Origin of the sequence: Kribbella sp. NPDC058693, from assembly GCF_042715335.1 — a bacterium.
GTDB lineage: Bacteria > Actinomycetota > Actinomycetes > Propionibacteriales > Kribbellaceae > Kribbella > Kribbella jiaozuonensis.
Genome location: NZ_JBHXSQ010000001.1, coordinates 1,827,885 through 1,942,198, shown reverse-complemented (window position 1 = coordinate 1,942,198; position 114,314 = coordinate 1,827,885). Strand labels below are relative to the sequence as shown.

The window sequence follows — 114,314 nt, the reverse complement described above, 5'->3', positions numbered from 1 at the left end:
GCCGTGAATGCAACCGCGCCGGCGACCGTCCGGCCGAACATCCGCTTCACTGTCGCCGTCGATCTCCAGCCGGGGACGCTGCCGACTGAGGTCAAGGGCTTCAAGCTCCAAGAGGTCCGCGACCTCGCCCTCCGCATGCCCGTCCCCGCCAACACGTCCTACGTCAGCGCCAAGCTGTCGGGCGGCTCAGGCCTGAACTCGACGCCGTCCGTTCAGTTGGAGGGGAGCACAGCGGTCGTCAAGGTCGCCGGTCCGATCTCGGGCGGCGCGAGCTACCAACTCCCGACCCTCAGCGTGCGCCTGAAGTCCGGCCGCAGAGGAACGACGATCCAGACCAAACTCAAAGGCACCAGCTACGACGACCCCGGCCTCACCCTGCAGGCCAAGATCAAGTGGAAGTTCCTCACCACCACCGCCCCGGTCGCCTGCTACCCGGACCCGAACCCGGCCCTGACCAGCACGAAGGTTCAGTAGACGACCGTGATCCGTTCCGCGGCCGGGTCGATCCGGACCTGGCCGCCGTACGGAAGCACGAGCTGGGGATCCGTGTGCCCGATGTCGAGACCCTTCACGACCACTGCGGTCGGGTTGTACTCCGTGAGCGCGCGATCGACCGCGAGGTACTGGCCGGTGACGTACTCGAAGGACTGCTCCGGCGTCATCTCCTGGAACAGCGACGACGACTTCGGCCGGCCCCAGAGGACGGCGTCGAAGCGTTCGAGCAGGCCGCGTTCGCCGAGGTTGCGGAGGATCCGGTAGACGGTCTCGGACGACGGCAGCTCTTCGCTGGTCTCGCCGAAGAACACCCCGCCGTACGACTCGGTCGGGAGCATCCAGCGGTTCGCGGACAGTTGCCAGTCGAGGATCTCGATGCAGCCGCCCCAGAGCTTCCCGCTGACCGTCTGCGTGCCGCTCCAGGTCCAGCCGGTGCCGGGGAACAGCGGCGGCTCCGTCTCGAGGTTCTCGGGGACGGCCCAGTCGTGGTCGACGTCGGTCCAGCCTTCGGCCGGTGTCAGCGCGAACTCGCCGCCGGTGAACATTGCCGCCCGCAACGATCGCTCGGTGTCGGGGTGCATCGCGCCGCCGCGGCCGAACTGCACCATCACGCTGCCGCCGTGGACGGCCGGCACCCCCGCCGTGTGCAGGAAGTTGAGCAGGTTCGTGTTGTCGCTGTACCCGAAGAACGGCTTCGGATCCGCCTGGAACACGGCCGGGTCCAGATACTTCAGCACGGTGAGCTGGTCGTCGCCGCCGATGCTCGCGAACACCGCGCGGATCGACGGATCCGACCAGGCCGCGTGCAGATCGTCGGCGCGCTCCTCCGGCGTCGACTGGAGCTTCCGGGTGGTCGGGTACTCGACCGGCTCCAGCTCGAAGTCGTCGCGCAGCCGTCGCAACCCAAGCTCGTACGGCCCGGGGAAGATCTCCGGCAGTCCCCGCGACGGCGAGACGATCGCGACCCGGTCACCTGGCTTCAGCACTCAGACTCCGATCGGGTGCCAGACGGTCTTCAGTTCGAGGTACTGCGTGAGCCGCGACAGCCCCTGGTCCGCGGACCAGTCCTCCTCGGCGGGACGGCGTACCCGCTTGAGGTTGTCGGCCGCGGCGATCTCGAGCTCGGTCGCCTCCTCGGGGTCGACGATGCCGCACAGGTCGATCGCGTTGACGTCCATGTGCGACGCCAGCCACGGGCCGACCTCGGACGCCGATCCGGTGAGGATGTTGACCACCCCACCCGGTACGTCGGAGGTCGCCATCACCTCGCCCAACGTGATCGCCGGCAGCGGCCGCTCGAACGACGAGACCGCGACCACGGTGTTACCGGAGACGATCGCCGGCGCGATCACACTGGTCAGGCCGAGCAGGCTGGAGTCCTGCGGCGCGAGCACCGCGACCACACCGGTTGCCTCGGGCAACGAGAAGTCGAAGTACGGGCCGGCGACCGGGTTGCTGGAGCCGACCACCTGGGCGAGCTTGTCGGCCCACCCGGCGTACCAGACCCAGCGGTCGATCGACTCGTCGACGACCGCACGGGCCTTGGAGATCGACAACCCTTCGGACGCGGCGACCTCGGCACTGAACTGCTGGTGCCGGCCCTCCATCACCTCGGCGATCCGGTACAGGACCTGACCCCGGTTGTACGCCGTCCGCGCGTGCCAGCCGCCGAACGCCTTGCGGGCCGCGACAACCGCGTCCCGGGCGTCCTTGCGGGAGGCCTGGGATGCGTTCGCGAGAAACTTGCCCTTGGCATCGGTCACGACATACGACCGACCCGATTCGCTGCGCGGGAAGGCGCCGCCGACGTAGAGCTTGTAGGTCTTTCGCACCTCTAGCCTCTGTGGTTCCTTAGTGGGCAAGGTAGGCCTCCAAGCCGTGGCGACCGCCCTCGCGGCCGTAGCCCGACTCCTTGTACCCGCCGAACGGCGAGGTCGGGTCGAAGCGGTTGAACGTGTTCGCCCAGACGACGCCGGCGCGCAGCTGGTTCGCCATCCAGAGGATCCGGGAGCCCTTGTCGGTCCAGATCCCGGCGGAGAGCCCGAAGGGGGTGTTGTTCGCCTTCTCGACCGCCTCCTGCGGAGTGCGGAAGGTCAGCACTGACAGCACCGGCCCGAAGATCTCCTCGCGGGCGATCCGGTGCGCCTGCGACACCCCGGTGAAGACGGTCGGCGGGAACCAGTAGCCGTTGGCCGGCAGCTCGCACTCCGGCGACCAGCGCTCGGCGCCCTCGTCCTCGCCGATCTGCGACAGCTCGCGGATCTTCGCCAGCTGGGCCGCCGAGTTGATCGCGCCGATGTCGGTGTTCTTGTCCAGCGGGTCGCCGACGCGCAGCGTGCCCATCCGGCGCTTCAGCCGCGCCAGCACCTCGTCGTACACGCTCTCCTGGACCAGCAGCCGCGAGCCCGCGCAGCAGACGTGGCCCTGGTTGAAGAAGATGCCGTTGACGATGCCCTCGATGGTCTGGTCGATGGGCGCGTCCTCGAAGACGATGTTCGCCGCCTTGCCGCCGAGCTCGAGCGTGACCGCCTTGTGCGTGCCGGCCACCGACTTGGCGATCGCCCGGCCGACGTCGGTCGAGCCGGTGAACGCGACCTTGTCGACGTCCGGGTGCTCGACCAGCGCCTGGCCGGTCCGGCCCGCGCCGGTGACGATGTTGACCACACCCGGCGGCAGATCGGCCTGCTGGCAGATCTCCGCGAACGCCAGTGCGGTCAGCGGAGTCGTCTCGGCCGGCTTCAGTACGACGGTGTTGCCCGCCGCCAGCGCCGGCGCGATCTTCCACGCCAGCATCAGCATCGGGAAGTTCCACGGGATCACCTGGCCCGCGACACCCCACGGCTGCGGGTCGTCGCCGACACCGGCGTACTCGAGCTTGTCGGCCCAGCCCGCGTAGTAGAAGAAGTGCGCGGCCACCAACGGGATGTCGACGTCGCGGGACTCGCGGATCGGCTTGCCGTTGTCGAGCGACTCCAGCACCGCCAGCTCACGCGAGCGCTCCTGGATCAGCCGCGCGATCCGGAACAGGTACTTCGCCCGGTCCTTGCCGCTCATCGGGCCCCAGACCTTCTCGAAGGCCTTGCGGGCCGCGCGAACGGCCTTGTCGACATCGGCCGGTCCGGCCTCGCTGACCTCGGCCAGCACCTCTTCGGAGGCGGGACTGATGGTCTTGAACGGCTTGCCGTCCGTCGCGTCGGTGAACTGGCCGTTGATGAACAGCCCGTACGACGACTTGATGTCGACGATGGCCCGCGACTCGGGGGCCGGTGCGTACTCGAATCTGCTCATGCCTGTCAGTCCAAGGTGAAGTAGTCGGGGCCCGGGTAGTGCCCGGTGGCCAGCTTGGTGCGTTGCATCAGCAGGTCGTTCAGCAGGCTGGAGGCGCCGAAGCGGAACAGTTCCGGGTCCAGCCAGTCCGGTCCGGCGGTCTCGTTGACCGTGACCAGGTACTTGATCGCGTCCTTCGCGGTCCGGATCCCGCCGGCCGGCTTGACGCCGATGTGCAGCCCGGTGGCCTCGTGGTAGTCGCGGACCGCCTCCAGCATCACCAGCGTGACGGGCAGCGTCGCGGCCGGTGACACCTTGCCGGTGGAGGTCTTGATGAAGTCCGCGCCGGCCAGCATCGCCAGCCAGGACGCGCGCCGGACGTTGTCGTAGGTGACCAGCTCGCCGGTCTCCAGGATCACCTTGAGGTGCGCGTCGCCGGCGGCCTCGCGGATCGCGGTGATCTCGTCGAAGACCAGGCCGTAGCGTCCGGACAGGAAGGCGCCGCGGTCGATCACCATGTCGACCTCGTCGGCACCCGCCGCGACCGCGTCCTGCGTGTCCTGGACCTTGATCGCGAGGCTGGAACGCCCGCTGGGGAAGGCGGTCGCGACACTCGCGACGTTGATCCCGGAGCCTTTCAGCTCGTGCTTCGCGGTGGCGACCAGGTCCGGGTACACACAGACGGCGGCGACCTGCGGCGCGGTCGGGTCGGCCGGGTCGGGCCGTTTCGCCTTCGCACACAAGGCCCGCACCTTGCCCGGGGTGTCCTGGCCCTCCAGCGTGGTCAGATCGATCATCGAGATCGCCAGGTCGAGTGCGTAGGCCTTGGCGGTGGTCTTGATCGACCGGGTGCTCAGGGTGGCGGCCCGGGCCTCGGCGCCGACCTGGTCGACGCCCGGCAGCCCGAGCAGGAACCGGCGCAGCCGATCCTCGGACGAGGTCACGTCGGCCAAGCTGTCGACGCCGCTGTCGAGTGTGGTCACCTGTGGCAGTCTAGCCGTGGGCGGCGGCCCCGCGCCTACTGCGCGGCACTCGGCACGGCACCTCGGCGCACGGGAGGAAAGGCCACGATGAACCACATCGAGGCCTCCCCTCCCGCACGCCGAGCTACCGCACCGAGCACCTGCTCGCTACGGCGCGGGGCCACCGCCCACGGCTAGTGCCGTTCCGGACAGGCAGTTACCTTGTCCGGGTGAAGTCGAAGTCGCCCGAGAGCGAGCAGTACCTGTCCGCGTCGAACCGGATCACCGGGACCATCGTCCTGGTGATCGGCGTGCTCGGCCTGGTCGACGTGGTCCTGGAGTGGCGGACCGCCACCGGGCTGCTGGTCGGCAGCATCATCGCGATCTTCATGGTGCTGGCGTACGTCTTCCTGATGCGGCCCTCGGTAACGCTCAGCCCCGAGAATCTACTGCTGCGTAACCACTTGCGTGATCATCTGATCCCGTGGTCCAAGGTGACCGGTGTCGATGTGACCGACATCCTCCGGGTGCACACCGAGGCGAACCGATTCCGGGCTCCCGGGGTCCAACTGGTCATGCGCGACCTTCGTAAGCAGCGTGTCGGCGGCCGGAAGCTGTCGGCGGACAACTCGCTCTCCAAGGCGGACTTCATCGTCAACCGGATCGAGACCCTCCAGGGCCAGTACTCCGAGCAATCGCAAGGTGACGTGATCACCAGCTGGGCCAAGCCCGAGCTGATCGCGATCGGAGTCCTCGCCGTGGTCGCGATCGTGGCGGCCGTGGTCCGCTGAAGAGTGCTCAGTCGCCGCATCCTGCTCCGCACCGGAGTCGCGGCAGGCCGCCGGACCATGGTCGGCTACAGCGTCATCTACCCGGACGGGTACGACGCCTCGGCGAAGCGGCCCGTCGTACTGGTCCTGCACGGTCGTGGGGGCGACCACACATCTGCGATCAACGACCTCGGCATCGACCGGTACCTGACCGCGACAGTGCAGGCAGGTACGCCGCCCTTCGCACTCGCGACCGTCGACGGCGGCCAGAACAGCTACTGGCATCGGCGGGCCGACGGCAACGATCCCGGGTTGATGCTCGACCAGGAATTCCTTCCCCTGCTGGCCGATTGTGGTCGGGGCGCTGAGCCCGGCGCTGTACCGCAAGTACGACGACGTACAGGCCGGAGCGTTCGACGGGCCTGAGGACTTCGACCGGAGTCAGGTGTTCGGCCGCGCGGAGAGCTTCCGGGATGTTGCCGTTCGCATCGACTGCGGGCGGGACGATCCGTTCGCGCCGGCCGCGAACGAGCTCCGGTCCCAATTGCACGCGGCCGGCGGTCAGCAGGCCGGGGCGCACACCCCCGGTTACTGGCGGCGTATGCTGCCTGACCAGTTGCGATTCCTGGGCGGAAAAGTGGGGCAGTGAGGGGAACTGTGGCGCGAATCGCCGCGTCAGAACCCGTGTTCAACCTCGGGTGAACCCCTGTGCACCCCAGGATTGGTCCGACAGGTCCCTAGACACATCGAGAGTGGAGCTCATGGTCAACCTCTCCCGTATCACCCTGCGCGGCGTGGCCGCCGTCGGTGCCCTGGCCGGCTTCGCCGCCCTGGCACTGCCGAACGCCCAGGCCGCGCAGACCTCCAGCACGACGACGTCGGCCAGCACGCAGGCCGCCGACACGAAGCCGATCGAGATCGGCACCGGTCTGGTCGCCGGCCCGCCGCCGGCTGGAGACGGTCTCACCACGAAGTCGTCGCTGACGAACGTCGTGCGTTACAACAAGCTGTACAAGACGGGTGCCATCCCCACGTCGAAGTGCAAGGAGCTCAACGTCTCGCTGCGCACCTTCGCGGGCGTCGTCGCTTACGAGAACAACCTGTACAAGTGCCTCTACGGCTCGTGGGCCCTGCCGCTGAAGCAGGCCGGCGCGGCGTACAAGGTGGCGCCGAAGCTGGTCGTCCACAACTCGAGCGCGGTCAACTCCCCGTGTGGCGTGGTCACCGGTGGCACCGCGTTCTTCTGTGGTGTCGGCAACGGCTACATCTACGTCCCGGCGTACGTGATCATCAACTACTGGAAGCAGAGCCCGACGATGGCGCGGGCGTACGCGACCTTCACGCTCTCGCACGAGTACGGGCACCACGTCCAGTGGCTGACCGGGATCCTGAACGCGTCCTGGGAGCGGCAGCGGGTCTTCAGCACCTACGCCGCGCAGCTCGAGGAGAGCCGTCGTCGTGAGCTGCAGGCGTCCTGCCTCGGCGGTGCCGTGGACGGCGCGAACAAGCGCAACTACCCGTTCAGCGGTGGCTTCATGACCCAGTACAACTGGGTGATCAGCAACAGCGGTGACCAGCCGGGCGGCGTGCGGGACCACGGTTCGATCAAGAACCACGCCTTCTGGGTGACCGCCGGCTTCAACGCGCGGCACAGCTACACGGTCGCGGGCAACTGCAACACCTTCAACGCCTCTTCCGCGTACGTCGCCTGACCTCAGGTGCGGACAGAAGTCGCGTAGCACGTAACTCGGCCGCCCGGTACGCGTTGGCGTACCGGGCGGCTGTTGCGTTTTGGCGACACCTGCACGATCTGCGATCGTGTGGTTACTTGTTTCGGGTGCGGACGCCCTAGAGTTTCTGAGTCGAGCCTCGAACGGCAGGAGTCAAGGACAGTGAACTACGACGAGTTCAACACCGAGTACGCCAAGGTGCTGGACAAGATCAAGAGCGGTCGTTCCACCTGGTCGGAGCTGTCCGGGCACGTCACCCGGCTCCGGCAGGCGACGACCGGCATCACCTCACCGGTGGAGCGCACCCAGGTCGACCACGACCTCGCGGCGCTGAGCCAGATGGTGGACATGTCGCGCCGGACCAACGACAAGGAAGACGTCTGGACGGTCACGTCCGACGCGATCCGCAAGGCCAGCAGCCAGGAGGGTTCGGTCGCCGACCGGATCGCCCGGATCGAGGCCAGCATCAACGACATCACCGCCCTCGCCAACCGCAACCCGGACGAGCGGGACGCGCTGATGCAGTCCACCAGCACGCTCCGCATCCTGCACTCGTCGCTGCAGAGCTCCCTGCACGCCGAGGAAGCCGAAGCCGCCGCAGCCGCGCGCTGAGCCGGGGAGCCACCCGCCAGGTGCTCCCCAGCTGCTCTACGGCTGTTACAGACCCAGCGCGGTCGACAGGGTTTGCTTGATGCCGGACAGGTCCTCGCCTGCCCGGCGCCGAGCACTTGCGACATCGGTGCTGACCGGCACGACCACTTCCAGGTAGCACTTCAGCTTCGGCTCCGTCCCGGACGGCCGCACGACCACGCGGGCTCCGTCGGACAGCGTGTACCGCAGGCCGTCCGTGGGGGGCAGCGTCTCGGAGCCCTGGCTCAGGTCGTCGATCCGCTCGACGGTGTAGTCGCCGAGCGTCGCGGGCGGTGTGGCGCGAAGGCGTTCCATCGCCTGGGCGATCAGCGACAGGTCGTCGACCCGCACCGCCAGCTGGTCGGTCGCGTGCAGGCCGTGCTTGACGGCCAGATCGTCCAGCAGATCCTGCAACGTGCGCCCCGCGGCCTTCGCCTGCGCGGCCAGTTGCAGCACCCGGACCAGCGTCGACACGCCGTCCTTGTCCTTCACGGCCGCCGGGTCGACGCAGTACCCGAGCGCCTCCTCGTAGCCGAACACCAGGTCCGGCACCCGCCCGATCCACTTGAATCCCGTGAGCGTCTCGACGTACCGCACGCCGTACGACGCGGCGATCTTGCCGAGGAGCGACGACGACACGATCGAGCACGCGGCGACGCCGGTAGGCCCGGGTGCGAGCAGGAACTCGCCGAGCAGCGCGCCGAGCTCGTCGCCCCGCAGCATCCGCCAGGTGCCTGACTCATCCACCGGGATCGCGACCGCGCACCGGTCCGCGTCCGGGTCGTTCGCGACCGCGATGTCCGCGTCCATCGAGCGGGCCAGCTCCAGCGCCGCGTCGATCGCGCCCGGCTCCTCCGGGTTCGGGAACGAGACGGTCGGGAAGTCGGGGTCCGGGTCGGCCTGGGACGCCACCACCTGCGGTACGGCGAACCCCGCGCGCGCGACCGCCGCCTCGACCAAGGTCCGCCCGACGCCGTGCAGCGGCGTGTAGGCGACCTTCAACTCCCGAGGGGCGTCGGCCGGCACCAGGTCGGCGATGCGGTCCAGGTACGCGTTCAGCAGGTCGTCGCCGGTCGTCTGCCAGTGGTCGCCACGCGGTACTTCGGCCAGCGGGCCGACCGCTGCGATGGCGGCCGCGATCTCCGCGTCCGCGGGCGGCACGATCTGCGAGCCGTCGCCCAGATAGACCTTGTAGCCGTTGTCCTGCGGCGGGTTGTGCGACGCGGTCACGACCACGCCCGCCACCGCGCGCAGATGCCTGATCCCGAACGCGACGACCGGCGTCGGGGTCGGCCGGTCCAGCAGTACGGCGTCCAGGCCCGCGCCGCGGATCACGGCCGCCGTGTCCTGCGCGAACACGTCCGACTTGTGGCGGGCGTCGTACCCGATCAGGACCGGTCCGTCGGTGAGGCCCTTGGCCTTCAGGTACGCCGCGAGCCCGGCCGCGGCCCTGATCACGACGACCCGGTTCATCCGGTTCGGTCCGGCGCCGACGGCTCCGCGCAGGCCCGCCGTACCGAACTCGAGGGTGCCGGCGAAGCGGTCGGCCAGCTCGGTGGTGTCCCCAGCATCCAGCAGCGCCTGCAGTTCGGCGCGGGTGTCAGGGTCGGGGTCCTCGCTCAGCCAGGCATCGGCGGCGGCCTTCAGATCTTGGGTCACATGGGCACTCTAATGACCGGAGGACTGACAAGGGCGCGAGCGCAGGTCCGCGACGTAGTCGTCCGGGGCGCCGGCTGCCTCTGCGGCCTCGGCGAGGATGCCCAGGTAGCGGGCCGAGGGCAGGCCGCCCTCGTAGGCGTTCAGCACGTACATCCAGGCCAGCTGCTCGCCGTCCAGGGTCTGCACCCGGACCTGGATCTTGCTGTAGACGTCCTGGGCGATCCATTCCCACTCGTCCAGGCGCTCGACGTCCTTCGGGTGGACGTCGTACAGCGCGACGAAGACCTGGTTGGCCGGGTCGGACGGGTCCTCGACCACGGTGGCCATCGAGCCCTCCCAGCCGAGCTCCTCGCCGCCGAAGGTGAGTCGCCAGCCGTGGATCCACCCGGTCCCGCGCAGCGGGGAGTACGGGCACCGGTCGGCCATCAGGTTCGGGTCCAGATTCGACGCAAACGCGGCGTACAGGGTCACGACGACACAGGATACGGAACAATGGCCTCTCGTGGCGCGAGTTGTGATCATCGGAGGCGGTCCAGGCGGGTACGAAGCGGCGAGTGCGGCCGCCCAACTCGGCGGGGAGGTGACGGTCGTCGATTCCGACGGAATCGGCGGTTCCGGCGTGCGCACGGACGCGGTTCCGAGCAAGACCCTGATCGCCACCGCCGAGGTGATGACCGAGGTGGAGGAGGCGGGCGAGCTCGGCGTCCGGCTGGACGACGGCGACGACGATCCGGCGAACTCCGTGCGTGTCGATCTCTCCGTCGTCAACAAACGGGTCAAGGCGCTGGCGACCGCCCAGTCCGAGGGCATCGAGCGCCGGCTGGACTCCGACAAGGTCCGGATCGTCAGGGGCCGCGGCCGGCTCGACGGGCCGGAGACTGTGGTCGTCGGCGACGAACGGCTGGACGCCGATGTGATCCTGATCGCTACCGGTGCAAGGCCGCGCATCCTCAAGGGGTCCGAGCCGGACGGCGAGCGGATCCTCACCTGGGAGCAGGTCTACGAGCTCGACGAGCTGCCCGAGCGGCTGATCGTGGTCGGGTCCGGGGTGACCGGTGCCGAGTTCGCCAGCGCGTACGACGCGCTCGGCAGCGACGTCGTACTGGTGTCGTCCCGGGACCGGGTGCTTCCGGGCGAGGATGCTGACGCGGCAGCGGTCCTGGAGGACGTGTTCAAGCGGCGCGGGCTGACCGTGCTGAGCAAGTCCCGGGCCGAGTCGGTCAAGCGGCACGGCGACGGGGTCGTGGTGACGCTCACCGACGGCCGGACGGTCGAGGGTTCGCACGCGCTGCTCGCGGTCGGATCGCTGCCGAACACCGATGACATGAACCTGGTCGAGTCGGGCGTGTCGCTCACCGACAGCGGCTTCGTGCAGGTCGACCGGGTGTCGCGGACCACGGCCCGCGGTGTCTATGCGGCCGGCGACTGCACCGGCGTACTCATGCTCGCCTCGGTGGCCGCGATGCAGGGCCGGATCGCGATGGCGCACGCGCTCGGCGACGCTGTCACACCGTTGGACCAGTCAACGGTCTCCGCGAACGTCTTCACCGCGCCCGAGATCGCCACCGTCGGCCTGACCCAGGCAGTCGTGGACGCCGGCGGCAGTACGGCGCTGGTCGTCAAGGTCGCGCTCGCCGACAACGCCCGCGCCAAGATGCAGGGCGTCCGCGACGGCTTTGTCAAACTCTTCTGCCTGCCCAACACCGGCATCGTCGTCGGCGGGGTCGTCGTGGCCCCGCGCGCCAGCGAGCTGATCCACCCCATCTCGCTCGCCGTGGCCGCGCGCCTCACCGTCGACCAGGTGGCCCAGTCCTTCACCGTCTACCCGTCCATTTCGGGCTCGGTCGCCGAAGCCGCCCGCCGCCTGCACCTGAGGAACTGACGATGAAGTTCCTCGTGTTGTGGCAGATGGAGCTGAGTCTGCTGTCGCCGGAGATGGCCCGTGCGGTGGGGGCGATGCCCGAGTACGGGCAGCGGCTCGAGCGCGAGGGGAAGGTGCTGTCCCGCTACCACGTGGTCGGATCGCACGGCGGGGCGTGGATCTACGAGGTGGACTCGCACGAGGAGTTCGAACGATTGCTGGGGCGGGCGCCGGTGTTCAATTTCGCCCGGTACACGGTGCACGCCCTGGCGGAGATGGAATCCAGGCCGCGGAGCGATTGACGCCGTCACGCGCTGCGGTGGAAGGTTGCTGCAGGGGGTTGGCGTATGTTCGAGGATCGCAGCGAGGTGGCTGTTGACCGGCATCTGGTGGTCAGCCATCGGCTGCGCGCGCGACGGGTGCAGCTCGGGCTGACGCAGAAGCAGCTGGTCAGCCGGTTGGCGCGACGTGGGATTCGCACCACCAACAAGACGTTGTCGAGCTTCGAGCACGGCGCCGGGGTCGATGTGGTGCGGCTGCCGGAGCTGGCCGGAGCGCTCGACTGCACCGTGACCTATCTGCTCGGCCTGACCGAGGACCCGGCCCGCTGGGAGCCGGATCGGTCCGGTCCGCCGGACACCCGGCCGGTGTCGCGGCCTGCGGTTCTCAACTCACCCGGAGTGGTCAACCAGCTCGACGGTCACGGGATACTTGGTCCGGACATACCGGCGCGGCCGCCGAGACGCTGATTCACCAGCTCCAGGTGGTACGCCGAATAGTGGCGTAAGGCAACCAATTGCGCCGGTGACAGCCGGTCGCAGACCCAGCCCCAGTGCAGCGACACCCAATCGCCCGGATGCAGGGGCTCGATCAGCTCGACGCTGCCGAGACCGAGCGTCGCGGTGTCCCGGCCGGGCAGGCCGAGCGCCAGGCTGGTCCCGTCCCAGACCAGTGGCCGCGACTCGACAACCACCTGGCCGCCCGAGGCCGAGATCACCTTGCCCCACCGGATCCGGCACTGGTCGAGCACCTGGAGCGCATGCTCGGTACGGCGTTCGTCGTGCAGCAGGCCCGCCCACGGGTAGTGGCAGAACACCTGGAAGCTGTGGTGCGGCAGCCCGTCGTCGGAGGCGCCGGCCCGGTCGAGCAAGCGGTTGCCGACCCAGTAGGCCTCGACCACCTCGCGGTCGAGCGGGTCCGACGTACCGGTGGCGTCCGCGATCACCCGCAGTTGCGGCCAGGCGCCCTCGAACTGCTTGGCCAGCGCGCGGAAACGGACGCCGGTCCGGCCCTCGAGCAGGGCGCCGGCGTCGGCGGGTCCGCAGTACCCGAGCTGGTTGGGCGCGAACGCGTACCGCGCGAACATCGCCGGCCCGTTCACAGGTCGACCCCGAAGAACGCGTACGCGTCGGCGGCGCGTTCGGCCGACATCCGCTCCAGTGCGAATCCGCTGTGGATCAGCACGTACTCACCGGGGACGAACGGCCCGTCGAGCAGCGACACGTTGATCTCCCGGACGACTCCTGCCACCTCGACCCGGCCGAGGTCGGCGCCGGTCGGGCAGTCGACCACGCGGCCCGGAATGCCCAGGCACATCGGGCTACATGTCCCTCATCCGGAGGTAGCGTCGGACGTCGTCCAGCCCGTAGTACCCCAGTCCGACGAGCAGCAGCAGTACGACGGCCACCAGCATCCAGCGCATCACAACGTCCCCTCCGCCACACCGGGCCGGGATGCCGGTCCGGAGACCCGACCGGTGATCAGGTCGACCACCAGCTGCGCCGCGGTCCCGACAGCGTCCTGGACGGCCGCCGACAGTCCGATCCCGGCGTCGACGGCGGCCGGTTCGCAGCCGACCACGACTACAGGACCCACAGTGCCACCGAGTCGCGGCACAAGCGAGAGCACAGCGTCCGGTCCGAGGTCATGAGCGTCCATACTCACCTCGGGACCCGGCTCCGCGCCGGGCTCGGCCTCGATCACGTAGACCGTCCCCGGGGGCCCGCCGCGCTGGACCGCGTCGACCAGGACGACGAGTTCGTACGGTTCAAGCAGTTGATAGGCGAGGTGGATCCCGCGGATCCCGAAGTCCTGCACCTCCACCCCGTCCGGGAGACTGCGCTGCGACAGCTCCGCGACGACGGCCACCCCGAAGGCGTCGTCGCTGCAGAACAGGTTGCCCAGGCCGGCCACCAGAACGGTCATGTCATCGGCTCCAGTTCGTCCGGGCTGAAGTACAGGTACCGGCCGTGCGAGCGCTGTACCTCGCCTTCCTCGCCGTCCAGCGCGACCGCGACGTGGGTCTCGCCGTCGACATCGGACAGTACGGCGACGACCGTGCCGAACCGCCCGGTCAGGAACATGTCCTGCGCGTCCGCACGCTTCACCCCAGGTCGGAGCCGGACCCGCGTACCGTTGCCAACGGCAACACCGCCGACCTGGACCGTGTCGGTCGCCGGCGAGACCGTGCTGTCCATCCCGGGATCCCACCAGGGCTTGCTCACCGGCTCCGGCTCGGTGACCTTGCGTAGGTAACGGATCGTGCCGTGCAGGCGGTCCTGGAACTCCGCCGGCAGCGTGTCGATCCGGTCCAGCAGCTCGGCCGTGCGCGGGTCGGTGCCGCGGACCTCACGCTTCTCCTCCTCGGTCAGCGTCATCGTGCGCAGGCTGAGGATCTCGTCGATCTCGGTCGCGTCGTACAGATCGCCCTGGCTCTCCGGGGCGATCCGCGGATGGTCGTACAGGATGATCGGCGACGACAGCACCAGGTCGCCGGCCAGCACCGGGTAGAGCCCGATGTTGTCGCAGCCGGCGGCGTACGCCCTGGCCCACTCGGGCGGCTCGAGCAGCGAGATGAACCGGCAGCCCTCGGCTGCCACCAGCACGTGATGGGCGATCAACGCCTGCCGGAGCGCGCCGACCCGTTCCGAGCTGCCGTTCGGGGTGGTGTTCTCGACCCGGATCCGCAGCCGGGTCACGCCGTACGGGCCGGGGAGCTTTTTGATGCTCAAGGCAACGGTTCCGGTGATCGGCTGCCGGGTCCGGCGGAGGAAGCCGGCCGTGCCGATCGGCTCGGTCTCGGTACCGCCGGGCAGGTGGAACGGCACCTCACGCGGGAACCGCTGCAGCCGGGTGGTGATGTCGACGGTTCGCACCACCGCCTCGTCCCACGGGCGGTACGTCGCATCCTCGGTCTCCAGCACCGTGACCTCGGCCTTGTCGGCGTCCAGGACGTGCCGCCACTGTGCCTGCAGGAAGCGCAGCCGCACGGTGATCACCGCGTCGTCGCCGTCGAGCAGGCACTCGGTCTGCGACCAGGACCGCTCGGACGGGTCCACCGCCGAGTAGTCCGGCGGCATCAGTACGCCGAACTGCCAGCGGACCCGGTTCTTCCCGTCCGACGCCCGGTACGGGTAGAGGACGTACCCCTCGAACAACAGCGCGTCCGCGAGCTCCTGGACGGCGTCGAACTCGTTCATTCCAGCTGTTCCTTCAGGAGTCGCTCGATCGCGTCGTCCCAGCCGGGCAGGGCTTCCCGCGTGCGGTACCGGTACAGCCGGTCGAAGGTGTCCTGCCGCAGCCGTAGCCAGGCGGCACCCGGGAAGTGCTGGTCCATCGCCTCCCGCCACACCACGACCGGCAGTTCGTACGACGTCTCTTTCTGCCAGGCGACCGGTGTCACCGAGAGGGTGCCGGGACGGCCGGTGAAGATCGTCCCGTTGAACAACAGCAGCAGCGGTACGCCGCCTTCGCGGACGGCGTACAGGTACTTGTGGGCGGCCACGTCGAAGTCGTAGCTGCACGGCAGACTCAGGTCGGTCTCGGTGACGCCGGTAAAGCCGGGCACCATCTGGGTGACGAACGCCAGCTGCAGCGGTTTCAGCGTCTCGCCCCACCGGGACCGAGCGCCGAACAGGTCGGCCAGCCCCTCGGCTTCCTCGTCGGTGTAGCGGCGCCGGATCGGCTCGATCCTGATCTGGCAGCGCAGCGCGACCGCGTGCACGGGGGTGCCGGTCGTCTCTTCGATCCGCAGCCGCATCCGGATGGACGGTGTCGCGGCGTACCGATCGGCTTCCGCGCCGGTGCAGCTGAACTCCAGGTCAACCACGGCCTCGCTCCTGAACCCCCGCGAAGAACTCGTCGATCCGCCGCCAGACGTCCTCTCCACCGGCGAATCCCTCCCAGTACTGGCGCACGATCCCGACCAGCTCGTAGCACGCGTCGATCGGCACCAGATGACATTCGAAGCCGCCGTCGAGCCGGCGCAGCAGCACGGCCTCCACATCCGGGAGGAGCTCCTGCAGTTGCGGATCGCCGGCCACCACCTCGTTCCACGCGGTCAGGTCGAGCAGCGACTCGGTGGCGCCACCCGGGCTCGGGTAGAAGGCGACGTACCGGCCCTGATCGGACTGGTAGAAGAGGAACGCCAGGTTGACCGGGATACCCATCGCGTCCCACTGCGCCGCCGACAGAGCGAAGCCCGCGTTGGCCCGATAGCGATCCGGCACCGAGCGGTAGTGCCCGTGCGATGCGCCGCCGTCCGTGAACAGCAGATAGCAGGATCGGCACGTGCACAGCAGCCGGTGATCCTGGATATCGGCCAGGTGCGAGTGCTGCGGACCGATCGGTACGGCGCACATCTCGCACTGCTCACCCGGCGCACCCTGCTCCCGGACGCCGCCGGTGAACTCACGAAGCACCGCAACCGGATCGACAACCGGCCGCGGCTTGTTCCGCGCGAGTGAGCGCAGGTTCGGCGGTGGTCTCACGCCGGTTGCACCCCCGGGATCGCGACCTTCCATCCCGAGCCCTCCGGCAGCAGCGGCAGCGCTTCAAGCGGCGAACCCACAACAGCCCGGCCGGCCAGGCGTACGTCGTACTGCGCTGTGCACCGTGGACAGGTGAGCCGATCACCGTCCAGCCGGCCGTGGTGCAGAGCGGACGCGCATGCCGGGCAGGTGTTCCGGTAGGCGAACAACGCGCCGGCCAGGTTGGCCACCATCACGTCGAGCCCACCGACAGTTAAGTGCTGGACCTGGCCGGGGGGTGGGACCAGGTCCAGCTGGTGCCAGCCGTCCCGATGAGGGCGGAACGGCTCGATGGTCAACAGGGACTGCTTGTCCTTCACCATGCCCTCGACGTCGACCGCGATCGCCTCCGGCGCAGCGTCGAGGACAGCGTTCTCGACGGTCAGCCGGACTGTCGCCGTGGAGCCGGGGCAGCCGTCGCAACTGCCCTGCAGCCGCAGGTGTACGACACCGTCGTCGTCGAGTCCGAGGTAGTCGATCCCGCCGGCATGCGAGCCCAGGTAAGGGCGGACCGAGTCCAGCGCGTTCTGGATCCGGGTCGCGACGTCGTCGGGGTGCAGGTCGTGCAGCAGCAGCAGGCCGGCGACAAGGTCGTCCCCGGCCAACTGCCGGACCTGCGGCTCGTCCAGCAGGCCCAGCAGTTGCTCGAGGCCGGCGCCGTGCAGCGTCAGCACCGCGCGGACCAGTTCTTCCACCTGTCCGGCCAGCTTCGGATCGGCGCGCCGCTGAACCTCGTCCAGCAGTACGTCGATCCGTTCGCTCAGCTCCTGGACGTCGTGTCGATCCATGGTCAGTAAGGCTTGACGGCGATGGACGGCGAGTGCAGGTGCGTCTTCTCCTGCCCGTTGCCGACGAACATGTGCACGCCGCACGGCAGACAGGGATCGAAGCTGCGGACCGCGCGCATGATGTCGATGCCCTTGAACCGTTCCGGTGGGTTCTCCTCGAAGATCGGGGTGTTCTGTACGGCGTCCTCGTACGGACCAGGAGTGCCGTAGCTGTCCCGGACGCTGCCGTTCCACGGGGTCGGCGGGTACGGGTGGTAGTTCGCGATCTTGCCCTCCCGGATCACCAGGTGATGGGACAGCACGCCGCGGACGGCCTCGGTGAAGCCGCAGGAGATCGCCTCGTCCGGGACCTTGAACGGCGTCCAGGTCTCGGTTCGGCCGGCCCTGACCTCGGCCATCGCCTTCTCGCAGAAGTGCAGCGCTAGTGCGGCGGCGTACGCCTGGAAGTAGGTCCGGGCCCGGTTCCGCTCGAGCGCGTTGCTCCACTGCGGGATCTTCCACTCGTACTCCGTCGCGGGCTTGAGGGCTGTCCGCGGGAGCTGGATCTTCACACTGTGTCCGGTCGCCTGCACGTAGTCCGTGTTGACCAATCCGGACAGGGCCGTCGACCAGAGCCGGGCGATCGGGCCGCCGCCGGTGTCGAGGGCCAGGTGGTCCTTGCCGTCGAACCAGCGCGGCGACATGGTCCAGCTGTAGGCGTTGGAGAAGTCGCGCTTCTGCGGCTTCGGCAGCGTGTGCTGGTTCCACGGGTGCCGGACGTCGATCGGGTTGCCGAGCGGGTCGATGTCGACGAACTTCTCGTGCGTGCCGTCGGCCCAGTCCTCGTAGTACGAACTGCCGAGCAGGATCCGCAGGCCGAGGTTGATGTCGACCAGGCTGTTGGTGACGAGCTTGCCGTCGACGATGACGCCCGGGGTGACGAACATCTTCCGGCCCCAGGCCTCCATGTTGCGGTAGGTGAAGTCGCAGTGCGCCGGGTCCTGCAGACTGCCCCAGCAGCCGAGCAGGATCCGCCGCTCGCCGACGTGCTCGTAGCCGGGCAGCGCCTCGTAGAAGAAGTCGAACAGGTCGTCGTGCAGCGGTACGACCTTCTTCATGAACTCGATGTAGCGCATCAGCCGGGTCAGGTAGTCGGTGAACAGCTGGATGGTCGCTACCGTGCCGACGCCGCCGGGGTAGAGGGTCGACGGGTGGACGTGGCGTCCTTCCATCAGGCAGAACATCTCGCGGGTGTAGCGGCTGACGTGCAGTGCCTCGCGGTAGAACTCGCCCTCCAGCGGGTTCAGCGAGCGCATGATGTCGCCGATGGTCCGGTAGCCGTGGTCGCCGGCGTGCGGCGCCTCGGTCCGGTTCGCCAGCTCGAGCACGCCCGGGTTGGTCTCCTTGACCATCCGTTCGCAGTAGTCCACCCCGACCAGGTTCTCCTGGAAGATGTTGTGGTCGAACATGTACTCCGCGGCCTCGCCGAGGTTGACGATCCACTCGCCGAGGTGCGGCGGCGCGACGCCGTACGCCATGTTCTGCGCGTAGACCGAGCAGGTGGCGTGGTTGTCACCGCAGATCCCGCAGATCCGGCTGGTGATGAAGTGCGCGTCGCGCGGGTCCTTGCCCTTCATGAAGATGCTGTAGCCGCGGAAGATCGACGAGGTGCTGTGGCATTCCTCGACGGTCTTCGACTTGAAGTTCACGTTGGCGTAGATGCCGAGGCTGCCGACGATCCGGGTGATCGGGTCCCACGCCATCTCGACGACGTCGGTGCTCTTGGAGTCGGTCGGCCTGACTTTGGGGTCGATGGCGGTCATGGCCTACCACACCTTCTCGTAGCCGGTGCTGAGATCGGAGCCCTTGGTCCGCCACTTGGGTTCCTTGTTGCTCGCGTTCTGGGTGTACTTGCGCAGCCGCCGGATCACTGTGCCGTACACCATGCTTGCGGTGGTCGACACCTTGCTGCCGGGCGGCGCATCCATGAACGGCATGAACTTGTCCGGGAATCCGGGCATCGTGCAGGCGATACAGATCCCGCCGACGTTCGGGCAGCCGCCGACGCCGTTGATCCAGCCGCGCTTCGGCACGTTGCAGTTGACCACCGGGCCCCAGCAGCCCAGCTTCACCAGGCACTTCGGCGAGCCGTACTCCTTGGCGAAGTCGCCCTGCTCGTAGTACCCGGCCCGGTCGCACCCTTCGTGCACGGTACGGCCGAACAGCCACTGCGGCCGCAGTTCGGCGTCGAGCGGGATCATCGGAGCCTGGCCGGCCACCTGGTACAGCAGGTAGACGAGCGTCTCGGACAGGTTGTCGGGGTGGATCGGGCAACCTGGCACGCAGACGATCGGCAGACCGGCCTTGGACTTCCAGCTCCAGCCGAGATAGTCGGGCACTCCCATGGCCCCGGTGGGGTTGCCGGCCATCGCGTGGATTCCGCCGTACGTCGCACAGGTGCCGACGGCGACCACGGCGGTGGCCTTCGGGGCCAGCCGGTCCAGCCACTCGGACGTCTTCATCGGCTGACCGGTGGCCGGGTTGTTGCCGAAACCGGCCCAGTAGCCGTCGGTGCCGTGCACGGCCTCGTTGGGGATCGAGCCCTCGACCACCAGTACGAACGGCTCGAGCTCACCGCGGTCGGCCTTGTGCCACCAGGCGATGAAGTTGTCCGCGCCGGTCTCGGGGCCGCACTCGAAGTCGATCAGCGGCCAGTGCACCGCGATCTTCGGCAGCCCGGGCAGGGCGCCGAGGACGATCTCCTCGATGCTGGGCTGGGTGGCCGCGGTCAGCGCGACCGAGTCGCCGTCGCAGCTCAGTCCACCGTTCATCCAGAGGATGTGCACGACACCCTCGTCGGTCTCCTGCTTGGCCTGCTCCGGTTCCAGCGTCGTGGACACGACCCCGCCCTTCCCGTCACGCTCAGAATGCCGATCTTTTTCGACCGTACTTCTGTCCCGAGCGGACCGACAGACACTTGTGTCAGCTATTAATGGCGGTGTCCGGAAATCCTGGAATCGGTGATTCCAGGACAATCCGGAGCGGCTTTTTTCCCGCTCTTCCGCCGATATTCTCAGGCCATGGAGGACGATCCCGGTCGCGAGGTGTTCGTCTCGCCCGTGGTCGTGGCCTCACAGGTCTTCCCGGCCCGGCCGGGATCGCTGCCGGACGCCGAGCAGTTCGTCCGCGAGGCGCTCGAGCCGATCACCCTCGAGACCGAGGAGCGGCAGGCCCTCTACCAGGCCATCACCACCGCGTTGCTCGCCGCGGCCGGCAAGGACGGGGTCTTCGACGTGACCGTGCGGATCTTCCCCGACGGCGTCGAGGTCGAGGTCCTGCACGGCGCCGGGATGCACCGGGTGCAGCCCGCGGCCGAGCCGTTCGCCGACTGGCTGAACGGCGTACTGCGCGGTCAGGGACTGTCCCAGGAGGCGGCCGCGCAGCGGATCGGGGTGTCGGTGCGGACCATCAGCCGGTGGCTGCGCGGTGACACCGAGCCGCGGATGCGGGATCTTCGCCGGGTGCACGAGATCTTCGGTCCATGATCTCTGGCCTGGGACCGGCGCCGGGTTTAGTGTGCGAATTGTCCGTTGATCGCGGAATTCGCCATTTCTTTTCGCCCACCGGGGTGAGCATCACGAACGAACCGGAACGGGTCCGCAGCCGCGTGCAGGTCACCGGCGTCGTCCAGGGCGTCGGGTTCCGTCCGTTCGCCTACGCGCTGGCCCGGGAGCTCGGCCTGTCCGGCCAGGTCGGCAACACCGCGGCCGGTGTGATCGCCGACGTCGAAGGACCGGTCGCCGCGGTGAATGCCTTCGCCGATCGCATCCGGACCGAGGCGCCCCCGCTGGCCGTGGTCTCGGCTGTGACCACAGAGTCGCTGCAGGCCGTCGGCGGTACCGAGTTCACCATCCTCGACTCCACCGCGGGACCGGGCCGCACACTGGTGTCGCCGGATGTCGCGACCTGCGCGGACTGCCTGGCCGAGTTCGCCGATCCGTCCGACCGTCGCTACCGGCATCCGTTCATCACCTGCACCAACTGCGGTCCGCGCTTCACGATCATCACCGATCTGCCCTACGACCGCCCCGCGACCACGATGTCTGGGTTCCCGTTGTGCCCCGACTGCGCCCGCGAGTACGCCGATCCCGCCGACCGCAGGTTCCACGCGCAGCCGATCGCGTGTCCCGCCTGCGGCCCGCGACTGCAGCTCGTGCAGCCCGGCCTCGAGGCGGAGTACGACGAGGACGCATTGGCGGCGGCGCATGCGCTGCTGGTCGACGGCGCGATCCTGGCGGTCAAGGGGATCGGTGGCTTCCACCTGGTCTGCGACGCCGCCGATCAGGCGGCGGTGACGACCCTGCGCAAACGCAAGGACCGCGGTGACAAGCCGTTCGCGGTGATGGCCGCCGATCTCGACGCGGCCCGTCGGATCGTCGCGGTCGATGCCGACGAGGAGGAGCTGCTCACCGGCAGCCGGCACCCGATCGTGCTGCTCCGCCGCCGTCCGGGCGCGGCCGTCGCCGAAGCTGTTGCCCCCGGCAACCCTGACCTGGGCGTGATGCTGCCGTACACGGCTCTGCATCAGCTGCTGTTCGACCAGCCCGGTCCGTGTGTGCTGGTGATGACGAGCGGCAACCTGTCCGGCGAGCCGATCGCGACGGCCGACGACGAGGCGATGACCCGGCTGGCCGGTCTGGCCGACGCCTGGCTCGGTCACGACCGTCCCATCCACGTGCCGTGCGACGACTCCGTCGTACGGATCGTCGACAGGACCGAGCTGCCGGTACGGCGGTCTCGCGGCTACGCGCCGTTCCCTGTGGACCTGCCCGTCCCGGTCCGGCCTGCGCTGGCGGTCGGCGGAGATCTGAAGAACACGTTCTGCCTCGGCGACGGGCTCTACGCCTGGCTCTCGGCCCATGTCGGCGATATGGACGACCTCGCGACGCTGCAGGCGTTCGAGCGGTCAGAGCGGCACCTGGAGGAGTTGACCGGGGTCCGGCCCGAGGTGCTCGTGACGGACAAGCACCCGTCGTACCGCTCGCGGCAATGGGCGCAGCTGAATGCAGCCGGGCGGCCGGTGATCGGCGTACAGCATCATCACGCGCATCTCGCGTCCGTCATGGCCGAGCATCGGTACCAGGGCGAGATCATCGGGTTCGCCTTCGACGGGACCGGGTACGGCGACGACGGCGCGGTCTGGGGCGGAGAGGTGCTGCTGGCCGGATACGACGGGTTCGAGCGGTATGCGCATCTGAAGTACGTGCCGCTGCCGGGCGGGGATGCCGGGGTTCGCAATCCGTGCCGGATGGCCTTGTCGCATTTGCGCGCCGCGGGTCTGCGTTGGGATCCGCGCCTGCCGTCGGTGCGGGCCTGTCACGGCGCGGAGCTGGACCTGCTCAGGACCCAACTGGACAAGGACATCGCGTGCGCGCCGACGTCCAGCATGGGCAGGTTGTTCGATGCTGTGTCGTCGCTGGCCGGGGTGTGTCACCGGGCGGGCTACGAGGCACAGGCCGCGATCGAGCTGGAGGGGTTGGCCTCGTCCGAGCAGGGACTCGGCGCGTACGAGTTCGAGGTCACGGGGGAGGAGATCGATCCGGCGCCGATGCTCGCCGCGGTCGTGCGGGACGTGCTGGCCGGGGTGGCGCCGGGTGTGATCAGCGCTCGCTTCCACCGTGGCCTGGCCGGACTGATGGTGACGCTGGCCGAACGGATCCGCGCCGCCGAAGGACTGACCACCGTCGGGCTGTCCGGTGGTGTGTTCGTCAACAAGATATTGCTGTCAGCAACTACCTCGGCGTTGACCGACGCCGGGTTCGCCGTACTGCGGCATCGCCGGGTACCGCCGACGGACGCCGGGCTCGCCCTCGGGCAACTGGCCGTCGCGGCTCGGGTCCGGTAAGGGAGGGAACATCATGTGTCTGGCCGTACCGGGGAAGGTTGTGGAGATCCGGGAGCAGGACGGTACCCGGATGGGGCAGGTTGACTTCGGCGGTGTGCTGAAGGAGGTCTGTCTGGAGTACCTGCCGGATCTGCAGGTGGGTGAGTACACCATCGTGCATGTCGGCTTCGCGCTGCAGCGCCTGGACGAGGAGTCCGCGATGCAGTCGCTTGCTTTGTACCGCAAGCTCGGTGCGCTCGAGGAGGAGTTCGGCGACCAGTGGGGCCTGGCCGCGCGACAGGCCGGTGAGCGCCGACCACCCGGAACGGAATGGGGGGTCGAGCGATGAAGTACCTCGAAGAGTTCAGCGACCCGGTGCTCGCCCGCAAGCTGGTCGACCAGATCCACGCCACCGCGACGAAACCGTGGGCGATGATGGAGGTCTGCGGCGGACAGACGCACACGATCGTCCGGCACGGTATCGACCAGTTGCTGCCGGACGGTGTCGAGATGATCCACGGGCCCGGCTGTCCGGTCTGCGTGACGCCGCTGGAGATCATCGACAAGGCGCTCGAGATCGCCGCTCAGCCCGACGTGATCTTCTGCTCGTTCGGCGACATGCTGCGGGTGCCAGGCAGCGGTCGCGACCTGTTCCGGATCAAGAGCCAGGGCGGTGACGTCCGCGTGGTCTACTCGCCGCTGGACGCGCTCCGGCTCGCGCAGCAGAACCCGGACAAGCAGGTCGTCTTCTTCGGCATCGGTTTCGAGACCACCGCGCCGCCGAACGCGATGACCGTCTACCAGGCCAAGAAGCTCGGCATCCCGAACTTCAGCCTGCTCGTCTCGCACGTCCGGGTGCCGCCGGCGATCGAGGCGATCATGCAGTCGTCGAGTTGCCGGGTGCAGGGCTTCCTCGCCGCCGGTCACGTCTGCAGCGTGATGGGTACGACGGAGTACCCGCCGTTGGCCGACAAGTACGGCGTACCGATCGTCGTCACCGGGTTCGAGCCGCTGGACATCCTGGCCGGGATCCTGCGCACGGTCACCCAGCTCGAGAAGGGCGAGCATGTGGTCGAGAACGCGTACCGGCGCGCGGTCCGCGACGAGGGCAACCCGGCCGCGATCGCGATGCTGGCCGACGTCTTCGAGAGCACCGACCGGGCCTGGCGGGGGATCGGGATGATCCCGCAGAGCGGCTGGCGGCTGTCCGAGCGGTACCGCGAGTACGACGCGGAGTACCGCTTCCAGGTCCGCGACATCGCGACCGAGGAGTCGACCGTGTGCCGCAGCGGCGAGGTCCTGCAGGGATTGATCAAGCCGCACGAATGCTCGGCCTTCGGGACGATCTGTACGCCGCGCAACCCGCTCGGGGCCACGATGGTGTCGAGCGAGGGCGCGTGTGCGGCGTACTACCTGTATCGCAGGCTCCAGACGCCCGTCGAGGTGGTGACCAGCGGTGGCTGAGCAGGTCATGGCGCCTGACTTCGACGGTTGGACCTGTCCGCTGCCGTTGCGCGATCACCCGAACGTCGTGATGGGGCACGGGGGCGGCGGACAGATGTCGGCCGAGCTGATCGAGCACCTCTTCGTGCCCGCGTTCGCGAACCCGCTGCTCGGTGGTCTGACCGACTCGGCGGTGTTCACGCTCGGGGACGCACGGCTGGCCTTCTCGACGGACTCGTTCGTCGTCCAGCCGTTGTTCTTTCCCGGCGGCAGTATCGGGCACCTCGCGGTGAACGGGACGGTCAACGATCTCGCGATGAGCGGCGCGCAGGCGGCGTACCTGTCCTGCGGGTTCATCCTGGAGGAGGGCGTCGAGCTGTCGGTGGTCGGCCGGATCGCGGCGGATCTCGGGGACGCGGCGCGGGAGGCCGGGGTGACGGTCGCGACCGGCGATACCAAGGTCGTCGATGCGGGGCACGGCGACGGCGTGTACATCAACACCGCCGGCGTCGGGCTGGTCCCGGCCGGCGTTGACATCCGCCCGCAGCGCGCCGAGCCCGGGGATGTCGTCATCGTCAGCGGCCAGATCGGCGTACACGGGATCGCGATCATGAGCGTGCGGGAGGGCATCTCGTTCGGCACCGAGGTCGTCAGCGACTGCGCGCCGCTCAACGGCCTGGTCGCGGCGATGCTCGCGGTGTGCCCGGATCTGCACGTACTGCGCGATCCGACCCGCGGTGGTGTGGCGACCTCGCTCAACGAGATCGCCAAGTCGGCCGGCGTCGGCATCGAGCTGACCGAGAGTGCGCTACCGGTGCCGGAGACTGTTGCGAACGCTTGCTCGTTCCTCGGCCTCGATCCGCTGTACGTCGCCAACGAGGGCAAGCTGCTCGCGATCGTGGCGCGCGACGACGCGGACGCCGTACTCGCGGCCATGCAGGCGGATCCGCTCGGGGCGGACGCGGCGATCATCGGCGAGTGCGTGGAGGCACATCCGGGGATGGTCGTCACCCGGACGGCGTTCGGCGCTACCCGGGTGGTGGATACGCCTATCGGAGAGCAGTTGCCGCGGATCTGTTAGCGAGCCACTCGTGCCATGCGTCGAGGCCGTCGCCGCGGGTCGCGGAGACGGGCAGCATCTCGACGTCCGGCTTGACCCGGTGGATCAGGTCGAGACACAGGTCGACGTCGAAGTCGACGTACGGGAGCAGGTCGATCTTGTTCAGCAGGACGAGGTCGGCGGTGCGGAACATGTACGGGTACTTCGCCGGTTTGTCCGCGCCCTCGGTGACCGAGATGATCACCACGCGCGCCGCCTCGCCGAGGTCGAAGAGGGCCGGACAGACCAGGTTGCCGACGTTCTCGACGAAGACCAGGGAGCCGTCGGGCGGGGCGAGTTCGGCCAGGCCGCGGTCGAGCATCTCGGCGTCCAGGTGGCAGCCGGCTCCGGTGTTGATCTGAACGACCTTGCTACCGGTGGAGCGGATCCGTTGGGCGTCCAGCCAGGTCTCCTGATCGCCTTCGATCACCAGGGTCTCGCGGCGGTCGCCGAGGTCGGTGATGGTGCGCTCGAGCAGCGTGGTCTTGCCGGAGCCGGGGGAGCTCATCAGGTTGATCGCGGTGATCCGGTGCTCGAGCAGCCGGTGCCTGGTGGCCGCGGCGAGCAGGTCGTTCTTGGCCAGGATGTCCTGTTCCAGCAGCACGGTCCGGGTCTCGTGCTCGTGCTCGTGTGGATGTGGATGTGGATGTGGATGTGGATGGTCGTGGTGGTGCTCGTGCCCGTCGACCAGCGTCACGCGGGTCGTACCGTCCTCGCCACCGCATCCACAGGTGCTGCACATGTCAACGCACCTCCACCGAGATGATCCGCAGTTCGCGGCCGGCCAGGACGTCGAGATCGGCGCTGCCGCAGTCGCACAGCATGATCGGATCCTCGAGCGTGAACTCCCGCCCGCAGTCCCGACAGTACGCCCGCCCCGGCGGCTCGTCGATGTCCAGCCGGGCGCCCTCCAACCCGGTCCCGCCCGCCACGATCTCGAAGCAGAACCGGATCGAATCGGTCACCACCCCGGACAGCCGGCCGATCTCGAGTCGCACCGCCGCCACCGGTCCGTCGCCGATCTTCTCGACGATCGCATCGACGATGCTCTCCGTGATGGCGAGCTCATGCATCTTCCCGACGGTACTCCGGGTCCGGATGGAAAAGTTGCGGGAAAACCTGCACGCCTGGCGACCACCGAGAGTAGCCGGCCGCGGCGCGTGATTTCGGCAAGAATCCGGGTCCGGGAATCCATTGGGCACGAATAGTTACCGTTGTGTGCGGCAACCATCTAAGACGTCCGTGCCAATCGCTACCGCGGCGGCTACCGGCGGCTTACTCTCCGTTTGTTGAGCCCGCGGTCGACTCGGGGGGACCGCTCCAGTACGGAGGGGAATGTATGAGACGACGCCTGAGGTACTCTGCTGCGCTCGTTGGCCTGACCGGTCTGCTCGTCGCGTCGATGTCGGCACCGGTCCACGCTGCGACCCAGGACCATTCGCCGCCGGGGCAGGGGCCGGGTGCGATGCAGGTGCAATCGGCGACCGACGCCTCCTCCTCGAAACTCGACCCGAAGCTCGAGGCGAAGGTCAAGAAGGGTGACACCGCGCCGGTGGCCGTGTTCGCCACCGTGCAGGGTGACACCGCCAAGGCCCAGCAGGTACTGGACAACGCCCACGTGGCGAAGTCCGGTGACGCCGCGCTGGTGATGGGATCGATCCCGGTGCAGGCGCTGCCGAAGCTGGCCGCCGTACCAGGGGTTGTCTCCGTGCAGCCGGTCGAGCTGGCCCGGACCGGCCAGCCGTTGTCCGACCCCGATCCGAGCCTGCACCAGGCGCCGACCGCGGCCGAGTTGAAGGCCGCGCTCGCCAAGGTCAAGTCCGACGACGTGCCGTACGACCACGCTCCGCCGCTGCGGGGCTCGAACTTCGACAAGCTCCGCAAGCAGAACCTCCTCGACGCCAAGTCGCACAACTTCACCGGCGCCTGGAACGCGGGCTTCGCCGGCCAGGGCGTGACCGTCGGCGTACTCGACGGCGGCACCGACTGGGGTCACCCGGACCTGGTCAACACCTGGCAGACGTGGAGCGGCCAGACCGGTGACAAGGCCGGTTGGAACGGCTGGCCGAAGGCCTTCGATCCCTATGGCACCCTGCAGTGGCTGTCCGCGCCCGACCAGGTCGACCAGGGCCTGTCCTGGTACACCACGACCACCGCGGCCACCTGCACTGTGACCGCCAAGACCTGCTCGGTCGACTTCGCCACGAAGACCGGACCGTCCCGCAACTTCAGCGCTCCGACCGGCACGAAGCAGCACACGTACAGCTTCCCGGCCAAGTGGAGCAAGTCCGGCAAGGTCATGCTCGGCAGCCACCCGGACGACCACCTGCTGCAGCTGTACGGCGAGCGCCCGGGCTTCCTGATCACCGACCCGCACACCGCCGGCGTCTACGACACGGTGTACGTCGACCTCGACGACGACTACTCGTTCGCCGACGAGAAGCCGGTGACCAAGTCGTCGCCGGCGTCGTACCGCGACATGAACGGTGACGGCTACACCGACCTGTCCGGCGGCCTGCTCTACTACATCTCCGACGGCAAGACCCCGATCCCGGGCGGCCTGGACATGTTCGGCGTCGACGACACGTCGTACGGCTCCGGTCAGCTGGTCGCATGGACCGGTGACTTCGACCCGGCGATCGAGGGCCACGGCACGCTGACCGCGTCGAACATCGTCGGCCAGGCGGTGATCAACGGGAAGGCGCCGACGTTCAAGGACCTCCCCGGCGGCAAGTACGCCGGTGCGGTGCTCGGCGGCGCTCCGAAGGCCAAGCTGGCGCCGTTCGGTGACATCTACATGGGCTTCGACTTCTCCACCCAGTTCGGGTACCTGCTGTCCACCCGCAAGGGCGTCGACGTCACCTCGAACTCGTACGGCGAGTCGACCACCGACAACGACGGCTGGGATGCCGCGAGCCAGGAAGCCGACGTGATCCACGACGGCTTCAAGACCACGGCCCTGTTCTCCACCGGCAACGGCGCGCCAGGCTTCGGTACGGCGACCGCCGCCGCGCCGTCCACCGCGATCGAGGTCGGGGCGTCGACGCAGTTCGGCGGGACCGGCTGGGACTCGATCGTGCGGACCAGTCAGATCACCGACAACGACGTGATGGTGTGGTCGAACCGCGGCTTCGGCGCGAACGCGACCAACGGCGTCGATGTAGTTGCCGACGGCGCCTATGCGCCAGGTGACGCGACCCTGAACACGATCCTCGACGGCCGGAACGCGTGGGTCACGTGGGGCGGCACGAGCCGCTCGACCCCGGTCGCCGCGGGTGCGACGGCGCTGGTCTACCAGGCGTACGAGAAGGCACACCACGGCGCCGTACCGGCCGGCTTCTACTCGACCGCGCAGGACATCCTGAAGTCGTCGGCGAAGGACCTCGGGTACGACGCCAACGTCCAGGGCTCCGGCTCGATCGACGCGGGCAAGGCCGTGGCCAGTGCGCTCGGCCAGCGGGCGACCGTGTCGCCGACCGAATGGCGGGTGGGTGACTACCGCGGTACGGAGTACCCGGTGTTCGCGAACATCATCTCGCCAGGTGGCACCGACACGCAGAAGTTCACCATCAACGGCGGCGGCGCCTGGCAGGTCAGCGACCGGCAGTTGGTCCGCACCGATTCCGACACGCTGTCCTTCAGCAGCAAGGATCTGAGTCAGGAGAGTACGGGCAACTTCAATGCTCCGGACTACCTGATAGACCTGACGAAACAGGTCAAGCAGCATCGCAACGCGGATCTGATGGTGGTCAAACTCGAGTACCCGCGGAACGAGTTCGACGGTAACAACGACCTCACCGAGGACCAGGCGTGGCGGCTGCTCACGTACAACTGGACCGACGTCAACCACGACGGCAAGCTGTGGACGGACAAGAACCACAACGGCGTCGTCAACCACACCGACAAGACGACCAGCTCGAACGTCGACGGCTTCCTCGACCTGGACTTCGCCAAGTCGGAGATGGAGCAGGGCGAGTACAGCCGGTTCATGTACCACCGGGCCGGCTCCAACGCACTGCAGTCGTACGTCGCCGATCCCGCCAAGCGGATGGCCGACGGCCTGTTCCTCGGCCTGCAGCACTCGGCGACGAACGCGAAGATCCCGGTCACCGACTTCAAGGTCTCGATCGACTGGTACCAGAACACCGACTGGAAGTGGGTCACGACGCCGCACACGGCCGTCGGTTCGTTCAACGCATCGATCAAGGTGCCGAGCAACGCGCCGTACGGTATGTACTCCGGTGCCGTTGTCCTGAAGCGTGGCTCGGACTCGATGGTCGTGCCGGTGTCCGTGGCGGTCGCCGCGAAGGTGACGCAGGACGCGAGCGGCAAGATCACCGGGGCGATCAACTTCGGCGGTGACGACGTGGCTCAGTCGCAACGGAACCTGACGTATAACAACGGCACGGTGTTCGGTGCGAACGACTGGACCTGGCGGGCCGAGTCCGGTGACTGGCGGTTCTTCTATCTCGACGTCCCGAAGACACCGGCGGAGGGCACGAAGTTCCTGGCCAACACCAGCTGGGAGGATTCGGGTCCGTACACCGACCTCGACACGCTGATCATGGGTAGATCGGTGAACCACTTCCAGCTCGAGCCGGATTCGGTGTACGGCGCGCCGTACACGATCGACACGGTCGGGAAGAGTCCGAACACCAACGTCCGAACGGGTGCCTGGCTGTTCAACACCGCCACCGGTGGGCCGGCCGATGTGGTCACCGCACCGGCGCAGGAAGGTCTGCAGGCGCTCGCACTGCACCAGGTCAGCTGGCAGGGCGACAAGTTCAACACGCCGTTCAAGGTGCAGCTGGGGAGTGCGTCGGTGACGCCGTCCTCGGTGGTGCAGACGGCGACCGGTGACACCGGCGGGTTCGACGTGACGTTCGACTCGAGCGTGCCGCTGGACGGGCTGAAGGCGGAGGCCTTCGGATTGAGCCAGCCGAGTACGACGACGGAGACGGCGCATCAGGACAACCCGGACGATCCGTCGACGTCGAGCGTGAAGAAGAACATCACGCTGTCGCACGCCTCCCGGCTCAGCGTCAGCACGGCACTCGACAGCAACGACCTGGACCTGTACGTCGTCCGGGACGCCAACAACGACGGCGTGTTCTCGCCGTCCGAGATCGTTGCCTCGTCGGCCGGTGGTACGGCCAACGAAGCGGTCGATCTGGTCAACCCGCCCGACGGCAACTACCAGATCTGGGTGCACGGCTTCTCGGTCAGCGGTACGCCGGCGTTCACTCTGAACGTCAACGCGGTCCAGGGCAACGACCTGACCGTCAGCGGGCTGCCGACCGGCCCGGTCGCTGCCGGTACGCCGGTCACCCTGCACGTCGACTACAACAAGGCGATGACACCCGGCCAGAGCTACAACGGCGAGCTCCTGCTCGGCCCGTCCTCGGCTCCGACCGCGCTGTCCGTCCCGATCAAGATCACCAGATAACGCAACTTCTGCGGCGGAGGCGGTATCGAGGAGAGTGTGAAGACACTTACCTCCAAACGCGCCTCCGCCGCGGTTGCGGCTGCAGCTCTGCTCGGTGGCCTGGCCACCGCAACGATGACCACGGCTCCGGCCGCCGCGAACTCCACCGCGGCGGCCTCGGCCTGCACCATGTCCGTAGGTTCGATCACGGCCGGCGGCGACATCGCCAACACCGGCGTCACCGCGTCGTCGCCGATCAAGTCGACGCGCGGGGCCGGCCCGCACCTGTTCGGTCCGGGGCTCTCGAAGATCGCGTCGACCTGGACCACCACGATCGGCGTCGCGGGCGAGGACACGACGTACGGCGAGGTCGTCGTGAACGGCACGCTGTACTACGGCGAGTACGGCCACGACTCGACCGGCAAGCCGACGAGCAGCCTCAAGTCCGAAGGCGTCGGGTACCAGGGCTACAAGGCGATCGAGTCGTCGTTCTACTGGGGCAAGACCGTGCGCGGCGCGGACTACCGGCTCCGTGGCGACGGCGTGCTGTACCGGTTCGTGAACAAGCAGGTCACCCGCTACCCGGGCTACTCGGCGGTCAAGACGATGACGCTGATCAGCGAGACGCTGACCTACGACACCTTCCTGGCGGTCACCAACGGCGGCGCGCTCTACACGATCCACATCCCGACCGGCACCGCGGCGCCCACGGTCAAGAAGGTCCGCACGTCCACCTGGCAGAACTTCGACTTCCTGGTCGCGGAGAAGTGCGGCACCCAGAGCACGTTGCTCACGGCAATCGACAAGGACAGCGGTTCGGCGTACCTGTACGCCGTTGGCCACGCCAACGGAGCCGCCACCGTCATCCAGGGTCTGGGCAAGGTCCCCGGCACTTTCAAGGACCCCGTCTACTACCTCCACACCGCCGAGGGCACCCCGTCCCTCTTCGGCGAGTAAGGCAACGACAGAGCCCGGGCAACTTCGTGGTTGCCCGGGCTCTGTTCGTTCAGAAGTCGCCGCCGAAGTCCCCGCCGCCGAAGTCTCCGCCGCCGAAGTCGAAGCCGCCGCCGTCTCCGCCGCCGAAGTCCCCGCCGTCGCCGCCTCCGCCGTCGCCACCATCTCCGCCGCCGTCGCCGCCGTCGGCCTGGCCGTCCTCGTAACCGGCCGCGTAGTCGCCGTACCCGCCGCCGGCGAACATGCCGCCGAGTGCGGTACCGATGAACATGCCGGTCAGCACACCGCCGACGCCGCCGAACAGACCCTGCGCGTACGGCGAGTAGGCCGGACCGGCCTCCCAGTACGGCACGCGCTGCGGGCCGACCATGACCTTGCGGACGTCCGGCTCGGCGCCGACGCGGACCCGCTCGGCGTCGGCCGCACAGGCCGGCACCTCACGCGGCGCGCCACCGGGCGGCGACCACATCACGTCGACCACGGACGGGCCGTGCTGTGGGTTGAAGAAACACGCCGGCCGCCGCTGCGGCAGCGGCTGGTCGTTCACACGGGCCTTGACGCACGCCGCGGCGTACCGGCCGTCCTCGAGGATCTCGACCACGTGCTTGATCTGGTCGGCCTGGGTGACCTGGCCGATCGCCTGCTTCGCGGACTCGTAGGAGTCGAGCGCGCGCTGGTAGTCCTGCCGGGCACCGTCGCCGAGGTCCTTGCCGACCATCTCCAGGTCGAGGTCCTGCAGTTCCTCGCCGAAGCGAGTGATGTCTTCGTCGGCAGTGCGCTTCACCGACTCCAGCTCGGCGGCCGTGATCTCGTGCTGCTTCTTGTTCTGCAGCTGGGTCCGACGGTACGAGCGGTACGCCAGAACCGCGATCACCACGACAGCGATGATCAGGATGAATTCCATGTCGGGCCTCTCTCGGGGGCTTTGGACAGAGCGTATCGAATCCCTCAAGCCGCCCACGCCACGCAGGGTGACGCAATCCCCGGAAAACGATGACCGACCGCGCATAATCGGTGACACCGCCCAGCGCCCGTCGTACCACCGCCGGAAGGCTGGCTCATGCGCAGGACTGCCCGACTACTCCCACTCGTGCTGACCGCGGCCACCCTGATACCCCTGCAGCACAACGATTCCGACGCTTCCTACCAGGAGATCCCGCTCGACGGCCCGACTGTTCAGGCCCGTACCAAACCGTTTGGTATGGCCGCCGTCACCTGGCCGGAGGGCACACGCAACGTCACGGCCAAGATCCGCGTCGAACGCGACGGACAGTGGACCGACTGGGAATCGTTATCGGTCGAGGACGAACACGGCCCAGATCCATTGGTACCTGAAGGAATTGAGCGCGGCGGCACCGAACCGTTGTGGGTCGGTAATGCCACCGGCGTCCAGGCCAGCGCGGTCACCGACACCGGTACGACGATCGCCGGCGCCAAGGTCGTGCTGATCCAGCCGGGCGTACTTGCATCGGATGCCGATGAACCGTCCGCGCAATCGGTCGAGCCGGCGGCCTCGCGAGCGCCGTACCCGATGCCGTTGATGGTGAGCCGGAAGCGGTGGGGTGCCGACGAGCGGCTCCGGACTCACAACGGGGCTGCGTGCGCGCGTCCGAAGTACACGACTACCGTGCTGGCGGCGTTCGTGCATCACACCGCGGACCGCAACGACTACACGCGTACGCAGGTCCCGGCGATGGTGCGGGCGATGTACGCGTACCACGTGAAGAGCCGCGGCTGGTGCGATCTCGGGTACAACTTCCTCGTCGACCGCTTCGGCCGCGTCTTCGAGGGCCGGTACGGCGGTGCGCAGCTGCCGGTGCTCGGCGCGCACACGGCCGCGTTCAACTCGAACTCGTTCGGCGTCGCGCTGATCGGCAACTTCGAAAAGGCTGCTCCACCAGCCGCGATGCTGGAGTCGACGGCTCGCGTGATCGCGTGGAAGCTCGACGCGAACTACCGGTCGCCGTTGGCAACGATCACGCTCGATGGCAGTCGCCTGCACACCGTCTCCGGACACCGCGACACCAAGGCGACCGCGTGTCCCGGAACGCAGCTGTACAACAAACTTGGTTGGCTGAAGCAACGGGTCAACACGTTGATGAGTGGCAGTTTCTCGACGCCGATCTACCAGTACGCGCGCAAGCTCGGGTTCCGGAACATCGGCCAGCCGTTCTGGGGCGAGCACCGGACGCGCACCGGCTATGCGACGTACTTCGCCACCCGCGACGTCTTCTACTCCGTTGCCAGCGGCACACATTCGACGGCCGGCGCCTTCCGGACCCGCTTCCGGCGGCTCGGCGCCGGTAGCGCGCGGCTCGGGCTGCCGATCACCGAGGCGTACCGCGTGCTGGGCGGCTCCCGGCAGAAGTTCCAGCGCGGCTGGCTCGTGTGGGACCGCCGCACACGTCAGGTCCATCTTGTGTACGGGAGAGCTTCATGAGGAAACGTGTGATCGCTGCCGTCGTGCTGTCGTCCACGGTGATCAGCGCGACCGCGCAGGCCCGCGAGGTCGTGCCGACGGCAGCGGCTCCGGACACGACGATCAACGGCCGCGGATTCGGGCACGGCCGCGGGCTTTCGCAGTACGGCGCGCAGGGTGCCGCGCTGGCCGGGAAGTCGGTGAAGCAGATCCTGGACTTCTACTACCCGGGTACGACGGTCGGGAAGGCGACCGGCAGCATTCGGGTCCGGGTCAGCGCCGACACCACCGACGGGGTGCGTGTGGGCGCGGTCAACAAGCTCAGCGTCAGGTCCTTCGCCACTGGCAAGGTCTATGTGTTGCCGAAGGCATCGACCCGGAACCAGTGGTCGATCGACCCGAACGGCGAGCACGGGACCAAGCTCAGCTCGTACGACGCGAAGACGAAGAAATGGACGCTGTACAAGACGTTCACGGGCATGGCGCAGTTCGAGGGACCGGCTGTGATCGGGCTGGTCCTGCCGAGTGGCGCCGTACGGCGGTATCGCGGCGCGCTGCGGGCGATCGATGTGTCCGGTACGCATCTGGACACGGTGAACGTCGTACCGCTCGAGTATTACCTGCGTGGCGTCGTACCGCGGGAGGCGGTGTCGAGTTGGAAGCCGGCCGCGCTGCAGGCGCAGGCTGTTGCTGCGCGCACCTATTCGGTCTTCCATCGCGATCGTGCTGCGAAGAAGGCATATGACCTGTGCGATACGACGTCGTGCCAGGTGTACGGCGGGTACGACTCGGAGGAGACGTCGACGAACAACGCGATCGCGGCGACCGCGGGGCAGATCCGCTTGTACAAGGGCAAGCCGATCATCGCCGAGTTCTCGTCGTCGAACGGCGGGGCGACCGCGGCCGGGGACGTGCCGTACCAGCTGATGAAGGCGGACGGCTGGGACGCGTACCCGAAGAACGGGAACCCGAACGTGGCGTGGAGCGTGACGCGGTCGGCGGCGGACATGCAGTCGGTCTTCGCGGTCGGGTCGATCCGGTACGTGCGGGTGCTGAAGCGCAGTGGCGTCGGTCCGGGCGGCGGGCGGGCGCTGACCGTCGAGGCCGTCGGGTCGAAGGGGAAGCGGGTGCTGACGGCCGATCAGGTCCGGATCCGGCTGCATCTGAAGTCCGGCTGGATCAGCTTCCCGGCCCGTCCACTTGATATGCCAACTGCTGTTGTCGAAGAGCCTGGTCGCTGAGCCATTGACGCCGTGTCCGTGCGCCGGTTAGAACGTGACATCGATGTCAACCGCCACCGCCCAGGAGGAGCAGGTCGATGCGCAGGAAATTTGGTATATCAACTCGTCTGGCCGCCGGAGTACTCGCGGTCACCGTCCTCGGGTCGCTGAGCATGACCACGGCCGACGCGGGAGCCGACCCGAACGCAGCTCGAGCGCGGGCGTCGTACGACGCGATCAACAAGTACTTCGATGCCGGCAAGGGTGGATTGCTGCTGGAGGAGTACCCGAACACGCAGTCCAATCCGTACTCGTACGTCTGGCCGTATTCGCAGGCGGCGATCGCGGCCGAGGACCTGGCCGGGGTGCCCGGCGCGGGGCACGAGGGCTCGGCTGAGGCCGATCGGCGGCTCGCGGCGTACGAGTTCTACTGGAATGCCGGTACGACGCCGACCGGGTACGACTCGTACGTGCGGCCGCCGAACGGCCAAGGTGGGGACAAGTTCTACGACGACAACGAGTGGATCGGGCTGAACCTGATCCAGCGGTACAAGCGGACTGGTGACCGCGCTGCACTCGCCCGCGCGAAGGACATCTTCGCGCTCGTCGTCCATGGTTGGGACACGGATCCGTCGCATCCGTGCGCCGGCGGTGTTTTCTGGACCCAGGCGCCGTGGAGCCAGGACCGCAACACGGTGTCGAACGGACCGGGCGCGGAGCTCGGTGCGCATCTGTACCTGCTGACGCGGGACAAGTCGTACCTGACGTGGGCGCAGCGGATGTACACGTGGGCGCAGACCTGCATGCTCGCCCCGAACGGCCTGTACTGGGACCACATCGACCTGGCCGGCAACGTCGAGAAGACCCAGTGGAGCTACAACCAGGGCGTAATGCTCGGCGCCGGGGTTTTGTTGTTCAAGGCAACCGGCAACCCGAAGTACTTGCGAGATGCGAAGTCGGTCGCGTCCGCGTCGCTGGCGTTCTACAACACGCCCGAGATCCTCGCGAAACAAGGCGCCGCGTTCAACTCGATCTGGTTCAAGAACCTGTTGATCCTCGACTCGGTCTCCCCGGACTCCCGCTACCGCAAGGCAATGCAGTCCTACGCCACCTACAACTGGACCACCACCCGAGACCCCGCCACCAACCTCTACCACTTCGACGAAGGCCCAGTCGAGCTCCTCCAGCAGTCAGGCATAACCCAAATCCACGCCCTCCTCGCCTGGCCCCGCTCGCGCTACCACCTGCTCGCCTGAGTGCTAACAAACACCGCGCCGCCCGCCTCCTGCAGGAGACGGGCGGCGCGGTTCTTCTACTTAAGCTGCAGCAGTTGCTGTCTTGATCTCGACCGGCGTGATCGGCGTACCGTCCTGCGGCCCGTTCTGCGGCGTAACCCCCGCCTCCGCCACCTTGTCGATCAGCTTCGCGCTCGCCTCGTCGATCGTCCCGAACGCCGTGTACTGCGGCGTCAGCCCCGACGCATCGCCGTACACGATGAAGAACTGACTCCCGTTCGTATTGGCCCCGGAGTTAGCCATCGCCAGCACCCCACGCCCGTACTTCAGCGTCGGATACACCTCATCCGCGAAGCTGTACCCCGGTCCACCCGACCCGCTCCCGGTCGGATCCCCACACTGCAGCACCTGCAGACCCTCGCCAACAGTCAGCCGATGACACTTGGTGTTGTCGAAGTACTTCTGCCCGACCAGGCTCAGGAAGTTCTTCACCGTGCACGGCGCCAGCGCACTGTCCAGCGTGAGCTGCAGATCCCCGATCGACGTGTCCAGGCTGACCTTCGACGTACCCGACGCCTTGGTCTTCCCGTCCGCCGGCGGATTCACCTTCTTGCTGGCCGGCTCCGCGCTCTTCTTGTACGTGCAGTTCACCTCGGCCGCCAGCGGCGTCGCCCGCTTCGGCGCCGGCGCCATCGCGGTCGGAATACTCGCCGGCTTGTTGTCCGGCCCCGCCGACGCCTGATCACCCGACGCAGCCGCCGGCTTGTCGTCACCACCCACCCCGAACACCACGAAGACCCCGACGATGACCACGACCACCGTCGCCACGGAAGCGATCGTGACCGCCAGATTCCGCCGCTGCCGCCGCCGCTCGATCTCCCGCTCGGCCAGCCGCTTCGCCTTCCGCGCCGCCAACTGCTGCTGATGGGTCTTCTTGGACATGCAGTAACCCTCCTCACCGGAATGCCTGCACGGGAACCTACAGCGAAAACCTGAGAACTGTCTGTCAATCCACAAACAACACCAAATCGACACCCCCTAACCGACACCGCTGCGCGGCGGCGGTTCTGTTGCCGCCTTCGGCGGGGCGCGGAGTGTGGTGGGGCGACCGTGACTGGCGTTGAGGTGCTTGAGTCGAGCGCGGCGATCTAGGTGGGAGCGACTGTCGACCGGTGGCCGAGCGAGGACTGGAAGCGGATCAGGTAGCCGTCGGGGTCGGCGACGAGGAATTGGTTGACGCCGGTTTCTTCGTGAGGGGTGACGCGGTACCACTTGGTTTCCGGCTGCATGAAGAGCGGGTAGTCGGCGGCGGCGAGCGCGGAGAGGATCGGGGCGAGATCAGGCACGTTGATCTGGAAGTTGATCCCGCGTCCTAGCGGCCGCTCCAGCGGACCGGTGACCCAGGTCCGCCCGGCACCTTCCTGTTCGAGCATCACGTGCGCCGATCCACGTACGACGTACGCGAACCCCTCCTCCTCGCGCTGGTATTCCACCGCGAACCCGCAAAGCCCACACCAGAATTCAAGGCTCCTCGCCACATCGCCCACCAGGAGTTCAGGCACCAGCGATGGCTCAGCAGATGAACTCACGCGCCAATGCTTTCAGACCTCGACGGACTTCCACCGGAGGCGCCCGTCGTCGATGTACGGCGACCATCCCATCGGCGGATGCGTCGGAAACGGCGTGGCGGCATGCAAGCGGCGACCGTGATCCTGCAGCGCGGGCCGATCGAGGGTGAGGGAGTCGGCCACATCGGCCAGCATCTCGGTGATGCTGAACCACTCCGGGATGGAGAACCCGTCCGACTCGTTGTCGAACGTGCCGACGCATCCGTGATGCTCACCCTCACGAAGGTCGACGAACAGCAAGCAGTCGGTCCCCGCGTCGCCGATCGGCAGGAACGCGTCGAGCCAGTCGAACGAGTCGGTGCCGGCGGGATCCCGCTCGTTGGAGAGCGGCCGGTCTGGCGAGACCCTGGCCGTAATCCCGCGCAGCATCTCGCGATCGCGCAGCATCTGCTCGATCCCCATCGGGACGTAGAGGAACGGGATGAGCAGACCGAAGTTCGCCTGCCGCCCAAGCCCGTTGTTCAACCCGAGCCAGGCAATCAGATCGCTCGGCAGCCGGCGCCCCATCGCAGCCCGAAGCCCGGAGATCTCGGCCGGGGTCGCCGGCGGTTGAAGGTGCTCCAACCCGTGGGGCAGGTTCTCCGCCAGCCACCCGGTGATCGAACTCCACGACTGCGCCACCGAATCATTCATAACTTCCGCACTACGCCAGAGCTTCAGGTCCGTACGGTGTGAGGAGAACGCCGCCGCATCACCTCCGGGCGGATCCGCCACCGCGCGATCGGCTTCGTGGTCGACCTGCACGACCGCCGCGGTCGCCTCCATTCCCGAGCCCGTTGGTCCGCGCGGCCTCAGTCCCCACGACCGCAACCCGCCCGCCGCCGAAGGCGGCCAATAAATCAGCCGCCGCGAAGCGGTGTCCTTTGGGTGGTGTCCTACTAGTCCTTGATTTCGCAGATGGGGGCGCCGGCGGAGACGGTGGCGCCTACCTCGGCGGTTAGGCCGGTTACGGTGCCGGACTTGTGGGCGTTGAGGGGTTGTTCCATCTTCATCGCCTCCAGGACGACGATCAGGTCGCCCTCGGCGACCGTGGCGCCTTCTTCGACGGCGATTTTGACGATGGTGCCCTGCATGGGGGAGGTGAGGGAGTCTCCGGACGCCGCCGAGCTCTTCGTACCACCGGCCCGTCGGGACGGCTTCTTCTTCGCGCCAGCGCCAGCAGAAGCGACAGCAGCACCACCAACAGCACCCAGACCAGCCGGCAGTACGACCTCGAGGCGCTTGCCGCCGACCTCAACAGTCACCCTCTCGCGCTCACCCTCCTCGACCGTCTCAGCGACCGGGCCGTCGTACGGCGTGAGCTGGTTGTCGTACTCCGTCTCGATCCACCGCGTGTGCACCTTGAACCCGTCAGTCCCGACAAACGCCGGATCCGACACCACAGCCTGGTGGAACGGGATGACAGTAGGCATCCCCTCGACCACGAACTCACGCAACGCCCGCCGCGACCGCTCCAGCGCCTGCTGTCGATCCCGCCCGCTCACGATCAGCTTCGCAACCAGCGAGTCGAACGCCCCAGGCACCGTCTCGCCCTGGTCATACCCGCCGTCGAGCCGCACCCCAGGCCCCGACGGCGCATGCCACCGCGTCAGCGTCCCCGGCGCCGGCAGGAACCCGCGCCCGCCGTCCTCAGCATTGATCCGGAACTCGATCGAGTGCCCCGACACCACCGGGTCGTCGTACCCAAGCTCTTCACCATTGGCGATCCGGAACATCTCCCGCACCAGGTCCAGCCCAGTGACCTCTTCCGACACCGGGTGCTCGACCTGCAGCCGCGTGTTCACCTCGAGGAACGAGATCAGTCCGTCCTGCCCGACCAGGAACTCGCACGTCCCCGCCCCGACGTACCCGGCCTCGCGGAGAATCTTCTTCGACGAGTCATAAAGCAGCGAAAGCTGCTCATCGGACAGGAACGGCGCCGGCGCCTCTTCAACCAACTTCTGGTACCGGCGCTGCAGCGAGCAGTCCCGCGTCGACACCACGACAACGTTGCCGTGGGCATCGGCCAGGCACTGGGTCTCGACGTGCCGCGGCTTGTCCAGGTACCGCTCGACGAAGCACTCGCCCCGCCCGAAAGCCGACACGGCCTCCCGGGTCGCCGACTCGAACAGCTCCGGGATCTCCTCCATCGTCCGCGCGACCTTCATCCCGCGACCACCACCGCCGTACGCCGCCTTGATCGCGATCGGCAGCCCGTACTCCTCCGCGAAGGCAACCACCTCGGAAGCATCCGCGACCGGATCCGGCGTACCGGGAACCTGCGGCGCGCCGACCTTCTCCGCGATGTGCCGCGCCTTGACCTTGTCGCCGAGCGAGTCGATCGCCGACGGCGGCGGGCCGATCCAGATCAGCCCCGCATCGATAACGGCCTGCGCAAACGAAGCATTCTCGGCCAGGAACCCATACCCGGGATGGACGGCGTCCGCCCCCGACCGCGCTGCGACGTCCAGGATCTTGGCGATGTTCAGATAGGAGTCGGCCGGTGTCGACCCGTCCAGCGCGTACGCCTCGTCGGCGAGCCGAACGAACAGCGCGTCGCGGTCCTGGTCGGCGTACAGCGCGACGCTGCCCAGCCCGGCGTCGGCGGCGGCCCGGACGACCCGGACGGCGATCTCGCCCCGGTTGGCCACCAGCACCTTGGTGATCTGCTTGCTGTCGGACACAGCTGACTCCCTTCGGCTGGCCCGAGTCTAGGGTGAACCGGCCGTCGAAGGAGACAGGGCGTTCCTCACACCACGGCGGGTTGCCGCTCGAAGAACGACTCCAGTACGACGACAGTCTGGGTACTGGTCACGCCGTCCACCGCGTGGAGAGCGCGCAACGTCGCCTGCAGGTCCTCGGTGGTCGTCGTCCGCACCTTCACCAGCACCGAGGCCGGTCCCGCGATGATGTGCGCCTCCTCGACCGCCGGGATGTCCAGCAGCGCCTCCCGCGAATCGCCCATCCACGCGTTCGCCTCGAGCAGGACATATGCGAGTACGCCGCGGCCGAGCGCAGCCGGGTCGACCTCGATCGTCGTACGCCGGATCACGCCGGCCGCCTTCAGCTTGCGCACCCGCTCGTGGGCGGACCCCGCCGACAACCCGGCGATCTCCCCAAGCGCGGCGTACGACTGCCCGGCATCCTCCTGCAGCGCCGCCAGCAGCTTGCGATCCACATCATCTATGGTCATCTGCACCCAATTCCATATCTCATTCTGTCAAACCTAACAATAACAGGATATGGTTCAGCCATGACCATCACTCTCACCAACACCCTGCCGCGGATCCGCGCCGAGTTGGTGGTGCTCGACGAGCGTTTCGCCCGGATCGCCGGCGACGAGTACGTCGAGTGCCTGTACGACGGCGGCCGCTGGCTCGAAGGACCGGCGTACTCGCCCGCCTGGCGCTGCCTGATCTTCAGCGACATCCCGAACGACCGGATGCTGCGCTGGGACGAGGTCTCCGGACACGTCAGCGTGTTCCGCGAGCCGTCCGGCTACGTCAACGGCAACACCATCGACCGCACCGGCCGCCTGATCAGCTGCTCGCAGGGCGATCGCCAGGTCGTCCGCACGGAGTACGACGGCAGCCGCACCGTCCTCGCCTCGCACCTCGACGGCAAGCGCCTCAACAGCCCGAACGACGTGGTCGAGCACAGCGACGGCTCGATCTGGTTCACCGACCCGCCGTACGGCATCACCTCGAACTACGAGGGCCACGCGGCCGAGCAGGAGCTCGACGGTTGCCACGTCTACCGAATCGCGCCGGACGGCGTGCTGACCGTGGTCGCCGACGACTTCATCCGCCCGAACGGGCTCGCGTTCACGCTCGACGAGCAGCAGTTGTACGTCGTCGACACCCCGGGCAAGCACATCCGGCGGTTCGAGGTCGACGGCGAGAAGCTGATCGGCGGCGAGGTGTTCGCGCCCTGCGAGGCCGGGATGTTCGACGGGATCCGGGTGGACAGCGCCGGCCGGGTCTGGGCGGCGACGCACGAGGGCGTGCACTGCTTCGACCCGGACGGCACTCTGATCGGCAAGCTGCTGCTGCCGAATGTCGTGTCGAACCTGACGTTCGGCGGTCCGAAGGGCAACCGCCTGTTCATCACCGCCACCACGTCCGTGTGGTCGTGGCTGACGACGGCTCAGCGGTAGGACTTGGAGACCCCGTCCAGCAGCCGCTCGAGGGTGTCGTACGTCGGGGTGTCCGCGACGTCGATGACGTCCTTCGCGACCGGGACCCGGTTCTGGCTGACGACGTTCGCGAACTGCGCCTCGTCGGCGGTCCGGAACCCGTGCCTGGCCGCGAGCTCCTGCAGGTCGGTGTCGGTCGACAGCAGTTCGCCGAGCTTCTCGCCGTTCGCGTTCAGCGAGACCAGCGTGTGCTTGGACTGGATCGTCGGTGACGGGTACATCAGCACCATGCCCGGCTTCAGTTTGTGCTGTACGGCGGCGTCCACGAACTGCGCCTCGTAGATGTTGACCATCGGCGACTTGCCCATCCCGAGCGACAGGTAGTCGTCGAACGGGCCCTCGCTGGAGCTGTCGGTGTACCCCTGGTTGACGAACAGCGGCGCGACCAGCGGCAGCACCTTCTTCTCGTCCGCCGCGCTCTGCACCACATTGTTGTGGTTGGCAACATAACTGACGATCGACAGGAACATCGCCGCCGAGTTCGATGTCCGCGGGTCGGTGGTGGTGACGAGGATCTTCTTGTTCACCGGGTACGTCGTGTTGCCGCGGATGTTGGTCCAGCGCCAGCCGGCCTTGGCGAGGTCGGTGTACTTGCGGACGTCGAAGTACCAGATGCCGTTGACCTGCTTGGCGATCCCGGTCGCGGACAGCAGGTCGACGATCGGCTGGAACGTCGCGATCGCCATCGGCGACGAGAACACGGCGTACTTCTGACCGCTCACGGTCGGGCGACCGGGCGTCGGCTGCAGGATCTTCTCCGCCGCGACCGTGCTGGACGGGAACGCGAAGTCGTACTTGCTCAGGTCGACCGAGGTGGCGATCTCGCGCGACCCGGCGGTGTCGACCTTGACGTCGAACCCGTGCTTGGCCAGCGCCGCCTTCACGTCGGGATCCTCGAAGAAGGCGCGCTTCTCCGAGCCGATCACGCCGCTGACGGTGATGACGCCGGACGTCTGGGCCTGTACGTCGCCGCCGCCGCGGACGATCACGACCGTGACGATGGTGGCGACGACGAGTACGCCGGCGATCCCTGCCGGCAGCGCGACGCCGCGGGTCTTGAAGCGGCGGAACGGGCTGCCGGCGCCGGCCGCGGGCTCCGGGGCCGGGGTGGTGGTCGATGCCGGTCTGGTCCACCTGGCCAGGCGGTCGTCGGGCTCGGGTTGCGGGGTGAGTTCCTGGCGGACCATGCGTTCGACCAGGATCGGGACGTAGTCGCGGACGCGGTCCCCTTCGAACTGCCGGCGGGCCGCCGCCACGGCGGTCTCGATGTCTTCGGGAGTATGGATGTCGGCGAAGCTGTCGGTGAGACGGCGGGTGAGGTTCTCGATCGCCTTTTCTTCGCGAACGGTGTCGAGCGTCAAAGGATGTCTCCACATCACGGTGTCTGACTCCGGCGCCGTGCTCTGCGCCCCCGTTCGGCGCCACGCATATCCTTCCGGTCGAGAGGTCCAACCGACGGGGTTCACATAGGGTGGAGCGATGACGGGAATTCTCGAGCCGTTGGCAGGGACCGCACCGGCGGTCTGGGAGAAGCTGGACGACCGGTTCGCCGGGATCCGCGGGGACAACAAGCTCGAGCGGCTGTGGACCGGCGGACGCTGGGTCGAGGGGCCGGTGTACTCCGCCGCGGGCCGGTACCTGCTCTGGAGCGACATCCCGAACGACCGCATCCTGCGCTGGGACGAGACGTCGTACCAGGTCTCCGTCTTCCGCCACCCGGCCGGCAACACCAACGGCCACACCCGCGACACCGAGGGCCGGCTGATCAGCTGCGAGCACGGCAACCGGCGGGTGACCCGGACCGAGCACCACGGCGGCATCACGGTGCTTGCCCACGAGTACGACGGGAAGCGGCTGAACAGCCCGAACGACGTCGTGGTCAAGCGGGACGGATCGATCTGGTTCACGGATCCGGCGTACGGGATCGACAGCGACTACGAGGGCTACAAGGGCGAGGTCGAGACCGGCGGGTGCCACGTGTACCGCGTCGGGACGGACGGTGCGCTGACCCGGGTCGCCGACGACTTCAACCGGCCGAACGGGATCGCGTTCTCGCCCGACGAGTCGTTGCTCTACATCTCCGACTCGGAGGAGGGCACGATGCGCGTCTTCACCGTCGACGGCGACAAGCTCACCGGAGGCGAACTGTTCGCCGAGTGCGGCAACGGCATCTTCGACGGCTTCCGCCTCGACACCCAGGGCCGCATCTGGACCTCCGCCGCCGACGGTGTCCACATCTACCACCCCGACGGCACCCTCCTCGGCAAACTCCTCGTCCCCGAAACCGTCAGCAACCTCACCTGGGGCGGCCCCAAACGCAACCGCCTCTTCATCACCGCGACAACTTCCGTCTACTCCCTCCTCACCACAGCCAACGGCGCCCCGGAGGCCTACGGCCCTCGGGTCTAATTCGTTCGCCTCGATCACGGGCGGTGGGTCATGATGGCCTGCTGACCTGATTGAGGAGGAGCTGTGGAGCTGGTCGGCGTGCCGGGGCATCTGAGGGTGCTTGCGGAGAGTGTGGTGGCGGAGGCGGAGAAGGATCCGCGAGTGATTGCGGTGGTGGCCGGGGGATCGGTTGCCTCGGGCACTAGTGATGAGGATTCGGATCTGGATCTTGTGATCGTGTGTACGCCGGACGGGCAGCCGGAGCTGCTCGCCGACGCGGACGGGTTTGCGGGTCGGGTCGGGCCGTTGCTGGCCGCCTTCACCGGGGAGCATGTGGGCGAGCCGCGGTTGTTGATCGCGCTGTTCGGGCCGCCGCTGGCGCATGTCGATCTGAAGTTCGTGACGCCGGACGGGCTGCGGGAGCGGGTCGAGGACGGGCTGGTGTTGTGGCAGCGGGATGACGCCGTCGACCGGGTGCACCGGGAGTCCGCCGCGGAGTGGCCGCGGCCGGATGCGCAGTGGATCGAGGACCGGTTCTGGGTCTGGGCGCACTACGTCGCGGTGAAGATCGCGCGCGGTGAGTTGTTCGAGGCGATCGACGGGCTCGGGATGATCCGCGCGGCCGCGATCGCGCCGTTGGCCGGGATCGGGCGGACGACGAGGCCGGCCGGCGTACGACGGTTGGAGACGCTCGCGCCGGAGCTCGTGCCCGCGTTGCAGGCGACCGTCGCGACCGCCGACCCTGCCGACTGCCTGCGCGCCCTGAAGGCGTCCGTCGACGTCTATCGCACAGTGCGGGAGCGCGTGCAGGTGGTACGACGTACCGCAGCCGAGGAAGCCGTCGTCGACTTCCTCGGCTGACGGATCCGCTTACAGCTTCTTGACCTGGTCGATGATCGTGAAGACGGCCAGGAAGCCGAAGGCCAGGAACGAGAAGGCGAGTACGGCGGCGCGCCAGCTGGTGATGCGGATCGCGTGCGGCAGGGCGCGCGAGTTCATCCACCAGAGCAGACCGGAGTACACGAACATCATCGTGCCGGCGGTGCAGGCCGAGATGACCAGCAGCACCAGCGGCTGGGTCAGACCGGCCAGTAGCACGATGATGCCGAAGGCAACGAGTCCCCAGACCAGCCAGAAGTACAGCTTGGACTCGGTGATCTTCGACTCGCGCAGGTAGCGGGCCTTGATCATGTCGGACGACAGCCGCGACGTGTAGTCGACGATGCCGGCCGCCGCGGCGAACAACGAGAACGCGCCGATCGCCCAGAACAGGTACCCGAACCAGTCGCCGACGAGCGTCTGCAGCGTCGTACCCTCGATCTTCAGGAAGCCGATGTTGTTCTTGACGTCCGGGTTCCCGAACAGGGTGGCGTGGGCAAGCATCGACGTGAACACGATCGTGACCACGGTGATCGCCACGAACGTCGCGGCCTGCTCGATGTTCGCGAACTTCCACCAGCGCCGCCAGCGGGCCAGGTTCGCGTCGTCCGGGGTGAACGTGTACCCGTTGGCGGTCGGGTCGGCCTCGGTCTCGCCTGTCACCGGTGACGTCAGCCGTGGCACGTGCGCGCCCTGGCCGAAGCCTTTGTCGCGGATCCAGTTGCTCTGGACAAGGTTCTGGCCGCCGCCCGCACCGGCGTACGCGATCGCACCCATCACCAGCGCGAACCCGAGCTCGTCGGCCGGGAACTGCGGATGCGTGACCGCGTCGCCGAGCGCGCCGTACGTTTTCGCGCGGATGGCGAACACGAGCGCGAGGATCACCAGCAGCGCGACGGCGGCGATCTTGACCGCGATCAGCCGCTCCAGCATCACGTAGACGACCGGCGCGAACGTCAGGATCGCGCCGATCAGCAGCAGCATGCCGATCGCGATCCAGCGTGGGTCTCCGGCGCCGAAAAGATACGTCAGCATCGAAGCCGAGCTGGTCGCCCAGCCGGGCCAGAGGTTCGCGAAGTACGTCATGATCGCGAAGAACAGGCCCCAGTGCTTCCCGTACCGGTTGAAGCCGGTCAACGCTGTCTCACCAGTTGCCAGCGTGTACCGCTCGATCTCCATGTTCAGGAACCACTGGATCACCACGCCGACGACGGCGCCCCAGAGGAACACCAGGCCGACCTGGCTGGAGATGTACGGCCAGAGGATGAACTCACCCGAGGCCAGCCCGACGCCGGCGCCGACCATGCCGGGGCCGATGATCTTCCAGGTCTTCGTGGGCGGCTCGGGAAGGTCGCGAACTTGCGGTGCGGGCAGATTCTTGGTCGGTAGTGCGAATCGTCCGTGGTCAGTCGATGTGGTGTCTGCCATCAGGCTCCTCACTCTCCTCGACCCCCTGCCCCGGAGGGTAACGAATACTGTCGACAACGGCGACCCGACACAGCCGGATGGCAGACTGACCGGCATGGGTGGGGTGACCGTTCTGACCGCGTCGTACGCCGGTGCCGCCAGCGCGCCTGCCTACGCACGCCTGGCCGGCCTGGCCGCAGAACTGCCGGGGGAGCTGCTGGTACGACGGGACGCCGGCTGGCCCGTTCTCGTGTACGACGACGCCGCGGAGGCAATCGCTGCTGCCGCTGACCTTCGCGAGGCTGCCTCCCTGGTCCCAGCGGGGGAGCTGCTCCGGATCGCCCTGCACACTTCGCCAACCATGGCTCCGGCCGTCCGGCACGCCGAGCAGTTGCTGGCGATCGCCAACCCCGGGCAGACGTTGCTCACGGCAACAACAGCCTCCGGCCTCGCTGATGCCTTCACCGATCTCGGCATGCACCGGTTGCGTGATCTGGGTTCGGCCGAGCGGATCCTCGAACTGACTGCGACGGCCGAGCCGCTGCGTTCGCTCGACCAGGTACCGAACAACCTGCCGGTGATGTTCACCAGCTTTGTCGGCTGGCAGACCCAGGTAGCCGCCCTCCGCACGCAACTCTCCGGCAACCGACTCGTTACGCTGACCGGCCCAGGTGGCAGCGGCAAGACGCGACTCGCCGCCCAGACCGCAGCACAGTTGGCCGAGCGCTGGCCGGACGGCGTCTGGTGGGTCGACCTGTCCGCGCTCACCGACGCCGGCCAGATCCCGGAGGCCGTCGCCGCGGCGATCGGTCTGCTGGTCGAGTCCGGCGACCGCCTGCTGCTCGGTCAGTTGCGGACCAAGCGCGCGCTGATCTGCCTGGACAACTGTGAGCACATCATCGACGGGGTGGCGGAGTTCGTTCTCGCGCTCCACACCGGCTGCCCGGAGATCTCGGTCCTGGCGACCAGCCGCGAGCCGCTGGACTTGCCCGGCGAGGCGATCTGGCGAGTGCCCGCGCTGGCCCCGGATGAAGCTCGGGCGCTGTTCGTCGAGCGCGCCGGCACGGAGTTTCCTAAGTCGGAGCAGGCAATCCGCTCCATCTGCCTCCGGCTCGACGGCATCCCGTTGGCCTTGGAACTGGCCGCCGCTCGAGTCCGCACTCTCACACCCGAGCAGATCGAAGCAGGTCTGAGTGACCGGTTCGGCCTGCTGACGAAGAACGTTCGTGGGGTTGCGGCGCGGCAGCAGACTCTCGCCGCGTCGATCGGGTGGAGCTACGAGTTGCTCTCGCCTGACGAGCGAGAGGTCTTCCAGCGGCTGGCGGTCTTCGCGGGTGGCTTCACGTTGGACGCAGCGGCCGCGGTGTGCGACGTCGTACTCGAGGATTTTGCGCGGCTTGTCGACAAATCGCTCGTGGTGGCGGAGGGCGGCCGGTACCGCCTGTTGGAGACGATCCGCGAGTACGCCGCCGCGCGTCTGGCCGAGGCCGGCGAGACGGACCGGACCCGCTCCCGTCACCTTGACCACTACCTGACCGTCGCGGAGACCGCAGAACCCCTGCTGGACGTGGATCGCGAGGCTTGGCGGGCGCGGATCGAGCCCGATCGGGAGAACTATCGGGCCGCCCTCGAGTACGGATTGCCCGCGAACGATCCGGAACGCGGCCGTCGGTTGGCCGCGGCCCTGCGCTGGTTGTGGAATCTGCAGGCGACGGGCAATGAGGGCATCGGCTACCTGCGCCGCGCGATCGAGCGTGCACCGGACGACCGGTCGTTGCTCCAGGCCCGTTTACTGTACGGGTATGCGACGGTCGCCGACACTGTCGACCCCTTCGGGTACGACGCGGCTGGTCGCGGGCTCGCGCTGGCCACCGAGCTGGGTGACGATCGGCTGCGATCGCACTTCCTTGCGCTGGTGGCGGTCGGCGAGTTCTTCACGGACTTCCAGAAGGCGTGGGATCTGACCGCCGAGGGAGTGCGGTTGGCGGGGGACAACGAGCCGGCGCAGAACGCGAACATCGCCTTGCAGTGCGTCCTGCTTTCCCTGTGGGATCGGCACGACGAACTGCGGCCGCTGCTCGACCGTGCCGCCGACGGTCTGATCAGCAGCGGCGAACGCGGAATCGCGACGACCGTGCTGACCGTGTGGGCGGAGAGCCTGATGTCGACCGGCGAGCCCTCGAAGGCCGTCGAGGTCGCGGAGCGCGCCCTCGCTGCCGCTGAACCGCTCGGCGACTTCCACCGGGTCGGGGCCGCGCGTGGACAGTTGGCGACGCTGCTCGTGCGGACCGGTCGGCTGGACGAAGCACGCGAGCTGATGCGGCCGCTGCTCGAACTGGCCGAGACCGCGGGCGCCGTCGTATCGAACCTCGGGCAGGTGATGGGGCTGATCTCGTACTGGAGCGGCGAGTACGACGCTGCGGTTGAGTGGGTCGCCCGCGAGACCGCGGCCGACGGTCCGCTGGCGGAGACGTTCGTACCCGCCATGCTGTTGCCGAGTGTTGCGGCTGCGATGCGCGCCGGCGGTCGGGATCCGGTCGAGGTGCTCGAGCGTGCCGTCGTACTGGCGCGCCGGTACAACCTGCCGCGGATCCTCGCCGATGCGCTCGACCAGCTCGGCCGCGTCGCGATGGTTGCGCAGCCGGACAAGGCGGCCGACCTGCTGCATCAGGCCTTGACGATCCGGGTCGACCACGGGCTGCGTACGTACGTCATCGACAGCCTGGAATCCCTTGCCCTGCTGGCAAACCACACCAACCGCCCCGCCGATGCCGTGCGCCTGGCCGCCGCCGCGGCCGCCGCTCGCGTAGACCTCGGCCTTGCCACGCCACCGGACCACCCGGACCTGCCGACCTCGGATGAGCCGCCGCTGTCATTGGACGAGGCCGTCGCCTACGCCCGCCGTACCCGAGGTGCCCGCGGCCGCCCGTCCTCCGGCTGGGCCAGCCTCACGCCCACCGAACAACAGGTCGTCGACCTCGCCGTCGAAGGCCTCAGCAACCCCGCGATCGGCGAACGCCTCTTCATGAGCCGCGGCACGGTCAAGACCCACCTGGCCCACGTGTACGCCAAACTCGGCGTCGCCAACCGAACCGAACTGGCGTCCCTCAAGAAGACCTGAGCATCTCCAACGCCTTCCCGATCCGACGCTGACGGGTCTCCGGCTTCTTGGCGTCGTTGATCGCCTGCACATGCTCCCGCCGATGACTGTAGGCAAGCTTGTCGAACGCCTCCCGCAAACCCGCCTCCGTCAGCGCCGCCGCAAGGTCATCCGGCACGTCAACAGTCCGCTCAGCCGTATCCCGCTCCACCGTCACGGTCACCGCGTCGCCGTCCCCCTTACCCAACTCACTCCGGATCCCCTTGAGAATCCCGAGCGCCATACACCCACCCATCGAGGCAATCGACCCGCGATACGCCACCCCGTCAAACGTCGCCTGCACGGGAATCCGCCCACCCCCACCGAGCGCCGCAACCACCTCACCCGGCACCTCAACCCAGGCCCCACCCCCGTCGTTGACCAGGATCGTCCCCTCAAAGGTCTCCATACCGCCACGTTACAAAGCGCGCTCGACGGGGTCGACCCGGTGTGTGCCGGTGGGGTTGACCTGGAAGGTGAAGCCGTGGGGTGTGGTCCATTCCAGAGTTTTGGTGTCGACGCGGCGGACGTTCCAGCCTGGGGCGTGGGTTTTGACCCGGTGGGCGTAGCGGCTGAGCGGGGCGAGGTTGCGTGTGCTGGTTTGGCCGGCTGGGCCGTACGGGTCGTAGGGCTGGATGTGGTCGAGGTCGATGGCGCGATGGGTTTCGCGGGTGCCGTAGGGGAACAGTTCGACGGGGTAGGTGAGTCGGACGTGTTCGCGGATCCGGGTGGGGATCTCGTAGGCGTCGGCGCTGACGGAGTCGTTGAGGTCGATCACGGGTTTGACGACGTATGGCTCGTGGCCGACGAGCTCGGTGAGTTGGTCGGCGAGCAGCGGGCCGATTCCCTCGGCGCGCAGCACACCGTTGCCGGTGGCGAGGGTGTGGTCGGTCAGGTGGACGAAGATCTCGGTGTGCCCGGGACGCACCTGTCCTGCCGAGGTCGTGGGGTTGGTGTAGGCCGCCTGTTTGATCTCGGCCAGGCGAGCGTCGAGTGCCCGTTGGGCCGCGAGGTCCATCGGGAGCCCTGGATCGGGTTGTGTCCGTGGACCAGGGACGTAGCTCATGGCCCGACTGTCGAAGGGGTCAGCCGGCAGATCGGGTTCACGTGGCTCGGAGCTGTGAAGGGAGGGGTCGTCGGGCGGCTCGAGTGGATCGCCTGACGGAGAAGTCTCGCTGTGGTCCGATCCGTCGCTGGCCCCGTCGCTGGCGCTGGCGCCGGCCGTCCCGTTGAGGGAGTCACCGACGGCTCCATGAGCGGCTCCACGGCCGGACGCCTCATCCACCCGCAGTAGGCGATGGGCGGGGCCGCAATCGTCGGTCGGGTTGGCCTCGTTTGTGTTCGGGGTGTCGTGTTGCGGGGTTGGCGGGCGCGTGGCAGTACCGCGTCGGTCGGTGGTCGGAGAGGAAACCGCCACCTCACCTGGGACGGTGGCATCTGTCGGGCGTGCGGGGGCTGGGTGGTTGCGGGCTTGGGTGAGGAGTTCTTGGGTGTAGCGGGGGTCGGCGATGATGCCGATGGCGTCGGCGCGGCGGTGTTGGAGGTGGCGGGTGTCGCCGAAGGTTCTGAGGGCGTCGGCGATGGCGGCGATGGTTGCGTCGTGGCGGATGACTGCGGCGGCGGGAGCCTTCACGTAGACGGTTTTGTTGCCGTGGTCGTCACTGCGGCCGACGAACACGCCACGCTCATCTGCCGCTTCGGCGGCCTCGCCGCGGGCCAGGTCAGGATCGGCGTGGAGTTTGGCGGCGCGGATGATCTTGTCCAACCGGTACGGCGTGATCGAGTCGATCAGCGGCGCGACGCGTCGGTCGACGTACGCGGCGGCTGTTTCGGACAGTTTCAGGCAGGCCGATACGAGCTGGCGCGCCTTCCACGGGGTGGCTTCACCGGCTTGTACGCGGGCCCAGGTGAACGGGAACCGGTGCCGCAGCGCCAACGCCTCACCGAGGAACCGCGCGGCCACCATCGGCGAGATCCCGAGCACGACACCGAACTCGGCGACCGCGAACTCCGCGATCTCCGGGCAGCCTTCACCACCCAGCACCACGGCCCGCTCCCGCCCGTCACAGGACCGGCGGCCGAGCCTGACGCCACAGGTGGACGGGTGGAACCGGTCGGCATAGATCTGCGCATGCTCCAGCAGCCGTGCGTCGGCCCGGTTCGCCGCCAAACGATGCTCAACGGCCGACTCCAACAGGTCGGCCGTCGCGAGCTCACTCAGATCAGTGTCGAACATGTGTTCGATTCTATCTGCGAGATCCAGAGTCGGCAAATCGATGATGCTCGAAAGCCCTTATTTGTAAGACGAACGCGGCATCGCGATCACATGCGACGAGTATCAATGAGGGCATGTCGGATTGACCCGACGCGGCGCGGGCCCGGAGCGTCGGAGAGCAGGTGTAACACCTTCTAGTCGCGTGCGATGTACCGGGCGGGGGTTTGACATGCGATTCATCGCCGGGACGGCAGTGCTTGCCCTGATCATCACCGGCTGCGGCTCTACGCCGCCCGCAGCTAACGAGACACCGGCCACGACTTCGGCCGCCAGCTCGTCACCGCCGTCTGCGCAGCGGTATCAGACGGTCGCTGCATTGAAGGATGCCGCGGTGGCGGCAGGCCTGCCGTGTTCGACTTGGACTCAGGACAACGTTGTGCAGACGGCCGCGGAGTCGGGGAACTGCACAGAGGACACCGTGTTGTCGACGTACGCCACGGATGGCGATCTGCAGTCGGCGATCGACACTCTGCGGGATCTGAATGAGCTGATGACCGAGCAGAAACTCACGCCGGACCCGATCTTGATCGGGCCGAACTGGATCATCAATGGGCCGACGGCAGACAACGTCGCCGTGCAGTTAGGCGGCACGGTCGAGAGGTGACGCATCCGTCGCAACGAAGGCAACCTTCGCCAGGGTGAGGCGAGGTTGCCGACTGACGTGAGCCTCAATCAATCTTGTTTCTCTCTCCTCTTTGTTTTGTCTTCTTCCTACTTCCCCTTCGCCAGTTTGCTGGGCCACCAGACTCGGGGGCCGATGTCGTGGGCGAGGGAGGGGACCAGGAGGGAGCGGACGACTGTGGTGTCGAGGAGGACGCCGAAGGCGACCATGAAGGCTATTTGGGCCAGGAAGAGGATGGGGAGGACGGCGAGGGCGGAGAAGGTGGCGGCCAGGACCACGCCGGCTGAGGTGATGACGCCGCCGGTGACGGCCAGGCCTATCAGGATGCCGGGTCTGGTGCCGTGTTCCTGGGATTCCTCGCGGACGCGGGTCATCAGGAAGATCGAGTAGTCGATGCCTAGGGCAACCAGGAAGACGAAGGCGTAGAGCGGGATCCCGGGGTCGGCGCCGGGGAACTTGAAGACGTGGTTGAACATCAGTGCGCTCACCCCGAGCGTCGCGCCGAACGACAGCACGTTCGCGATCACCAGCAGTACGGCGGCGACGAGCGACCGCAGCAACAGCATCAGTACGACGAAGATCACCGCGAGGATCGTCGGGATGATCACCTTCAAATCGCGTTGCGCGGCGTCGAGTACGTCGAGGTTGATCGCGGTGTTGCCACCCACCAGGATGTCCGGACTGACCGCGTCCAGCGAGGACCGCAGATGCTTGACGACCTTCGTCGCGTCCGGTGAGTCGGCCGGGACCTTGAGCGTCGCCTGGACCAGCACCTTGCCGTCGACGACCTTCGGCGGTACGCCGGGAGCGACCGAGGCGGATGCCGCGCCGATACCGTCGACCTTCAGCGCGGTCTGGACCACCTGATCCGCCTGTGCGACCGGGGTGAGGATCTGCACCGGCGTACCGGCACCTGCGTCGAAGTGCTTGCCCAGCTCCTGCTGGCCGGTGACGGACTCGACCTTGTTCAGGAACAGGTCCTCCTGCGAGGTCCCGCTTGCCTTGAACGTCGGGAGGAACGCCGCGCACGCGAGCAACCCCAGCGCGCTGATCACCCAGACCCGGCGGGAGTGCCGGCCGACGAGCCCGGAGATACGGCCCCAGAGGCGCTTTCCGCCGACCTGGTCACGCGAGTGGACGTGGTCGACGCGCGGGATCGACGGCCAGAAGATCCGCCGGCCGAACGCGAGCAGGATCGCGGGCAGGAACGTCATCGCCGCGATGAACGCGCCCGCGATCCCGAAGGCGCCGACCGGGCCGAGTCCCTTCGTACTGCCGAGCTGGGAGAGCAACAGGCAGAGCAGACCGAGGATGACCGTCGCCGCGCTGGCCGCGATCGGCTCGATCGACGCCCGCCACGCGACCCGCATCGCCTCGAACTTGCTCTCGTAGTCGTGCAACTCCTCTTTGTAACGAGAGACCAGCAGCAACGAGTAGTCGGTCGAGGCTCCGACGACCAGGATGAACAGGATCCCCTGGCTCTGACCGTTCAGCTGCAGTACGCCGTTCTTCGCCAGCGGATACACCACCAACGCCGCGAGCGCGAGACCGAACACCGCGGTGAGCAGGACCGCGATCGGCAGGATCGGGCTGCGGTACACGATCAGCAGGATCACGAACACGACCGCCAGCGCGACCCCGAGCAGGATCCCGTCGATCCCGCTGAACGCGACGACGAAGTCCGCGAACACCCCGCCCGGACCGGTGACGTACACCTGCAGACCGGTCGGTGTGAGGTTCTGCTTGATGTCGTTCCGCAGCGTGTCGGCGACCGCGAAGAGCACAGTCGTGCCCTGCTTGACCACCTCGTCGGCCCGGTCGCCGTTCGTCTGGACGGTGATCAGCAGCGCCTGGTGATCCTCCGACGGGACCGGAGCCGCGACCGGAGCGGTCAGGTACGAACCCAGCTTCTTCCCGTCGCCGATGTCGAGGCCGGGAATCCGGGCGATGAAGGCCTTGGCCGCCTCCAGGTCCGCCGGGGTGATACCGGATTCACGCTCGATCAGCACGAAGTACGGCAGGGCCTTGGAGTCGACGAACTTCGCCGACTCGTTGGCCACCAACGTCGACTCGGCCTGCTTCGGGAGGAAGTTTGCGTTGTCGTTCTGCTGGACCTCGCTCAGTTTCCCCACCGCCGGTCCGCCCAGGGCGCCCAGCACCAGCCAGCCGATCAGTACGGCGGCAATGGCCGCCCGCCACGTCCATCGGTTCACGCTGGGCAGAGTACCTGCGACCTCTCACCACCCGGCAATGGGTGTGCGGGAGCCGTTTCGGCGGCGTAACAACAAGATGACTACGCGGAAACACCCCGGTCATAACGTCCAGGCCTAATCGATGAGGTCGGATGATCGGAGACTTGCGATGACGCTCGAGGCAGGACCGGAGACCGTCACCACGAGGGACGCCCAGGGCACCGTGGGCACCGTGGGGACCGTCGAGGCGCCGCGGCGGGGACGCTGGATCGACGTCTGGGATCCCGAGGACGCCACGTTCTGGGCCGGGAAGGGCCGTGCGATCGCGCGGCGGAACCTCTGGCCCTCGATCTTCGCCGAGTTCCTCGGCTTCTCTGTCTGGCAGCTGTGGAGCATCGTCGTGGTGTCGATGCCCAAGGCCGGCTTCGGTTACGACACCAACCAGCTGTTCTGGCTGGTCGCGCTGCCGAGTCTGGTCGGCGCGACGCTGCGGTTGCCGTACACCTTCGCCGTACCGCGCTTCGGCGGGCGGAACTGGACGGTGTTCTCCGCGCTGCTCCTGCTGATCCCGACCGCGGGTCTGGCGTACTTCATGACCAGGCCGGACACGCCGTTCTGGCTGATGGCGCTGGTCGCGGCGACCGCGGGTGTCGGCGGCGGGAACTTCGCGAGCAGCATGACCAACATCTCGTTCTTCTACCCGGAGAAGGAGAAGGGCTTCGCGCTCGGCATCAACGCGGCCGGCGGCAACCTCGGCGTCGCCGTCGTCCAGCTCGTGGTGCCGATCGTGATCGTCGCCGGCGCGGGCCTGTCGCTGAACCGGGCCGGCCTGATGTGGCTGCCGCTGATCGTGCTGGCCGCGTTCTGGGCCTGGAAGGTGATGGCCAACCTCTCGGTGGCGAACTCCTCCTTCCGTACGTCGATCGCCGCGGCCAAGCGCCCGCACACCTGGGTGATCTCGTTCCTCTACATCGGTACCTTCGGGTCGTTCATCGGATTCGGGGCGGCGTTCCCGCTGCTGATCAAGACCACGTTCCCGGACATCGCGCCGGCGCACTTCGCGTTCCTCGGCGCGCTGGTCGGGTCGGTCGCGCGGCCGTTCGGCGGCAAGCTGTCCGACCGGGTCGGCGGGGCGTGGATCACGGTCTGCTCGTTCGTGGTGATGGGGCTCGGCATCCTCGCGGCGATCGTGTCGCTGAGGTCGGGGAGCTTCGCGGCGTTCCTGATCAGCTTCCTCGTCCTGTTCGTGGCGAGCGGTGCGGCCAACGGGTCGACGTACCGGATGATCCCGGCGGTGTTCCGGTTGACGACTCCGGGCGACCTGGGCCGGGCGCGGCGCGAGGCGGCGGCGTGCATCGGGATCGCGTCGGCGGTCGGCGCGTACGGCGGGTTCCTGGTACCGCGCGGGTTCGCGATGTCGACGAGCCACTTCGGATCGCTGATCCCGGCGCTGTACGTGTTCTGCGGGTTCTACGTGCTGTGCCTGGCGGTGACGTACTTCTGCTACCTCCGCGAGGGCGGCCCGCTCAGCCAGGAGCGCGTGTGAGCTCTGTCCCCACTCACTGTCCGTACTGCGCTCTGCAGTGCGCCACCACTCTGCACCCGGTCGCGCGACCGGGTGCCGTGGAGGTGCGGCCCGCCGGCCGAGGCGGGCTGTGTCGCAAGGGCTGGACGGCTGCCGACGTACTCACGGTGCCGGATCGACTCACCACGCCGCTGATCCGCAACGCCGCGGGCGAACTGGTCGAGACGAGTTGGGACACCGCGCTGGATTTCGTTGCCTCGCGCATCAAGTCGTTGCAGCAGGCACACGGTCCGGACGCGGTGGCGGTGTTCGGTGGCGGTGGGCTGACGAACGAGAAGGCGTACGCGCTCGGGAAGTTCGCCCGGGTCGCGTTGAAGACGGCGAACGTGGACTACAACGGCCGGTTCTGTATGTCGTCGGCGGCAGCCGCGACGAACCGGGCGTTCGGGATCGACCGGGGACTGCCGTTCCCGTTGGCTGATCTGGGTGGTGCGGGAGCGATCCTGCTGGTCGGCAGCAACATCGCGGAGACGATGCCGCCGGCAGTCACGCATCTACAAGGCGCGAGGGACGCGGGTGGGCTTCTGGTCGTCGACCCGCGTCGCTCCGCCACTGCTGGGCTGACCGAGGATGACGGCGGTATCCACCTGCAGGCGACGCCCGGCACGGATCTGGCGCTCGTGCTCGCACTGACGCACGTGATCCTGCAGGAAGGCCTTGCCGATACCGCCTATCTGGGCGAACGGGTCGATGACCCTGACTTGCTGATTCGGTCGACGGCTTCCTGGTGGCCGGAGCGGGCCGAGCGGGTGACCGGCGTACCTGCCGCAACCATCCGCCGGGCTGCGCGGGTGCTGGCTGCTGCTGCACCGGTGCATGGTGGCGCCGGGGCGTTCATCCTGACTGGGCGCGGGGCTGAGCAGCACAGCAAGGGCACCGACACGGTGACGGCTTGTATCAACCTCGCGCTGGTGCTCGGGCTGCCCGGTCGGTTGGGGAGCGGGTACGGGTGCATCACGGGGCAGGGGAACGGGCAGGGCGGTCGGGAGCACGGGCAGAAGGCGGATCAGCTGCCTGGCTATCGCAGCATCAGCGATCCTGCGGCTCGTGCGCACCTGATGCGGGTCTGGGGCGTGGAGGACCTGCCCGGGCCGGGGAAGAGTGCGGTTGAGCTGATCAACTCGCTCGGACAGGCGGATGGGCCGAAGGCGTTGATGGTGCACGGAAGCAATCTGCTGGTGTCGGCGCCGAACCTTGCCTCCGTGCGTGAGCGGGTTGCTTCGTTGGAGTTGTTGGTGGTTGCGGACGTGGTGCCATCGGAGACGGCGCTGCTCGCGGATGTGGTGTTTCCGGTGACGCAGTGGGCCGAAGAGGACGGGACGATGACGTCGCTCGAGGGGCGGGTTCTCCGTCGGCGTGCTGCGGTTGTGCCGCCGGGTGAGGTGCGGAGCGATCTTGCGGTGTTCGCGGGGCTTGCTGAAAGGCTTGGTAGTACAGGGTTCTCGACTGATCCGGGTGAGGTGTTCGAGGAGCTTCGGCGGGCGAGTGCTGGTGGGCGGGCCGACTACTCGGGGATCAGCTGGGAGCGGTTGGATGCCGGGGAGGCGTTGTTCTGGCCGGTGCCTGGCGAAGGACATCCCGGTACGCCGCGGTTGTTCGCGGACGGGTTCCCGACGGCTGACGGGCGGGCTCATGTGGTGGCCGTCGACCATCGGCCGGTGGCGGATGACCTGAACGCGGATGCGCCGATTTACCTGGTGACCGGGCGGTTGCTACAGCACTACCAGAGCGGTGCGCAGACGCGGCGGGTGCCGGAGTTGGCCGAGGCTGAGCCGGAGGTGTTCGCGGAGATCCATCCGCGGGTGGCTGCGCAGTTGGGGATCGGCGACGGACGGCCGGTGCGGTTGCGTACGGCCCGGGGGTCGATGGTGCTGCCGGCGCGGGTGACGACCGACGTACGGCCGGACACTGTGTTTGTGCCGTTCCACTTCGGTGGGGTTGAGGCGGTCAACGAGCTGACCAACGATGCGCTGGATCCGGTGTCTGGGATGCCTGAGTTCAAGGCGTGTGCTGTCGAGGTCACTGCTGCGGTTGTTCCGGCGGCGGGGGTGTCGGCATGAGAGTGGTGATCATCGGCGGCGGGATGGCTGGGCGACGGTTGGCCGAGTTGCTGCCGTACGACGTGACGGTGCTTGGCGACGAGCCGTCGTACAACCGGAGCAGGCTGACCGAGTACGTCGCGGGCCGAGCTGAGCCGCTGATGGGGGACGAGCAGACGGCCACCGCGGTCGCCGCCGATCGTGTTCGCCGCGTGGTGGTTGATGCCGACGGGCGCGAGTGGCCGTACGACCGACTGGTGTTCGCAACCGGCGCCGAACCGGTGGTGCCGCAGGCAGTCGCGTCCGGGGGCTATCTCCTCCGTTCGGTTGGTGATGCGCGGGCGGTGGTGGAGGCTGCTGGGTTGGTGCGGCGGGCGGTGGTGCTGGGTGGGGGTGTGCTTGGCGTCGAGACTGCTTGTGCGATGCGGGAGCGCGGGGTTGCGGTGACGCTCGTGCATGACGGGGAAACCCTGCTGGACAAGACGATCCGGGCGTCGGCGGGGCGGCGGGTGACGCGGGCGGTGCGGGGGCTGGGTGTCGAAGTACTGCTCAACACGACGGTGGACGGGACGGACGTTCGGGACGGACGCTTCCGGGGGTTGAACCTGCGTAGCGGGCGGCAGGTGTTCGGCGAGTTGCTGGTGGTCGCGTGCGGCGTACAACCACGCACCGAGCTGGCGCACGGACTCACAGTCCGCACCGGCATCGTCGTCGACCAGACCCTCACGAGCCCCGACGATCCGAACATCCACGCAATCGGCGACTGCGCCGAGGTACAAGGCCGCACGACCGGGACGGTCGCGTCCGCGTGGTCGCACGCCGAGCTTCTTGCCGGTCACCTCACCGCCATCCAGCCATCCAGCCCGCCCGCCCTGGGCGGTGGGGTGGTGGAAGCCTGGCCAGCAGACCAGCTGAAGCAGGCTCCCCCGCCCGCGCCGCAGGCGCCGTCCGCCGCGTCCGCGTACCCACTCGGGTTTGTGCCTGAGGTGGTTCGGGTGACTGCGGGTGGGCTTGACCTGCTTGTGCTGGGGGACAAGGACGAGCCGGGCGAGGTTGTGCGGCTGGAGGACGGGTCGAGGTACGTGAGGGCCGTCCTTCGCGACGGTGTGGTGCGGGCGGCGGTGGTCGTCGGGGCGCCGGAGGTGGCGGCTGAGTTGGTTCTGCTGGCGGATCGGGGGACGCCGGTTGTTGCGGATGGGTTGCTGACGGCGACCGAAGTACCGACGAAGAGGGTGCCGGCGGTTTGCCGGTGTAACGGCGTGACCCGGGCCGCGATCGAGGCGGCCTGGCGTGGGGGTGCCGACAGTGTCGACGGCATCGCCGCCACGACGCGGGCGACGACCGGGTGCGGGAGTTGCACCGGCGCCGTCGGCGAACTGCTCGACCGCTTCCGGCGCGGCGAGACCGAACCAGTCCCGAGCAGGAGGGCGACGATGGCAGAGCTGAAGAAGGCCAAACACGTTGTGGTGGTCGGCGGTGGCATGGTCGCCCATCGGCTGGTCGAGGCGCTGCGGCAACGCGACACCGACATTACCTATCGGATCACGGTCTTCGCCGAAGAGCCGCGACTGCCGTACGACCGCGTCGCACTCACCAGCTACTTCTCCGGCCGCGACCCGCAGGACCTCTCGCTCGGCGACCCCGACCTCTGGGACGACCCGGCGGTGAACCTGCGCAAGGGCGTCCAGGTCACCTCGATCGACACGACAGCCAAGACGGTGACGACCGCCCGCAACGAGCAGATCGGGTACGACGAACTCGTCCTGGCGACCGGTTCGGCCGCCTTCATCCCGCCCGTCAAGAACAACGACGCCCAAGGCTGCTTCGTCTACCGGACCATCGACGACGTCGCCGCTCTCCGCGTGTACGTCGAACGCCTGAAATCCGAAGGCAAACAGGTCAACGGCGTAGTCGTCGGCGGCGGCCTGCTCGGACTGGAAGCGGCCGGCGCACTACGCGCGCTCGATGCGACCACGAAGGTCGTCGAGTTCGCGCCCCGCCTGATGCCGTTGCAGGTCGACGAAGGCGGCGGCTCCGCCCTGTCCCGCCTCATCGAAGGCCTCGACGTCGAAGTACTGACCGCGACCCAATGCCAACGCGTCAAGCTCACCTCACAAGGAGCCGCCCGCGCGATGGCCGTTGCCGACGGCCCCGATCTGCCGGCCGACGTGGTCGTCTTCGCGACCGGCGTCCGCCCGCGCGACGAACTCGGTCGCGAGGCCGGTCTCGAGATCGGCGAGCGCGGCGGTGTCGTCGTGGACGAAGCCTGTCGTACGTCGGTGCCCGGCGTCTGGGCGATCGGCGAGGTCGCTTGTATCGAAGGCCGTGTCTGGGGATTGATTGCCCCCGGCTACACCATGGCCGAGATCGTTGCCGACCGCCTATTAGGTGGCGAGGCAACGTTCCCCGGCGCCGACACGTCGACCAAGCTCAAGCTGCTGGGCGTCGACGTAGCCAGCTTCGGAGACGCGTTCGGCGCGACCGAGGGCGCGCTCGACATCGTGTACGCCGACCCGGTGGCCGGCGTCTACAAGAAGCTCGTGCTGTCGGACGACGCTCGTACCCTCCTCGGCGGCATCCTGGTCGGCGACGCATCGGCGTACTCCGGACTGCGCCCGATGGTCGGCCGCGAGCTCGGCGCCGACCCGGCCGCGTTCCTGCTGCCCGAGGGTGCCGGACCGGTGCAGCTCGAGCTGCCGGACGACGCACCGGTGTGCTCGTGCAACAACGTCGACGCGGGCACGATCCGGTGCGCGGTAGGTGACGGGTGCGGCGACATCAAGTCCGTATGTGGGAAGACACGAGCAGGCACCAGCTGTGGCTCGTGCCTACCGGTCGTGAAGAACCTGCTCAACGCCGAGCTCACCAAGGCCGGTGTCGAGGTCAGCAAGGCGCTCTGCGAGCACTTCGCGCTGAGCCGCGCCGAGCTGTTCGACGTCGTACGGATCACCGAGCTGCGGACGTTCAGCGAGATCGTCGAGCGGCACGGGACCGGGCGCGGCTGCGACATCTGCAAGCCCGTGGTCGCGTCGATCCTGGCCAGCCTGGACCCGGCCGGTCACGTGCTCGAGGGCGAGCGCGCGACCCTGCAGGACACGAACGACCACGTGATGGCCAACATGCAGAAGGACGGCACGTACTCCGTCGTACCGCGCATCCCCGGTGGCGAGATCACGCCGGAGGGGCTGATCACGATCGGCGAGGTGGCACGCGACTTCGGGCTGTACACGAAGATCACCGGCGGGCAGCGGGTCGATCTGTTCGGCGCGCGGATCGAACAGCTGCCGGCGATCTGGAAGCGGCTGGTGGACGCCGGCTTCGAGTCGGGGCACGCGTACGGCAAGGCGCTGCGGACGGTGAAGTCGTGCGTCGGATCCACCTGGTGCAGGTACGGCGTCCAGGACTCGGTCGGCATGGCGATCGCGCTGGAGCTGCGGTACCGCGGGCTCCGGTCGCCGCACAAGCTCAAGCTCGGCGTATCCGGCTGCGCGCGCGAATGTGCCGAGGCGCGTGGCAAGGACGTCGGCGTGATCGCGACCGAGAAGGGCTGGAACCTGTACGTCGGCGGCAACGGCGGGATGACGCCCCGGCACGCGGAGCTGCTCGCATCCGACCTGACCGACGACGAGCTGTTCCGGACCATCGACCGTTTCCTCATGTACTACATCCGGACCGGCGACCGGCTGCAGCGGACCGCGGTGTGGATGCGCGAGCTCGAGGGCGGCCTCGACCACGTGCGCGACGTCGTACTGAACGACAGCCTCGGCATCGCCGCCGACCTGGACGCGGCGATGGCCAGGCACGTCGACTCGTACGTCGACGAATGGCAGGCGACGCTGAACGATCCGCAGAAGCTGGCCCGGTTCGTGTCGTTCGTGAACGCGCCGGACCAGCCCGACGCCGACCTGCGCTACGTCGTCGAGCGCAGCCAGCCACGTCCGGCCAGCCCGGCCGAACGCGGTCAGCTCGAGCCGGTCCTGCTGGCCGGCCCGCGATTGGAGGTACGCCGATGAGGGTCTGTGAGTACGACGTCCTGCTGCCCGAGCGTGGGGTCGCGGCGCTGCTCGGGGATGTGCAGATCGCGCTGTTCCGCACCCACGACGGCGAAGTATTTGCCCTCGGCAACCAGGATCCGTTCAGCGGGGCGAACGTGATCTCGCGCGGCATCGTCGGCAGCCGCGGCGACGTACCGACGGTGGCCTCGCCGATGTTCAAGCAGGTCTTCGATCTGCGGACCGGCGCCTGCCTGGACGATCCGGAGGTTTCACTGCCGGTGTACGCCGTTCAAGTGGTCGATGGACAGGTTGTGGTGAGCACCGGTGACTAGGACCGGGCCGCTGAGCGGCTGCACGATCGCGATCACCGCGCATCGGCGTGCGGAGGATCTGATCGCGTCCTTCGAGCGGCGCGGCGCGAAGGTGCTGCACGCGCCGACGCTGCAGATCGTGCCGGTCGCGGACGACCATGCGCTGATCGAGGCGACCCGGCGGGTGATCGCGAACCCGCCGGACGATGTCGTGGTCACCACCGCGGTCGGGTTCCGCGGCTGGGTCGAGGCGGCCGACACCGCCGGGCTGGCCGCGGATCTGCTCGGCACGCTGGAGCAGTCGCGGATCCTTGCCCGCGGCCCGAAGGCGCGCGGTGCGATCCGGGCGGCCGGGCTGGTCGAGCACTGGTCGGCGCGGTCGGAGACGACGGCCGAGGTGGTCGAGTGGCTGCGTACCCAGGGCGTGCACGGCCGGAAGATCGTCGTACAGCTGCATGGTTTGTCGGATCCGTCGTTGCAGGATGCGTTGCGTACGGCGGGTGCATCGGTGCGCGGGCTGGAGGTGTACCGGTGGGGGCCTGCACCCGACCCGGTGGTCGTCGAGCGGATGATCTCGCAGATCTGCGCGGGAACCGTTGATGCCGTCGTCCACACGTCGGCACCCGGCGCGCAGGCCATGCTCGACGCGGCCGCGCTGACCGGGCAGTACGACGCGTTGGTGTCGGCGCTGCGGACGGGACGTGTGCTGAACACCTGCGTCGGGCCCATCACCGCGGGTCCGTTTGTGGCGCTTGGTCTCGAGCCGCTTGTCCCGGACCGCTTCCGGTTGGGTGCGCTGATCCGGATCGTCACTGATCGGCTGACCGATGACAACGCCCGGACGATCGAGACGGAGTTCGGGCTGCTGGTGATCCGCGGTGGGGCGGCGGTGCTGGACGGCGTCGTACTGCCGCTCGGGCCGGGGCCGCGCGCCGTACTCGCGGCTCTGGTGGCGGCGGGTGGCGATGTGGTGTCCAGGCCGGAACTGCTTGCTGTGTTGCCCGGTGCCGAGGACGTTCATGCTGTCGAGGTGACGGTCAACCGGTTGCGGACCGCTGTCGGTCGGCCCGAGTTGGTTCGCACGGTGGTCCGCCGCGGCTACCGCCTTGCCGTGGAACCGGCGGGAGTGCCGTCGTGACGGATCTCGTCGCGGTGGCCCACGGGACGGCGGATCCGCGGGGTATCCGGGTCATACACGAGCTGGTCCGCGAGCTGGCGCGCCGCCGTCCGGAGCTGCCGGTTTCGTTGGGCTTCGTCGACCTCCTGACGCCGGCTCTGCCCGATCTCGCGCGCCGGGTGGCGACCGATACCGACGAGGCCGTCATGGTCCCGCTCCTGCTCAGCTCCGGCTACCACGTGTACGTCGACATCGCTGCCGAAGCCGCCCGTCGTCCCCACAAGCTGCGTGCGGCCGCTGCCCTTGGGCCCGACCCGGTCCTCGCGGACATCCTGGCCGACCGCCTCGGCGACCTGTCCCGCGTCGACCAGGTCGTCCTCGCCGCCGCGGGTTCGTCGGACTCTCGCGCGCTGATGGATTGCGAGGAAACCGCCGACCTGCTGGCCCGGCGCGTCGACCGACCAGTTGCCGTCGGCTACCTTTCCGGCATCGGCGAACGCCTGCCGTCCGTCCTCTCCCGGGTTCACGGTCGCGTCGCGGTGGCGACGTACCTGCTGGCTCCTGGGTACTTCGCAAGCCGGGTCCGCCGGCTGGCCGGCCCGCGTTTCGTCAGTCCGCCGCTCGGCGCGGATCCCCGGCTGGCCGAGCTTGCCCTGCAGCGCTACGACGCCGCCCGCCGTTCGTCAGCCATCGCCGTCTGACGGCCGGACCGGGGCGCGCCAGGCTGCTCCGGTCTGCCGCACGTACTCCGCGACGGCCTCGTCCACCGTCGGCAGGAAGTGCCGCGGGTCGATCGTGCTGGTCAACTCGTACCGCTCGATCTTCTCGCGGACCGGATCCTTCATCTCCGCGAAGACCAGCGAGATACCGCGCTCGTTGAGCCACTCGTCCAGCTCGTGCAGCATGTCGGAGGCGGTCGTGTCGACGTCGGTGATCGGCTCGGCGGCCACGATGATCCACTGCAGGTCCGGATCGTCCTCGGCGATCTCCCGCACCTTCTCCCCGAACATCCGCGCGTTCGCGAAGATCAGCGGCGCGTCGAACCGGTAGACGACCAGACCGGGCAGCAGGTCGGCGTCGGGGTGGCTCTCGATGTCGTGCAGCCCCGCGATCCCCGCCACCCGGCCGAGCTCGGTCTCGTGCGGCCACCAGGTCCGCCGGAAGACGTTCAGGATCGACAGCGCGATCGCGATCAGGATTCCGGGCAGTACGCCGAGCAAGGCCACGCCGAGCAGTGCCGCGATGGACAACCAGAACTCGGTCTTGCGTTGCTTCCAGAGCCGGCGGGTGCCGGCGACATCGGCCAGGGACAGGGCGGCCGCGATGACGATCGCGCCCAGCGTCGGCTGCGGCACGTACTGCATCACGGAGGTGGCGAACAGCAGCACTGCGGTGATCGTCGCGGCACCGACGACACCGGTCAGCTGGGACTTCGAGCCGGCCTGCTCGGCCACGGCGGTGCGCGACCCGCTGGTGCTGACCGGGAAGCCCTGGAAGAGCCCGGCCGCGAGGTTGGCGGTGCCGATGCCGACCATCTCCTGGTTCCCACGCACCCGCTCGCCACGGCGCGCGGCGAACGCCGAGGCCGTCGACATCGTGTCCGCGAGCGCGACGACGGCGATGGCCAGCGCACCGATGAACAGCGGCGGTACGTCGTCCCAGCTGACGTGCGGGATCGTGAACGGCGGGAATCCCTCGGGGAGCACGCCGACCGTGTCGACACCGTGCGACTGCAGGTCGAACGCGCCGACCACGACGGCGGCCAGCACGACCACGATCAGGACGCTCGGCAGCTTGGGCAGGAACCGGTTCAGCAGCAGGATTCCGGCCAGCGAACACACCCCGATGATCGCGGCCGTGGTGTTCGCCTTCCCGTCCGCGAGCCCCGACACGAACGCTTTCAGCTCCGCGAGCAGTCCGTCGGCATCGATCGAGAACCCGAACAACTTCGCCAGTTGACCGACCACGATCGTCAGCGCGAGCCCGTTCATGTAGCCGATCTGGGTCGGCTTCGACAGCAGATCCGCGACGAACCCGAAGCGGGCCAGCCCCGCGACCACCATCACCACACCGACCATCAGCGCCAGCATCGAAGCGAGTGCGATCGCCCGGGCCGGATCGCCGTTCGCCAGCAGGAGTGGAGCGACCGTCGCGGCGATCATCGGTCCGAGCGACGAGTCCGGGCCGAGCACCAGCACCTTGGACGGCCCGAAGACCGCATAGCCGAGCAGACACAGGATCGACGTATAGAGGCCGGTCACCGGCGGCAGTCCGGCCAGCTGGGCGTACGCCATCCCTTGCGGTACGAGCAGCGCCGACAGCACCAGGCCGGCCACGATGTCCTTGGGCAACCACGATCGCTGGTACGACCTGGCCAGTTCGGCTCCGGGGACGTACGCGCGCCACCCCGACGGTTCCACGTCGCGACCTAGCCGGCTTCGAACGGGTCGGGTGCCGCCCCCTCCGGCGACTGGGCCTCGAGGGTCTTCTTGACGTCCAGGAGAGCGTTGTGGGCGTCCTTGTCGATCGTCGGGAACTGCGGATCGATCTCGATCAACGCGTTGGCGATCACGGCGGCCGCGGCGATCCGCGCGTACCACTTGCGGTCGGCCGGAATCACGTACCACGGCGCCCATTCGGTGCTGGTGTTCGACAGCATCTTCGAGAACGCCCGCTGGTAGTCGTCCCAGTACTCGCGTTCACGGACGTCGGCCGAGGAGAACTTCCAGTTGTGGTCGGGCAGGTCGATCCTCCGCAGGAAACGGGTCCGTTGCTCCTCGTTGGACAGGTTCAGGAAGAGCTTGACGATCTTGGTGCCGTTGCGGCTGAGGGTTCGCTCCCACTCGTTGATCTCGTGGTACCGCCGTCGCCACATCCCCTTGCCCCGGGCGCTGTGCGGGAGATTCTGACGCTCCAGGAGTTCAGGGTGCACGCGGACGACGAGCACCTCCTCGTAGTGCGAGCGGTTGAAGATCGTGATCGCACCGCGCCGGGGGAGCTGTCGTTGGTAGCGCCACAGGTAGTCGTGATCCAGCTCCGCGCTCGACGGCACCTTGAAGCCGTGCACGTCCACGCCCTGCGGATTGACGCCGGTCATCACGTGCCGGATGGTGCCGTCCTTCCCGCCGGCGTCGAGTGCCTGGAGGACCACGAGGACGCCGTGGCTGTGCTGCGCGTACAGCCGGGTCTGGTACTCGGACAGGATGTCGATGCCCTCGGCCAGCAACTGACGGCCCTTTTTCTTCTTCCGCACGGTGCCGCGGTACGTCGGGTCGAAGTCCTTGGACAGCTTGACCGTCGACCCCGGCTCGACCCGGAACGCCTCGATGAAGTCGGCGATTCGTTCCTCGCGAGATGTCATGCGTTCCCCCTGACCTCGGACCGGGCGCGTTGCGGCGCGACGGTGTACTCGGGGCTCAGCGTTTCCGGCCGCGGGTGGCGGCGTCTCCGGACCGCCTTGGCCACCTCGACGACGATCGGGAGGATCGCCGCCAGTCCTGCGCAGGTGAGCCATTCGCGCGGACTCAGCGTTCGGGTGAGCAGCCCGTTCTGGAGGGTCGGCAGTTGGGTGCCCAGGAACAGCAGGGCGAAGGAGGCCAGCCCGATCGCCACTGCCTTCAGGATCGGCGCGGTCAGGCCGCTGGCCGGGTCACGCCGGTTGACCAGCGCGTTGAAGATCGTCCCCAGACCCATCACGGCGAACGTCATCGTCATCGACGTACTGGCGTGGTCGGGGCTCGGATCGTCCGGTCCCGCGACCAGGGGGCCGAGTGCGGCCAGGAACAGCACGAGCGCGTAGCCGATCCACATCATCACCGCGCCCGGGTTCGTGATCGGTACGCCGGGATCGCGCGGCGGCCGGTGCATCACGTCGGGATCGCCGGGGTCGACAGCGATGATCACGACGCCGGTCGCGGTCGCGACGAACAGCAGGTACAGCACCATCGACGGCGTCATCGCGACGCCCTGGTTGATACCGAACACCGTGGCGGCCAGGAACAGCAGGACCAGCGACAACAGCTGCGTCATCTGGTACCGCACGTACGACACGACCTTGTCGTAGACGCGCCGGCCGATCTCCACGGCGTGCACGAGCGTGCCGAAGTTGTCGTCGGTGAGCACCATCCGCGCGGCCTGCTTGGTGACCTCGCTGCCGGTGCCCATCGCCACTCCGATGTCGGCCTGCTTCAACGCCGCCGCGTCGTTGACCGCGTCACCGGTCATCGCCACGATCAGGCCCAGCTCCTGCATGGTCCGGGCGAGCCGCAACTTGTCCTGCGGCGTGACCCGCCCGAACACGTGCAACTCGGGCAACCGCTGCTTCAGTTCCTCGTCACTGAGCGCCTTCAGTTCCGTGCCGCTGACCGCCCCGGGACCGAGGCCGAGTTCGCCGCCGATCGCCTGCGCGGTGATCGCGTGGTCGCCGGTGATCATCCGTACGTCGATACCAGCCGTGAGCGCCGTCCGGACCGCATCCTTGGCCTCGGCCCGGAGCGGGTCGATGATGCCGGCCAGCCCGACGAACGACAGGTCCCGGGTGAGGGCCATCGGATCGCTGGTCATCGTCGCCTGCTCGTCGTCGGCGATCAGGCGGGCGGCGAACGCGAGCACCCGCAGGCCCTTCTGCCCCATCCTCAGGTTGGCGTCGTCGATGGCCGCGCGCGACTCCGCGATCGGAACCTGCGAGCCGCTGAGCGGGCCGCCTGCCTGGGTGCAGCGCGCGACGACCACGTCCGGTGCGCCCTTGACCAGCTCGATCAGGTGCTCGACGCCGTCGACGGTCGCCCGGTGGAACGTCGCCATGAACTTGTACTCGGAATCGAACGGAACCTCGGCCAGCCGCGGGTACGCCTGCCGGGTCTGGTCGGCGTCGATGCCGAGCTTCGCCGCCAGCACGACCAGCGCCGCCTCGGTCGGGTCGCCGATCACCGACCCGTCGTCGCCCACCACCGCGTCGCTGTCGAGCGCCAGGCCGAGGCCGAGGCGGCTGAAGTCCGGTACCGGCGTACCGGCCTTCGAGCGGATCGCGCCGCTCTTGCGGTAGCCCTCTCCGTCGACGGTGAACCACGACCCGCTCGCGTACAGCGTGGAGACCATCATCTGGTTCAGCGTCAGCGTCCCGGTCTTGTCGGTGTTGATCGCGCTGGTGGCGCCGAGGGTCTCGACGTCGGTCAGGTTCTTCACCACCGCCTTGGCCGCGGCCAGCTCCTTCGCGCCCAGCGAGAGCAGGCCGGAGACGAAGGCCGGCATACCGGTCGGGATCGCCGAGATCGCCATCGCGGTCCCGAGCAGCAGCAGGTCCTTGCCCGGAAGCCCACGGATCAGGCCGGTGATCACGATGATCGCGACCGCGCCCCAGGCGATGATGCCGAGGACCTTCGTCAACGAGTCCAGCTCCCGCTGCAACGGCGACCGGGTGCGCTTCACCGAGGTGAGCATCGTCGCGATCTGGCCCATCTGGGTCTGCATCCCGGTCGCGGTGACCAGGATCGTGCCGGTGCCCCTGGTCACCGAGGTGTTCTGGAACAGCATGTCGGTCTGGTCACCCAGCGCGACGTCGCCGGCGGTCAGCGCGCCGGCGTCCTTGGCGACCGGCGCGCTCTCCCCGGTGAGCGCGGCCTCCTGCGCTTCCAGCGTCGCCGACCGGACGATCCGCCCGTCGGCCGGCACGATGTCGCCCGCCTCGACCTCGACCAGGTCGCCCGGAACCACCTGGGTGGCCGGGATCATCGTCACCTCGCCGCCGCGGACCACCCGGGCCTGCGGGACCTGCATCTTGGACAGCGCGTCCACGCTGGCCCGCGCGGTCAGCTCCTGCCGGGTGCCGAGGCCGATGTTCAGCAGGATCAGCAGGGCGACGAGGATCGCGGTGGAGATCTCGGCGATCAGCAGGCTGACGACCACGACGGCGATCAGCATCAGGTTCATCGGGTCGCGGACCTGCGCGAGCGCGACGGACCAGATCGACGGCGGCTTCTCGGCCGCGATCTCGTTCGGCCCGTACGACGAGAGCCGGCTCGCCGCCTCGGACCCGGACAGCCCGGCAGCGGCGTCGGACCCGGCCGCGGCGACGACCTCGTCCGCTGCCAGCGAGTACGGCGGCGACTCGGTGCCGGCCGTTCCGGTCGATGATCGCGCCGTCATCCCGGTCTCGCTCACGACCATCCCCCTCCGCCTCGTGGAGGTCACGGTAGTCCGGGCATCGCCCCGGGCTCATCGTCCGTGCAGGAGGAGATTCAGCGGGTGCGCAGCAGGTCCAGGTCGGCCCGGCAGCGCGCTTCCACCTCGGCCAGATCCTCGAGCGTCTCCTCGATGTCCTGGCGGCGTTGCTCCAGCTCGGCGCGGCGGTGGGTGATCTGGTCCAGCAGGTAGACGAGTTGGCCCTCTTCGCCGGGTTCGGCGTCGTACATGTCGACGATCTTGGCGATCTCGTCGAGCGAGAAGCCCAGGCGTTTGCCGCGCAGGATCAGGCCGAGGCGGACCTTGTCGCGGGGGTGGTAGACGCGGGCGGTGCCGCGGCGTTCGGGGGTGAGCAGGCCGCGGTCCTCGTAGAACCGGATCGTTCTCAGCGTGACGGCGTACTCGGCGGCGAGCTCGGCGATCGACCAGGTCTCAGCGGACACCTGGCTATTGTGCATGCAGCCCAGCGTGCTTTACGTTTACGTAAGCGTCAAGCACGAAGGGGTACCGCATGTTCGAGCTGTCCGAGGAACACCGGGAGTTCCGCCAGAGCGTTCGCGACTTCGCCGAGGCGGAGATCGCGCCGCACGCGGCCGAGTGGGACCGCAAGCACTACTTCCCGGTGGAGGTCGTGCAGAAGATGGGGCGGCTCGGCCTGTTCGGGCTGACCGCGCCGGAGGAGTACGGCGGTGCCGGCGGCGACTTCACCAGCCTGTGCGTGGCGATCGAGGAGATCTCCCGGGTCGACCAGTCGATGGGTATCACGCTCGAGGCGGCGGTCGGGCTCGGGATCAACCCGATCCTGACCTACGGCACCGACGAGCAGAAGGCGACCTGGCTGCCCGACCTGGTGGCCGGTCAGAAGCTGGCCGGGTTCGGCCTGACCGAGCCGGAGTCGGGCTCGGACGCCGGCGCGACCAAGACCCGCGCGGTGCTCGACGGCGGCGAATGGGTGATCGACGGCTCGAAGCAGTTCATCACCAACTCGGGATCAAGCATCACGAGCTGCGTGACGGTGACCGCGCGGACCGGTGAGCGCGCGGACGGCAGGCCGGAGATCTCCACGATCATCGTCCCGAGCGGGACGCCGGGCTTCGTGGCGGAGGCGGCGTACGACAAGCTCGGCTGGCACGCGAGCGACACGCATCCGCTGGCGCTGAGCGGCGTACGCGTGCCGGAGGCCAACCTGCTCGGTCAGCGCGGCAAGGGTTTCGCCCAGTTCCTCGCGACGCTCGACGACGGGCGGGTCGCGATCGCCGCGGTCGCGCTCGGGTGCATCCGCGCGTGCCTGGAGATGTCCGTGCAGTACGCCGGTGAGCGGCAGACGTTCGGCGGACCGATCGGGCGCAAGCAGGGGGTCGCGTTCCAGATCGCCGACCTGAAGGTGATGGCCGACGCGGCCGAACTGCTCGTCTATCGGGCCGCCGCGCTGAAGGACGGCGGCGCATCCGTTGCCGATTTCAAGCAGGCGGCGTCCGTCGCCAAGTTGTATGCGACCGAGTCGGCGGTGAGCGCTACCAGGATCGCCACCCAGGTCTTCGGCGGCTACGGCTTCATGGAGGAGTACCCGGTCACCCGCTTCTACCGCGACGCCAAGATCCTCGAGATCGGCGAAGGTACGTCGGAGGTGCAGCGGATGCTGATTGCCCGAAGCCTCGGGCTGCCGGTGGAATGATGCCTGCATGACCCACGATCACTGGACTGAGGTCAAGGTCGCCCGCGAAGCGACGCTGGCGCCGCCGGAGAAGGCCAAAGCCAAGCTCGACAGTCAGAACAAGCTGTATGTCCGCGACCGGATCGCGCTGCTCGTCGACGAGGGCAGCTTCGTCGAGGAAGCGCAGTTGGCCAATGCCCTCAACGCCGGCCTGCCCGCCGACGGTGTGGTCACCGGTCGGGCGCTGGTCGACGGCCGCCCGGCGCTGATCGTCGCCAACGACCCGACCGTCAAGGCCGGCTCGTGGGGTGCGCGGACGGTAGAGAAGATCGTCCGGATCACCGAGGTGGCGCTCCGCGACGAGCTGCCGATCTTCTGGCTGATCGACTCCGCCGGCGCCCGCATCACCGACCAGGTCCAGCTGTTCCCGGGCCGTCGCGGCGCGGGCCGGATCTTCCACAACCAGGTCGCGCTGTCCGGCAAGGTCCCGCAGATCTGTTGCCTGTTCGGCCCGTCCGCGGCCGGCGGCGCGTACATCCCGGCGTTCTGCGACATCGTGATCATGGTCGACGGCAACGCCTCGATGTACCTGGGCTCGCCCCGGATGGCCGAGATGGTCGTCGGCGAGAAGGTCACGCTGGAGGAGATGGGCGGCGCCCGGATGCACACCAGCGTCTCCGGCTGCGGCGACCTGCTCGCCTCCGACGACACCGAGGCGATCGAGCTCGCCAAGCAGTACTTCTCCTACCTCCCCGGTTCGTGGCGCTCGCGACCCCCGTCGTACGACGCCTCGGACGCCGGCCGCGACTTCACCCGGGACCTGGTGCCGGCCGAGGAGAGCGTCGGGTTCGACATCCACGACGTGATCGACGCGGTCGTCGACGCGGACACGTTCTTCGAGATCAAACCGGCGTACGCGCCGGAGCTCGTGGTCGGGTTCGGGCTGCTGGCCGGGCAGGTGGTCGGGATCGTCGCGAACCAGCCGGCGGTCAAGGGCGGCGTCCTGTTCGTCGACTCGGCGGACAAGGCGGCGCGGTTCATCTGGCTGTGCGACGCGTTCAACGTGCCGCTCATCTACCTCTGCGACGTGCCCGGGTTCATGATCGGCAGCGAGGTCGAGCGGGCCGGGATCATCCGGCACGGCGCGAAGATGATCACCGCGGTGTCCGAGGCGACCGTGCCGACGGTGTCGGTGATCGTCCGCAAGGCGTACGGCGCGGGGCTGTACGCGATGTGCGGCCCGGGCTTCTCGCCCGACGCGTGTGTCGCGCTGCCGACCGCGAAGATCGCCGTGATGGGTCCGGAGGCGGCGATCAATGCCGTGTACTACAACAAGATCCAGGAGATCGCCGACGAGGGCGAGCGGGTCGAGTATGTCGCGAAGCTCCGCGAGGAGTACGAGACCGATATCGACATCCTGCGCCTGGCCGCCGACCTGGTCATCGACGCGATCGTCGAACCGGAGGACCTCCGCAACGACCTGATCGCCCGCCTCGCCGCGGCCCAGTCCAAAGACCGGACGTTCTCCCACCGCCGTCACGGCGTACCGCCGGTGTAGCTAGGCTCGGCCGTGTGACTGCACGGGAGTTCGCCAACAGGATTCGTTCGCGGGAGAAGCTGGTCGGTTACTGGGTGACGCTGGACGCGCCGCCGGCGACCGAGCGGATCGCCCGGCTGGGCTACGACTACGTCGTACTGGACGGACAGCACGGTCTGATCAGCACCACCGGTCTGCTGCACGGACTGATGGCGATCGACGCCGGCTCAGCGATCGGGTCCGGTACGGCGGTCGGTCTGGTCCGCGTCGAGGCGAACGATCCGACGCCGATCGGGCGCGCGCTGGACACCGGTGCGGCCGGGGTGATCGTGCCGTTGATCGACACCGCGGACGATGTGGCGCGGGCGGTCCGCGCGGCGAAGTACCCGCCGATCGGCGTACGGTCCTTCGGGCCGTTGCGGGCCTCGTTGCGGATCGACCAGGTGCCGGCCGAGGCCAACGCGACCACCGTCGTACTGGCGATGATCGAGACGCCGCTCGGGCTGAAGAATGTCGCCGAGATCTGCGCGACGCCGGGTCTCGACGGGGTGTACGTCGGCCCGTCGGACCTCGGGTTGTCGCTCGGGGCACGGTTCCCGGGTGATCCGGAGATCGACGGACCGTTCGAGGAGGCGCTCGAGCTGATCGCCCGGACCGCCGCCGACGCGGGGATCGCGGCCGGGATCCACACCTTCGACGGGGGGAGCGCGCGGGCGCGGCTGGCCCAGGGGTACACGTTCGCAACCGTCTCCTCCGACCTGAGTCATCTCGAGGCTGCGGCCGCCGCACACCTCGATACCGCCCGCGGTACCTATCCGGGTTAAGTTCGAAGGAGCACACCGAGGAGGGCCGCGGATGAAGGCACCCGAGCGAGGGGCACTGCCGTTGGGACTTGCCGCCACGCTGGGGCGGACGTACGGGCGGCTGACCGAGACAGTGCAAGGGCTGAGCGACGCGGACTTCGAGCGCGAGACCCGCTGCCCGGGGATGCCCGTCGGCCCGTTGCTCGTGCACCTCCTGTACGACGCGGAGCGGGCGCTGATCGCCTTCGCCAGCCCGGCCGTGGTCGAGCCCGACCGGGACTTCGTCACGTACTGGAAGGACTTCCCGCCGCAACCCGATGGCGATACCAGCTTCGTCCGGGGGATCGCGGCGTCGTACCGCAAGCCCGGCCAACTCGTGCAGCACTGGCGTGAGGTGTCCGAGGCCGCCGTCCGGGCGTCCGCGCTGGGGCTCGCCACGAAAGGCCACCGGATCGAGACCCAGGGCCATGTCCTGCGCGCGGTCGACTTCGTCGCGACATTGGTGCTGGAGGCAACGGTTCACCACCTCGACCTGACCGTCGGGTTGCCGGACGCGCCGGAGCCGGATCCGGAAGGACTGCAGGTGACCGCACGCACGCTGGACGGGCTGTTCGGGCCGGACGCGTGGGACGTGATCGGCTGGGACACCACGACGTACGTGCTGAAGGCAACCGGTCGGGTGCCGCTCGACGAGAACGACCTGGAGATGCTCGGCCCGCACGCGAGCCGCCTGCCGCTGCTGGGCTAGAACACCCCGGCGAACGGATCCTCCAGCTCCTGCCAGTCGAGGCTCGCCAGCTCCGACTCGGTGAGCAGACACGCGTCGAGGATCGCCTGCAACCGCGCCGGATCGAGGCCCATTCCGGTCGCGACCACCGTGCACTCGGCGAGGTGCTCGGTCTCCGACCACTCGCCCAGCATCCCGAGCGACGCGCTGTACCCGGCGGACTCCCAGCGGACGCGCTGCGTCGGCCGGTTTGCCAGCCAGACCACTCCGCGGCTCCGGACGACGCCGTCGACGATGTCCTCAAGCGCGTCGTTCAGCCGGGCTGGGTGCAGCGGACGCGTTGACGTCCACAACACCGTCGTCACCCCGTCGCCGCTCGGCTGGACCCGATCCGACGACGCGAGCTCACCGGCCCACGCCTCGGCGGCCGCAAAGTCGAACCGCCCGGTCCGCGCGACCGCTCCGGTCGGTACGCCGGCTGCATCCGCGGTCACCACGGAAGTCCGCGGGTTCAGATGCTCGAGCAGATGCACCAGCCGCTCAGCTGCTGCGCTGCGATGGGCATTGGCGAGCAGGCACACATCGGCGTACTCGATCTGTCGGGCCGTCAGCTCCGCGACATTGCGTCGATCGGGCAGACCGAGGGCGAGACCGCGCTCGGCGAGCAGCTCGTCACCGGACAGTTGCTCTACGAGCAGTACGGCGTCGACGACGCAGGTGACCGTGTCCACGACAATCTCCGGCAGGACGGAGACCAGCGTGGCGACGAGTGGACGCGCCTCCATCGCGGGCGGCGCCGCGAGCACGATGTGGTCCCAGTTCGCCCGCGCTACCAGTGCCTCCAGCAACGGCACCAGCGACTCGATCAGCTGGCAGGCGCCGCAGTCGTCCCCGACCGTGAACTCACCGGCATCGATCGGACCGGACCCGTCGCGCACCTGCCAGGACAGCACGCCGCGACCGGGCAGTTCGTCCTGGTCCACGACCACGACCACTGTGGTGGCGTCGGTCATCGCATCGAGAACAGGCTCCCGCAGGGTTGTGGAGAGCCCGACCAACAAGGACAACGGAGTCTTCGCTCGGGCGGTCATCTCCCCAGTATATGAAAACGGTTTTCATCAGTCCAGAGGCCCGATCGTCTGATAGTCAAGGGGTATGGCGATCGAGATCGGGCGGTTCACCGGTGAATGGGACGAGCTCCTGGAGCTCCTGGACATGGCGTTCTCGTCGCCGTGGACCGACGCGCAGTACGAGTCCGAGCGGAAGATCTGGGAGCGCGAGCGGTCGACGGTCGCGATCGACGACGGGCAGCTCGTCGGGCACACCGGGACGTTCTCGCATCGGATGGCGGTGCCGGGCGGGCAGCTGCCGGTCGCGGGCGTGACGATGGTCGGCGTCCGGGCCACGCATCGGCGGCGGGGCATCCTGCGTGACCTGATGCGGGCGCAGCTGACCGACATCCACGAGGCCGGCACCGAGCCGCTGGCCGCGCTGACGGCGAGCGAGCCGGTCATCTACCCGCGGTTCGGGTACGGACTCGCGGCCGATCACCAGGAGATCGCCGTACCGAAGGTGTCGCGCACGCTGCGCCCGGTGGACGGCATCGACGACGTGCTGATCCGGTACGTCGACGTACGTGAGAGCCTCGCTCGCTGTGGAGAGCTGCGGAACAAGCTGGCGCTGGAGCGGCCGGGGATGTTCCAGCACGACGAGCGCTGGCAGGAGTACACGATCAGCGACAACCTGACCGGCAACCCTGCCAACGCGTCGAAGGTCCGGTGCGTGCTGGCGGAGCGGGACGGCGAGCTGACCGGGTTCGCCCACTACCGGACCAAAAGGGCAGAGAAGGGGTACGTCGACGTGCACCGGGTGCACGCGGTCGACATCGCGTCCCACGCCGCGCTGTGGCGGTACCTGCTCGAGCCGGATCTGCTCAGCGAGACGCGCAGCGAGATGCTCGCGTCCGACGACCCGCTGCTGGACCTCCTGCTCGACCCGCGGGCACCGTCGCCGATCACGCGGGACGGCCTGTGGGTCCGCCCGGTCGATGTCGGTACGGCGCTCGCGGGGCGGACGTACGCGCGTGACGTCGACGTCGTCATCGAGGTCATCGACGACTTCCTGCCGTGGAACGCGGGCCGCTGGCACCTCGACGGCGGGCCGGACGGCGCCAGCTGCGAGTCCACGACCCGGGACGCGGACCTGACGCTGCACGTGCGTGATCTCGGCGCCGTCTACCTCGGCCGCCCGTCACTGGCCAGGCTCGGCCGCGCCGGTCTGGTCGAGGAGCACACGGCCGGCGCGCTGTCCACGACTGCGGAAGCGTTTTCCACATCTCGACTCCCCTTCCTCGATACGGGCTTTTGACGGGGTAGCCTGCCCAGATGCAGACGCAGCGGCGGGGTGCACTCGCGGTGGCCGTCGTGGTGCTCGTGGGGGTCGTGGCGGCAGGCTTCGTCGTGCTCGCGTCGGCGAGCGGGCCGGTCCGGCCGGTGAGCGAGAGCACGCTGAAGGCCAGCCCGCGGCCGCTGCCGACGTTCACGCCGTCCGACACCGCTGCGCCTCCGCCGTCGGCGACAGCATCGCCGCGCGACATCAAACCGGTGGAGATGCCGGCCTGGTTGAAGGCGTTGTGGCAGGCGGTGATCTACCTGGCGATCGCCGCACTGCTGGTGTTCATCGGCCTGCTCATCTACCGGATCATCAGCAAGGTGCGGCTGCCGCAGGCGGAGCCCGACGACACGGACTGGGAGCGGGTGAAGACCGAGCGGCTGGCCGAGGCCGTCGACGAGGGCCTGGCTCGCATCGACTCCGGCAGGGCGACGGATGCGGTGATCGCCTGCTGGGTGGCGTTGGAGGAGGCGGCCGCCTCGGCCGGAGTACCGCGGGATCCGGCGGAGACGCCGGCCGAGTTCACCGTGCGGGTGCTCGGGATCGGCGGGATCTCCGAGGGGCAGCTGGTCCGGCTCGGTGAGCTGTACCGCGAGGCGCGGTACTCCACCCACGGCTCGAGCGAGGACGCGCGGACCGAGGCCCGGGCGGCCTTGCTGCGGTTGCGCGATGACCTTGCCGCGGCTCATCCCCAGGAGGTCGGATGACGTCGTACCGCTGGTCGGCCTTGGAGGAGAAGGGGCCGCCGCAGGAGGTCAAGAAGACTCGGTCGCTGCGGCTGAACAAGCTGCTGCTGCAGCACGTCGGCATCGCGGTGCTGGCGAGTCTGCTGCTGGTTGCCGTGTTCGGTGCGGCGGGCATGGCGCCGCGGCCGCTCTGGTTCGTGGGCGCCGCGCTTGCGATCGGGGTCGGGTCGCTGGCGATCCGGTTGGTCCTGCCGCAGGTGGTGGAGACGAGCTGGCCCGGCCAGCACGACGACAAGCTCGCCGCGCTGCGTACGCGGACCAGCGACAACCGCACGCAGTTCATCGCCACCTGGCTGCAGGAGTCGAGCCGTGAGCGACGTGCCGGCGAGGGCTCCCAGACCTTCGTACGTCGGGTTCGGCCGATGCTGCTGGAGCTGGCCACCGACTGTCTGGTGCACCGGCACGGCGTCGACCCCGAGCGCGAGCCGGACCGGGCTCGCGAGATCACCGGCGATCGCCTCTGGCTGCTGATCACCAGTGATGACAAGCGCACCGCGTCCCTCGACGAGATCGAGTACGCGATCCACACCATCGAGAACCTGTGAGGAATACCTGTGACTGATGGCGAGCTGACGCTGGACGAGGTCTCCGACCTGTGCCGGCAGGTGCTGGAGCGGGTCAGCCAGGCCGTGGTCGGGAAGGCCGAGGCCCTCGAGCTGGTGCTGGCGGGCGTCCTGGCCGGCGGGCACGTGCTGCTCGAGGACTACCCGGGTCTCGCGAAGACGCTGGCCGCGCGGTCGTTCGCGCAGGCGCTCGGGCTGGAGTTCCGGCGGGTGCAGTTCACGCCGGACCTGCTGCCGTCGGACGTCACCGGCGGGTTCGTGTACGACCAGAAGGAGTCCGAGTTCGTCTTCCGGCCCGGCCCGATCTTCACCGGCCTGCTGCTCGCCGACGAGATCAACCGGACGCCACCGAAGACGCAGGCCGCCCTGCTGGAGTCGATGCAGGAGCACCAGGTCACCGTCGAGGGACAGACCTTCCCGCTGCCGACTCCGTTCCACGTGCTCGCCACGGCGAACCCAGTGGAGTACGAGGGCACCTATCCGCTGCCGGAGGCACAGCTCGACCGATTCATGCTGCGCATCGGCTTCGGCTACCCGAGCCCCGCGGAGGAGTGGGAGGTACTGCGGCGTCGGATGAGCCGTCGTCGTGAAGACCAGACCGTCGACGCGGTGACCGACGCGGCTGGCCTGCTCGCTGCACAGCAGGCCGTCGAGCGGGTGACGGTCGACGACACCGTCGGCCAGTACTGCGTCGACCTGGCCGCGGCGACCCGTCGGGACTCACAGGTACTGGTAGGTGCGTCGCCGCGTGGTTCGTTGGCGCTGCTGCTGACGGCGCGGGCGTACGCGGTGATCAAGGGCCGCGACTACGTCGTACCGGAGGATGTGAAGGCGGTGGCCGTGGCTGCGCTGGCGCACCGGATCACTGTGCGGCCGGAGCTGTGGCTGCATGAGGTAACGGGGGCGACAGTTGTGCGGACGGTGCTCGGTTCGGTCGCGGCGCCGCCCACGGTGGTCGGCGCTACCAGCGCATGAGGTGGCGTCCTACGCACGCGCAGATCCGGGCGATCTGCGTGGCCGCGGTGCTGCTGGCGGTCGCCGTACTGTTCCGGCGGCCGGACGCTGCCGTGTTCGGGTTGCCGTTGGCGTTCCTGGCCGGCTGGGGGCGGTTCTTCCGGCCTCGTGAGCAGCCGGAGGTACACACCGAGCTGGACGCGGACGTGCTGTTCGAGGGGCAGGCGACGACGTACCGGCTGCGGGTGCCGGACGGGGTCGACCCGGATATCGACCTGATCGTGGCGGCGCTGCCGCGGACGGCCTGGTTCCAGTACGACCCGCCGCAGGCGGCGATCGCAGAGCCGGTGTCGAACGGTGAAGTGCAGCTGGAGGTCGGCGTCCGGTCGAAGCGGTGGGGACTGCGGTCGTTGGAGCGGCCAACGGTCACGGCGACCTCGGCTGTCGGGGCGTACCGGGTCCAGGTGACGTCGGTGGAGTCGCAGGCGGTGACGACGCTGCCGTTGCGGGAAGGCTTCGAGGCGGTTGACGCCGTACCGCGGCCGGCTGGGCTGGTCGGGTTGCACCGGTCGCGGCGGCCGGGTGAGGGGACGGAGCTGGCCGGCGTACGGCCGTTCCGGACGGGCGACCGGTTGCGGCGGATCAACTGGGCGGTGTCGGCCCGGACGCGGGAATTGCATGTCACGTCGACCTGGTCGGACCGCGACACCGAGGTCGTGATCATGGTCGACACCGGTGGCGAGATCGGGGTCAGTGAAGGGATCGACGGGCGGTCGTCGAGCCTCGACACCGCCGTACGGGCAGCCGCTGCGGTTGCGGAGCACTACTTGCGCAACGGCGACCGGGTGCGGTTGATCGACACCGGCAGCCTGTTCCGCGGTGTGCGGTCGGGGAGCGGGCGCGCGCATCTGCGGCGGATCCTCGACACGCTCGTGCATGCGGATCGGCGCGGTCGGCAGCAAGACGAGGAGCAGCTGGCGCGGCGCAATCGGGTCCGGTCGGACAGCTTGGTGCTCGTACTGAGTCCGCTTCTGCGGCCGGTGATGCTCGGCTACATCGTCACGCTGGTCCACTCCGGCTGCACGGTGATCGCGATCGACACGTTGCCGCCGGACATCACCTCGATCCTGGAGCCGGAGGCGCATGACGTCCGCTCCTGGCCGCTCGCCTGGCGCCTGCGGTTGCTCGAACGTCGTCGCGATCTCGACCGGCTCAGCGACCTCGGCGTACCGACGGTTCCGTGGCGTGGCTCCGGGACGCTGGATGAGGTACTGCGGGACGCCGCGCGGCTGTCTGCGGCACCGAGGATCCGCTCATGAGTACGGCCGAGAAGATCACGCTCTGGCTGGCGCAACTGCGGGCGTCCGGGCGGGCGGTGATCTATGCCCGGTTGGTGATTGCGGTTGCGGGCGCTGTCGCGCTCGTCGTACCGGCTGTTCAGTCGTGGGACCAGCTGGATCTGATCCCGCTCGTCGGCGTACCGATGCTGTTGGCAACTGTTGTGTTGCCGGATTCGCTGGCGGGGTTCGTGTTCCTGGTGGTGGTCGCGCTGGGGTGGTTGGTGCGGGCGCCGGCCGAGATCAGCTGGAGCCTGGTGGTGACGGCGGTGGCGCTGGTGGTGGTGCATCTGGCCACCGCGTTCGCGGCTCAGCTGCCGTCGTACGCGCGCGTGCATCCGGCAGCGCTGCGGCGTTGGTGGTTGCCTACGGCAATCGCCTCGTTGTTGGTGCCGGTGGTGGCTTTGGCGGCTGCCTTGGTCCAGGGAGCGGATGTTCCGGGATCGCTGGTGGTGACGGTGGTTGCGATGGGGCTGGGGACGGCGACCATCTGGTTCGCCGCCGGGCAGAAGCTGGATCGGAGCTAGTTGCCGAGGGTGCCTTCGATCTCCTCGGCCCAGGGCATCGGGATCGCGTTCGGGCCGATCACCTGCATCGCGGACATGACGGTCAGCAGCATGCCGGCGGAGAGGAACTCGCGGGCTTCTTGCGGAGTCGCGCCGGTCAGGTCGCGGATCAGCGTGTAGATACTGCCGAAGCGTTCCCGGACGCAGTCGCCGATGGCCGGGTCACCGCTGGCGGAGAAGCCGTGCAGCAGGACCAGGAGCAACTCGGGCTCGCCCAGCAGCGCCTTGTAGTTGCGGCCCAGCGCGCCCAGCTCGGGAGACTCCTCGGCGGCCTCGCGGAAGATCTCCTCGATCCGTGTGCACACGCTCTGCACCGCGGCCAGGAACAGTTGTTGCTTGGTGCCGAACAACCGGATCACGTAGGGCTGTGAGACCCCGGCCATCCGCGCGATCTCGTCGGTCTTGGTGCCTTCGTACCCGGACGCGGCAAACGCGCGGACGGCGGCCTCCAGGACCTCTGCGCCGCGCTCCTTGGCGGTCAACCTAACCCTCGTCATCCCAGCTCCTCTCGAACACGCTTGACATGTTATCAGTCGATGCATACTCTCGTCATCAGTGAAGTTATCAGTCAATTACAACTTGGAGCTTGCGATGACCGCTCTCGTCGAGAGGGAAGTGGTGGGGACCCGGAGCCGTGGGCTCGGGGTGGTGCTGGCCGCGGTGGGGATTCCCACCTTCATGGTCACGCTGGACAACCTGGTCGTGACGAACGCGCTGCCGGTCATCAAGACCGAGCTGAACGCGTCGCTGTCCGACCTGCAGTGGTTCGTGAACGCTTACACGCTGGCCTTCGCCGCGCTGCTGCTGACCGCGGCCGCGATCGGCGACCGGCTCGGCCGGCGGCGGATGTTCCTCGCCGGGATCGCGCTGTTCACGCTGGCGTCGGCCGCCTGCGCGCTGGCGACGGAGCCGTGGATGCTGACCGCCTTCCGCGCGATCCAGGGCATCGGCGCTGCGGCCGTGATGCCGCTGTCGCTGACATTGCTGGCAGGCGCAGTACCGGAGAAGCAGCGGAGCGCGGCGATCGGCGCCTGGGGCGGCATCTCGGGCCTCGGCGTCGCCGTCGGTCCTGTGGTCGGCGGAGCGGTTGTCGACGGCCTGAACTGGCAGTGGATCTTCTGGCTGAACGTCCCGGTGGGTGTGTTTGCAGTACTGCTCGCTGCTCGGGTGCTGACCGAGTCCAGGGGTGCGGCGAAGCGGCTCGACTTGCTCGGACTGGTTCTGGCGACGGCCGGCGTGCTGTCGATCGTGTGGGGTGTCGTGCACGGAGCTGACGACGGTTGGACGTCCGGCGGCGTACTCGGCTCGCTGATCGCGGGCGTCCTACTGCTCGCTGCCTTCGTCGGTTGGGAGAGCCGTACGTCGGCGCCGATGCTGCCGCTGCGGTTGTTCTCGGTCCGCTCGTTCAGCGTGGTGAATGTCGTCGCGTTCACCTTCGCGGTGGGCGTGTTCGGGTCGGTGTTCCTGCTGGCGCAGTTCTTCCAGGTCGTGCAGGGCTTCACGCCGTTCCAGTCCGGTGTCCGTACGCTGCCGTGGACCGCGGCTCCGCTCGTGGTCGCGCCGATCGCCGGTCTGATCGTGGATCGGGTCGGCCCGCGGACGCTCATCGTCACCGGTCAGCTGTTCCTGGCCGCCGCGCTCGGCTGGATCGCGCTGATCACGACGGCGACAACGCAGTACGGCGATCTCGTCGTACCGTTCATCCTCGCCGGGATCGGGATGGGGCTGACCTTCGCGCCGACCGCGAGCGTGGTGATGAACAGCGCGTCCGACGCTGACCGGGGCGTTGCGTCCGGTACGAACAACACCATCCGCGAGGTCGGGGTCGCGATGGGCGTCGCCGTACTCGCGTCGGTGTTCGCCTCGTCCGGCTCGTACGAATCGCCGACCAGCTACGCCGCCGGGCTGGTGCCCGCGGTCTGGACAGGTGCCGCGGTCGTCGCGGTCGGTGCGCTGGTCGCCTTCCTGCTGCCGGGTCGCTCTAAAGTGTGACCGTGCTGGACGCAGACGACGTACGCCGGATCGCGCTGTCCTTCCCGGAGACGGTGGAGAAGAAGCGCTGGGGACACCCGACATTCGACGTGGCCGGGCGGATGTTCGTCACAGTGCCGGACGACCAGACGTCGTTCGCGGTCCGGTGTCCCCGGCTGGAACGCGAGGAACTGATCGCGGCGGAACCCGAGAAGTTCTGGGTGCCGAAGCACGAGGCGGGCTCGAACTGGGTTCGGGCCCGCCTCGCCGCGCTCGAGGACGCCGACGAACTGCACGACATCCTCTTCGACTCGTGGCAGCAGGTCGCGCCGCCGGGTTCAGCTGACGTATCTGGGTGAGACCGCGAACGTGTTGCAGCTGGCCGGGTTGCCGGTCTTGAACGACGTACCCATGAACCGCTGCTGGCTCGCGACGCTGCCGTGGTCGCCCTCTTCCGGCTTGTCGCCGGCGGTCACGACCCACTTGTTCCAGACGTAGAGCATCTCGCCGCTGATCGGGTAGGTGCGTTTGTTGACCGCGAGGAAGACGCCGGCGAAGCAGTTCGCCTGCAGTTCCATCCGGCGGGTCTGCCGGGTCCGGTCGTCGTAGTTGGTCAGCTCGTACCGGATGTTGTCCGATGCCTGCAGGATGCCGGTCATGTTCTGTACGCCGTGCCCGTACTCGTGCGCGACCGAGCGGGTGTACCACATCCGCGCGTACGCCTTCGACTCCGCGTCGGGGTACTCCGTGTAGGCCTGCACGAACACGTCGACCTTCATGTACAGGTTGTTGTTGGCCGAGCAGTAGTACGGCACGCTGACCGGACCGGTGCCGCACGGGCCGGTCGCGTTGGTGCCGGCCCAGAACGTCATCGTCGGCGGCTTGAACTTGTAGCCGGCCCTCGCCACCAGCGGCGCCCACGCCTTGTCCAGGCAGGGCTTGATCGCGGTCCAGTACGCCGCCGCGTTGCGCGCGTTGGTCGGCCGGACCCGCGGCTCCTTGCAGTTGACCGTCTTCATCTGGCCGACCTTGTAGAGCGCGTTCTTGGCCACGACCGTCGAGTCCGACACCTTCGGCGCGGTCGTGGTCGTCGTCTCCGTGCTGGTCGGCTGCTCGGTCGGCTGCTCCGTGGGCTGCTCGGTCGGCTCTTCGGTGGGCGTGCCGGTCGGCTCCGGGGTGTAGCGGCTCGGGCTCACCGGCGGCGTGGTGACGTCGTCGGCGTTCTTCTTGATCACGCCGATGATCCAGCCACCGACGATCGCGACGCCGACGATCGACAGGATCGCGATCAGCGGCGCCTTCGACTTCTTCCGCGGCCGCTGCGGCTGCCACCCGGGACCGGGACCAGGCGCTCCGAAGCTCGGACCCCAGCCGAAGCCGGGACCCTGCGGCGGCGGCCCGCCGTACTGACGCGGTGGCTGTCCGTACATCGGCTGGTACTGCGGCGGCTGCTGCTGCGGGTACTGCTGCTGGTACTGCGGGTTGGGTGGATACGGCGGATTCTGGCCGGGCGGCCCGTAGGGTGGCTGGCTCAACGCCGTTCCTCTTCTGTGCGTCCGAAAAAGCGACCGCCACAGTATCGTGGACGGTAGGGTCGGCTGCGTGACTGATGCCCGTACACCGAACAGTCCGATCGACCAGCTGGCTGAACGGCACCTCGAGCAGGAGATCGTGCTCGACCCGATCACCGCCACCGAGCTGGGGATCGCCGGCCACGACCATGAGCTGCCGGACTTCACGCCGGCCGGCTTCGAGGCGCGGATCGAGTTGACCCGGCAGACCGTTGCTGCGGCGCAGGCGATCGAGCCCGCGAGTCCGCGGGAGGAGGTCGCCAAGGACGCGCTGGTGGAGCGGCTCGGGCTGGAGCTCGAGCGCTACGACGCCGGCGTACCGCAGCACCAGCTGAACGCGATCTCGTCGGTCCCGGCGGCGCTACGGCAGGTGTTCGACCTGATGCCGACCGACACCGAGCAGGACTGGGAGACCGTCGCGATCCGGCTCAACCAGATCGGTACGACGCTCGACGGGTACCGCGAGACGCTGCTCGAGCAGGCCGCGCTGGGCCGGATCTCCGCCGTACGGCAGGTGAACGGGCTGGCCGAGCGGATCGCCAGCTGGACCGGTGCCGACGGCGACGACTTCTTCGCCGGGCTGGCCGCGCAGGCGCCCGAGAGTGCGGTCAAGTCGACGGTCGAGGCCGCGGCAGCGTCGGCCCGTAAGGCGTTCGACCAGTTCGGCGCGTGGCTGGCGACCGACCTCGCGCCGCGGGCGCCGCAGCGGGACGCGTGCGGCCGGGAGGTGTACGAGCTGGCCTCGCGCAGCTTCCTCGGCGCGGCGATCGACCTCGAGGAGACGTACGCGTGGGGCTGGGCCGAGCTGGCCCGGATCGAGAACGACATGCAGGACATCGCCGCCGGCCTGAACGGCGGCGAACGGAACATCGAGGCAACGGCCGCTCTGCTGGACAACGACCCGGCGCGGACGATCCGCGGCAAGGACGCCTTCCGCGACTGGATGCAGCAGTTGTCCGACGCGGCCGTCGCCGAGCTGGGCGGCACGCACTTCGACATCGCCGACGAGATCCGCACGCTCGAGTGCATGATCGCGCCGACCTCGGACGGCTCGATCTACTACACGCAGCCGAGTGAGGACCTGACCACCCGGCCCGGCCGGATGTGGTGGGCCGTGCCGACGGGTGTCGAGCAGTTCGCCACCTGGCGCGAGGTCACGACCGTCTACCACGAGGGCGTGCCCGGGCATCACCTCCAGGTCGCCCAGACGATGCTGCGGACCGACCTGCTGAACCGCTGGCAGCGGATCGCCTGCTGGGTCTCCGGACACGGCGAAGGCTGGGCGCTGTACGCCGAGCGCCTGATGGAAGAGCTGGGGTACCTCGAGGAGCCGGGCGCGCGGTTCGGGATGCTGGACGCGCAGGGCTTCCGGGCGGCGCGGGTGATCGTTGACATCGGCATGCATCTGGAGCTGGAGGTCCCGCGGGACAACCCGTTCGGCTGGCGGCCGGGGGAGCGGTGGAACGCCGAGCTCGGGTTCGAGTTCCTGCGGGCACACTGCCGGATGGAGACCGAGTTCCTGCAGGCCGAGCTCAACCGGTACCTCGGCTGGCCGGGGCAGGCGCCGTCGTACAAGGTCGGCGAGCGGATCTGGCTGCAGGCGCGCGAGGAAGCCAAGCAGCGCAAGGGATCCGCGTTCGATCTGCGGGCGTTCCACTCGGACGCGCTGAACCTCGGATCGATCGGCCTGGACCCGCTGCGCCGGGCGCTGGCGAAGCTATGAGCCTGCGTTTCGTGCTGGCGTCGGCCTCGCCGGCCCGGCTGAAGACACTCCGTGGCGCCGGCGTCGAGCCGGAGGTGATCGTCTCCGGCGTGGACGAGGACCACATCACGGCTGAGAGCCCCGGCGAGCTTGCGCGTTTGCTTGCCACGTTGAAGGCGCGTGCCGTCGTCGCTTCGTTGACCGAGCACGCGACCGTGCTCGGCTGCGACTCGGTCCTCGAGCTCGACGGTGTCGCGTACGGCAAACCCGGTACGCCGGAGATCGCGCGCGAGCGCCTGCGGATGATGCGCGGGCGGAGCGGCGTACTGCACACCGGGCACTGCCTGATCGACACGTCTGCCAAGCAAGAGCTGCGCGAGCTCGCGTCGACCACGGTCCACTTCGCCGACCTGACCGACGACGAGATCGACGCGTACGTCGCCACCGGCGAGCCGCTCGTCGTCGCCGGCTCCTTCACCGTCGACGGTCTCGGCGGCCCGTTCGTGACGGGTGTCGAAGGCGATTACCACAACGTCGTCGGCCTCTCGTTGCCGTTGCTCCGGCGCATGCTCGCCCAGGTCGGCATCGCCTGGCCCGAGCTGTGGAAGACCACCTCGGAGTACAAGTACGACGAGACCGTCGCCTCGACGTACGACGAGACGCGCGGCGGGCTCACCCGCGCCGTGGCCGCTGCCGAGGCGGTGGATTTCCTGCTCCCGAAGGGCGGACGAGTCCTCGAGCTCGCCGTCGGGACCGGGATCGTCGGCGCCGAACTCGTTGCCCTAGGCAACCTAGTGCACGGCGTCGACCTCTCACCCGCCATGCTCCAGCACGCCCGCGTCCGCCTTCCCGGTCACGTACTCGCGGCCGATGCGGCGACGCTCCCGATCGCAGACCGCCGCTGCGACGCGGTGGTCGCGGTCTGGCTCCTCCACCTGCTCAACGACAGCGAGCCGGTGATCGCCGAGGTCGCCCGCGTACTCCGCACCGACGGTGTCTTCGTCACCACCACCGAGAAAACCGACGCCAGCCGCTACGCCGACGGCCGAGGCCCCAACGACACCCGCTCCCAGGACTCCCTCGCCCACCTCGCCGCAACCGCAGCCCGCCACGGCCTGTTCCTCGACGGCGTCACAGCCTTCAACGGCCCGACCCGCAACACCGGCGAGTCCCCGGTCTACCCGCTGGTCCGCTTCCGCCGCAGCTGAATCCGGTCAGGCGGTCTTGGCGTCGAGGTACTGCAGCAGGTCGTGAGCTGCCAGCTCGACCTCTTTGTGACGCCACTCGGAGGCTCGGTAGACCGAGGCGATCAGCGCGGTGCGGTGGATCCGGCGGAAGTCGCCGAGTACGAACGCGTAGCGCGCCTTTGTCTCCTCGCCGGCGCCGTCGGTGAGCCCGAGGTGCCAAGCGCCGTACTCGTCCCAGCTGTGCTTCTCGAGGTAGGCGTTCTGGTCGTCGGCCCGCGGCTGCGCCTCGCCCCAGTCGCTGTCCAGCACGTACTGCCGCGCGTCGATCAGCTTCCGCGCGTTGTCGACGGCTTCGGGATTGACTGCGTACTTAGCCATACCGCCAGTGTTTACGGATGAGCGCTGGCGCGCCACTGCCCGGGGCCGGGGCGGAGCGGGGTGCGGGCGTTGCGCCAGTACGTCGCCCAGTTGCTGGCGCGTTGCGGGTCCGGTGCCGGCGCGGGTGCGGCAGCGCGAGCAGCCAGCACCGTGACCAGGGCGGCGAGCTCCTCCGGGGTCGGGTTGCCTTTGCGGATCTCGATCACAGGGGGATGTTCCCATGCTTCTTCGGGGGCAGGGTGTCGCGCTTGGTGCGGAGCAGGCGGAGGGCGCGGATGATTTCGGCGCGGGTCTCGCTGGGTTTGATGACCGAGTCGATGTAGCCGCGTTCGGCCGCGATGTACGGGTTCGCCAGGTGGTCCTCGTACTCCGTGATGAGCTGCTGCCGGCGGGACTCCGCGTCCTCGGCGCCGGCCAGTTCGCGGCGGTACAGGATGTTGACCGCGCCCTGCGCGCCCATCACCGCGATCTGTGCGGTCGGCCAGGCGATGTTGATGTCCGCGCCGAGGTGCTTCGACCCCATCACGTCGTACGCGCCGCCGTAGGCCTTGCGGGTGATCACGGTGATCATCGGGACGGTCGCTTCGGCGTACGCGTAGATCAGCTTGGCGCCGCGGCGGATGATGCCGTTCCACTCCTGGTCGGTGCCGGGCAGGAAGCCCGGGACGTCGACGAAGGTCAGGATCGGCACGTTGAACGCGTCGCAGGTCCGGACGAACCGGGCCGCCTTCTCGGACGCGTCGATGTCGAGGGTGCCGGCGAACTGCATCGGCTGGTTCGCGACCACGCCGACCGGGCGGCCCTCGACCCGGCCGAAGCCGACGATGATGTTCGGCGCGAACAGCGTCTGCACCTCGAGGAACTCACCGTCGTCGACGACCGCCTCGATCGCGGTGTGCATGTCGTACGGCTGGTTCGGCGAGTCCGGGACCAGCGTGTCCAGGGCGAGATCGGTCTCGGTGGGCTCGAGGTCCGCGGGCGCGTCGTACACCGGCGGGTCCTCGAGGTTGTTCTGCGGGAGGTGACCGACCAGGGCCTTCACCCACTCGATCGCGTCCTCCTCGTCGCTGCCGAGGTAGTGCGCGTTGCCGGACTTGGTGTTGTGCGTCCGGGCGCCGCCGAGCTCCTCCTGGGTGACGTCCTCGCCGGTGACGGTCTTGATCACATCGGGGCCGGTGATGAACATGTACGACGACTCGTCGACCATCACGGTGAAATCGGTGACCGCGGGGGAGTAGACCGCACCGCCCGCGCACGGGCCCATGATCAGCGAGATCTGCGGGATGACACCGGACGCGCGGACGTTGCGGCGGAAGATCTCCCCGTACAGGCCGAGGGAGACCACGCCCTCCTGGATCCGGGCGCCGCCGGAGTCGTTGATGCCGATCAGCGGGCAGCCGATCTTCATCGCCAGGTCCATCACCTTGACGATCTTCTCGCCGAAGACCTCGCCCAGGCTGCCGCCGAAGACGGTGAAGTCCTGTGCGAACACGCACACCTGCCGGCCGTCGATGGTGCCGAACCCGGTCACCACGCCGTCGCCGTACGGGCGGTTGCCGTCCAGGCCGAAGCTGGTCGAGCGGTGCCGGGCGAACTCGTCCAGCTCGGAGAAGGAGCCCTCGTCGAGCAGCAGCTCGATCCGCTCACGGGCGGTCTTCTTACCGCGCGCGTGCTGCTTCTCCACGGCGCGCTCGGACCCGGCATGCACGGCCTCGTCCAGCCGGTGCTCGAGGTCCGCGAGCTTCCCGGCCGTGGTGTGGATGTTCACCGTCTCTCCCATGAACGCGCAGCCTACGCGCCAGTACGCCGTACCGCCTGTGACGTCCGCCGCAACGCGTCGCTGAACCTGGCCGCCGGTAGGTTCTCGCCGTGGCGGACGCACAGGTCGGTGATCTGATCCGGAGCATCAACAGGCTGGTCGAGCGGGACACCGGGAGCTGGTCGTTGGCCGTCGGCAACCAGATCGCCCAGCGGGTGACGCGGTCCGACCAGCGGCGACTGCGCCTGCTGGTGGACAACCTCGACATTCCGGCGCGGCTCGCGCCGCAGCCCGGCGAGAAGGATCAGCGGGCGGAGATCCGGGAGGCCCTGGTCGAGACGGTCGCCAGCTGCGCCGCCGTACTGGAACCTCGGGAGCCGGCCCAGGAGTCTCTGTATTCCTATGGCCAGTCGCGGTTCGAGGCGGCGAACAGCCGGTTGTACGCGCAGTACGAGACGCCGCGCCTGGTCGCCGAGCTTCGGCCGGACGGGCGGCCGGATGACCTCGGCATCTTCCCGCCTCCGAGGATCGAGGGCGACGTGCTGGCTGCGCACGCGGCCGCTGTTGCCATCAGCGCGCGGACCGGACGGCCGGAGCGCGTCGTACTGCGGGAGCTGGTCGCCGCCGGTCGTGGTGCCCATGCGACGGCTGCGGCCAGGATGCTGCTGCAGTCGCGGCCGGGGTTCGCGGCGTTGCCGGCGTCGGAGCGGAACGACCTGACGACGCGGATCGCCGATGATCTCGAGGCCCAGTTCGAGAATCACGAGCGGGAGGCTCCGGGGCCGGAGATCGGCGCCGTACTGGCGGATCGGCAGCAGTTGGCCGGCTTCGGGTCGACGGCGATCACGACTGCCAGTCAGGATGCGAACGAGGAGATCGCCCACCTGCATCAGTACTTCGACACCATCGGCTGGCCGCCTGCGGTTGCGCGGCCGGACTCGGTCGCCGAGCTGTGCGGTCAGATCCAAGGCGCTGTCGGGGACATCCTCGACGCACCCAACTCGCGGTGGGACGGCGGGATCGAGTCTGGAGGTGGTGCCGCGACGACACTCAAGCTTCCGCGGGAGCAGGCGGTGGCGCTCGGCAAGCTGCTCGAGAGCAGCAGGACACACCCGCTCGGTGCTTCGGATGCGACTGCCGCACGGGAGGCGTTCCAGTTCGTGGCGGCGGAGTACGCACGGTGGGCCGTTCCGGAGGAGTTCGACGGGCGGCACGAGGCGGCGGTCGGGGCGGTCGCAGCTGAGTACGCGACGATCGAGCAGGCCGTCGGTACGGCGTTTGCCGAGGACAACCTGCGGGATCTTGCGGACCGCTCGTTGCCGTACGAGCTTGCGATCCAGGTGCGGCAGGCGCGGGCGCCGGAGCCTGATCGGCGGCTGGCGCCGGCGGCTCGCTCGTTCGCGGCGGTTGTCGACAAGGCTGTGGGTGCTGAGGAGGGGGAGACGCTTCGTCGGATGGCTGGGGAGAGCGCGCCGCGGATGGTTCAGGCGGCGGTGGGGGATTTGGTGGCGGGTTCCGGCGTACAAGCCGTTGAGGGGCCGTTCGCGTTGAGCCGGATCACGGACGAGGTCGACCTTCAGTTCGCGGCGCTGCCGGGTGTGCTCGACAACGCGCTGTATGACGACTCGGCGTCGGAGTACGGCACGTTGGTCGGCGAGGTCGCGGTGAAGATGAGTGAGACCTACGCGGAGGCGCCCGGCATGGCTCGGCGTGAGTCGCTCGCGCGAGAGCAGGAGTCGGCGGCGCGCTTCGCGTCCGGGCATGACCCGGCGCTCACTCGCCCGCAGGCACAGGCTCCTGCTGCCTCTCAGACGACGGCTCGAACCACCTCGAACGCCGACCCGAAGCGCCCCACGCTGGACCGCTGAGGTCAGGCGGGGCCGACGGCGAAGAGTTTGGTGAGGCGGGCGGCCTGGGCCAGGTCGCCGCGGACCGACAGGCGTTGCTTGAGGACGGCAACGATCGGGTCCTCGTTGCCGGTGACGATGCGGAGCAGCGTGGCCGGATCCGTGCGGATGGAGATGTCCGCGGGAGCAGGCGGCGTCGACGACACCGTGCAGCGGCTGTCGTGGACGTGGATCCAGTACTCGTCGATGGAGTGCCCGTCCCCGCCCGCGCCGGTGATCTGCCAGCTGATCACAGCGTCGAACCCGGCAGCCCGGGCGGGTCGGAGGTACTCCGGCATCCGGCGAAAGATCTCGCGCAACGCGACCTCTCGCACTCCCCCGATGAGACGATGCCGAAGCTCCCGCTCCGACGTCCGGTCGACCAATCGGGCCAGCTCACTCGCGTCCAAGGTCGTGATGCCCTCGGACTCCAGCCAACCAGCACTGCCTCGCTCGGTCATCGACCACCCCCGCGGCAGTTCCTACCGGACTGTAGGAATTTCCTACGATGCGGTAGGTTTGTCAAGTGGTTGGGGACCCTGAACGACGTCGGCGCGCTCGTCATCTCGGTCCGGAGCGCCGTCGCCCGCTGATCCTGGACGCCGCGCTCGAGGTGTTCTCGGCGAAGGGCTTCGCGGGTACGACGATGCAGTCCGTCGCGGATGCGGCCGGCGTCACCAAACCGGTCGTCTACGACTCGTTCGCGAACCGCGACGAGCTGCTGCTGGCTCTGCTCGCGCGCGAGGAGCAGCACCTCGTCGTCTCGATCGTCGCCGCGCTGCCCGCGGACCCGAGCGTCGGCACCCCGGAGGAGCACGTCCTCGAGGGCCTGACCGCGTTCCTGACTGCGGTCTCCGAGCAGCCGCAGTCGTGGCGGATCGTCTTCGGCGCGCAGTACGGCGCTGCGCCCGTCGTCGCCGAGCGGGTCCGCGCCGCCCGCGCGTTCCTGGTCGAGAGCCTGCGCCTGACCCTGCTCCAGTCCCTCCCCGGTGTCGCCGACCCCGACGCGAACCTCCCGGTCCTGGCCGAACTGCTCGCCTCGATGACCGAGTCCTGCGCCCGGATGCTCGTGGTCGACGGCACCGACCGCAGCCCGGCCGAGCTGGCGAAGACCGTCTCCCAGGTCGTCGCCGGCGGCTTCGGCAACGTCTGAGCGCGACATACTGTGAAGTAGCTGAACGGGCGGTCACGATCGGCTTCCAGTGGCTGGACTGTGCGGCATCGACGGGCGTCCGCCGATAGGGTGGGCGAACGTGAGCGAGACCGGTAGTGAGACCCGTACCCGCGCGCGGTTCGAGGTGCCTGAAGAACTCAGGGCCGACGTCCGCCTGCTCGGCGAGATCCTCGGCAAGGTTCTGGTCGAGTACGCCGGACAGCCGCTGCTAGACGACGTCGAGAAACTGCGCGAGCTGACCATCGCCGGCGACGGCGCCGCGGCCGAGCAGCTGGTCGCATCGTGGCCGTACGAGCGGGCCGAGGACGTGGCGCGGGCTTTTACCTGCTACTTCCACCTGACCAACCTGAGCGAGGAACTGCATCGCGCCCGCGTACTCCGCGAGCGCGACCGGGCCGGCAGCGAGGCCGTGGTGTCCGAGCTGGCCCAGGCCGTCGAGCAGATCGCCCGCGACAGCGGCGAGCAGCAGGCCCGCGCACTGCTGAACGGGCTGGAGTTCCGCCCGGTGCTGACCGCGCACCCGACCGAGGCCCGGCGCCGCGCCGTACTGGCGACGATCCGGCGCATCTCCTCGCTGCTGGACGAGCGCCACGACCCGCGGGCCGGCGACAGCGACCTGGCGGAGAACCGTCGCCGCCTGGTCGAGCAGGTCGACGTCCTCTGGCGTACGTCGCAACTCCGCACCAGCCGGCCGACTCCGCTGGACGAGGTCCGCTCGGCGATGGCCGTGTTCGAAGAGACCCTGTTCGATGTCGTGGGCAACGTGTACCGCCGACTCGACGACGCGCTGGCCGGTGACGCAGCCGGCACCCGTACGCCGGTGGTCGCGCCGTTCGTGCACCTGGGCTCCTGGATCGGTGGCGACCGCGACGGCAACCCGAACGTCACCGCCGCGATCACCCGCGAGGCCATGCAGATCCAGGCGGACCACGTCCTCCGGGCGCTCGAGCAGGCCACCGAGGCGCTGGGCCGCGCGCTCACCCTGGACGCCGCGACCACTCCGCCGTCCGCGCCGGTCCGCCGCATCCTGGAGGACGCCCGGGCGGTCAACCCGGAGCTGATCGCGGACATCGAGACGCGTTCACCGGCCGAGCCGCACCGGCAGCTCCTGCTGCTCGCAGCGCGCCGGCTGGCCGCGACCCGGTCCCGTGACGCGGACTTCGGCTACCCGCGGGCCGCTGACTTCCTGCACGAGCTCAAGGTCCTGCAGGACTCGCTGGTGACGGCTGGCGCACCACGCCAGGCGTTCGGTGAGCTGCAGCAGCTCATCTGGCAGGTGAACTCGTTCGGCTTCCACCTGGCCGAGCTGGAGATCCGTCAGCACTCCTCGGTGCACGCCAAGGCTCTCGAAGAGGTGCTGGGTGGCGGCGAGCTGTCCGACCAGACAGAGGAGGTGCTGGCGACGCTCCGGGTCATCGGTCAGATCCAGCAGCGCTTCGGCCCGGATGCCTGCCGTCGGTACGTCGTGTCGTTCACCCGCAACGCCGGCGACCTGGCCGCCGTCTACGAGCTGGCTGACGCCGCGCTGGACGGCCGTCCGATCGAGCTGGACGTCGTACCGCTGTTCGAGACGGGTGAGGACCTGCAGAACTCAGTGGAGGTGCTGGACAACGCGATCCAGCTCACCCGGGTGCGGCACCGGCTCACTGCGAACGACCGGCGCTTCGAGGTCATGCTCGGGTACTCCGACTCCGCCAAGGACGTCGGACCGGTTTCGGCCACGCTGGCGCTGTACGACGCGCAGGCGCGGATCACCGCGTGGGCGCAGCGCAACGCGATCCGCCTGACGCTCTTCCACGGTCGTGGTGGTGCGCTGGGTCGTGGCGGCGGTCCGGCGAACCGCGCCGTACTCGCGCAGGCTCCTGGGTCGGTGGCTGGTCGATTCAAGCTGACCGAGCAGGGCGAGGCGATCCCGGCGCGGTACGGGAACGCACCGATCGCGCAGCGGCACATCGAGCAGGTGACCGCGGCGACGCTGCTGGCATCCACTCCCGCGATCGAGGAGCGGGCCACTGCGGCGGCGGAGCGGTTCGCGGTGATGGAGAAGACGCTCGACGAGGCGGCGCGTACGGCGTACCACGGGCTGGTGAAGGCGGACGGGTTCGCGGAGTGGTTCGGCCGGGTGACGCCGCTGGAGGAGCTCGGTCAGCTGCCGCTCGGGTCGCGGCCTGCTCGTCGCGGGGTGGCGGTGTCGTCGCTGGAGGACCTGCGCGCGATCCCGTGGGTGTTCGCCTGGTCGCAGGCCCGTGTGAACGCACCGGGTTGGTACGGCCTCGGTACTGCGCTGGCAGCCGTCGGGGACGTCGCCCTGCTGCAGGACGCGAACCAGAACTGGCCGCTGTTCCAGGTGATGCTGGAGAACGCGGAGATGTCGCTGGCGAAGACGGACCGGCGAATCCTGGGCCGGTACCTGGAGCTGGGCGACCGGCCGGAGCTGACGCAGAAGATGCTCGACGAGCACGCGCTCACCACCGAGTGGGTGCTCAAGGTGCTCGGCGAGGAGCGCCTGCTCCAAGGGCGGCGCGTGCTCGGCCGTGCGGTCGAGCTGCGGAACCCGTACGTCGACGCGCTCAGCTACCTGCAACTGCGGGCGCTGCGGACGCTGCGCACGGACGACTCGCTGGACGAGGAGCAGATTGTCCGGACTCGACGGCTGCTGTTGCTGACCGTCTCGGGCGTTGCGGCCGGTCTGCAGAACACCGGATGAGATTCAGCGACCTGGAGCGGCCCCCGCTGGACGAGAAGTTCCTGCGGGGCCGCTTGGTGCGTCCCGGTGCGCTGTGGACGCAGATCGACGTACTCGCGGAGACGCCGTCGACCAACGCGGTCGTGGCCGCCGCGGCCGCTGGTGGACAGCCCGAAGGGCTGGTTGTCGCTGCGGAGTACCAGTCGTCCGGTCGGGGGCGGCTGGGGCGGACCTGGACGACGCCACCTCGCTCTGCGCTGCTGATGTCGGTTTTGCTGCGTCCGGTGAGTGTGGAGGCGGCACGGTGGCCGTGGCTGGGTTTGCTGGTGCCGCTGGCCGTTGCGGCGGCTGTGCGTGCGGTTGCTGAGGTGCCGGCGCAGGTGAAGTGGCCGAACGATGTACTGATCGAGGACCGCAAGCTCGCCGGCATCCTGCTCGAGCGGATCGAGGGACCGGCCGCGGTGGTCGGCATCGGCCTCAACGTGACCCTCCACGCCGACGAGAAGCCGCACGAGGCCGCGACGTCACTCGCACTGGAGAAGGCCGTCACCACTGACCGCGCGACGGTGATGGCCGCCGTACTGCGTGAGCTCGCGTCTCGCTATCAGGTCTGGGTCGACGCTGGCGGTGATCCGTCTGTGGTGCTTCCGGAGTACCGCGAACTGTCCGCGACCCTCGGGCGATCTGTCCGCGTGGAGCTACCGGACGGCACGTTCCTGGAAGGCGTCGCCCGGGACCTGGCGGACGACGGTCGGCTGATCGTCGACACCCCCGACGGCCCTCGCCCACTGGCCGCCGGCGACGTCACCCACCTGAGGACAGCTGACCAATAGTCGGCCTGTGCTCGGGTCGGTGAACGACCACGATCCGGTTGCCTTCGCGCACCGAGCCTGTCTCCAGCACCTTCAGATAGGCGCCCACCCGACCTGTCTTCGCAAACCGGTGATGGAACCGATTGATCCCCATCCGCCCCGACAAGTTCCCACACGGCGTCCGCGGCGACCGTACTTCGACCAGGATCCCGTGCTTCGGCCCACCGATCCGCCACCGCTCCCCAACCACCGCACCGGTGATGTCCAGCCCGGCGGTCGTCAGGTTCTCCCCGAACAACCCCGGTGGGATGTCGCGACCCAGTTCGGCCGACCACCAGTCGGCGTCCTCCTCGGCGTACGCATAGAGCGCCTTGTCCGGCCCGCCGTGATACCGCGTATCGCACTGCCGATCACCAACCAGCCCAAGCTCACCAACCTCGACCACCCCGCGCACCGGCCGCTTGTCGATCGCCGTCCACCGCGTCGGCCCACGAATCACCTCGAACACAACGTTGACCGCCACCACCCGCGCCGTCATCGCCCGATCCACCGAATCGGATCGCCGCTGTCCAGGTCGTCGCATCCCGCATCGTGCAAAGCCCCGGCCGCCAGCGTCCGCCGGTACGACCCGAACGTCAGCACATGCGCGATCATCCCGCCGGCCGTGTACACCTCGGCGTTCTCACCCGGACACACGATCAACTCATCAAGCCGATTCGCGCCGCACAGCTCGCCGACCTCGGCCGCGAACGCCGTACCCACGTCAGCCAGGCGGCGGCGCATGCTCTGGACGCTTTCCCCTTGTTCTACAGAGAAGTCGTACTCCTGGCCGGTCAGATTCGCATGCCACATGCCGAGTTGGCCGACCAGCCGGGACAGCAGCGAGCGTAGCGTCGGATGGTCGTCGATTCCCTCGACCGAGATCTCGATCGGATGGTCGAGTTGCTCGTCGGTCAGCGTGGCCGCCTGCCCGAGCATCTCCCCGAGCAGCCAGACATGGTGATCGACCATCGTCCGCACCAGCTCCATCGAACTCACCTCGTCCCTGGCCGCCACCCGTAATCTGTTCGGCGGGTGGAAATGGATGCCACTCGACGTCTCCAGCCGGATCCGGTCCGGCCGGCCACGCCACTCCGCAGGCGGTACGCCGTACGCCCGGCTGAAGGCACGCGTGAACGCCTCGTGCGACCCGTACCCGGCCTCGACCGCGACGTCGAGGATGTGCCCGGGCCCGGTCAGCAGTTGGTACGCCGATCGCTCGAGCAGGATCCGCCGTCGGAGCGCGCCCGGACTTTCACCCGCCGCGGCCGCGACCATCCGATCGAGATGCGAGCGCGAGAGTTGAAGTCGGGCGGCCAGATCGGCGCCGTTGGCCGCGTGGTCGTCGAGTGCGTCGGTGAGTACCGAGACGAAGGCGGCCAGCACATCGGTCATGGGACCATCGTGCTCGCCGCCTTGGTGTTGTGCTTGATCGTTTTCGCTTTACTCGGTGAAGATTTTGACCGCGGTGATCAGGGTCTCGATGACGCCGTAGCCGAGGAGGACGGCTACCAGGAGCCAGGAGATCACCAGGCGTGGGGTCTGGTTCATCGGGATGCCTCCACGGTCGATTCGGACTGCTCGTGGAATCGGTCGGACACCGAGCGGATCAGCAGGTTGGCGATGAAGCCGACCGCCAGTACGCCGACCATCGTGAACAGCGCCGGCCGGTACGCCGATGCGGTCAGCGTGCCCGGTTTGCCTTCGTGGTCGAGGAATCCGTTGATGATGAGCGGACCGGCGATGCCCGCCGCCGACCACGCGGTCAGCAGCCGGCCGTGGATAGCGCCGACCTGGTACGTGCCGAACAGATCCCGCAGGTACGCCGGAACCGTCGCGAACCCGCCGCCGTAGAACGAGATGATGATCGCGGCGAGCAGCACGAAGACCACCGTGCTGGTGTGGCCGACGGTCGCGAGCAGGGCGTACGCGATGATCCCGACGCCGAGGTACATCGCGTAGATCGGCTTGCGGCCGATCACGTCCGACGTCGTCGACCAGCCGAACCGGCCGGCCATGTTGAAGATCGACAGCAGCCCGACGAACCCGGCCGCCGCGGCGACCGCGACGCTCGACTTGCCGCCGTCACCGCGGAAGAAGTCCTGGATCATCGGGCTCGCCTGCTCGAGGATGCCGATACCCGCGGTCACGTTGCAGAACAGCACCACCCAGAGGAACCAGAACTGCGGCGTCTTGATCGCGTTCGCCGCCGAGACGTTCGCAGTGGTCACAAGCGCCTTCTGCTGCACGGTCTTCGGGTCGAAACCGTCCGGTGTCCAGCCCTCGGCCGGCACGCGGATGTTGAAGACGCCGAACATCATGATGATGAAATAGCCGATGCCCAGCGTGACGAACAGTCCGACCAGCGCGCTGCCGCCGGCAACCGACGTACTGACGTTCGGGTCGTAGTTGGAGTCGTACGCGCCGAGCAGTTGGCGCGACAGTGGGCTCGCGACGAGCGCGCCGCCGCCGAAGCCCATGATCGCCAGGCCGGTCGCGAGACCCGGGCGGTCCGGGAACCACTTGATCAGCGTCGACACCGGCGAGATGTAGCCGATCCCGAGACCGATCCCGCCGATCACGCCGTACCCGAGATAGACCAGCCAGAGCTGGCCGGTGCCGATGCCCAGGGCGCCGACGAGGAAGCCGGTGGCCCAGAAGCAGGCGGCGACGAACATCGCTTTCCGTGGGCCGTTGCGTTCGACCCAAGTGCCGCCGACGGCGGCGGACAGGCCGAGCATCACGATCGCGATGCTGAACACCACGCCGACGGCGGTCTGGCTGCTGTCGAAGTGTTTCACCATCGAGGTCTTGTAGACGCTGGTCGCGTACGCCTGCCCGATGCACAGGTGGACCGCCAGCGCGGCCGGCGGGATCAGCCAGCGGCTGTACCCGGGCGGCGCGATCGTGTGCTCCCGATCGAGTATCGACAAGACTGCCATCACGGCTCCTTCTCGTCCCCCAGTTGACTACCCCTCGCGCATCTTGGCTCACTGTATGCACTTTGTGAAGCGTTGAACCACTTTGTCGCCCGATAGGTACCCACCGGTTGCCCTCGTACGTGTCGGGAGACGACATTCGGACCCAGTAGCTGTGAGACTGGGGGTATGGCGATCTCGGCGAAGTTGTTGGGTGAGGACGAGTACGTCGTCGTCAGCACCCGGACGCACTGGAAGGCGCTGATCGGGCCGGTGCTTCTGCTGCTGGTGGTGGCGGGTGCGGGCGGTTTCCTGGCCGCGATCGTGCCGACCGGGTCGTTGCAGACCCCGGCCCGGATCGCGATCCTCGCCGTCGGTGTGGTGATCCTGGCGGCGTTCGCGCTGAAGCCGTTCCTGAACTGGTTCTTCTCGACGTACACGATCACGAACCGCCGGCTGATCACCCGGCACGGCATCCTCACCCGCACCGGCCGCGACATCCCGCTGATGCGGGTCAACGACGTCTCGTACGAACACGGCCTGATCGACCGCATCCTCGGCTGCGGCACCCTCCACATCGAGTCCGCCGGCGAACGCGGTCAGGTGGTGCTCCCCGACGTACCGCACGTCGAGCACGTCCACCTGCAGATGTCAGACCTGCTGTTCGGCGGCCCCGACGGCAAACCCGGCGACGGCATCCTCGACGACGAGGAGCCGCCGGAACACATGCGCCGCCGCCCGCAGCAGCAACAACAGCAGCAGTCGCCGCGAACCGACGACGGCGAAACCCTCTTCAGCTCGGACGACGACCGCTGACCAGTGCAGCATTTGTACCCATTTCGGGGTACAATTGCAGCCATGGCTGGAGCGACTCTCGCAAGGCTCGGCGCCGTCGCCGAACGGCGTTGGGGTCTGCTGACGACAGCCCAGGCCGAAGAGGTCGGCGTGTCTCGCAAGCAACTCTCTCGGCTGGCATCCACCGGCGTTCTCGAGCGGGTCCTGCAAGGCGTCTATCGGATGCCCGGCTCGCCCGAGCACGAGCATCAGACGATCTATGCGACTTGGCTTGCACTGGGCGGGACAGGTGCCCGGACGAGCGACGGCGTCGCTCCGGTCGTGGCTGCCGGCGTGACGGCGACGCTGCTGCACGGGATCGGGGACTTCTTCTCCGACGGTCTCGACTTCATCGTCCCGGCGAGGAAGGCGACCAGGCTGCCCGGTGTGCGGCTGCGGGTGCGGAAGCTGACCCGTAACGAGGTGATCCCGGTGGAGGGAGTGCCGACGCTCACGGTTGAGCGCACGATCGCAGATCTGCTGGAGCGGCAGACCGACCGGTCCCTGGTCGCGGACACAGTTCGCGATGCCGTCCTGCAGGGAAAGCTGCTCTCTCCTCGCGACCTGGTGGCTTACCTCGAGCCGGTCGCTGCTGCGCGCCGGCTCGGCAACGGTCTTTCCCTGGCCGGCGATCTGTTCGAGTTGGCGGGCGTGGCCCCCGAAGGGTGGGCCCGTGGATGACAAACAGCCCTATGGGGATTGGCCGTCCCTCTCACGAGCGATCAAGGAGGCAGCAAAGAAGGCGGTCGCGATGGGGGCGGCCACCGATGTCGACTCGTTGATCCGTCAGGCGTACTTCGATCGGTTCCTGACGCGGGTTTTCGCGGCAGGTGGGGACTCGGACTGGCTGCTCAAGGGCGGCGTCAGCATGCTGGCTCGTGTCCCGAGGACCCGAGCCACGAAGGATGTCGACCTGGCATCGCCCGCGGCTGATCTCGATGAGGCGGAGAACGCGCTCAAGCTCTGTGTGGATGTTGACATGGGGGACCATGTGACGTTCCGCCTCTCCGCGCGACGGCCGACCGGTCTCGGCGACAACCAGCCAGGCGTGGCGACCCGCCGACTGCTGTTCACCTGCTACGACGCCGAGACCGGTCGGAGGATCGGGGACGTACCGGTCGACCTCGTTGTCGGCCCGGCGCCGGTCGGGCGGCCTGAGACCGTGGAGCCCGCCAACCGGCTCAAACTGGGCCGGCCGCTGGTGACCCGGCCTTACCGGCTGTATCCAGTGGTCGATCAGGTGGCAGACAAGGTGTGCGCCACGATGGCCACCAACTACCCGGGCGGAAAGGGCAGCAGCCGCGTCAAGGACCTTGTCGACCTGGTCGTGATCACCCGGACCCAGCAGATGGACCTGCGTGAGCTCGGGCTTGCGATCGATACGAAGCGCAGACTGAGCGGCCTGGAGCCGTTCGAGCGGTTCCGGATCCCGGCCGACTGGACGGCGGAGTACACCCGCCTGGCCAAGAGTGCAGCCTCGGTCGACGGACTGACGGATGCCGGCGAGGCGGAGGCTTTCGTCGCACAGCTCGTCGACCCGGCGCTGCAGTCTCACGGAGGGCTGACGGCTGACTGGATGCCAGGCGCCGGGTGGACCGACCGTGCAGCCGCGGCACCCTCATCTCCGGGAGCGCGAGGCACGCAAACGGACGGCAGGACTGCGCAGGAGCGTCAACAGGTCCGCGGCGCCCAGCCGCTACGGGATCACCGACGCACGCCGCGAGATCGTGGCCGATGAGGACCACGAGACCTGCTGATCCTCGCCGGTCAGAAGACCTCGACGCTGACCGGCGCGAGCGGCGACCGGAAGGCTGCTGTGGCTTGGTTGAGCGCGCCTGCGGTGTGCTCGGTGACCCGGCCCGTGGCGGCGAACTCGGCGAGTGGGCGGCCGCCCAGGTAGGCGGCGCTCAACTCGGTGGTCGAGAGAGTCAGATCGGCCGGCGAGTCGGTGGGTTCGCAGGTGACGCCTGAGTCGGACGCGGTTAGGCGGAAGGTGCCGGCGTTCTCCTCGATCAGGTCGTCGGTCACCTCCAGGACGACGTCGAGCGGGACGGTGTACTGGCGTTCCTGCAAGGCCCGTTGGACGTCGGTGATGCGGATCCAGAGGGACTCGCTGACTCGGCGGTCCAGGGCCGTCGGAGTGCTGACGAGTTGGAGGAGCGGCTCGTCGACAGCGGCGTAGCCGTAGCCGAGCTTGGCGCTCAGGTCCATCGTGAGCAGGTGCTGCCACAGCACCCGGTACGCCGTCGCCGTCGGCGCGACCAATTCCTCGAGGTTCACCTCGTACGCCGGACCCGTCGGGCCCCAGATCATCTTGCCGCGCCACAGGGCATAGCCGTCCACGGTCCCGGTCTCGTCGCGATGGACGGCAATGCGGAGTGCGGTCCGGCCGCCGCGGTCGTCCGGCTTGTCCTCCAGGTGTTTCTGCCAGCGCAGCTCCGAGCGGTCGGACACGCCGGCTCGCACCCGCTGCATCTCGCCGAGGATGCGGGGCAGCTCCTTGAGCGCCTCGTCCTTGGTCAGCTCGCCGAGCTCGCCCGGGCGGATCGGTCCGGTCGGCGGGCCGACGCGGTGCAGATCGACCTCGTACGACGTCCCCCACGCGGCCGCGGCGTACCCGAAGCGGCCGTAGATCGCCGGCTCGCTGGCCCATAGGACCGCGATCGCCTCCGGCACCTCGCGCAGCTGCCGGCTCATCAACCGGGACAGCACTCCGCGCCGCCGATGCGTCGCCCGGACGCCGACCCCGGTCACATGCGCCGCGGGCACGACGGCACCTGGGACGGACAAGTTCCGGGTCAAGGCCAGCGTGGTCCCGATCAACTCCCCGCCGTCGACCGCCACCAACGTCCGCTCCGGCTCGAACAGCTGCTGCGCGAGATCATCCGGCGTCACCTCGAACATCATCGCCGCGCTGAACACCCCCCGGACCGCGTCGAACTCTCCAGCTTCGGCCGCCCGCACCTCGATATCGGTCACGTACGGCATCTTCACATGCCCTTCCGACAACTTCAGCCCCTCCGCGAGCATCGAGCCTGCGAAAGGGGTGGTGCAGATGATCAAGATTCTCGGCACGACGTCAGCAGCCTTGCTGATCGCAGCAGGCCTGATGCCTGGAACGGCCGCCGCCAAGACCAGCGCGGTCGGAGGCTGTTCCGTCGCGGTCGGATCGGTGACGGCGGGCGGCGACCATCGGGAACAGGGCGTCTTCTCGGGCGTTCCGCCGACAGCGCCGGCCAGTCGGATCCTCGGGCTCAAGGTGTATCCCGCTGGAGCGGTTCGAGTCAGCTCGTCGATGTCGCGAGGCGATGACGGGATCAGCGTCGCGTTCGTGTCGGGCTACAGCATCCTGGGCGATGCGTTGTACTTCGCGAACTACTCGACCGGCGAAAACGGCGTCATCGACGGCGGGGTGAAGCGGGTCGGCGGCGGCTGGGGGCCGTTCCTCTCCCTCAACGAGACGACGTACTACGACGGGGTGCTCCGGCACAACACGTACGGACTGCGCAACGACGGCACGCTGTTCCGCTGGACCGTCGACAAAGGCGGTGTGTGGCGGAGCAAGGCGTCCGCACCCGGGTTCGCGTCGGTGAAGTCGATGGCGTTGATCAGCTCGACCAAGACGTACGACACGTTCCTCGCGAACACCCGCGGCGGCGCGCTGTACACGATCCACATCCCGGCGAGCGCACCGATGAAACCGATCGTGAAGCAGGTCCGCAGCGCGACCTGGCAGGGCTTCGAGACGTTGCTCGCACAGCAGTGCGGCCAGTACGGCACGCTCTTGCTCGGCATCGACCGCGACACCCACAACGGCTACTTGTACGCCGTTGGCCACGCAACCGGGACGACCACCGTCATCCAGTCGATCGGCAAGGTCCCCGCCACCTTCACCGACCCCGTCTATTTCCACTGGACCGACGGCAACGCCACCTTCAAACCGCCGTTCGGAGAGTGACCTCAGACAGCCTCGACGTTGTCGACGAGCCACTGGCCGGAGACTGACTGGAGGGTGAGTTGGACCCGGGTGCGCTGCACGCTCGGGGTCGACGCGCCCTTCGTCGTGGTCGTGGTGTCGACGAAGAGGAGGACGTGTGCCGTGGTGGCGGTCGCGTCCTTGACCGCGGCGTCCGTGACCTCGGCCTTGGCGACGGCCTGCTGGCTCAGCTGTTGCGGACGGATCGCGGCGACGGTCTTCGCGAACTCGGCGCCGAACTTCTCCGTGGTGACCTTCTGCGTCGCCGCCGCGTAGTCGTCGAGCTTGCGGTAGTCGTAGCTGAAGAGAACACCGACATGTGCCCGGGCAGCCGCCAGGACCTCCGTGCGTACCTGCTCGCCCGGCCCGGCGGCGTCGAGCTTGCGCTGCAGGTCGTCGGCGCGCTTCAACTGCGTGTTGGCGTCGGACCGCACGATGGCGACGGCCGCGATCCCGGCGCCTGCAACACCCACCAGCAACACGGCCAGAACGATGCTGACGACAACTGCCGGATGCAGCCTCTGCCGGGGTGGTGAAGGAGGAGTCATCGAGGTGCCGGGTCAGCGGACAGCCGGCAGATCTCCGGTCGAGTCGTCGAGAGCGGCCGGGGAGTCGGGGGCCGGGGTGTGCTCGGCCTCGTCGAGCTCGATCTCTTCCTTGAAGACGAACTTCCGGTACGACCAGAAGCGGAACAGCGTGCCGAGCCCGAGGCCGATGAAGTTCGCGGCGATGTTGTCGGACAGCCAGGTGTGCAGGTCCAGCACGTACCGCGAGAAGGCCAGACAGCCGGCCGCGATCAGCAGACCGATCCCGTTCAGCACGAAGAACAGCACGTACTCACGGTGCAGACCGCTGCGCTCGCGGTGCCGCCACGTCCAGTACCGGTTGCCGAAGTACGTCACGACCGTCGCGACCGTGGTCGAGATCAGCTTCGCGGTCAGCGGCTTGTGGTGCAGCATGCCCTCGCCGGAGTCGGCGAGCACCAGCGGGTTGCTGAACACGAGCCAGTTGTAGATCGGCAGGTCGACGACCAGACCGAGCAGACCGACCAGACCGAACTTGGCCACTTCGTGCACCAGATGCTGGAACTGGCGGTACAGCGTGGTGACGAGCTTCAACGGTCTTCGGAACCTTCTGTGATCAGACAGCGACGGGAGGGTCAGCCTCCCACGGTACCCGGCGACCGGTCCCAGCCCGAAATCGCCAGCGTGCCGCGATGGCCGCCGACCGGCTGATGTTGTATGGACATTAGGCTCCGGTCTGTGAAGTTCGATCGCAAAGACCTCCCCGTCGGCACCCCGGTGGTCGGCATGGTCGGAGGCGGCCAGTTGGCCCGGATGACGCAGGAAACTGCCGTCGCCCTCGGTATCCAGCTCCGCGTGCTCGCCGAAGGCCCCACGGTGTCCGCCGCCCAGGCGGTCGCGGACGCGCCGGTCGGCGACTACAAGGACCTCGAGACGGTACGGCGGTTCGCCGCCGAGTGCGACGTGGTCACGTTCGACCACGAGCACGTGCCGACCGAGATCCTGCACACCCTCGAGGCGGACGGCCTCAAGGTCCACCCCGGTCCGAATGCGCTCGTGCACGCCCAGGACAAGGCCGTGATGCGCGCCCGGCTCGACACCTTCGACGCCCCGTCGCCGGCGCACCAGGTGGTCGCGACACCGGCCGAGGTCGAGGACCTCGCCAAGCGGGTCGGCGGGTTCCCGATCATCCTCAAGACCACCCGCGGCGGGTACGACGGCAAGGGCGTCTGGTTCGTCGACGGGCCGGACGACCCGCAGATCGCGACGGCGTTCGGCAGCGCCGTACCGATCCTGGCCGAGGAGAAGGTGGATTTCGTCCGCGAGCTGTCCGCGATCGTCGCGCGGTCGCCGCACGGGCAGGCGGTTGCGTACCCGATCGTCGAGTCGGTGCAGAAGGACGGCATCTGCGTCGAGGTCACCGCGCCGGCGCCGGGCCTGGCGCCGGAGAAGGCCGCGCAGGCGCAACAGACCGCGCTGCGGATCGCCGGTGAGCTCGGCGTGGTCGGCGTACTCGCGGTGGAGATGTTCGAGGCCCGCGACGGGCGGCTGCTGGTCAACGAGCTGGCGATGCGCCCGCACAACACCGGGCACTGGTCGATCGACGGCGCGGTCACGTCCCAGTTCGAGAACCACCTGCGCGCAGTACTCGATCTGCCGCTCGGCTCGCCGGCCGCCCGAGCGCCGTACACCGTGATGGTCAACGTGCTCGGCGGCGACGTCGAGGACATGCACCGCGGTCTGCTGCACTGCATGGCGCGCGATCCGGGGCTGAAGGTCCACTTCTACGGGAAGTCGGTGAAGCCGGGCCGCAAGATCGGCCATGTCACGGCGTACGGCGACGACCTTGAGGAGACCCGCTCCCGCGCACGCCACGCGGCTGCGTATCTGACCGGCACCATCGACGAGTAGGGAAGCGCATGATCGGGATTGTGATGGGGTCGGATTCGGACTGGCCGACGATGAAGGCGGCGGCCGAGGTGTGCGTGGAGTTCGATGTGCCTTTTGAGGCAGACGTCGTGTCGGCGCACCGGATGCCGACGGAGATGATCGACTACGGACGGTCAGCGCACGAGCGGGGCCTCAAGGTGCTGATCGCCGGCGCCGGCGGGGCCGCGCACCTGCCCGGCATGCTCGCGTCGGTGACACCGTTGCCGGTGATCGGCGTACCCGTTCCGCTGAAATACCTCGACGGAATGGACTCGCTGCTCTCGATCGTGCAGATGCCGGCCGGTGTCCCGGTTGCAACGGTGTCAATCGGGAACGCTCGGAATGCGGGGCTGCTCGCGGTCCGGATCCTGGCCGCGACGGACGAGAAGTTGCGGGACAAGATGCTGGCGTTCCAGGAATCGCTGGCGGACGTGGCACGGGGGAAGGGCAGCACTGTGCGTGACGGGGCAGCAGAGTTGCGTAAAGGCTGAGGCAGTCGCTGGTTTCCACAGGATGGGGGCGGGTAGTCGTGAGATCCCATTGGTTGTCGTCTAAGGTCGTCGATCGTGACTCCGCCCACTGATTCGGACACGCAGCGCATACCAGGCCGTTTCTGGGTCTGGTTGTTCGGCGCCGCCGTGTCTCTCCTCGGCGACCTGACGATGGCCTTCGCCATCGGCTGGTCCGCCACCCGCCACGGCGGCAGCGTTGCAGGGCTGATCCTGCTCCTCGCTGCTGCTCCGCGGGCCGTCCTGCTCCTGATCGGCGGCGCCATCGGCGACCGGTACGGCGCGCCCCGCGTGCTGCTGGTCAGCTGCACCGCGATGTTCCTGGTGACCGCGGCCCTGGTCCCCACGACGCGCGCCGTGGGGGAGCCCGTCTGGTTGCTGGTGATCCTGGCATTGGTGGTCGGAGTCATCGACGCGTTCTTCCTGCCCTCGTCCCGCTCGATGCCGCGTCTGCTCGTGCCGCCGGAGCAGGTGCCGCGGGCGCTGGCGAGCTTCCAGGTGACCGGAGTGGTCTTCGCCGTCTCCGGTACGGCGGTCGGCGGCGTCCTCGTCAACTGGGCAGGTCTGTCCGCGGCGGCCGCCTTCGACGCGATCACCTTCGGCGTGATGATCGTGGTGTTGTATCTGCTGCGCGGCACCACCGCTCCGCACGGGTCGAGGACGACAACCATGTTCCGATCGATCGTCGACGGTGTTCGCGCGGCGTTCGGCCGGCCGCTCACCCGGGCGCTGCTGATCACGATGACGGTCGCCGCCGGTCTGCTGATGCCGATGGATGCGCTGCTTCTGCCGCTGCTCGCCCGCCATCACCACTGGGACGCTAAAACGGCGGCCCTCCTGATCGCGACCCGGAGCATCGGTGTCGGCGTCGTGTCGATCCGGATCCTGATGCGTGGTGCGTTCCAGCGGCCGGGGATGGTGGCGATGCTCGGCCTGCTGGTCGCCGCGGTCGGGTTCATCGGCCTGTCGCAGGTGACTCCGCTGCCGCTGACCATCGCATCCGCCGTACTCAGCGGCGTCGGTGTCGGCACCTTCACCGGACATGTGCTGCCGCTGCTGATGAACTCGGTCGAGCGCGAGTACCAGTCACGGCTGCAGTCGGTCATCGTGCTCTGCCAGAGCCTCGCGCTGGTCGTGATGAACCCGGTCCTCGGCAGCCTGGCCGATGTCCAGAGCATCCAGATCACCGGAGTCTGCCTCGGTATCGGCGTCGCGATCGCCCTGATCGGCTTGGTCGCGCTCAGCCGGCCGGTCCTCCGCAACGCGCGGGTCGCGTAGCCGCTACGGCTTGCCCGGTGCGCGGTACGTCCACCCTGCGGCGCGCCACGCCTCGGCGTTGAGGTTGAGGCGGGCGTCGATGACGACCGGGTGGGCGACGAGTCCGCGCAGTGCGGCGGGGTCGAGTTCGCGGAACTCGGGCCACTCGGTGAGGTGCAGTACGGCGTGGGCGTCGCGGCAGGCCTCGACCGCGGTGGAGGCGTAGCGCAGCGTCGGGCGGACGCGGCGGGCGTTCTCCATCGCCTCCGGGTCGAAGACGGTGACGTTCGCGCCGTGCAGCTGGATCCGGCCGGCCACGTCGAGCGCGGGCGAGTCGCGGACGTCGTCCGTACCGGCCTTGAACGCGGCGCCGAGGACGGTGACGTTCTTGCCGACCCATTCGCCGCCGAGCATCTCGTGGGTGATGTCAACGATCCCGGCGCGGCGGCGCTGGTTGATGTCGTCGACCTCACGCAGGAACGTGATGACCTCTTCGACGCCGAGCTCGCCGGCCCGGTGCATGAACGCGCGCAGGTCTTTCGGCAGGCAGCCACCGCCGTACCCGGGGCCGGCGTTCAGCATGCCGCGGCCGATCCGCTTGTCGTACCCGAGCGCGTCGGCGAGCAGCGTCACGTCCGCGCCGGTCGCGTCGGCCATCTCGGCGAGCGCGTTGATGAACGAGATCTTCGTGGCCAGGAAGGCGTTCGCGCCGCCCTTCACCAGCTCCGCGGTCGGGAGGTTGCACACGACCACCGGCGTACCCTCTGCGATCGGGGTGGCGAACACCTCGCGCAGGCGGGTCTCGGCGGCGTCGGTCTGTACGCCGAACACCAGCCGGTCCGGGTGCAGCGTGTCGTCGACGCCGTGCGCCTCGCGGAGGAACTCGGGCTGCCAGGCGATCTCGACCGCTGTACCGGCCGGGGCTTCGGCGTGGAAGCGGGCCTCGACGATCTTCGACGTACCGACCGGGACCGTGGAGCGGCCGACGATCAGGGCCGGCTTGGTCAGCAGCGGGGCGAGCATGGTGACGACCGAGTGCACCTGGGCCAGATCGGCCGCCTCGCTGCCCTCGAGCTGCGGCGTGCCGACGCAGATGAAGAGCACATCGGCCCAGTCCGCGATCTCGCGGTAGTCCTTGGTGAACCGCAGCCGGCCGGAGTCCACGTGCTTCTTCAGCAGCGGGTCCAGCCCGGGCTCGTACAGCGGCGCCTTGCCGTCGTTCAGCAGCTTCAGCCGGTGTTCGTCGATCTCGACCCCGATGACGTCGAAACCGAACTCGGCCATCCCGGCGGCGGTGTTCGCGCCGAGGTAATTGGTGCCGATCACGGCGATCCGCAGGGGGCGGGAGGTCGCTTCACTCATGTCGGGGACTCTACCCATCGTGGTTATCAGCGGGTGACCGGCTCATGTCTGCCGGTCTTCCATGGCGTGCGGACTTGGTCACTTTCGGCGTACGACGCCCTCCTTTCGCGGATTGTTCGTCGTACTGTGTGACTCGTGAGTAACTCATTCGAGCTGTACGCGCTGTCCGAGGAGCACCAGGCGATCCGGGACGCCGTCCGGGACGTCTGCGATGCCAAGGTCGCCCCGCACGCCGGGGACGTGGACGAGCTGGCCGAGTTCCCCAAGGCGTCGTACGACGCGCTGAAGGCCTCGGACTTCCACGCGCCGCACATCCCGGAGCAGTACGGCGGCGCCGGGGCGGACGCGCTCGCGACGGTGATCGTGATCGAGGAGGTCGCGCGTGCCTGTGCGTCGACCTCGCTGATCCCGGCCGTGAACAAGCTCGGCTCGCTGCCGTTGCTGCTGTCCGCGTCGTCCGAGGTGAAGGAGCGGTACCTGCCGCCGGTGGCCGCGGGGGACGCGATGTTCTCGTACTGCCTGTCGGAGCCTGAGGCCGGCTCGGATGCCGCGTCGATGAAGACGCGGGCTGTTGCTGACGGCGACGGTTATGTGCTGAACGGCGTGAAGCGGTGGATCACGAACGCCGGGGTGTCGGACTTCTACACGGTCTTCGCGGTGACGGACCCGGACGCGCGGTCGCGCGGGATCTCGGCGTTCGTGGTCGAGAAGGCGGACGAGGGCGTGTCGTTCGGCGCGCCGGAGAAGAAGCTCGGGATCAAGGGGTCGCCGACGCGCGAGGTGTACTTCGACAACGTGCGCATCCCGGCGTCGCGGCTGATCGGGGAGCCCGGCACCGGTTTCTCGACGGCGATGGCGACGCTGGACCACACCCGGGTGACGATCGCCGCGCAAGCCCTGGGCATCGCGCAAGGTGCCCTCGACTACGCGCTCGGTTACGTCAAAGAGCGCAAGCAGTTCGGGAAGGCGATCGCCGAGTTCCAGGGCCTTCAGTTCATGCTCGCCGACATGGGCATGAAGATCGAGGCGGCCAGGCAGCTCACGTACGCCGCGGCCGCGCGCTCCGAGCGGGGCGACAGCGACCTCACGTACTTCGGCGCCGCCGCCAAGTGCTTCGCCTCCGACGTCGCCATGGCCGTCACCACCGACGCAGTACAACTCCTCGGCGGCTACGGCTACACCCACGACTACCCGGTAGAACGCATGATGCGCGACGCCAAAATCACCCAAATCTACGAAGGCACCAACCAGGTCCAACGAATCGTCATGGCCCGCCAACTGTTGAAGGGTCTGGGGTAAAAGCAGTCCATCGCGGAAGGTGGTTGGGTGGGTTGAGGTGGTCAGCCCATCGCGGTGCTACGCGCGGCTCCTTCGTCGTCGGGCTATGCGCCGCTCCCACCCACCCCCGGGCTTATCGCCCGGACCCGTGCGCGCTGACGCGCGGGTGACGGCCCCGTGGCGCGACGGGTTCGTACCCGCCGAAGGCCGCACCGGACCTGCGCGGTTCCTCGCCGTCCTGTGAGAGGGGAGTGCGGCCGGGAGGTCGGACCGTGCTGCGGGAAAGGTCGTTGCCGCCAGCGGGCGCGCTGCTGCCCGCGCCGTAGGTGTGCGCGGTCGCGCCAGGTGAGTACCTCTGGTTGGGTCCGGGGGCGGGCCGACCGCGACGGCCGGCGAAGTGGCTAAACCCAACCGTGCCGCGCGCGGCGTCATCGGCTGGTGGACTTTGGGGTTGCTAGCGTCGCGGGGTGGTTATGCGGCGGCGGGTTGTGCTTGGGGCGGTTGTGGTGGCGCCTTTGCTGGTTGCCTGTGGGAAGAGTGCGCGGGACGGGGCGCCGGAGTTGAAGCTTGAGGCTGTCTGGCGGGTGCCGGTGAGGACTCGGGTTGAGGGGTTGGCGGGGCGGGCGCGGCTGGTGGGGGACTCGGTGGTTCTGGTTGACGGGACCGGGGTGGAGACGGTTCGGGTTGTCTGCTTCAACGCTGCCGACGGGAAGCAGGTCTGGCAGATCGATGACACCAAGCCGGTGTCGGTGCCGGGAGTGGGAGAGGTTTGGCTTTGTGTTGTCGGGCGGGGTGTGTATGAGTCGCCTGATGTCATCCAGGAGCCCACGGTCGGGTGTGCCGGCAACATTCTCCCGATGAGTTTCGTTGCCGACCGCAACGCCAAGACGAGCAGCGGCATCGTCGGCGTCGACGTACACGATGGGCGCCCTGTCTGGGGATTCCGGGCCGAGTCCGACGCCTCTACCGATCGGACGATGGTCACGGCTGTTGCCGGGTCCGTCGTGCTGGCTACCGTCAGCGCGCCGTACGGCCCCGACTGGCCGGGGCGGGCGACGACGATCGCGATCGACGCGCGGACCGGGCGGGAGTTGTGGCGTGGCGCCGGGGTGATCGGGCTGGCGGGAGACGGGGAGTCGGTCGTCGTCGCGAAGAAGACGGACGGCGGCTGGCGGCCGGAGGTGCGGGATGCGCGGAACGGTACGCCGCGGTGGACCGGCAAGCATTCGATCGACGGGCCGTACCAGCACGTCGCGACTGTCGCCGATCACACCGTGTTGAGTACCAAGGATCGAAGGGTCACCGACATAGTGCACCTGTCGACCGGCGACCGGCTCGACTTCGAGGCTGACGCTCCTCCGGGGCTGGTGGGGTCCGAGCCACCGATGCTCGTGTGGGACAGCGGTGTCGCCTGGTGGGCCAAGGGGCCGAATGGGTTCGTCACCCAGACCCTCCCGGATGGCTCGCCCACGAAGGGCAAGAGCCGGCCCAAAGGCCTCGAGTTCCACGCGACGTACGGCGCCGGACCGTACATCTGGGGCACGTACAAGACGACGCAGGAGAGCACCGAGCACGACGATCTCGCCGGGACCGTCGCGGTGGACCGCACCGGACAGCCCCGGTCCGCGAGTCAGGCCGGCGTGGTGCTTGCCGACGTGTCCGAGAAGTGGCTGGTCGTCGGCAAGAACGGGTACGTCGAGGTTCAGCGCATCAAGCCGTCCTAGGGAAGCGTGTGGCCCGCGGCCGTGTACAGGTGGTACCACTCCTCGCGGGTGAGGCGGATGGCCGCGCCGGCCGCGGATTCGATGACGCGACGAGGATTGGTCGTGCCGATGACGATCTGCATATTGGCGGGGTGCCGGGCGATCCAGGCGATGGCGATCGCATCCGGGGTAGTCGAGTACTTGCCGGCCAGCTCGTCCAGCGCCTCGTTCAGCGGCCCGTAGTTCTCGCGGTCGCCGAGGAAGACTCCGCCGGGCGGTGGCTTCTGGACGGAGCCCCAGGTCTGGATCGTCATGTCGTTCAGGCGGCTGTAGTCGAGGACGCCCAGGTCGCGGTCGACGGACTGGTCTAGGCCCATGATGTTCGCGGCTAGACCCTGCGCGACCAGCGCGGCGTTCGCGAGGCTGAACTGCATCTGGTTGGCGACCAGCGGCTGGCGGACGGACCTGGCGAGGAGCTCGATCTGGCCGGGCGTGTGGTTCGAGACGCCGAACGCCGCGACCTTGCCGGCGGAGTGCAGTTCGTCGAAGGCCGCGGCGACCTCGTCGGGCTCCATCAGGGTGTCCGGGCGGTGCAGCAGCAGTACGTCGAGGTGGTCGGTCCGGAGCGCGGTCAGCGACTGCTCGACGCTCGAGACGATGTGCTCACGGGAAAAGTCGAAGTACCCGGGCCGGATGCCGACCTTGGACTGGATCACCACCTGGTCCCGTTCGGAGGCGGGGACCGGCTGCGCGTCGCCGTACCGCTGCTCGCAGCCGTGCGAACCGCCGTAGATGTCGGCGTGGTCGAACATCGTCACGCCGGCATCGCGCGCCGTACCGACCAGCTCCCGGATCTCGCCGTCGCTGAGGTTCTTGATCCGCATCAGCCCCAGCACAACCCGTGACACGGACATCCCGGCTTTGGTCAACTCAACGGTCTCCATGACAGGTGGTTCTATCACCATGGCGAGTAAGCCAGGCGATTCCTGGGCACTTGACAAGGCAATCGGGGATTCTGTCTT

104 protein-coding genes (1 of these 104 only partly in view) are annotated in these 114,314 nt (G+C 68.5%); 56 read left to right on the top strand and 48 right to left on the bottom strand.

Annotated features, from left to right (window positions below; translation table 11 throughout):
- On the top strand, positions 1-474 hold the 3' portion of the coding sequence (locus ACFWUU_RS09280) for a hypothetical protein (protein ID WP_380174082.1). 105 nt of this gene lie to the left of the window's left edge; 474 of the gene's 579 nt are visible here — the last part of the coding sequence; its start codon lies off the left edge, out of view; its stop codon occupies positions 472-474.
- Here the strand turns inward: ACFWUU_RS09280 and ACFWUU_RS09275 are convergent.
- The 4 genes from ACFWUU_RS09275 to deoC are packed head-to-tail and all read right to left on the bottom strand — an operon-like array spanning position 468 to position 4,745.
- Positions 468-1,481, bottom strand: a complete 1,014-nt coding sequence (locus ACFWUU_RS09275; RefSeq protein ID WP_380174080.1) for a S66 peptidase family protein — start codon at positions 1,479-1,481, stop codon at positions 468-470. The two genes, ACFWUU_RS09280 and ACFWUU_RS09275, sit on opposite strands and share 7 nt — an antisense overlap.
- Positions 1,482-2,327 (bottom strand): aldehyde dehydrogenase family protein, encoded by an 846-nt coding sequence (locus ACFWUU_RS09270; protein WP_380174078.1) that lies wholly within the window; start codon positions 2,325-2,327, stop codon positions 1,482-1,484.
- A 19-nt stretch (positions 2,328-2,346) separates the two neighbouring features.
- Positions 2,347-3,783 carry an aldehyde dehydrogenase family protein gene (locus ACFWUU_RS09265; protein ID WP_380174076.1) on the bottom strand — a complete coding sequence of 479 codons (1,437 nt, stop codon included), beginning with the start codon at positions 3,781-3,783 and terminating at the stop codon, positions 2,347-2,349.
- Between the two features lie 5 nt (positions 3,784-3,788).
- The gene (gene deoC / locus ACFWUU_RS09260) at positions 3,789-4,745 is read right to left on the bottom strand and encodes a deoxyribose-phosphate aldolase (protein WP_371407338.1); all 957 of its coding nucleotides are present in this window, start codon (positions 4,743-4,745) and stop codon (positions 3,789-3,791) included.
- 209 nt (positions 4,746-4,954) lie between these two features.
- Here deoC and ACFWUU_RS09255 point away from each other — a divergent pair, with 209 nt between their 5' ends.
- The 4 genes from ACFWUU_RS09255 (at position 4,955) to ACFWUU_RS09240 (ending at position 7,836) form a co-directional block, all read left to right on the top strand.
- Positions 4,955-5,515 (top strand): PH domain-containing protein, encoded by a 561-nt coding sequence (locus ACFWUU_RS09255; protein ID WP_380174073.1) that lies wholly within the window; start codon positions 4,955-4,957, stop codon positions 5,513-5,515.
- Positions 5,516-5,518: 3 nt separating this feature from the next.
- Positions 5,519-5,920, top strand: coding sequence for a hypothetical protein (locus ACFWUU_RS09250; RefSeq protein ID WP_380174071.1), 402 nt, complete (start codon positions 5,519-5,521; stop codon positions 5,918-5,920).
- A 335-nt stretch (positions 5,921-6,255) separates the two neighbouring features.
- Positions 6,256-7,206, top strand: a complete 951-nt coding sequence (locus ACFWUU_RS09245; RefSeq protein ID WP_380174069.1) for a neutral zinc metallopeptidase — start codon at positions 6,256-6,258, stop codon at positions 7,204-7,206.
- A 180-nt stretch (positions 7,207-7,386) separates the two neighbouring features.
- Positions 7,387-7,836, top strand: coding sequence for a hypothetical protein (locus ACFWUU_RS09240; protein ID WP_130444202.1), 450 nt, complete (start codon positions 7,387-7,389; stop codon positions 7,834-7,836).
- 45 nt (positions 7,837-7,881) lie between these two features.
- Here the strand turns inward: ACFWUU_RS09240 and ACFWUU_RS09235 are convergent, their stop codons facing one another.
- Positions 7,882-9,513 carry a phospho-sugar mutase gene (locus ACFWUU_RS09235; RefSeq protein WP_380174067.1) on the bottom strand — a complete coding sequence of 544 codons (1,632 nt, stop codon included), beginning with the start codon at positions 9,511-9,513 and terminating at the stop codon, positions 7,882-7,884.
- A gap of 9 nt (positions 9,514-9,522) precedes the next feature.
- Positions 9,523-9,984: a gamma-glutamylcyclotransferase gene (locus ACFWUU_RS09230; protein WP_137252836.1), complete on the bottom strand. Its 462-nt coding sequence runs from the start codon at positions 9,982-9,984 to the stop codon at positions 9,523-9,525.
- 31 nt (positions 9,985-10,015) lie between these two features.
- Between ACFWUU_RS09230 and ACFWUU_RS09225 the strand changes: the two genes are divergently transcribed.
- From ACFWUU_RS09225 to ACFWUU_RS09215, 3 genes are read left to right on the top strand one after another with little or no spacing between them, the layout of a single operon-like run.
- Complete coding sequence (locus ACFWUU_RS09225; protein WP_380174065.1) at positions 10,016-11,395, top strand: NAD(P)H-quinone dehydrogenase; 1,380 nt, start codon at positions 10,016-10,018, stop codon at positions 11,393-11,395.
- A 2-nt stretch (positions 11,396-11,397) separates the two neighbouring features.
- Positions 11,398-11,676 (top strand): muconolactone Delta-isomerase family protein, encoded by a 279-nt coding sequence (locus ACFWUU_RS09220; protein ID WP_137252838.1) that lies wholly within the window; start codon positions 11,398-11,400, stop codon positions 11,674-11,676.
- Between the two features lie 45 nt (positions 11,677-11,721).
- Positions 11,722-12,123: a helix-turn-helix domain-containing protein gene (locus tag ACFWUU_RS09215; RefSeq protein WP_137252839.1), complete on the top strand. Its 402-nt coding sequence runs from the start codon at positions 11,722-11,724 to the stop codon at positions 12,121-12,123.
- On the opposite strand, the gene ACFWUU_RS09210 is transcribed toward ACFWUU_RS09215, so the two are convergent.
- Genes ACFWUU_RS09210 through ACFWUU_RS09165 form a run of 10 tightly spaced genes read right to left on the bottom strand, consistent with a single transcriptional unit; the run spans position 12,075 to position 19,849 of the window.
- On the bottom strand, positions 12,075-12,755 hold the full coding sequence (locus ACFWUU_RS09210; RefSeq protein ID WP_380174062.1) for a DUF6390 family protein: 681 nt from the start codon (positions 12,753-12,755) through the stop codon (positions 12,075-12,077). The genes ACFWUU_RS09215 and ACFWUU_RS09210 overlap by 49 nt on opposite strands.
- Complete coding sequence (locus ACFWUU_RS09205) at positions 12,752-12,970, bottom strand: HypC/HybG/HupF family hydrogenase formation chaperone (protein ID WP_137252840.1); 219 nt, start codon at positions 12,968-12,970, stop codon at positions 12,752-12,754. Before ACFWUU_RS09205 ends, ACFWUU_RS09210 begins: the two co-directional genes overlap by 4 nt.
- A gap of 4 nt (positions 12,971-12,974) precedes the next feature.
- Positions 12,975-13,076 (bottom strand): DUF6893 family small protein, encoded by a 102-nt coding sequence (locus tag ACFWUU_RS09200; protein WP_380091395.1) that lies wholly within the window; start codon positions 13,074-13,076, stop codon positions 12,975-12,977.
- Complete coding sequence (locus ACFWUU_RS09195) at positions 13,076-13,579, bottom strand: hydrogenase maturation protease (RefSeq protein WP_137252841.1); 504 nt, start codon at positions 13,577-13,579, stop codon at positions 13,076-13,078. Before ACFWUU_RS09195 ends, ACFWUU_RS09200 begins: the two co-directional genes overlap by 1 nt.
- On the bottom strand, positions 13,576-14,853 hold the full coding sequence (locus ACFWUU_RS09190; RefSeq protein WP_137252842.1) for a hypothetical protein: 1,278 nt from the start codon (positions 14,851-14,853) through the stop codon (positions 13,576-13,578). Before ACFWUU_RS09190 ends, ACFWUU_RS09195 begins: the two co-directional genes overlap by 4 nt.
- On the bottom strand, positions 14,850-15,482 hold the full coding sequence (locus tag ACFWUU_RS09185; protein WP_137252843.1) for a DUF6084 family protein: 633 nt from the start codon (positions 15,480-15,482) through the stop codon (positions 14,850-14,852). The genes ACFWUU_RS09190 and ACFWUU_RS09185 overlap by 4 nt, the downstream gene beginning before the upstream one ends.
- Positions 15,475-16,143 (bottom strand): DUF5947 family protein, encoded by a 669-nt coding sequence (locus tag ACFWUU_RS09180; RefSeq protein WP_202877555.1) that lies wholly within the window; start codon positions 16,141-16,143, stop codon positions 15,475-15,477. Before ACFWUU_RS09180 ends, ACFWUU_RS09185 begins: the two co-directional genes overlap by 8 nt.
- A complete protein-coding gene (locus ACFWUU_RS09175) occupies positions 16,140-16,970 on the bottom strand; it encodes a NifU family protein (protein WP_380174060.1) in 831 nt (276 codons plus the stop codon). The genes ACFWUU_RS09180 and ACFWUU_RS09175 overlap by 4 nt, the downstream gene beginning before the upstream one ends.
- A gap of 2 nt (positions 16,971-16,972) precedes the next feature.
- A complete protein-coding gene (locus ACFWUU_RS09170) occupies positions 16,973-18,772 on the bottom strand; it encodes a nickel-dependent hydrogenase large subunit (RefSeq protein ID WP_137252845.1) in 1,800 nt (599 codons plus the stop codon).
- A gap of 3 nt (positions 18,773-18,775) precedes the next feature.
- Positions 18,776-19,849 carry a hypothetical protein gene (locus tag ACFWUU_RS09165; RefSeq protein ID WP_202877556.1) on the bottom strand — a complete coding sequence of 358 codons (1,074 nt, stop codon included), beginning with the start codon at positions 19,847-19,849 and terminating at the stop codon, positions 18,776-18,778.
- Between the two features lie 180 nt (positions 19,850-20,029).
- On the opposite strand from ACFWUU_RS09165, the gene ACFWUU_RS09160 reads away from it, so the two are divergent.
- The 5 genes from ACFWUU_RS09160 (at position 20,030) to hypE (ending at position 25,357) form a co-directional block, all read left to right on the top strand.
- A complete protein-coding gene (locus ACFWUU_RS09160; RefSeq protein WP_137252846.1) occupies positions 20,030-20,494 on the top strand; it encodes a helix-turn-helix transcriptional regulator in 465 nt (154 codons plus the stop codon).
- Positions 20,495-20,577: 83 nt separating this feature from the next.
- Positions 20,578-22,854 (top strand): carbamoyltransferase HypF, encoded by a 2,277-nt coding sequence (gene hypF / locus ACFWUU_RS09155; protein ID WP_380174058.1) that lies wholly within the window; start codon positions 20,578-20,580, stop codon positions 22,852-22,854.
- A 13-nt stretch (positions 22,855-22,867) separates the two neighbouring features.
- Entirely contained in the window at positions 22,868-23,182 is a 315-nt protein-coding gene (locus ACFWUU_RS09150) for a HypC/HybG/HupF family hydrogenase formation chaperone (protein ID WP_137252848.1), read from the top strand.
- A complete protein-coding gene (hypD, locus tag ACFWUU_RS09145; RefSeq protein ID WP_380174056.1) occupies positions 23,179-24,297 on the top strand; it encodes a hydrogenase formation protein HypD in 1,119 nt (372 codons plus the stop codon). The genes ACFWUU_RS09150 and hypD overlap by 4 nt, the downstream gene beginning before the upstream one ends.
- Positions 24,290-25,357 (top strand): hydrogenase expression/formation protein HypE, encoded by a 1,068-nt coding sequence (gene hypE / locus ACFWUU_RS09140; RefSeq protein WP_380174054.1) that lies wholly within the window; start codon positions 24,290-24,292, stop codon positions 25,355-25,357. The genes hypD and hypE overlap by 8 nt, the downstream gene beginning before the upstream one ends.
- Here the strand turns inward: hypE and hypB are convergent.
- A complete protein-coding gene (gene hypB / locus ACFWUU_RS09135) occupies positions 25,326-26,117 on the bottom strand; it encodes a hydrogenase nickel incorporation protein HypB (protein WP_380174052.1) in 792 nt (263 codons plus the stop codon). The two genes, hypE and hypB, sit on opposite strands and share 32 nt — an antisense overlap.
- 1 nt (position 26,118) lies before the next feature.
- Positions 26,119-26,448, bottom strand: coding sequence for a hydrogenase maturation nickel metallochaperone HypA (locus tag ACFWUU_RS09130; protein WP_137252851.1), 330 nt, complete (start codon positions 26,446-26,448; stop codon positions 26,119-26,121).
- Between the two features lie 266 nt (positions 26,449-26,714).
- Here ACFWUU_RS09130 and ACFWUU_RS09125 point away from each other — a divergent pair, with 266 nt between their 5' ends.
- Together ACFWUU_RS09125 and ACFWUU_RS09120 are read left to right on the top strand one after the other, a co-directional pair.
- Positions 26,715-30,821 carry a S8 family serine peptidase gene (locus tag ACFWUU_RS09125; RefSeq protein ID WP_380174050.1) on the top strand — a complete coding sequence of 1,369 codons (4,107 nt, stop codon included), beginning with the start codon at positions 26,715-26,717 and terminating at the stop codon, positions 30,819-30,821.
- Between the two features lie 36 nt (positions 30,822-30,857).
- Positions 30,858-31,757, top strand: coding sequence for a hypothetical protein (locus ACFWUU_RS09120; protein ID WP_380174048.1), 900 nt, complete (start codon positions 30,858-30,860; stop codon positions 31,755-31,757).
- Positions 31,758-31,806: 49 nt separating this feature from the next.
- Here the strand turns inward: ACFWUU_RS09120 and ACFWUU_RS09115 are convergent, their stop codons facing one another.
- Positions 31,807-32,658 (bottom strand): hypothetical protein, encoded by an 852-nt coding sequence (locus ACFWUU_RS09115; RefSeq protein WP_170989580.1) that lies wholly within the window; start codon positions 32,656-32,658, stop codon positions 31,807-31,809.
- 156 nt (positions 32,659-32,814) lie between these two features.
- Here ACFWUU_RS09115 and ACFWUU_RS09110 point away from each other — a divergent pair, with 156 nt between their 5' ends.
- The 3 genes from ACFWUU_RS09110 to ACFWUU_RS09100 all read left to right on the top strand — a co-directional run bounded on the left by ACFWUU_RS09110 (position 32,815) and on the right by ACFWUU_RS09100 (position 36,649).
- A complete protein-coding gene (locus tag ACFWUU_RS09110; RefSeq protein ID WP_380174046.1) occupies positions 32,815-34,194 on the top strand; it encodes an N-acetylmuramoyl-L-alanine amidase in 1,380 nt (459 codons plus the stop codon).
- Entirely contained in the window at positions 34,191-35,414 is a 1,224-nt protein-coding gene (locus tag ACFWUU_RS09105) for a SpoIID/LytB domain-containing protein (RefSeq protein WP_380174044.1), read from the top strand. The genes ACFWUU_RS09110 and ACFWUU_RS09105 overlap by 4 nt, the downstream gene beginning before the upstream one ends.
- Positions 35,415-35,491: 77 nt before the next feature.
- Positions 35,492-36,649, top strand: a complete 1,158-nt coding sequence (locus ACFWUU_RS09100) for a glycoside hydrolase family 76 protein (RefSeq protein ID WP_380174042.1) — start codon at positions 35,492-35,494, stop codon at positions 36,647-36,649.
- A gap of 60 nt (positions 36,650-36,709) precedes the next feature.
- Here the strand turns inward: ACFWUU_RS09100 and ACFWUU_RS09095 are convergent, their stop codons facing one another.
- The 5 genes from ACFWUU_RS09095 to ACFWUU_RS09075 form a co-directional block, all read right to left on the bottom strand.
- Complete coding sequence (locus tag ACFWUU_RS09095) at positions 36,710-37,570, bottom strand: peptidylprolyl isomerase (RefSeq protein ID WP_380174040.1); 861 nt, start codon at positions 37,568-37,570, stop codon at positions 36,710-36,712.
- Positions 37,571-37,776: 206 nt separating this feature from the next.
- On the bottom strand, positions 37,777-38,175 hold the full coding sequence (locus ACFWUU_RS09090; protein ID WP_380174288.1) for a bleomycin resistance protein: 399 nt from the start codon (positions 38,173-38,175) through the stop codon (positions 37,777-37,779).
- A gap of 54 nt (positions 38,176-38,229) precedes the next feature.
- A complete protein-coding gene (locus ACFWUU_RS09085) occupies positions 38,230-38,889 on the bottom strand; it encodes an SMI1/KNR4 family protein (RefSeq protein WP_380174038.1) in 660 nt (219 codons plus the stop codon).
- Between the two features lie 245 nt (positions 38,890-39,134).
- Positions 39,135-40,919 carry an acetyl/propionyl/methylcrotonyl-CoA carboxylase subunit alpha gene (locus tag ACFWUU_RS09080; RefSeq protein WP_380174036.1) on the bottom strand — a complete coding sequence of 595 codons (1,785 nt, stop codon included), beginning with the start codon at positions 40,917-40,919 and terminating at the stop codon, positions 39,135-39,137.
- 65 nt (positions 40,920-40,984) lie between these two features.
- Complete coding sequence (locus tag ACFWUU_RS09075; protein WP_380174034.1) at positions 40,985-41,428, bottom strand: Lrp/AsnC family transcriptional regulator; 444 nt, start codon at positions 41,426-41,428, stop codon at positions 40,985-40,987.
- Between the two features lie 60 nt (positions 41,429-41,488).
- Between ACFWUU_RS09075 and ACFWUU_RS09070 the strand changes: the two genes are divergently transcribed.
- The gene (locus ACFWUU_RS09070) at positions 41,489-42,391 is read left to right on the top strand and encodes an SMP-30/gluconolactonase/LRE family protein (RefSeq protein ID WP_380174031.1); all 903 of its coding nucleotides are present in this window, start codon (positions 41,489-41,491) and stop codon (positions 42,389-42,391) included.
- Here the strand turns inward: ACFWUU_RS09070 and ACFWUU_RS09065 are convergent.
- Positions 42,382-43,791, bottom strand: a complete 1,410-nt coding sequence (locus ACFWUU_RS09065) for a three-helix bundle dimerization domain-containing protein (RefSeq protein ID WP_380174028.1) — start codon at positions 43,789-43,791, stop codon at positions 42,382-42,384. The genes ACFWUU_RS09070 and ACFWUU_RS09065 overlap by 10 nt on opposite strands.
- A gap of 118 nt (positions 43,792-43,909) precedes the next feature.
- On the opposite strand from ACFWUU_RS09065, the gene ACFWUU_RS09060 reads away from it, so the two are divergent.
- Positions 43,910-44,839 (top strand): SMP-30/gluconolactonase/LRE family protein, encoded by a 930-nt coding sequence (locus tag ACFWUU_RS09060; protein WP_380174026.1) that lies wholly within the window; start codon positions 43,910-43,912, stop codon positions 44,837-44,839.
- 63 nt (positions 44,840-44,902) lie between these two features.
- On the top strand, positions 44,903-45,679 hold the full coding sequence (locus ACFWUU_RS09055) for a nucleotidyltransferase domain-containing protein (RefSeq protein WP_380174024.1): 777 nt from the start codon (positions 44,903-44,905) through the stop codon (positions 45,677-45,679).
- Positions 45,680-45,688: 9 nt separating this feature from the next.
- Here the strand turns inward: ACFWUU_RS09055 and ACFWUU_RS09050 are convergent, their stop codons facing one another.
- On the bottom strand, positions 45,689-47,125 hold the full coding sequence (locus ACFWUU_RS09050; protein ID WP_380174022.1) for an Nramp family divalent metal transporter: 1,437 nt from the start codon (positions 47,123-47,125) through the stop codon (positions 45,689-45,691).
- A 94-nt stretch (positions 47,126-47,219) separates the two neighbouring features.
- Between ACFWUU_RS09050 and ACFWUU_RS09045 the strand changes: the two genes are divergently transcribed.
- On the top strand, positions 47,220-50,225 hold the full coding sequence (locus ACFWUU_RS09045) for a LuxR C-terminal-related transcriptional regulator (RefSeq protein WP_380174020.1): 3,006 nt from the start codon (positions 47,220-47,222) through the stop codon (positions 50,223-50,225).
- Here ACFWUU_RS09045 and ACFWUU_RS09040 read toward each other — a convergent pair.
- The gene (locus tag ACFWUU_RS09040; RefSeq protein WP_380174018.1) at positions 50,212-50,652 is read right to left on the bottom strand and encodes a YdeI/OmpD-associated family protein; all 441 of its coding nucleotides are present in this window, start codon (positions 50,650-50,652) and stop codon (positions 50,212-50,214) included. The two genes, ACFWUU_RS09045 and ACFWUU_RS09040, sit on opposite strands and share 14 nt — an antisense overlap.
- Positions 50,653-50,661: 9 nt before the next feature.
- Positions 50,662-52,515 (bottom strand): DUF222 domain-containing protein, encoded by a 1,854-nt coding sequence (locus ACFWUU_RS09035; protein WP_380174016.1) that lies wholly within the window; start codon positions 52,513-52,515, stop codon positions 50,662-50,664.
- A gap of 172 nt (positions 52,516-52,687) precedes the next feature.
- Here ACFWUU_RS09035 and ACFWUU_RS09030 point away from each other — a divergent pair, with 172 nt between their 5' ends.
- The gene (locus tag ACFWUU_RS09030; RefSeq protein WP_380174014.1) at positions 52,688-53,122 is read left to right on the top strand and encodes a hypothetical protein; all 435 of its coding nucleotides are present in this window, start codon (positions 52,688-52,690) and stop codon (positions 53,120-53,122) included.
- Between the two features lie 107 nt (positions 53,123-53,229).
- On the opposite strand, the gene ACFWUU_RS09025 is transcribed toward ACFWUU_RS09030, so the two are convergent.
- Positions 53,230-55,353, bottom strand: a complete 2,124-nt coding sequence (locus ACFWUU_RS09025; protein ID WP_380174012.1) for an MMPL family transporter — start codon at positions 55,351-55,353, stop codon at positions 53,230-53,232.
- Positions 55,354-55,501: 148 nt separating this feature from the next.
- On the opposite strand from ACFWUU_RS09025, the gene ACFWUU_RS09020 reads away from it, so the two are divergent.
- Genes ACFWUU_RS09020 through ACFWUU_RS08995 form a run of 6 tightly spaced genes read left to right on the top strand, consistent with a single transcriptional unit; the run spans position 55,502 to position 65,080 of the window.
- A complete protein-coding gene (locus ACFWUU_RS09020; protein WP_380174010.1) occupies positions 55,502-56,878 on the top strand; it encodes an MFS transporter in 1,377 nt (458 codons plus the stop codon).
- A complete protein-coding gene (locus ACFWUU_RS09015) occupies positions 56,875-58,977 on the top strand; it encodes a molybdopterin oxidoreductase family protein (protein WP_380174008.1) in 2,103 nt (700 codons plus the stop codon). Before ACFWUU_RS09020 ends, ACFWUU_RS09015 begins: the two co-directional genes overlap by 4 nt.
- A complete protein-coding gene (gene nirB / locus ACFWUU_RS09010) occupies positions 58,974-62,969 on the top strand; it encodes a nitrite reductase large subunit NirB (RefSeq protein WP_380174006.1) in 3,996 nt (1,331 codons plus the stop codon). Before ACFWUU_RS09015 ends, nirB begins: the two co-directional genes overlap by 4 nt.
- Positions 62,966-63,283 carry a nitrite reductase small subunit NirD gene (gene nirD / locus ACFWUU_RS09005; protein ID WP_380174004.1) on the top strand — a complete coding sequence of 106 codons (318 nt, stop codon included), beginning with the start codon at positions 62,966-62,968 and terminating at the stop codon, positions 63,281-63,283. Before nirB ends, nirD begins: the two co-directional genes overlap by 4 nt.
- Positions 63,276-64,400 carry a uroporphyrinogen-III synthase gene (locus ACFWUU_RS09000; RefSeq protein ID WP_380174002.1) on the top strand — a complete coding sequence of 375 codons (1,125 nt, stop codon included), beginning with the start codon at positions 63,276-63,278 and terminating at the stop codon, positions 64,398-64,400. The genes nirD and ACFWUU_RS09000 overlap by 8 nt, the downstream gene beginning before the upstream one ends.
- The gene (locus ACFWUU_RS08995; RefSeq protein ID WP_380174000.1) at positions 64,397-65,080 is read left to right on the top strand and encodes a sirohydrochlorin chelatase; all 684 of its coding nucleotides are present in this window, start codon (positions 64,397-64,399) and stop codon (positions 65,078-65,080) included. The genes ACFWUU_RS09000 and ACFWUU_RS08995 overlap by 4 nt, the downstream gene beginning before the upstream one ends.
- Here the strand turns inward: ACFWUU_RS08995 and ACFWUU_RS08990 are convergent.
- The 4 genes from ACFWUU_RS08990 to ACFWUU_RS08975 all read right to left on the bottom strand — a co-directional run bounded on the left by ACFWUU_RS08990 (position 65,063) and on the right by ACFWUU_RS08975 (position 71,002).
- Positions 65,063-66,799: a SulP family inorganic anion transporter gene (locus ACFWUU_RS08990; RefSeq protein ID WP_380173998.1), complete on the bottom strand. Its 1,737-nt coding sequence runs from the start codon at positions 66,797-66,799 to the stop codon at positions 65,063-65,065. The two genes, ACFWUU_RS08995 and ACFWUU_RS08990, sit on opposite strands and share 18 nt — an antisense overlap.
- Positions 66,800-66,807: 8 nt before the next feature.
- On the bottom strand, positions 66,808-67,740 hold the full coding sequence (locus ACFWUU_RS08985) for a PPK2 family polyphosphate kinase (protein WP_137252875.1): 933 nt from the start codon (positions 67,738-67,740) through the stop codon (positions 66,808-66,810).
- On the bottom strand, positions 67,737-70,538 hold the full coding sequence (locus ACFWUU_RS08980; protein ID WP_380173996.1) for a cation-translocating P-type ATPase: 2,802 nt from the start codon (positions 70,536-70,538) through the stop codon (positions 67,737-67,739). The genes ACFWUU_RS08985 and ACFWUU_RS08980 overlap by 4 nt, the downstream gene beginning before the upstream one ends.
- 77 nt (positions 70,539-70,615) lie before the next feature.
- Complete coding sequence (locus ACFWUU_RS08975) at positions 70,616-71,002, bottom strand: MerR family DNA-binding transcriptional regulator (RefSeq protein ID WP_380173994.1); 387 nt, start codon at positions 71,000-71,002, stop codon at positions 70,616-70,618.
- Positions 71,003-71,070: 68 nt separating this feature from the next.
- Here ACFWUU_RS08975 and ACFWUU_RS08970 point away from each other — a divergent pair, with 68 nt between their 5' ends.
- From ACFWUU_RS08970 to ACFWUU_RS08955, 4 genes are read left to right on the top strand one after another with little or no spacing between them, the layout of a single operon-like run.
- A complete protein-coding gene (locus tag ACFWUU_RS08970; RefSeq protein WP_380173992.1) occupies positions 71,071-72,234 on the top strand; it encodes an acyl-CoA dehydrogenase family protein in 1,164 nt (387 codons plus the stop codon).
- A gap of 7 nt (positions 72,235-72,241) precedes the next feature.
- Positions 72,242-73,771: an acyl-CoA carboxylase subunit beta gene (locus tag ACFWUU_RS08965; RefSeq protein ID WP_137252879.1), complete on the top strand. Its 1,530-nt coding sequence runs from the start codon at positions 72,242-72,244 to the stop codon at positions 73,769-73,771.
- A gap of 14 nt (positions 73,772-73,785) precedes the next feature.
- Complete coding sequence (locus tag ACFWUU_RS08960; protein ID WP_380173990.1) at positions 73,786-74,574, top strand: HpcH/HpaI aldolase/citrate lyase family protein; 789 nt, start codon at positions 73,786-73,788, stop codon at positions 74,572-74,574.
- A 31-nt stretch (positions 74,575-74,605) separates the two neighbouring features.
- On the top strand, positions 74,606-75,301 hold the full coding sequence (locus ACFWUU_RS08955; RefSeq protein WP_380173988.1) for a maleylpyruvate isomerase N-terminal domain-containing protein: 696 nt from the start codon (positions 74,606-74,608) through the stop codon (positions 75,299-75,301).
- On the opposite strand, the gene ACFWUU_RS08950 is transcribed toward ACFWUU_RS08955, so the two are convergent.
- Complete coding sequence (locus tag ACFWUU_RS08950; protein ID WP_380173986.1) at positions 75,298-76,371, bottom strand: CobW family GTP-binding protein; 1,074 nt, start codon at positions 76,369-76,371, stop codon at positions 75,298-75,300. The genes ACFWUU_RS08955 and ACFWUU_RS08950 overlap by 4 nt on opposite strands.
- Before the next feature lie 64 nt (positions 76,372-76,435).
- Here ACFWUU_RS08950 and ACFWUU_RS08945 point away from each other — a divergent pair, with 64 nt between their 5' ends.
- Genes ACFWUU_RS08945 through ACFWUU_RS08920 form a run of 6 tightly spaced genes read left to right on the top strand, consistent with a single transcriptional unit; the run spans position 76,436 to position 81,798 of the window.
- Positions 76,436-77,647, top strand: coding sequence for a GNAT family N-acetyltransferase (locus ACFWUU_RS08945; protein ID WP_380173984.1), 1,212 nt, complete (start codon positions 76,436-76,438; stop codon positions 77,645-77,647).
- A gap of 17 nt (positions 77,648-77,664) precedes the next feature.
- Entirely contained in the window at positions 77,665-78,378 is a 714-nt protein-coding gene (locus ACFWUU_RS08940) for a DUF4129 domain-containing protein (protein WP_380173982.1), read from the top strand.
- On the top strand, positions 78,375-78,962 hold the full coding sequence (locus ACFWUU_RS08935) for a hypothetical protein (RefSeq protein WP_380173980.1): 588 nt from the start codon (positions 78,375-78,377) through the stop codon (positions 78,960-78,962). Before ACFWUU_RS08940 ends, ACFWUU_RS08935 begins: the two co-directional genes overlap by 4 nt.
- Before the next feature lie 9 nt (positions 78,963-78,971).
- Positions 78,972-79,955: an AAA family ATPase gene (locus ACFWUU_RS08930; RefSeq protein WP_380173978.1), complete on the top strand. Its 984-nt coding sequence runs from the start codon at positions 78,972-78,974 to the stop codon at positions 79,953-79,955.
- A complete protein-coding gene (locus ACFWUU_RS08925) occupies positions 79,952-81,253 on the top strand; it encodes a DUF58 domain-containing protein (RefSeq protein ID WP_380173976.1) in 1,302 nt (433 codons plus the stop codon). The genes ACFWUU_RS08930 and ACFWUU_RS08925 overlap by 4 nt, the downstream gene beginning before the upstream one ends.
- Positions 81,250-81,798, top strand: coding sequence for a hypothetical protein (locus ACFWUU_RS08920; protein ID WP_380173974.1), 549 nt, complete (start codon positions 81,250-81,252; stop codon positions 81,796-81,798). The genes ACFWUU_RS08925 and ACFWUU_RS08920 overlap by 4 nt, the downstream gene beginning before the upstream one ends.
- On the opposite strand, the gene ACFWUU_RS08915 is transcribed toward ACFWUU_RS08920, so the two are convergent.
- The gene (locus ACFWUU_RS08915; RefSeq protein WP_137252888.1) at positions 81,795-82,334 is read right to left on the bottom strand and encodes a TetR/AcrR family transcriptional regulator; all 540 of its coding nucleotides are present in this window, start codon (positions 82,332-82,334) and stop codon (positions 81,795-81,797) included. The two genes, ACFWUU_RS08920 and ACFWUU_RS08915, sit on opposite strands and share 4 nt — an antisense overlap.
- Before the next feature lie 94 nt (positions 82,335-82,428).
- Here ACFWUU_RS08915 and ACFWUU_RS08910 point away from each other — a divergent pair, with 94 nt between their 5' ends.
- The gene (locus ACFWUU_RS08910; RefSeq protein WP_380173972.1) at positions 82,429-83,829 is read left to right on the top strand and encodes a DHA2 family efflux MFS transporter permease subunit; all 1,401 of its coding nucleotides are present in this window, start codon (positions 82,429-82,431) and stop codon (positions 83,827-83,829) included.
- 2 nt (positions 83,830-83,831) lie between these two features.
- Positions 83,832-84,167: an MmcQ/YjbR family DNA-binding protein gene (locus ACFWUU_RS08905; RefSeq protein ID WP_380173970.1), complete on the top strand. Its 336-nt coding sequence runs from the start codon at positions 83,832-83,834 to the stop codon at positions 84,165-84,167.
- Here ACFWUU_RS08905 and ACFWUU_RS08900 read toward each other — a convergent pair.
- Positions 84,147-85,343: a neutral zinc metallopeptidase gene (locus ACFWUU_RS08900; protein ID WP_380173968.1), complete on the bottom strand. Its 1,197-nt coding sequence runs from the start codon at positions 85,341-85,343 to the stop codon at positions 84,147-84,149. The two genes, ACFWUU_RS08905 and ACFWUU_RS08900, sit on opposite strands and share 21 nt — an antisense overlap.
- Positions 85,344-85,410: 67 nt before the next feature.
- Between ACFWUU_RS08900 and ACFWUU_RS08895 the strand changes: the two genes are divergently transcribed.
- Positions 85,411-87,102: a DUF885 domain-containing protein gene (locus ACFWUU_RS08895; RefSeq protein ID WP_380173966.1), complete on the top strand. Its 1,692-nt coding sequence runs from the start codon at positions 85,411-85,413 to the stop codon at positions 87,100-87,102.
- Complete coding sequence (locus tag ACFWUU_RS08890) at positions 87,099-88,289, top strand: Maf family nucleotide pyrophosphatase (protein ID WP_380173964.1); 1,191 nt, start codon at positions 87,099-87,101, stop codon at positions 88,287-88,289. Before ACFWUU_RS08895 ends, ACFWUU_RS08890 begins: the two co-directional genes overlap by 4 nt.
- Positions 88,290-88,295: 6 nt before the next feature.
- Here ACFWUU_RS08890 and ACFWUU_RS08885 read toward each other — a convergent pair whose 3' ends face one another.
- The 3 genes from ACFWUU_RS08885 to ACFWUU_RS08875 are packed head-to-tail and all read right to left on the bottom strand — an operon-like array spanning position 88,296 to position 90,426.
- Positions 88,296-88,646, bottom strand: a complete 351-nt coding sequence (locus tag ACFWUU_RS08885) for a hypothetical protein (protein ID WP_137252893.1) — start codon at positions 88,644-88,646, stop codon at positions 88,296-88,298.
- Between the two features lie 11 nt (positions 88,647-88,657).
- The gene (locus ACFWUU_RS08880; protein ID WP_380173962.1) at positions 88,658-88,852 is read right to left on the bottom strand and encodes an acyl-CoA carboxylase subunit epsilon; all 195 of its coding nucleotides are present in this window, start codon (positions 88,850-88,852) and stop codon (positions 88,658-88,660) included.
- A complete protein-coding gene (locus ACFWUU_RS08875) occupies positions 88,849-90,426 on the bottom strand; it encodes an acyl-CoA carboxylase subunit beta (RefSeq protein WP_380173957.1) in 1,578 nt (525 codons plus the stop codon). Before ACFWUU_RS08875 ends, ACFWUU_RS08880 begins: the two co-directional genes overlap by 4 nt.
- Before the next feature lie 89 nt (positions 90,427-90,515).
- Here ACFWUU_RS08875 and ACFWUU_RS08870 point away from each other — a divergent pair, with 89 nt between their 5' ends.
- Positions 90,516-92,273 carry a hypothetical protein gene (locus tag ACFWUU_RS08870; RefSeq protein ID WP_380173955.1) on the top strand — a complete coding sequence of 586 codons (1,758 nt, stop codon included), beginning with the start codon at positions 90,516-90,518 and terminating at the stop codon, positions 92,271-92,273.
- A gap of 2 nt (positions 92,274-92,275) precedes the next feature.
- On the opposite strand, the gene ACFWUU_RS08865 is transcribed toward ACFWUU_RS08870, so the two are convergent.
- Positions 92,276-92,752: an SCP2 sterol-binding domain-containing protein gene (locus tag ACFWUU_RS08865; RefSeq protein WP_380173953.1), complete on the bottom strand. Its 477-nt coding sequence runs from the start codon at positions 92,750-92,752 to the stop codon at positions 92,276-92,278.
- A 65-nt stretch (positions 92,753-92,817) separates the two neighbouring features.
- On the opposite strand from ACFWUU_RS08865, the gene ACFWUU_RS08860 reads away from it, so the two are divergent.
- From ACFWUU_RS08860 to ACFWUU_RS08850, 3 genes are all read left to right on the top strand, one after another.
- Complete coding sequence (locus ACFWUU_RS08860; protein ID WP_380173951.1) at positions 92,818-93,444, top strand: TetR/AcrR family transcriptional regulator; 627 nt, start codon at positions 92,818-92,820, stop codon at positions 93,442-93,444.
- A 100-nt stretch (positions 93,445-93,544) separates the two neighbouring features.
- A complete protein-coding gene (locus tag ACFWUU_RS08855; protein ID WP_137252899.1) occupies positions 93,545-96,172 on the top strand; it encodes a phosphoenolpyruvate carboxylase in 2,628 nt (875 codons plus the stop codon).
- A complete protein-coding gene (locus ACFWUU_RS08850) occupies positions 96,169-96,984 on the top strand; it encodes a biotin--[acetyl-CoA-carboxylase] ligase (RefSeq protein WP_380173949.1) in 816 nt (271 codons plus the stop codon). The genes ACFWUU_RS08855 and ACFWUU_RS08850 overlap by 4 nt, the downstream gene beginning before the upstream one ends.
- Here the strand turns inward: ACFWUU_RS08850 and ACFWUU_RS08845 are convergent.
- From ACFWUU_RS08845 to ACFWUU_RS08835, 3 genes are all read right to left on the bottom strand, one after another.
- On the bottom strand, positions 96,956-97,501 hold the full coding sequence (locus ACFWUU_RS08845; protein WP_380173947.1) for an MOSC domain-containing protein: 546 nt from the start codon (positions 97,499-97,501) through the stop codon (positions 96,956-96,958). The two genes, ACFWUU_RS08850 and ACFWUU_RS08845, sit on opposite strands and share 29 nt — an antisense overlap.
- A complete protein-coding gene (locus tag ACFWUU_RS08840; RefSeq protein WP_380173945.1) occupies positions 97,498-98,397 on the bottom strand; it encodes a helix-turn-helix domain-containing protein in 900 nt (299 codons plus the stop codon). Before ACFWUU_RS08840 ends, ACFWUU_RS08845 begins: the two co-directional genes overlap by 4 nt.
- 152 nt (positions 98,398-98,549) lie before the next feature.
- Positions 98,550-99,944 carry an OFA family MFS transporter gene (locus ACFWUU_RS08835; RefSeq protein ID WP_380173943.1) on the bottom strand — a complete coding sequence of 465 codons (1,395 nt, stop codon included), beginning with the start codon at positions 99,942-99,944 and terminating at the stop codon, positions 98,550-98,552.
- Positions 99,945-100,109: 165 nt separating this feature from the next.
- Here ACFWUU_RS08835 and ACFWUU_RS08830 point away from each other — a divergent pair, with 165 nt between their 5' ends.
- From ACFWUU_RS08830 to ACFWUU_RS08820, 3 genes are read left to right on the top strand one after another with little or no spacing between them, the layout of a single operon-like run.
- Positions 100,110-100,736 (top strand): PH domain-containing protein, encoded by a 627-nt coding sequence (locus ACFWUU_RS08830; RefSeq protein ID WP_137252904.1) that lies wholly within the window; start codon positions 100,110-100,112, stop codon positions 100,734-100,736.
- 42 nt (positions 100,737-100,778) lie between these two features.
- Positions 100,779-101,435: a type IV toxin-antitoxin system AbiEi family antitoxin domain-containing protein gene (locus ACFWUU_RS08825; protein WP_380173940.1), complete on the top strand. Its 657-nt coding sequence runs from the start codon at positions 100,779-100,781 to the stop codon at positions 101,433-101,435.
- On the top strand, positions 101,428-102,492 hold the full coding sequence (locus ACFWUU_RS08820) for a nucleotidyl transferase AbiEii/AbiGii toxin family protein (RefSeq protein WP_380173937.1): 1,065 nt from the start codon (positions 101,428-101,430) through the stop codon (positions 102,490-102,492). Before ACFWUU_RS08825 ends, ACFWUU_RS08820 begins: the two co-directional genes overlap by 8 nt.
- A 29-nt stretch (positions 102,493-102,521) precedes the next feature.
- Here the strand turns inward: ACFWUU_RS08820 and ACFWUU_RS08815 are convergent, their stop codons facing one another.
- Complete coding sequence (locus tag ACFWUU_RS08815) at positions 102,522-103,829, bottom strand: GNAT family N-acetyltransferase (protein ID WP_380173935.1); 1,308 nt, start codon at positions 103,827-103,829, stop codon at positions 102,522-102,524.
- On the opposite strand from ACFWUU_RS08815, the gene ACFWUU_RS08810 reads away from it, so the two are divergent.
- The gene (locus ACFWUU_RS08810; protein ID WP_380173933.1) at positions 103,810-104,712 is read left to right on the top strand and encodes a hypothetical protein; all 903 of its coding nucleotides are present in this window, start codon (positions 103,810-103,812) and stop codon (positions 104,710-104,712) included. The two genes, ACFWUU_RS08815 and ACFWUU_RS08810, sit on opposite strands and share 20 nt — an antisense overlap.
- Before the next feature lie 2 nt (positions 104,713-104,714).
- Here ACFWUU_RS08810 and ACFWUU_RS08805 read toward each other — a convergent pair whose 3' ends face one another.
- Together ACFWUU_RS08805 and ACFWUU_RS08800 are read right to left on the bottom strand one after the other, a co-directional pair.
- Positions 104,715-105,212: a hypothetical protein gene (locus ACFWUU_RS08805; protein ID WP_380173931.1), complete on the bottom strand. Its 498-nt coding sequence runs from the start codon at positions 105,210-105,212 to the stop codon at positions 104,715-104,717.
- 78 nt (positions 105,213-105,290) lie between these two features.
- Positions 105,291-105,848: a GtrA family protein gene (locus ACFWUU_RS08800; protein ID WP_137252906.1), complete on the bottom strand. Its 558-nt coding sequence runs from the start codon at positions 105,846-105,848 to the stop codon at positions 105,291-105,293.
- A 144-nt stretch (positions 105,849-105,992) separates the two neighbouring features.
- On the opposite strand from ACFWUU_RS08800, the gene ACFWUU_RS08795 reads away from it, so the two are divergent.
- The 3 genes from ACFWUU_RS08795 to ACFWUU_RS08785 all read left to right on the top strand — a co-directional run bounded on the left by ACFWUU_RS08795 (position 105,993) and on the right by ACFWUU_RS08785 (position 108,970).
- The gene (locus ACFWUU_RS08795; protein WP_380173929.1) at positions 105,993-107,165 is read left to right on the top strand and encodes a 5-(carboxyamino)imidazole ribonucleotide synthase; all 1,173 of its coding nucleotides are present in this window, start codon (positions 105,993-105,995) and stop codon (positions 107,163-107,165) included.
- Between the two features lie 8 nt (positions 107,166-107,173).
- Positions 107,174-107,674 carry a 5-(carboxyamino)imidazole ribonucleotide mutase gene (gene purE / locus ACFWUU_RS08790; RefSeq protein ID WP_380173927.1) on the top strand — a complete coding sequence of 167 codons (501 nt, stop codon included), beginning with the start codon at positions 107,174-107,176 and terminating at the stop codon, positions 107,672-107,674.
- Positions 107,675-107,749: 75 nt separating this feature from the next.
- Positions 107,750-108,970 carry an MFS transporter gene (locus ACFWUU_RS08785; RefSeq protein WP_137252909.1) on the top strand — a complete coding sequence of 407 codons (1,221 nt, stop codon included), beginning with the start codon at positions 107,750-107,752 and terminating at the stop codon, positions 108,968-108,970.
- A gap of 3 nt (positions 108,971-108,973) precedes the next feature.
- Here ACFWUU_RS08785 and ACFWUU_RS08780 read toward each other — a convergent pair whose 3' ends face one another.
- A complete protein-coding gene (locus tag ACFWUU_RS08780) occupies positions 108,974-110,311 on the bottom strand; it encodes a UDP-glucose dehydrogenase family protein (protein WP_380173925.1) in 1,338 nt (445 codons plus the stop codon).
- A 135-nt stretch (positions 110,312-110,446) separates the two neighbouring features.
- Between ACFWUU_RS08780 and ACFWUU_RS08775 the strand changes: the two genes are divergently transcribed.
- A complete protein-coding gene (locus ACFWUU_RS08775) occupies positions 110,447-111,610 on the top strand; it encodes an acyl-CoA dehydrogenase family protein (RefSeq protein ID WP_380173923.1) in 1,164 nt (387 codons plus the stop codon).
- Between the two features lie 836 nt (positions 111,611-112,446).
- Positions 112,447-113,313 (top strand): hypothetical protein, encoded by an 867-nt coding sequence (locus ACFWUU_RS08770; protein ID WP_380173921.1) that lies wholly within the window; start codon positions 112,447-112,449, stop codon positions 113,311-113,313.
- Here ACFWUU_RS08770 and ACFWUU_RS08765 read toward each other — a convergent pair.
- Positions 113,310-114,236: an aldo/keto reductase family oxidoreductase gene (locus ACFWUU_RS08765; RefSeq protein WP_380173919.1), complete on the bottom strand. Its 927-nt coding sequence runs from the start codon at positions 114,234-114,236 to the stop codon at positions 113,310-113,312. The two genes, ACFWUU_RS08770 and ACFWUU_RS08765, sit on opposite strands and share 4 nt — an antisense overlap.
- Between the last annotated feature and the right edge of the window lie 78 nt (positions 114,237-114,314).

Excerpts from the sequence above, each read along its gene's own strand:
- ACFWUU_RS09265 (WP_380174076.1), bottom strand. The coding sequence starts at position 3,783 with ATGAGCAGATTCGAGTACGCACCGGCCCCCGAGTCGCGGGCCATCGTC.
- ACFWUU_RS09245 (WP_380174069.1), top strand. The coding sequence starts at position 6,256 with ATGGTCAACCTCTCCCGTATCACCCTGCGCGGCGTGGCCGCCGTCGGT.
- ACFWUU_RS09220 (WP_137252838.1), top strand. The coding sequence starts at position 11,398 with ATGAAGTTCCTCGTGTTGTGGCAGATGGAGCTGAGTCTGCTGTCGCCG.
- ACFWUU_RS09215 (WP_137252839.1), top strand. The coding sequence starts at position 11,722 with ATGTTCGAGGATCGCAGCGAGGTGGCTGTTGACCGGCATCTGGTGGTC.
- ACFWUU_RS09205 (WP_137252840.1), bottom strand. The coding sequence starts at position 12,970 with ATGTGCCTGGGCATTCCGGGCCGCGTGGTCGACTGCCCGACCGGCGCC.
- ACFWUU_RS09200 (WP_380091395.1), bottom strand. The coding sequence starts at position 13,076 with ATGCGCTGGATGCTGGTGGCCGTCGTACTGCTGCTGCTCGTCGGACTG.
- ACFWUU_RS09195 (WP_137252841.1), bottom strand. The coding sequence starts at position 13,579 with ATGACCGTTCTGGTGGCCGGCCTGGGCAACCTGTTCTGCAGCGACGAC.
- ACFWUU_RS09190 (WP_137252842.1), bottom strand. The coding sequence starts at position 14,853 with ATGAACGAGTTCGACGCCGTCCAGGAGCTCGCGGACGCGCTGTTGTTC.
- ACFWUU_RS09175 (WP_380174060.1), bottom strand. The coding sequence starts at position 16,970 with ATGGATCGACACGACGTCCAGGAGCTGAGCGAACGGATCGACGTACTG.
- ACFWUU_RS09170 (WP_137252845.1), bottom strand. The coding sequence starts at position 18,772 with ATGACCGCCATCGACCCCAAAGTCAGGCCGACCGACTCCAAGAGCACC.
- ACFWUU_RS09160 (WP_137252846.1), top strand. The coding sequence starts at position 20,030 with ATGGAGGACGATCCCGGTCGCGAGGTGTTCGTCTCGCCCGTGGTCGTG.
- ACFWUU_RS09150 (WP_137252848.1), top strand. The coding sequence starts at position 22,868 with ATGTGTCTGGCCGTACCGGGGAAGGTTGTGGAGATCCGGGAGCAGGAC.
- hypD (WP_380174056.1), top strand. The coding sequence starts at position 23,179 with ATGAAGTACCTCGAAGAGTTCAGCGACCCGGTGCTCGCCCGCAAGCTG.
- hypB (WP_380174052.1), bottom strand. The coding sequence starts at position 26,117 with ATGTGCAGCACCTGTGGATGCGGTGGCGAGGACGGTACGACCCGCGTG.
- ACFWUU_RS09130 (WP_137252851.1), bottom strand. The coding sequence starts at position 26,448 with ATGCATGAGCTCGCCATCACGGAGAGCATCGTCGATGCGATCGTCGAG.
- ACFWUU_RS09125 (WP_380174050.1), top strand. The coding sequence starts at position 26,715 with ATGAGACGACGCCTGAGGTACTCTGCTGCGCTCGTTGGCCTGACCGGT.
- ACFWUU_RS09115 (WP_170989580.1), bottom strand. The coding sequence starts at position 32,658 with ATGGAATTCATCCTGATCATCGCTGTCGTGGTGATCGCGGTTCTGGCG.
- ACFWUU_RS09110 (WP_380174046.1), top strand. The coding sequence starts at position 32,815 with ATGCGCAGGACTGCCCGACTACTCCCACTCGTGCTGACCGCGGCCACC.
- ACFWUU_RS09105 (WP_380174044.1), top strand. The coding sequence starts at position 34,191 with ATGAGGAAACGTGTGATCGCTGCCGTCGTGCTGTCGTCCACGGTGATC.
- ACFWUU_RS09100 (WP_380174042.1), top strand. The coding sequence starts at position 35,492 with ATGCGCAGGAAATTTGGTATATCAACTCGTCTGGCCGCCGGAGTACTC.
- ACFWUU_RS09095 (WP_380174040.1), bottom strand. The coding sequence starts at position 37,570 with ATGTCCAAGAAGACCCATCAGCAGCAGTTGGCGGCGCGGAAGGCGAAG.
- ACFWUU_RS09085 (WP_380174038.1), bottom strand. The coding sequence starts at position 38,889 with ATGAATGATTCGGTGGCGCAGTCGTGGAGTTCGATCACCGGGTGGCTG.
- ACFWUU_RS09075 (WP_380174034.1), bottom strand. The coding sequence starts at position 41,428 with ATGACCATAGATGATGTGGATCGCAAGCTGCTGGCGGCGCTGCAGGAG.
- ACFWUU_RS09070 (WP_380174031.1), top strand. The coding sequence starts at position 41,489 with ATGACCATCACTCTCACCAACACCCTGCCGCGGATCCGCGCCGAGTTG.
- ACFWUU_RS09060 (WP_380174026.1), top strand. The coding sequence starts at position 43,910 with ATGACGGGAATTCTCGAGCCGTTGGCAGGGACCGCACCGGCGGTCTGG.
- ACFWUU_RS09050 (WP_380174022.1), bottom strand. The coding sequence starts at position 47,125 with ATGGCAGACACCACATCGACTGACCACGGACGATTCGCACTACCGACC.
- ACFWUU_RS09045 (WP_380174020.1), top strand. The coding sequence starts at position 47,220 with ATGGGTGGGGTGACCGTTCTGACCGCGTCGTACGCCGGTGCCGCCAGC.
- ACFWUU_RS09040 (WP_380174018.1), bottom strand. The coding sequence starts at position 50,652 with ATGGAGACCTTTGAGGGGACGATCCTGGTCAACGACGGGGGTGGGGCC.
- ACFWUU_RS09030 (WP_380174014.1), top strand. The coding sequence starts at position 52,688 with ATGCGATTCATCGCCGGGACGGCAGTGCTTGCCCTGATCATCACCGGC.
- ACFWUU_RS09020 (WP_380174010.1), top strand. The coding sequence starts at position 55,502 with ATGACGCTCGAGGCAGGACCGGAGACCGTCACCACGAGGGACGCCCAG.
- nirB (WP_380174006.1), top strand. The coding sequence starts at position 58,974 with ATGAGAGTGGTGATCATCGGCGGCGGGATGGCTGGGCGACGGTTGGCC.
- nirD (WP_380174004.1), top strand. The coding sequence starts at position 62,966 with ATGAGGGTCTGTGAGTACGACGTCCTGCTGCCCGAGCGTGGGGTCGCG.
- ACFWUU_RS08985 (WP_137252875.1), bottom strand. The coding sequence starts at position 67,740 with ATGACATCTCGCGAGGAACGAATCGCCGACTTCATCGAGGCGTTCCGG.
- ACFWUU_RS08970 (WP_380173992.1), top strand. The coding sequence starts at position 71,071 with ATGTTCGAGCTGTCCGAGGAACACCGGGAGTTCCGCCAGAGCGTTCGC.
- ACFWUU_RS08965 (WP_137252879.1), top strand. The coding sequence starts at position 72,242 with ATGACCCACGATCACTGGACTGAGGTCAAGGTCGCCCGCGAAGCGACG.
- ACFWUU_RS08955 (WP_380173988.1), top strand. The coding sequence starts at position 74,606 with ATGAAGGCACCCGAGCGAGGGGCACTGCCGTTGGGACTTGCCGCCACG.
- ACFWUU_RS08950 (WP_380173986.1), bottom strand. The coding sequence starts at position 76,371 with ATGACCGCCCGAGCGAAGACTCCGTTGTCCTTGTTGGTCGGGCTCTCC.
- ACFWUU_RS08945 (WP_380173984.1), top strand. The coding sequence starts at position 76,436 with ATGGCGATCGAGATCGGGCGGTTCACCGGTGAATGGGACGAGCTCCTG.
- ACFWUU_RS08940 (WP_380173982.1), top strand. The coding sequence starts at position 77,665 with ATGCAGACGCAGCGGCGGGGTGCACTCGCGGTGGCCGTCGTGGTGCTC.
- ACFWUU_RS08935 (WP_380173980.1), top strand. The coding sequence starts at position 78,375 with ATGACGTCGTACCGCTGGTCGGCCTTGGAGGAGAAGGGGCCGCCGCAG.
- ACFWUU_RS08925 (WP_380173976.1), top strand. The coding sequence starts at position 79,952 with ATGAGGTGGCGTCCTACGCACGCGCAGATCCGGGCGATCTGCGTGGCC.
- ACFWUU_RS08920 (WP_380173974.1), top strand. The coding sequence starts at position 81,250 with ATGAGTACGGCCGAGAAGATCACGCTCTGGCTGGCGCAACTGCGGGCG.
- ACFWUU_RS08915 (WP_137252888.1), bottom strand. The coding sequence starts at position 82,334 with ATGACGAGGGTTAGGTTGACCGCCAAGGAGCGCGGCGCAGAGGTCCTG.
- ACFWUU_RS08910 (WP_380173972.1), top strand. The coding sequence starts at position 82,429 with ATGACCGCTCTCGTCGAGAGGGAAGTGGTGGGGACCCGGAGCCGTGGG.
- ACFWUU_RS08890 (WP_380173964.1), top strand. The coding sequence starts at position 87,099 with ATGAGCCTGCGTTTCGTGCTGGCGTCGGCCTCGCCGGCCCGGCTGAAG.
- ACFWUU_RS08885 (WP_137252893.1), bottom strand. The coding sequence starts at position 88,646 with ATGGCTAAGTACGCAGTCAATCCCGAAGCCGTCGACAACGCGCGGAAG.
- ACFWUU_RS08875 (WP_380173957.1), bottom strand. The coding sequence starts at position 90,426 with ATGGGAGAGACGGTGAACATCCACACCACGGCCGGGAAGCTCGCGGAC.
- ACFWUU_RS08865 (WP_380173953.1), bottom strand. The coding sequence starts at position 92,752 with ATGACCGAGCGAGGCAGTGCTGGTTGGCTGGAGTCCGAGGGCATCACG.
- ACFWUU_RS08850 (WP_380173949.1), top strand. The coding sequence starts at position 96,169 with ATGAGATTCAGCGACCTGGAGCGGCCCCCGCTGGACGAGAAGTTCCTG.
- ACFWUU_RS08845 (WP_380173947.1), bottom strand. The coding sequence starts at position 97,501 with ATGACGGCGCGGGTGGTGGCGGTCAACGTTGTGTTCGAGGTGATTCGT.
- ACFWUU_RS08840 (WP_380173945.1), bottom strand. The coding sequence starts at position 98,397 with ATGACCGATGTGCTGGCCGCCTTCGTCTCGGTACTCACCGACGCACTC.
- ACFWUU_RS08835 (WP_380173943.1), bottom strand. The coding sequence starts at position 99,944 with ATGGCAGTCTTGTCGATACTCGATCGGGAGCACACGATCGCGCCGCCC.
- ACFWUU_RS08830 (WP_137252904.1), top strand. The coding sequence starts at position 100,110 with ATGGCGATCTCGGCGAAGTTGTTGGGTGAGGACGAGTACGTCGTCGTC.
- ACFWUU_RS08825 (WP_380173940.1), top strand. The coding sequence starts at position 100,779 with ATGGCTGGAGCGACTCTCGCAAGGCTCGGCGCCGTCGCCGAACGGCGT.
- ACFWUU_RS08810 (WP_380173933.1), top strand. The coding sequence starts at position 103,810 with ATGATCAAGATTCTCGGCACGACGTCAGCAGCCTTGCTGATCGCAGCA.
- purE (WP_380173927.1), top strand. The coding sequence starts at position 107,174 with ATGATCGGGATTGTGATGGGGTCGGATTCGGACTGGCCGACGATGAAG.
- ACFWUU_RS08780 (WP_380173925.1), bottom strand. The coding sequence starts at position 110,311 with ATGAGTGAAGCGACCTCCCGCCCCCTGCGGATCGCCGTGATCGGCACC.
- ACFWUU_RS08770 (WP_380173921.1), top strand. The coding sequence starts at position 112,447 with ATGAGTTTCGTTGCCGACCGCAACGCCAAGACGAGCAGCGGCATCGTC.
- ACFWUU_RS08765 (WP_380173919.1), bottom strand. The coding sequence starts at position 114,236 with ATGGAGACCGTTGAGTTGACCAAAGCCGGGATGTCCGTGTCACGGGTT.